Source organism: Polaribacter litoreus (assembly GCF_054584775.1).
In genome coordinates this window covers 57,672-173,014 of record NZ_JBTLRD010000003.1, presented here as the reverse complement: position 1 = coordinate 173,014, position 115,343 = coordinate 57,672, and the positions used below count along the sequence as shown (strand labels likewise).

The following is a 115,343-nucleotide window of genomic DNA, read 5'->3' as shown; positions in this document are numbered from 1 at the left end:
TTATGGTGGTTTAGATTTTGATGAAGTGAAACGTTTGGTTTAAGATTTAAAATTGGTCGTCAAAGATTTTAGAAACAGTGGCTATCATTTTTTCATTTTCGGAATAGGTAAGTTGATAACAGTTTAAGCCATCAAACCAGTCTAAAAATATTTGGGCATTTTTTGTAATTGGTGACAACCAAGAATCTGGAATCAGTTGCTGAAAAGCATCAATTTTAGAAATCTTTTTACAACTAAGGCCACTGTCTTTTTCATATTTTATAAAAATTAGATCGTTACAAGGCAAATGTTGTAGGTAATCTGTGTTATTTGGTTTCAAATAACGTACTATTTTATTGAGCCTTTTAAAGTGGAATTCTGCACTGGTTTCCAATTCAGGATATAAAGGAAGTAGGGTTGTTAAACTGTTTTTTTTGATAGAAATAGATGCAGGAAAACTATAGACCTTTTTCTTTTCCATATCTATGGGTACAAAATCATCAGCTAAACAAGTAAAACCATTGGCTTGTAAAAGTGCTAAAGAAGTACTTTTTCCGTTACCAGAATCGCCCAAAAACAACATCGATTTTTTACCATTACTAATGGCAGAGGCATGGAAAACACCCATCCAATCTTCTTCGGGTTTTTGATGAATTTTTTGAATAAATTCCATAGAAAACTTCCCTTGAAAATAATGTACCTCGTTACTTGTCCAAGCACCAATATATAGATTATTTACATATAAAAATATGTAATTGTCATCTATAAAAACTTCAAATTCATTTTGATAATTTTCTGTAGCATCAACCGTTAAGTGGGCAAATTTAGGATGAATATAATACAATTCTTTTTCATCTAAATAAGATACTTTAAAGATGATATTGTTTACTTTATAAAACTTTACAAATTCGTAGCTTTTAGGTTTTTTAACATCTTTATTATTGTGGTCTGTTTTTTCTTTAGGTGTATTGTTGATATCGTAAACCTCACTTTTTAAATTTACAATAAAGTCTTTTGCTTTTTCAAGAGGGACGTCTATTTTTTGAGATAAGCTTTTTGCAATTTTTGCAATAGGTATTGCTTTGTCTAGATCTTTTAAAATGGCAGCAGTAGTGTGTTCTAATACTATATATTCATTGCTATTTTTAAACCAAGCAATGGTTTTGTTTTCTACAACTTTGTACAAGGCTTTTTTTAATTCCATAAAAATAAAAGTAATTATTTTATACGTATTACCATAAAAAAACGCCTCAAATATTTGAGGCGTTTGTATGATATGTGTTTTATTTAGGATAGATTAAAATCCTGCCCCTGGGCTTGTAGGTACAGAAGCCGCTTGTGCTTTTTGTGGATTTAAAATCATATACGTACCTAAAGCTGTTAAGGCTGCATATTTACCGTAATTACCTATTTTTTTTATGGCTTGTTTACGAGTAATTTCTTCTTGATTATTTTTTACTTTGTTTTCCATGTTTTGGTGTTTTATTCTCGTAATTAATTATTCTAAGGTTATTTTTTTGTTCAATTGACCAGTTTCTGTTGTTAATTGAACAACATAAATTCCTGAGGCTAAATTAGGCAAATTAATTTCTTTTACACTATTTGATGAAAAAGATTCGTTTACTACTTGCTTACCTAAAATATTAAATAATTTAACATTCGCTTTACCTTGAGTTAAACCTGTAATTCTTAAGGTTGAAGCATTAGGTGTGTAAATGCTAACATTGCCTAAAGAAACTTCAGAAGTACTTAATGCACTTGATTTGGTATGTAAATAGAAGCGTCCAACTCCATCAACTTTTTCTGTTAGAGAAATGGTATACTCACTTACAACTTCATCCAATCTTGTAAATGTATTGGTTTCTGTATCCTCTAAAAATACTTTAATACCAGTTGGTAAATTTAATGTTTCTGCTGTAAAAGTGATTTTTTGGTCAGCATCAGCAGTAATACCAATTGGAATTATCATATTTTCAAAACCTGAATTTGGTAGGGTTTGTACTTGGTATTTTTTGCCTGTGTTGTTACCAACCAAATTGGTAAAAACATCAAAACTATTTTCTTCACCTCTATATACACCTCCAAAAATTTCACCATCATAACCATTATCAAAACCAGTTGTAGCATTTGGTGCATAATTTATTCTAGAATATCTTTGCTTTTTACCATCTGTTATCCATAACTTTATTTCCGTTTTTTCTGATTTTTGGAAAGTTCCCGAGGTTGTTGTTTGGTAAGATTCATTAAAAATTAAACTTGTATCTGCATTGGCTTGGATAAAGAATCCTTGAGTTGGCGCAAGTACAAAATTATCGCCAGTTACGTAAGTGTCGTAAACACCAGTAGCTTGATTCCAAACCCATAATGTTTGACTTACTAAATTATCGGTGTTGTCTGTTAAGAAACTTGCGCTGGTTAAATTTGCTGTAAATGGATTACCAACTACGTTAAAACCACTACCATCGTCAAGAACATTAACGGACACATTTGCTGTATTGATAGCACCAGTAAAGTATATATCGCCTGCAAAATTTTGTTTTATAGAGTAACCAGCACCATTAGAGAATGTTCCACTACTTTCTGCTTGTACATAAGACCAGCTGTTGGTAGCTGTTGTGTAGCTTGCAATACCGATATTACTTCCAGTTCCATTAGTATCATCTATATTACTTGCAGCTACCCATTCACTATTATAAGTTTCACCAGAAACAGGTGATGATATTAAATACCAGTTTGTTGTTCCTAATGTTCTTTCATAAGTTACGGTTCCTGTAAATGTAGATTGTGCAATTAGAGTTGCTCCAGATTTTATAAGACCATTATTTACTGTTACCGAGCTTGAAGCAACAGGGTAATTTGTTAATCCGTTAGGAATTACAAAGTTTGAATTTGTACTTGGTACACCAAAAGCGTTCCAGTTTCCAGCAACGGACCAGTCAGAACTTACAGCACCTGACCAAATAGACGAACCAAGAGCTTTTGGAGATCCTCCAAAAATACCACTTTCTTGCCAGTTACTGCTTGTGGCAGAATTATCAGCAGAAGTATCAATTAATTCAAAAGTACTACCATTTGAGTCAGCACCATCAGCCTCTGAATAAGTTACAATATCAATGGTTGCACCTCCTGTGTTTTTTAATTCAATAGACCTAGAAGTGTTTGTTAAGTTATTGCTATCATCTGTAGTTGCCACAGCTGCATTTGATACTGATAAGTTGTTAAAATCTGGTGTAAAAGGGTTGTCGTTATTAAAAGTACCATCACCATTACTACCCACTGCAACTACAATATAGGTATTGTTTGTAAAAGTTGTTGAACTAGGGAAAGTAAATGTAATACTGTTGTATTCTAAAGTATAATTAGAAATATCAATATCACTACCACTTCCGTTATACAATTCAATCCATTCATCATCACTTCCATACACACTTCTTGAGTCGTACATGATTTCTGAAATGAATAGTTGTGGTAAGTCATTATCAGTAATCGTTACAGTATGTTGACTAGTGGTAATATCTGCTGTACCATTTGTTACAGCAATATCTATAACAATTGTTTCATCTTGAAAATCTACATCACTGTTAATACTTAAAGGAATATTTAACGTTTCATTAGCGTCGAATACCAATGGGGTTAAATCGATGGTGTAGTCGCCAGCTTCTGCTGTACTACTTTCGTTAACTGTAGCTGTTACAGTTACATTAGCATCATAATTTGTTAATGTAATTGGAATGCCAGCAGTAGCAAAAGTAACGTCTGTTTCAGTTTGGGAGCTACTTACAGCATCAAAAGTTACTGTTGGGTCTGAAGATGCTGGAGTTTCTGTGATTACAATATTATCAATGAAAATACCTTCTCCATTAGAGGTAAGGTTATTAAATTGTAATTTTATATCTAAGGTTGAATTTGATGATAGTACAATGTCAGAAGTGGTAAAAGTGGTAAAGGTTGATGTCGATAACTCTTGACCAAGATCTCCATCACCATCAAAATCTAAATCTAATGCAGCAGGGTTATTAAAACCATCTGAGTTAATATGTTGTACAGCCATTAAATTCTGATATGATTCACCATCAATGGAGTATGTGATTAATAACTCGTCAGTTGAATCCCACTGTGCATCGTTATTATAAGAAAAATCAATGGCAAATGTAAATGAAGCTGCATCACTAATATCTATTTGAGATAAATCTATTGAAGGGTCTCCTGTTAAATCTTCAGCAACCCAATAGAACGTGCTATTGCCATTGGCACCCGCTTGTACTCTGTTAAATGTATCTGAATTTCCAGAACCCACTGTTGTTGATGGTGTATAACCGTCGTTTACAGTTTCAAAATCTATTGTTGTTATTAACGTATTTGCATTTGGGTCTTCATCATCATCTGTTAGTGTGATTGTGTGTGTTGCTTCAGAAATAGTTAAACCACTTACAGCACTTGTTTCGCTTATGGTTAAAATAATGGTTTCATTATCATAATCATCAGTGTCTGGATTAATATCTAAAGAGATATTTTGTGAACCATTTGCTGTAAAAGTTAATGAAGATGTATTTAAAGTGTAATCAGAGCCTTCAGCAGTACCTGAAATTGTAACATCTACATCAATTTGTGTATCTGAATAATTAGAAACTGTAACAGGTATTAGTACGTTAAATGTTGCATCAGTTTCTGTTTCTGAACTTGTTGCAGCATCAAAACCAATAGAAGCTGGCGTATCGTTATCAGTAATTGTAACTGTGTGCGTACTCGTACCTAAATCTGCAGTACCAGAAGTAACTGTAAAATCTATGATTATTGTTTCATCCTCAAAATCAGCATCATTATTTATGCTTAGAGGAAGGTTAAGTGTTTCATTAGCATCGAAAATCAAAGGAGTTAAATCTATGGTATAATCTCCAGGTTCTGCTGTACTGCTACCATTAACAGTTGCAGTAATGGTTACATCAGCATCATAGTTGGTTAATGTGATTGGTATACCAGACGTTGCAAAAGTTGCATCTGTTTCTGTTTCTGCGCTTGATGCAGAGTCGAAAGATACTGTTGGGCTTGGTGTTCCTCCAGATTCAGAAACTGTAAAAGAAGAGGTTGAATATCCATCTCCAGCTCCATTTTCACTAAATTCAAAACCGACTACTAACGAATTTGCTCCTGATACATCTAGGCCACTAATTGAGTAGCTTACAGGATCACCATTATTGGTTTCTCCAATAGGAGTTTCAACTCTAGAACCTCCATCTAATATGTAAAAATAAGTAAAGTTATCGTCATTAGCACCAGAGTTTTGTGATATTGCAGAAATATCTACAGTATTGATAGAGGATACATCTATACTTTGACTTTGAAATATTCCTTGCCCTCCCCAATCATCTGAAAGGAGAGCACCATCCACAACTTTAAATGAATTTGCTGAGCCATCAGTGCCTGGTTTAGAGGTATATGATAATGACCATTGGTTGCCAGCGCTTCCAAAAGGACCTACAGAAGCAGGAGCGTCAGCTGGAGGAGACGCGCTTGTATGATCGGCAAATCCATCACCATTTGTAGAAAAATCAGCATTGTAAATTTGAGCCGAAATCGTAGAAAAAGACAAAGCTAATAAAAGAGTAAAAGCAATTTTTAATAAGTTTTTTTGTTTCATAATTGTAATTTTTCGATATAAAACTACAAAATAAAACAAGAAAAAAAAGCTAAAAACATTATTTGATAATAATATAATGTTATCTTAAAATAGACATAATATAATTGTTTTTTTCTAAAATAAAACGCATGAATTTTATGAAATTAAAAAAAGCTAAAATTGTATTTTAATTCTTTCTCCAAAAGAAAGGAGTAAACAAAATTAACACTGTAAAGAGTTCTAAACGCCCAATGAGCATTAAAAAAGAGCAGAACCATTTGGCAGCATCAGATAAATGGGCAAAATTATCTACAGGACTTACAGAACCAATGGCAGGACCAATATTTCCTAAAGAAGACGCTGCAGCCCCTAAAGCTGATAAAAAATCTAAGCCAAAAAGCGTTAATGTTACAGATGCTATGATGAAAATAAGCATGTAAATGATAAAAAACGATAAAATGTTAAAAACGATATTTTTGTTTACGGATTTACCATCATATCTAACAGGAATTATAGCATTTGGGTGCAACGCTTTTTTAAATTCTAAAAAGCTGTTTTTAAGCATTATAATATGCCGAACTACTTTTACTCCACCACTAGTAGAACCAGCAGAACCACCTGTAAAAAATAAGGCAAAGAAAATACCAGTCGCAAAAAAGCTCCACATAGTAAAGTCTGCAGAAACAAAACCAGTAGTAGTAACTACTGAGGTTACCATAAATAAAGCATGCCTTATGGCATATTCTATATCACCATAAACTTTCGGATGTGCAATTGTGGTTTGCAAATTTGGGTCTTGAAAAAAGACTATTAACACTACAATAATACTAGTAATTGCAATAATACCCAATAGGTAGTACCTAAACTCTTCACTATCAAATACCTTTTGAATTTTGCCTTTTAAAGCAAAATAGTTGAGTACAAAGTTAGTACCAGCTACCAACATAAAAAAAGTAATAATATATTGTACAAAAGGTAAGTGGTTGTAGTAAGCTACACTTGTGTTTTTTGTAGAGAATCCTCCAGTACTTACAGTGGCCATTGCATGGTTTATAGCATCAAACCAAGTCATGCCAGCGGCTTTTAATAAAAAGAACTCGGCAAATGTTAGCACTACATATATTAAATACAATCGTTTAGCGGTATCTGTAATTCTTGGGTGTAGTTTATCTGCAGAGGGACCTGGGGCTTCTGCCATAAATAATTGCATACCACCAATACCTAATAAAGGTAAAATGGCTATGGTAAGTACAATAATTCCCATTCCACCAATCCAATGCGTGGCAGATCTCCAAAACAAAATACCTTTAGGCATAATTTCAATATCTGTAAGAATTGAAGAGCCTGTAGTAGAATATCCAGAAATAGTTTCAAAAAAGGCATCTGAAATGGTAGGGATTGCACCAGACAATAAATAGGGTAGCATACCTGTGATGGATAAGATTAACCAACCTAAGGTAACAATTAAATACCCTTCTTTTTTTTGAATATTTGTATTTTGGGGTTTGTTGAAGAAAAAAAGTAAGAAACCAATAAATACGGTGATAACACCGGCGTTTAAAATTCCCCAAGCTTCTTTTTCATCAGAAAAAAAACTAAAAGGGAATGCAATAAACATAAAACAACCATTTAAAATGGCAGTAATGCCTAAAAAACGATAAATGATTTTTAAATTTAGAGATCCCATTACTTTAATCAAATAAACTCTCTACAGTAGCTATAGCTTCTGGTAAACAAAATACAATTACCTTATCACCACTTTTAATTTGCATGTTACCGTAAGCCATCAATGCTTTTCCGTTTCGTATAATACCTCCAAAAATTGCTTCTCTTGGAAAACGTAAATCTCTAATAGGGGCTTTTGTAACTTTTGCATTGGGCTTTACTTCAAATTCAAATACTTCTGCATCTATATTATGAAGGTTGGCCAATTCTAAAATTTCGCCTTTACGAATGTGTTTAAAGATATTACTGGCAGCAATTAACTTTTTGTTGATGAGCGATTGAATACCTATGGTTTGAGAAATATCAATATAATCCATATTTTCTACCAAGGCAATTGTTTTTTTTACTCCTTTAGATTTGGCTACTAAGCAAGACATGATATTGGTTTCAGAATTACCAGTAACAGCAATAAATGCATCCATTTCTCTGATGTTTTCTTCTTCTAACAATTCTAAATCGCGGCCATCGCCATTAATTACTAAGGTATTTCCTAAAGTTTCTGCAAGTACTTCTGCGTGTTCTCTTTTTTTCTCTATTAATTTAACTTTAAAATTGTCTTCGCAAAGATTTCTAGCTGTTTTTTCTCCAATACTGCTTCCTCCAAGAATCATTACATTTTTTATATTGAATTGCTTTTTACCAATAATAGGGTATAAGTCTTTCATGCTGTAATTGGGTACAGAAAAATATACTTGATCGTCTATGCGATAAGTAGTATCACCTCTTGGAATTATGGTTTGTGATACATTTTCTCTTTTAATAGCAATGGTAATAAAATCTACATTAGAAAACTTTTGCTTTGCTTCTTTAACAGTTAAATCTACCAAAGGAGATTTATAAGATAAAGTGGTACCCATTACATGAAACAAGCCTCTTTCAAAAGCAACTGTATCGTTAAATGAAGATTGATTTAACAACATTTTTATTTCGTTAGCTGCCAGTTCTTGTGGAGATATCATAAAATCTAAACCAAACTTGGTAAAATCCACTTCGCATTCATTCAAAAACTCAGGGTTATCAATTCTAGCAATGGTTTTTTTAGCACCTAAAGATTTACCAATTACAGAAATGGTAAAATTTGTATTTTGGCTATCGGTTACTGCAATTAATAAATCAGCAGAACCAATACCTACTTCTTTTAATAGTTTTATAGAAGTTGCATCTCCTTTTTTAGTAATTACGTCTAAATGATTGTTCAAATACTCTAACTTATCACCATCAAAATCAATGACGTAAGTATCTTGTGATTCGTAAGAAAGCAGCTTAGCCAAGTGATAACCAACATCTCCTGCACCAGCTATAATAATTTTCATATCAAAAATATAGAAATAAGGTACAAAGATATAAAGAGTTTTGTTTGAAATCTAAAAAAATAGCTGTTTTCGTGACGTTTATGAGTTGTATAACTATTTTTAATTGAAACTAAACCTGATAAATATCTTTTTTTTACATGATGATAAGATTTATTTTTACGCTTTTAATACTAAAGAAATAGGTTTTGTTTATAAATTCATTATTAAAAAATAGCGCACAAATAGCGGTGTGGTTTGTTGCGATAACTATTGTTTTTTCTTGTAAAAAGCAGGTAGAATACCAAAAAGTAGATTCTCAGAAAAGTGTATTTTTATCAGGAAAGGTTATTCCTGATAGTCATTTTTTAGGGGATGAAAAATGCAAAGAATGTCATCAGCAAGAATTTAAAGAATGGCAAGGATCGCATCATGATAAGGCCATGCAAATTGCAGATAGTGCATCTGTTTTGGCAAATTTCAACAATCAAAAATTTACGAGTCAGGGAGTTACCTCTACATTTTATACAAAAGGCAAAGACTTTTATGTAAATACAGAAGGCCCTGATGGTAAAAATCACGATTATAAAATTGTATATACTTTTGGACTCACACCTTTGCAACAATACATAGTACAGTTTCCAGATGGGCATTACCAATGTTTACGTACTGCTTGGGATTCCGTAAAAAATAAATGGTTCGATTTGTATCCAGACTTTAAAGTGGTGCATTCAGAATGGTTGCATTGGTCTAGAGGAGGTTTAAATTGGAATAATATGTGTGCAGATTGCCATTCTACCAATGTTCGTAAAAATTACGAAGTAAGCGACCATAGTTACAATACAAAATATGCAATTATAAATGTAAATTGTGAGGCCTGCCATGGACCTGGTAAAAAACATGTTTCTGAAGTTGAAAAATTAGGTAAAAAATACGTTGCGAATGGCGAGTTACAAATGACCTCTACAACAACCCCAAAAGAATTGGTAGACGAATGTGCACGATGCCACATGCGTAGAGAACAAGTTTCTGAAGTATTTAATTTTGAAGGCACCTTGTTAGATCATTACTATCCACAATTAATAGAAGAACGTTTGTATCACGCAGATGGTCAAATTTTAGATGAAGTGTATGTTTATGGTTCTTTTTTGCAAAGTAAAATGTATCAAAATGATGTTACTTGTACCAATTGTCATAATCCGCATACATTAAAATTAAAGTTTGATGGTAATAAATTGTGCGCCCAATGTCATGTATCCGAAAAATATGATACGCCTAAACATCACTTTCATCCACAAAATACAGCATCATCCAAATGTATCAATTGCCATATGACAGGCAAGTTTTATATGGGAAATGATTTTAGAAGAGATCATAGTTTTAGAGTGCCAAGACCAGATTTGAGCATAAAGTATGGTAGCCCAAATGCGTGTTCAGGATGCCATAAAGATAAAGATGATAAATGGGCTTGGGCTAGTTTTCAAAAACTTTTTGGTGAGGTAGATTCGATTCATTTTTCTGATAAATTAGCATCAGGAATTGCAAACGAACCAGAAGGACATCTAAATTTAATTGCCTTAATGAATGATAAACAGCAACCAGAAATAGTAAGAGCATCAGCAACTAAAGTTTTATCAAATTATAATGTTCAGAATTTTATAGAAGAGTACATTAAAATGTTAGATGACAATTCGCCTTTGGTAAGAGGTGCAAGTGTTGATGTTTTAAGCTTAGTGAATACTACAGATTACGCAAATTACTTTTTACCAATGTTAGAAGATCCTAAAAGAAGCATCAGAATAAAAGCATTTTTTGGTTTGGGTACGTTTCCTGAAAGTGATATTCCAAGTGCTTATAGGGCATCATATGAAAAAGTGAAAAAGGAATTTTGGACACAAATAAATGCAAATTCCGATTTTGTAGGCACAAGGGTTAGAAAAGGAGATTATTATATTAAAAAAGGTGAACTAGATAAAGCAATATATAATTATGAAAGTGCATTAGCTTTAGATAATGTAAACGACCAAATTAGAGTAAATTTGGCAACGTTGTATTACAATAATAAACAGTATAAAAAAGCAGAAGAAACTTATAAGGATATTATAAAACATGTGCCAGAATATGGCGCAGCTTATTACTCTTTAGCTTTGTTATACGCAGAGTTAGGTAAAGATGATGAAGCGATTGCACAACTAGAAAAAGCTACTAAAATAATGCCTAAAAATACTCGAGTATATTATAATTTAGGTTTATTATATCATAAAAAACAAAACTTTAAAAAGGCAGAAAAGAGTTTGATTTTAGGCCTTAAAACAGAGGCAACAAATGAAAGTTTGTTATATGCCTTGGCTTTTGTATACTCACAATCTAGTCAAAAAGAAAAAGCAAAAAATATACTGCATAAACTCGTAGATTTATATCCTAATAATCAGCAATATCAAAATTTTTTAAATCAATTGTAAATCCTTAGATTTTTGTATTTTTATACAAATTGTTGCTATGGAAAAAATGACTATTAAATCTTGGGCTTTAGATGATAGACCACGCGAAAAACTTTTAGCCAAAGGAAAAACAGCCTTATCAGACGCTGAGTTGATTGCTATTTTAATTGGTTCTGGTAATAGAACAGAAAGTGCAGTTGCACTAAGCAAACGAATTCTGCTGTCTGTAGGTGGTAATATTAATGAATTAGCCAAACTATCAGTTGAAAAATTGATGGAGTTTAAAGGGATTGGAGAAGCCAAAGCTATTTCAATTATTACAGCATTAGAATTAGGAAAAAGAAGACAATTAGAAACGGCTTTAGAAAAACCAAAAATAACCTCGAGTAAAGCCGTTTTTAATGTAATGCAACCAGTAATTGGCGATTTAGAGCACGAAGAGTTTTGGGTGCTTTTTTTAAATAACTCTAATAAAGTTATTGTAAAGTCTCAAGTAAGTAAAGGCGGTTTAACTGCCACAATTGTAGATGTACGTTTGTTATTTAAAAGAGCTTTAGAGTTGGCCTGTGTGGGTTTAATTGTGTGTCATAATCATCCTTCAGGAAAATTAGAACCTAGCAATGCAGACCAACAAATAACGCAAAAAATAAAACAAGCAGGCCAAACTCTAGATATTAAATTACTAGATCATTTAATAATTACACAAAAAGCGTATTTTAGCTTTGCAGATGAAGGGTTACTTTAGGAAGCAGTCACCAACAAATCAGTATTCAGTTTAAATTAGAATTGGAAAGTAACTATTAGTCAAATACTGCCAACTAAAAACTGCCAAACGAATTATGATTATAGTTTACACTCATAAAATTACGCCAAGAATTCGCTATATTTTTAAACATATTTTAGCGAGAACTTTGCTAATACCTGTTTCTTTTACCACCAAAGTAGAAGAATTTGTGGCACACAATGGCCCAAAATTATCGTACACAAAAACTCCATTAGGTACAGAGTTTTTTATAAAAAGTAATGATTTATTGTTTGAGCAAGGAGTAAATGATTTAGATATTAATGTAAATAATTGGGGCAATGTACCTTGTTTTTTTGCTACCAATAAAAAATCTGCCATTCCGTTTGATATTTTTGCGGCTAGTTTTTATTTAATTTCTCGTTACGAAGAGTATTTGCCTCATGTAAAAGATGCTCATGGGCGCTATACAGCAGAACAGAGTTTAGCCTTTAAAAAAGGCTTTTTAGAAAAACCTGTGGTAGATATTTGGGCATACAAATTTTTAGAAATATTAAAAGACAAATTTCCAGATTACGCTTATAAAATGCGAGAGTATGAATTTATTTCTACGATTGATGTTGATAATGCTTACGCATACAAAAACAAAAGTTTGGTAAGAAGTGTTGGAGGTTTTATTAATGATGTAGTGCGTTTTAAAATCTTTAATGTTTGGAATCGTTTTGCTGTTACCTTTAAAATTAAAAACGATCCTTTTGATACTTTTAAAGAATTACTAAAGTTTAAAGAGTCGTATAACGTAAAAACAATTTTTTTCTTTTTAATTGGCGATTATACCACCTTTGATACCAATATTTCAGCATCAAAAGAACAATATAAATTGTTGATTAAAGAAATGGTAGATTATGCAGATGTTGGCTTGCATCCGTCTTATTTTTCTATGCAAAAAGCAGCGCTATTAAAAAAAGAAAAAGAACGATTAGAGAATATTACCAATACACCCGTAAAAAGTTCTAGACAGCATTATTTGCGCTTTAGCTTACCAGAAACCTATCAACATTTAATAGATTTAGAAATAGAAGAAGACCACTCTATGGGCTATGCTAGCACCATTGGGTTTAGAGCAGGTACGTGTACACCTTTTTATTTTTATGATTTAGATTTTGAAATTCAAACACCTTTAAAAATATATCCTTTTGCTATTATGGATACAACTCTAAATGATTATATGAAGTTAACACCAAAGCAATCTTTAGGCAGAATTAGAGATTTAAAAAACGAAGTAAAATCGGTAAACGGAACATTTATTACGTTGTTTCATAACGAAACTTTGAGCGATTATTTACGTTGGAAAGGTTGGAAACGCTTGTACGAAGCTACATTAAAAATTGCCACTGCTTAGCATGATTGCATACGTTAAAAGAAAAAATCTTAATGTTACCAAATACAATGCTTGTATCGAAAACGCTTTTCAATCTAGAATTTATGCTTTTTCTTGGTATTTAGATATTGTTGCCGACAATTGGGATGTTTTAGTTTTAGATGATTATAAGGCTGTAATGCCTCTACCTTGGAAAAAAAAATACGGCATAAAGTATATCATTCAACCTTATTTTTGTCAGCAATTGGGGGTATTTTCTATTGATGAGGTTTCGTTAGCTGTAGAGCATAAATTTATCAACAGCATCCCTAAATATTTTGTTAAAATCGATTTGAATTTTAACGCAGACAACTTATATCAAAATAATAAGGAGCGTAAAAAATTAAATTATCTGCTTAATTTAGACCAAAGTTATGATGAATTGTTTAAAAATTTCTCTAAAGGCAGAAAGCATGCTGTAAAGTCTGCCTATAAAAATAACTTAACTACTAAAGCTATTACAATTGCAGAGTTAATTGAAATTACAGATGAGTTTTATCCAGATTTAAACTACTCAAAAGATACTTTAAAAACATTAACCCAATACGTTTTAAAAAATAAGAAGGGCTTTATTCATGGTGTTTTTAAAGATGAAAATTTATTAGGTGGCTCGCTATTTTTACTATCAAATCAACGAATTGTTTATCTATTTTCTGCGTACAAAAAAGAAGCAAGAAAACTACAAGCTTCGAGTTTTTCTATAATAAGTGTTGTAAAAAAACATCAAAATACTAAAATGGTTTTCGATTTTGAAGGAGGCAATATACCAAGTATTGGTTCTTTTTTTAAGAGTTTTGGTGCAACACCAGAATATTTCTCTTCTCTTTCTAAAAAGTTGTTTTTTAAACCTTAGTAGTTGACATCAAAAGAAATTTATTTTAATTTGAGAGCTAACTGTTTTTTATATAAGTACCAAAACCAAATCATAGAAATTATTCCTGTAAGCCACATTAAAGTAGATGTTGTAATAGCAGCACCTTTTATGCCGTATTTTGGAATCAAAAAATAATTACTAATTAAATTTAAAATTAGTGCACTACTTGCTATGTAGTAATTTATATGTGCTTTTCCTATTGATGATAACAAGTTTCCATACAACCCTCTAAAAATGTAAATACCCACTATGCCTAACATCAATATAAAAAAAGTATCTACAAATTGAATGAAACTATCATCTAAAAGAGTTAAGATAGATTCACCAAAAAAATAACTTACCAAAACCATAAGAATACTTATCAAAAAAAAGAAAATCATATAACTTTTTACATAATTATAAATGTAAACTTTGTCGAAAATATTTTCGGTAAAGGCTACAAAATCGGTAGCTATAAAAACCCTAGGTAAAAACAGTAGGCTAAAAGGAATTATAGAGATGTATCTGTAATTGGTAATCATTTCAGCATCTTCTTGTAAATAACCAATAAGTAAAATGTCAACTACAAAAAGTAGTTGAGTAACTACATTAGATAAACTTGTAAAAAAGCCATATTTCCAAAATGAGTTGGTTTTAAAAGGGATTTTAAATTGTATAGAAAAGTCTATATTCAGTTTTTTTATAAATAAAAATGATGTGATTAATGGTGTAATTAAAAGTGCTATAGTATAGCCAATTTCTTTAAAAAAATAGCTTAATATACAAACACTTAAAAGAAGAATTGTGCTATTAGAAAACTCGGTATACGCAAAAAATTTATTGTTGTGTTGTAGCCTAAATTGGGCTCTAATCACTTCAAAAATAAAAGAAGGTAAAATTATAAAAGACAATACAATTACATAAAATTGGGTGTTTTTAAATTTAAATTCAATAAAAAAACTACAGCATATTATTAACGTAATAAGAGCCAATGAAGCAAAAATCCCTTTTTTTAAAACATAAATAAATAATGCATTTTTTTCTTTGTTATTTTTTAGTAAAGCCCCATATCTTAGTAAACTTTGGTGTAGACCAAAACCGCCAATTGGTATTAAAAAAACAATAATATTATATGCAAAAAGCACAACCCCTAGTTCAGTATTATCAATAAGTTTTAGTGCTGCCAAAGATGCTACAAAAGAGAAAAGACGTGCAAAGATAGTTGCACCAAAAACGTAACTTCCAGATCTACTTAAAAAATTAAGAATATATTTTTTGATCAATTGCATTTATCTTTCTAGAGATTTATAGTAGAGTTCAGAAAAGTTTTTGGCTATTGTTTTTTTACCGCATACAGACACCACGTAATTATGCATTTTTTCTTTGCTAGCTATAGTGTATACTTTATTGTAAAAATTTAGAATCTCTTCTTTTAATTTAGCTTGATTTCCAACCTCAATGAGTTTGCCAAAATCATTGGGAAAATATTCACTAATTCCACCAACATTTGTAGAAATTACGGGAACTCCGCAAGAAAAAGCTTCTAAAATTACACAAGGCAAGTTTTCGTAATTACTAAACATTACAAACAAATCGCTATTTTTTAATTTTTCTGCAACATCTTGATGAGGTACTTGCTCCAAAAAGTTAATTTTATTGGTATCTATACCAAGTTGGTTTGCATAATCTTTATAATTTGTAGCGTTTTCTCCAATAAGTTGAAACTTAAAATTTTGAATGTTTTCTTGTATTTTGGCAATTACCAGAAGTAAACCTTTAATATTTTTATGGTCGTTGTTCATATTAGAAATATGCGTAATCGTAAAAATAGCTCGATCAACTTTACGAGGTGTAAATACCTCTGTATGCACTACGTTTGGAACTTTTTTATAGTTTCCTTGTAAGCCTATAGCTTGCATAGCATCACCTAAATTATCTGAAACAGGGCACACAAAAGAAGCATTTTTAGTTATTATTCTAGATAATGTTTTTTCTAAATACGAAATAGATTTAGGACGATGATACACGGTCCAGTGTTCAGAAATGATATACGGTTTTCGTAAAAACCATTTTAAATAAAGCGAAAATATTCCGAAAGGAAACACTTCATTTAAATGAACAACATCAAAATCACCTACTTTAGCCATCAGATTTGTAAACGTTTTAAAGAATAAAAGTGATTTTTGTAGTTTTTTTTGAGGCTTTATATACGCAATATGAGTTTTTACCCCATTAATAACTTTAAAAGTATAATCAACAGTAGTTTTGTTAGTACTATCAGTAATGATATGCACAACAGAAACCATATTATTTAAAGCAACTGCCTCTGCATGTCTTTGAATAAAATCGCCATTATAAGGCGAAACTCTAGAAGGATACCATCCGCATAAAAATAAAACCGATAACTGCTTACTCAAAAAAATAAAGTTTAATTAAAACAAATATAACAACTAAAAAGCAAGTTTAATTATGAATTATCTTTACATTTAACCTTATGAAAATAGAACATGTTTTTTTTGATTTAGATCATACCCTTTGGGATTTTGAAAAAAATTCTGACTTAACCTTCCAAAAAATTTTTGCTAAACACAATTTAGCAATAGATATACATACTTTTTTAAAAGTTTATAAGCCATTAAATAGAGAGTTTTGGCGATTGTATAGAGAAGAGAAAATCACCAAAACAGCTTTGCGTTACCAGCGATTAAAAGCGGCTTTTGATGCTGTAAATTTTTCAATTTCTGATGATTTAATTCATCAAATTGCAGACGAATACATACAGTTTTTGCCAGATTTTAATCATTTATTTCATGGCACTTTTGAAGTTTTAAATTATTTAAAAGATAAATACGAACTGCATATTATTACCAATGGATTTGAAGAAATTCAGAGTAAAAAAATGAACAGTTCACATATTTCCGACTATTTTAAGGTTATCATTACTTCAGAATCTGTAGGTGTAAAAAAACCAAATCCTAAAGTTTTTTACCATGCACTAAGACTGGCAAATGCAAGAGCAGACAACTCAATTATGATTGGCGATAGTGTTGAAGCAGACATACTTGGAGCACTTAATGTTGGTATGAAAGCCATTCATTGCAATTTTGAAAATGAAATATTAGACAATTCAAAATTTACAAGTGTATCATCTTTATTAGAAATTAAGCAATATCTTTAATTTTTTTTCGTTAATTCGTAGAATAAATTCAAGATATTATGAATCCCTCAAAAAAAGTAAGTATTATACTTGCGTTTTTACTTGTTACGTCTTGTGCCGAAAACTTAGATTTTAGTCAAATAGAAGATTACCTTGTACAACCCGTTTTAACATCTTCATTAACATTTTTTAGCGTACAACCTTTTCAGTTTTTTGATACCAATGGTGTGCAACAAAATAGTAGGCAAGACATTACAGAATTCGATTTATTTCAAGATAGTACTATTGCCGAAAATGTAGTTAAAATGGTTTTCAATGCATCTTTTAAAAATGAATTTGATAGAGGTGCCCATATTACAATTGATTTATTGAATGAAAGTAATACAATTGCGTATGCTTTTAAACCGATTTTTGTAGAGAGTAAAGATTTAAATCCACCTGCTTACAAAGAAGAGATTGTTTTAGCTTCAAATCCAGATATTTTTACAGCCACAAAAGTAAGAATTATAGCCTCTTTAGAAAATACAGGTTCTCCAATGAACCCCTTAGATACTAGTGAGTTTGAGTTTAAATCTTCAGTAACTTTATTCTTAAAGGTAGAACTTTAACATGAAAAAGTTTCTAATCGTTTTGTTCATTTTATGTGCGCATAAAATGGTAACTCAAAATAAGCAAGTATTGTATGGTTTTGCAGAATTACCCCAAACATTACTACTAAATCCTGCAAGTGAAACAAATTACAAATTTCATGTGGGAGTTCCATTGTTATCTGGTATTTCATCAAGAATCAGTACCACAGGGTTTGTTTTAACCGATGTTTTTACAGAAGATGGTTTACCAATAAATGACAAAATAGCTGTAGCATTGAAAAATTTAACTCCTAAAGATTTTGTAACTTCAAATACTCAAATAGAAGTTGTGAATATAGGTTTTCGAGCAACAGATCGCTTGTATTTTAGTTTTGGTTTTTATGAAGAGTTAGACTTAATAGGTTATTACCCCAAAGACCTGGTTACCTTAATAACAGAAGGGAATAACGCATATTTGCATAAAAATTTTATGATATCACAAATAAAATTTTATGCAGATTTTTCTGGAGTTTTACATGCGGGTGTATCAAAAAAAGTCAACGAAAATTTAAGATTAGGGGCACGTTTTAAACTATATTCATCAGCATTAAACATCAAAACAAATAATAATACAGGCACATTTACTACAGCAGAAGGTACTAATAATTTATATACACATTACTTTAATAATGTGAATCTGCTTTCGAGAACTGCAGGCCTTGTAGATGCAGAAACTGATGAATATATAGAAAATTTTGGAGATTATTTAGGAAATACTCTTTTTGGATCTAACTTGGGGGTTGGCTTAGATTTTGGTATTTTTAGTAAGATATCACCTCAATTAGAGTTTTCTGCTAGTATTCTAGATTTTGGTTTTGTACGATATAAAAGTAATGTAAAAAACACCAAAGTAACAGGTGATTTTAGTTTTGAAGGAGTTGATTTGTTGTTTAATAATGATAATACTAATTATTGGGATGAGTTGAATAGACGTTTTAGAAGAGACTTGCCATCAACTGAAAATCAAGATTCTTATATTTCTTGGAGATCCACAAAAATTAATGCAGCATTAAAATATAGTTTTGGAGAGACCAGAAGTAAGCATTGTTATGACAATAGATATCAAGATTTTTATACAAATGCCTTAGGTGTACAATTGTATAGTGTTTTTAGACCTTTAGGATTACAATTTGCACTTACAGGTTTTTATGAGAAATCCATAACTTCTAAAATACACACCAAGCTTACCTATACTGTAGATGATTTTTCTTATGCAAATATAGGAGCTGGCTTGTCGTTAAACCTTGGTAAATTCAACATGTATACTACAATAGATAATATTTTGTCTTATGATAATATATCTTCATCAAATCATTTATCTTTACAACTAGGGTTTAATTTAATATTCAATTAAAAATGGTTAAAAAAATAAGTCTTTTTCTATTTGTTGTTGTAAGCTTATCTGTATATAGTCAAAAAAACACTTTAGATACCTATGGATATATTGTGGTTGCAAATAAGTTTGATTTTTTAAAAAAAGCAGATCAATATCAAACCAGTTCATTAACCAAGTTTTTATTAAAGAAAAAAGGTTTTAAAGTGTATTTAGAGAGCGAAATCTTACCCAAAGAAATTGCAAATAAAAAATGCTCAGTTTTAATGGCTAGGGTTACTGATGAATCTAGCATGTTTACCACCAAAAACAGGATTGCACTTTTTGACTGTTATGGAAAATTAGTATACAAGTCAGGAATTGGTAAAAGCAAAAATAAAGAATACAAAAAAGCTTATCAAGAAGCTATTAGAAATGCTTTTGATACTATGGAAGATTTTGAATATAGTTACAACCCTGCATCAAAAAGTATAGCTACAAAAGAAGAAATTGTTACTGCTAGGGCTGCCTCAAAAACTATAGTAACTCCAGAGGAAAAAGTGAAAACGCAAGATGTTGAAGTGCCTTCTTTAAAAGTGCTTTATGCTCAAGCTATCGAAAATGGCTATCAATTTGTAAATACTAAACCAGAAGTAGTTTTTAAAGTTTTAAAAACAAATGTAAAAGAAGTTTATATTATTGATGGTAAAAACGGAATTTTTTACAAAGTAGGGGAGAAGTGGATTGCTGAATATTATGAAAACAATCAACTAAAACATGCAGAATATACTATAAAGTTCTAGTAATTGTATTTATTTTTCCACCTTTTTTGTAAAGTTTCTCTAAACTGTTTTTCTCTAGAATTTTCACCAGGTTCATAAAATTTTGTACCTGATATATTATCAGGTAAAAATTCTTGTTCTACAAAATTGTTGATATAGTCATGAGCATATTTATAGTTTTTACCATAGTCTAAATCTTTCATCAATTTAGTTGGTGCATTTCTTAAATGTAAAGGAATTGGCAAATCTCCAGTTGCTTTAACTAGCTGTTGAGCATTTTTTATGGCAAGGTAAGAAGCATTACTTTTAGGACTGTTTGCCAAATAAACTGTACATTGGCTTAGAATAATTCGAGATTCTGGATTGCCAATTACAGAAACTGCCTGAAAAGTAGAAGTAGCTAAAATTAAAGCTGTTGGGTTTGCATTACCAATATCTTCAGAAGCAGCAATCAACAATCTACGTGCAATAAATTTTACATCCTCACCACCTTCAATCATTCTGGCCAACCAATACAGGGCTCCATTTGGGTCACTACCTCTAATCGATTTTATAAAAGCAGAAATAATGTCATAATGTTGCTCACCAGTTTTGTCGTATCTAACTGTATTTTTTTGAATCTTATCTAAAACTAATTTATTGGTGATTTCAATTTCATCTTCTGTAGCAACAATCAAATCAAAAATATTTAAGAGTTTTCTGGCATCACCACTAGAAACTTGTAATAAGGCATCAGTTTCTTTTAAGGTAATTTTTTTTGAAGCTAAAAAAGTATCTTTTTTTATGGCCCTTTTTAATAAGGCTATCAAATCATTTTTATCAAAAGAATTTAAAATATATACCTGACATCTAGAAAGTAGGGCAGGGATCACTTCAAAACTTGGGTTTTCTGTAGTAGCACCAATTAATGTTACCCAGCCTTTTTCTACAGCTCCTAACAAAGAATCTTGTTGCGATTTACTAAACCTGTGAATTTCATCAATAAACAAAATTGGGTTTTTGGCAGTAAATAAACCGCCACTTTTTTTAGCTTTATCTATAACCTCTCTTACATCTTTAACACCAGAGCTTATGGCACTAAGTGTATAAAAAGGTCTGTTAGATTCATTGGCAATTATGTTTGCTAAGGTAGTTTTACCTATACCTGGAGGTCCCCAAAGTATTAAAGAAGGTATGATGCCTTGTTTAATTAATTTGGTTAGCACACCATTTTTGCCTACTAAGTGTTGTTGACTTATATAATCTTCAAGCGTTTTAGGTCTAATTCGTTCTGCCAAAGGTTCGTTCATAGAGTAAAAATAATAAAGATTTCTGACAGAAGTCGTATAAATACAAATTGGTTAGATTTTTGTTATTTTGCTGATATGAGCGAAGAGAATCAACTTAAAATATCAAAGTCAATTTTTCTGATACCCATTTTATTTATTTTTTTAATATGGATAATTTATTGGGTAGAAATTCAATTTGGTTATAACTTTAATAAATATGGTGTATATCCAAGAACATTAAAAGGTTTTAGAGGTGTTTTTTTTACACATTTTATTCATAGTAATACACAACATCTTTTTAATAATACAATCCCTTTATTTGTACTTTTATGCAGTCTTTTTTATTTTTATAGAGATATTGCATTCCAAACATTAATTTTAGGAGGTTTTTTTACAGGTGTTTTAACTTGGTTGATTGCCAAAAACGCCTATCATATTGGTGCTAGCGGAGTTGTTTATATGCTCTTTAGTTTCATTTTTTTTAGTGGATTGATAAGAAAACATTATAGATTGGTAGCGCAGTCTTTGATCATTATTTTTCTATACGGAAGCTTGATTTGGTATGTTTTACCCATAAAAGAGGGGATGTCTTGGGAAGGGCATCTATCTGGTTTTTTGGTGGGCTTTACATTGTCTTTATTTTTTAGAAAAAAAGGTATTACCAAGCAAGAATATCAATTTAAAGAAACCGAGTTTGATTCTTTTTTTGATGAAGATGGTAATTTTTGTCCATCAAATATTGAACAAAAAAAAGAAGATGAGCAAGTAAAAGAAACCGAATAATCTATTTTTCTTACTGCTTACTGCTTACTGCTATTCTTTGTCTAACAGTTTCGTATAAAAAAGCACCACAAGCCACAGACACATTTAGCGAAGCTATTTCACCAAGTAGGGGCAATTTTGCTTTATAATTTACCATTTTTAAAACAGAAGGATTTACACCTCTATGCTCAGAACCCATTATTATAGCTACTGGTTGATTAAAATTGATATCAAAAATAGAGTTATCAGTCTTTTCTGTTGCAGCAACAGTTTTAATATCAGAAGCCTGTAATACAAACAAGGCATCTTTTATATGATCTACTTTGCAAATAGGTACTTTAAAAGCTGCGCCAGCTGATGTTTTTATCGTTTCTGCATTAACAGGAGCACTACCATTTTTTTGGATAATAATACCATTAACACCTGTACATTCTGCAGTTCTAATAATAGCACCAAAGTTTCGTACATCAGACAGTTGATCTAAGATTAAAAATAATGGGGTTTTATTTTTTTCTTTTGTTGATTCAATTAATTCTTCTAAATCATAAAATTCGACTGGAGAAATTTGGGCAACTGCACCTTGATGATTTTGGTTTTTGGATAATCTATTTAATTTTTCAACAGGAACTGTGCTTGTGCTAATTTTATTGGTTTTTATAATTTTATCTAACTCATAAAAAAGATTTCCTCTCAGTCCTTTTTGTAAGTAAACTTTATTTATAGATGAGCCACTTTCTATGGCTTCTATAATGGCTCTTATGCCGAATATTGTTGTAGTTGATGATTCTGTCATGCTACAAATGTATGCTAATTATGGTGCAAAAAAAAACCACCTCTAATGAGATGGTTTTATAAATTATAAATAATTTTTAATTTTGATCAGATACAAATGGGTTTGCAATGATTTCTTCTTGAGGAATTTCAAAAGTCAATCGCTCATCATCATGGCTAAAAGATGTTCCAGCAAAATCTAACCAATTAGATCCTCTTGTTCTTGTTTCTCTTCTTCTTTTCATAATGAAATATGATATTCCTTCACCCCAAAGCTCTAATCTAGCTTGTAGAGCAGCTTCTTCAGCTAAATCAGCGTCAGGTAACGCATCAATATAGGAACTGTCATCTAATCTAATATCTAACAAAGCTTTTAAGCTTGAACGAGCAGCAGCATAATTACCATTTTCAGCTGCAGCCTCAGCATGCAATAAATAAAATTCAGCAACTCGCATATAATGAGAATCAGAATCTATATTAGATTGAGGTCCTGAAAAAGCTCTAAATCCAGCTAAATGTGCTCCTTTGTAATAGAATTTACCTCCTGGTCTTAAATCTGAAGAATAAGGATCTTCAAATTGAAGTTTTCTAATATCATCATCTCTAAAATTAGCAAATAAATCAGCGTCCATACCTTTTGGGTTACCTACAGCAGCATAACTATAACTATATTGATCCATAAAGCCCCACCAAGAAAATAAAGAAGCTAAACCTTGACCTTCAGCAGTAATGTCTATTCCCCACATTATTCCGTTTACAGAATTGATGTCATTAAATCCTCCTATTGAACCATCTTCATCTGGTAATAAAGCAACTTCATCATTACTCATAATAGTATAACCAGCATCAACAACTTTTTTAGCGTAAATTTCAGTTTGTGTCCAATTGTTTAAGGCCCCATATGTTCTGGCAATTAAACCTCTAACAATATCTTGATTCACTTCTATTTTGTCCTCACGTACATATCCATCTAATAAAGTCTCTGCAGTTAATAAATCATTAAGTGCAAAATCAAATACTTCTTGAAGTGTACTTTTAGGTTGTTCAAGTTGTTCAGCACTTGAGTAAATTGGTAGTACGCTTTGCGATAAATTTGAAATATCGTTAACATAGGTATGTATTAGATTATAATATGCATAACCTCTAAGTGCTTTTGCTTGACCAATAGTATACTTTCCACCATCAGTTTCTGGTACTACATCATTACCACCAGCAGCGTCAATAATTAAATTAGATAAACCAATTATTCTGTATAAAAATCTCCAAGGTCTAAGATTATTATTATTATCTGGATCTAAACCTACAGTTAATTCTGAAATATCTCTTTGACGACTATAGCTTTTTCCTAAGTGAGCCATATCAGCACATAGAATATCCATATTCATAAACATTGCAGTAATACCAAAGTCTTCTTGTGCAGTAGTACCTCCACTTCCTCTACGATATAAATTTTCATAAATACCTAATAAAGTTCCTTTTGAAACGTTAGGGTTTATTTCTGCTGCTTCAGCCACTGCTTCATCAGTAATAGTAGCAGTTGGTACTGTTTCTAAAAAATCATCACTACATGAAGTAAATGCAGCAATAAGTGCAAATAATATAAGTTTTATTTTTGTTTTCATAATATTATAAATTTAAATTGATTCCCAATACAAATGTAGATAATGGGTTGTATGTATAAATATCAGAGCTTCCTGTTACTGAGGTAGATGGGTTAAAACCTTTTCTTTTTGAAGTTAACCACAAGTTATCACCTGTTGCAAATATCTCTAAATTTTTAGCTCCAATTTTTGAAGCAACTTTTGTAGGTAATTTATAACCAACACGAACGTTATTTAATGCAAGGAATGAAGCATCTGTTAAAAATCTTGTTGATGTTGCATTTTGCTGTATTTGAAATCCAGCATCTTGTCTTGGTATGTCAGTAACATCACCAGGAGCCATCCAACGATCTCTAATATCAACTGAGAAGTTGTTTGTACCTGCAAAATCATTGTCCATTAAGTTAGCATATGCAGAATCGTAAGCCCATCCACCAATTTGGTAGTTGAATAATGTACTAATAGAGAAATCTCCTATTTCAGCATTAATTCTAAAAGCACCACTTATATCTGGTATAGCTGTTTTATCGATAAATTTATCTGCTGCTTCTGCATAAACTTCCGTAACATCTTGTACTACATTAGAATTTGGATTATCATTTGTGTACTGCGTTAAGTTCGTAATAAGAACATCATCTGCAGATGCATAGGTTCCATCACCATTTACATCGTCAAAATAACGTTCCCATTGTGCTGCTCCTGTATCAGAATTAACACCTACATAAACAGGCATATATCTGTCGTATAAAGAACGCCCAACTTCATAAGCAAATCCACCATTAATCATTAATTTTCTCTCTTCTCCTGTAACTGGGTTAATTGGTAAAGCTTTAAATTCATTACTTAGCATTGCTCCATTAACACCGAAATTTAATTTGAATCGATCCTTCTGAATAAGTCTAAAATTCAAATCAAATTCTACACCCCTATTTACGATTTCTCCATCGTTTACTAGTATAGAAGCATATGTTCCTAAAGATTGTGCTACATCTCTATTAAAGAACATGTCTGTAGTATTTATACTGTAGTACTCAAGTGATCCATCTATAAAATTACCTAATTCGAATTCAACACCAATATTAAATTGGTTAGAACTTTCCCAAGTTAAATCTGGATTACCTTTATAATTAAATGCTAATGAAATATTTCCATTTAAATTGTTAATAGAATATTGGTTATAGCCTGGATAGTATCTAGCTACTGTACCATTTAAAACACCAGAATTACCAATAATACCATAACTTGCTTTTAATTTTAGAAGGTCAATAAAGTTGTAGTCACTTAAAAAATCTTCTTTAGAAAGAATCCATGCTGCACCAACCGAGTAAAAATTACCCCATTTGTTGTTTATAAATCTTGAAGTTGCATCTCTATTGAAGGTAGCATTCAAAAAGTATTTGCCTGCGTAATCTGTAGTAACATTAGCAATGTAACTTTCAGTAGCTTCTGTATCAGTGTAACCATCAACGGGTTGATTTACAACACCATTTGAGATATCAGTTCCAAAAGGAGTAACCAAGTTGGTACGCTCTGCTTCTAAATAATTGAATTCGTAACTAGTTGCTACGTGAGATACAAAAGCATTTAATTTAAAATCATTAAACGTTTTCTTGTAACGGAAACCAGTTCTTAACGTGTAGTTTTTTGTTTCTCTTCTAGTTCTGTTAATTAAACCACCATTTCCTTGCGCTGGACTATAAAAAGGCTCATTCAAGTCAATGTCATCATTCATAAAGTATTGGTACGCAAAATTGTTTTCAAATGTTAACCCTTCCGTTAAATCAATTTTAAGGTCATTATTAAAGTTTACAGAATTGTTTTTATTTCTACTAATGTTTATCTGTGAATCTGCAACACCATTTGTAGCAAAACCAAAACCACGTCCATCTTCTAAACCATAATCATATAAAAAGCCTCCATAAATAGGGTCAACTATTTTTTCACCTGCTGCATCTCTTCTGTACAATGGGTATATAGTAGGTAAGTTATCAATCCACCAAAACTGTGATGATGAAGAAGAACCTGTTCCATTATCGTTTGATTCACTCTGTGTGTAGTTTAGAGATGTATTTAATGTGATATTATCCCCAAATTTATTAACACCTGCTACACGAGCATTTAATCTTGTATAATCTGTATTAGAAGCATAACCAATATCTTCAATATACCCAAGAGATACATAAACAGATGAGTTTTCAAAAGAGTTAGACAATGAGACATTAGCCTCTAATCTATTCGATGGCTGAAAAGCAAAATCTTCCCAATCTTCTGGGGTATATCTTCTTGTTATGCCAGGTCTAACTGCACCAGTAGCAGGATCAATAAGTTCAGATACACCAGCAGCTCCTGAATCTGATGTATTCCACATATTATAAATTGGAGAAATATCTGAAACATCATCATTGTTTCCTTCAAAAAGGTTACTATTTGCATAATCAATTGCTAAAGCGTTATCTCCATTATTAGACAATAAACCTCTCTGATAAATACCTTCCCAAGCAATACCTATGTACTCCTCAGGACTTCCAATTGTTTCGTATCTTGGTACACCTTGAAAGTTTGTACCTGACTTGATAGAAACATTTAATGATGAACCACCAGAACTCTTACCTCTTTTTGTAGTAATAACGATTACACCATTTGAACCTCTTGCACCATATAACGAAGTTGCTGAAGCGTCTTTCAAAATAGTTACAGATTCGATATCATAAGGATTAATATCATTTAAACTACCTGAAAAAGGTGCATCATCAACAATATATAAAGGCGCGTTACTACCATTAACAGAGCCAAAACCTCTAATTCTAATTGTAGATACACTACCTGGCTGTCCAGATGTGTTAATAACATTTACACCTGCAGCCTCTCCTGCTAATGCTTGACTTACGTTTGTAAAAGATTTTTGAGAGATATTTTCACCTTGGACCACTTTTGCAGATCCTGCAAATGATGTCTTAGAAACACTACCAAATCCTGTTACTACAATTTCGTCTAATACATTGCTGTCTTCAATCATGGTTACATTAATAGTGGTTGACGAACCAACTTTTTTCTCTAGTACTTTGTAACCTAAGTATCTAAAAACCAAAATGTCTTTGCTACTAGCCTTAATAGAGTATTCACCATTAAAATTAGTTTGTGCCCCAGTAGTTGTACCTTTGATGTTAATACTTACCGAAGGTAAAGGACCTGATTGATCAGATACTGTACCTGAAACAGTTTTTTGTTGTGCAAAGGTTATTTGCACTACCAACGCCAAGAATAGCGTTAAAATTCCATTAAACTTTGTCTTCATTTTATAATTATTTGAATTAATTAAAGTCAAAAGTCTTAAATTAAAGTTAATTAAACAACTAATTTAACTTTTTTTTGTTTAATTATAAATAAGATAATTCAAACAATATAGATTTTATCTTTAAAGAATCCTGAATATTTATCGATGTAGGGTGGCTTTATAATGAAAAACTTGCCCATTAAGTTGTATTTTTTGTTGATTTCTAAAAATCTTAAAATAAAATATATGCTCAATAAATAAATTTGCCTTCTTTTAAATTTGCTTAATTTTATCTGAATTCAAAAAAAATGAGTACAAATAAGTATGAATAATTAATGAAATCAAGAATTACTTTTGCTTTCATATCACATTTACAATCCGAGGTTAAATAGAGCTAGGTTGATATTATAAAACGATAGAAGTTATAAAAATATTCAAAGGTTTTTATTTTCAAAGGATATCAATACAAAATCTGTTAAATCAGTAAATAATTATTTTCTCACCAGAGTTCTACTTTTAATTACTGATTTTTTTTAGTCATATCTTCTACTGTTTAAAACGAATTTCATTTCAATTATACTATTTGCTTTGTAACCCATTTTCAATAAAAATTTATTTTATCTCACTAAGGTTAGAAATGCCTGTCTGCTTTTTTTTAGTAAAATAAATCTTTATTAAATTAAAAAACTATATCCAAGGCTATATAAATATATTATGATTGATGAAAATAAAAAACTATATCTGCCTTAAATTATCCTGTTAATTTACATTTGCGTGATTAAGGTAAGTAAGATTGAATTAAAAACAGTATAGTTGTAGCATATTAACATCAAAAGGTATGAAAAAAATGGATATTGAAAACGAAATGATAACTTCTTTATTTTTACAAGAGAATAATAATTTTACAATACAATAAATCATATAAAACAAAAAGCTATTAAGAAAAATTTAATTTCTTAATAGCTTTTCAAAATCAATGCTTGAAAAATTTATGTTTTTCAGTGACCACTTATAAGGCAGTCTTTTTTAATTTAATCAATTAATTTTGACTAATTCACGTCCCACCAAACTTTGGTAGTCATATCTGCAGGTGTCGAGGTTACAGCATCTAAACTTGCTGAGTTTGTTTGAGTTTCACCTAAAGTATATGGCATTTTTACAGGTATAGAGTTGATTACAGCATCAGCAGGTACAGCTAAAACAGGGTAATCTAATCTTCTCCATTCATTCCAAGCTTCAAAACCATTCATATAAAACGCAACCCATTTTTGAACACCAATAGATTCTTTCCAATTAGCTGCATTATAAGGATTGTTTGTTATATAATCATTTATAGCTGCAGAATCTGTAATTCCCCAGTAATTCATAGATGAAGTAACACCTTCTGCATATGCATCTGCTGCATTTCCACTTAAATTACCTCTTTGATACGCTTCCGCTAATAAAAACTCTACTTCAGAATACGACATTATTACATGAGGAGCTGTTGCAGATCTTACATTATCACTTGGTCTTGAAGTAGTTGGTTTTAGTGCTGTAGCAGCATTATCTACTAAACCATAAGGCATACCAACAATATCTCCAGTTGGTGTTTCATTTGCAAACTCTGCCAATCTTGGATCTCCCATACCTTCTAAAGTTTGAACTAAATACTCAGAAACAGCAAAGTCATCTCTATTGCTTACTAACGGACTTGCGTTTCTAAACATTGGATTTGCTCGGGCTGGATTTGAATCAAAAACAAATAAGCCATCGTCTGAGTTACTAGTCATAAGGTTAGAATTTGCAATTTTTATGTAAGTGTCAGCAGTTGAAGCATCAACATCTACAATTCTCATTGCGTATCTTAACATTAATGAGTTGGTTAATTTAATCCAACTAGCAACGTCTCCATTATATACTAATTCTCCCGAAGTAAATGAAGGAGCACTAGTATCAAAAGATTTAGCAGCATTATCTAAAGTTTCTAAGATGCCTTTATATACGACCTCTTGCGAATCATAACTAGGAGAAGTTTCAGTGCCAATAGCTTCTGTATATGGCACACTACCAAAACCATCGGTCATGAATGCATAAACTTGTGCAGACATTACATCTATAATTGCTTTTTGATTATTTTTGATAGATTCAGAAATGTCTTGACCATCTATTAATTCTTTAGCAGCATCTAATTCTTTTAAAACACTAGCGTACATTGCATCCCATGTGCCACCAAATGTAGTAATGTCTTGATTGTATCTACTGTCATCAGTATATTCATTTTCAGCCCAGTATTGAACCATTAGCAAGCCCCATCCTGAATTCATTCTAGTACCATGTAAGGCGTTGTAAAATGTGTATTGAGCTGTAGATAAAAGTGTTTCTGGAGCTACTTGAACAGCAGCATTTGGGTCTATGTTTAATTCTGGTAAACCATCATCACACTTATAAAATAGTGCAATAGATAGGATTAAAAGAGTATATATTTTTATTTTTTTCATTATAATTAATTTTTAAAATTTTGCAGATAAATTAAATCCAAATGAACTGGTAGGTGGAATTTGAGCATTTTCTAAACCTTGTTGGTTTCCAGAGCTTGTTACTACCTGAGGATCAATATAAGGAACTTCAGAGTATAAAATACCTAAGTTTCTACCAAACGCACTTAAACTTAAACTAGTAAAAGGAGATTTTGCTAAAACTTTTGCAGGCACACTGTAACTTAGTCTTATGTCTCTAAACTTTATAAAACTAGCGTCATAAACATTAGGAGCCGCAACTCTAAACGTATTTGAGAAATATGTTTGTGGATCTGCTATTCTGATGTCATTAACTTCTCCATTCTCTTTTACACCAGGTAATAATAAACCGTCAGCTCTAATATCATCAACACCATTGTAAGAAACGGTTTCAGGATGCATACCAGAATATTTAGACCATTGTAAAGAAGTAGAATGAATTATACCACCTACTTGAAAATCAAACAAAGCAGATAAAGTAAAGTTCTTATAGTTAAAAGCAGTACTAAAACCACCAGTCCAATCAGCAATTGCTGAGCCTAAATAAACTCGATCACTTGTAAATTGATAAGTACCATCTGCATTAACTAATTTATTTCCGTTGTCATCTCTTACGAAATCTTGACCAAACAAAGCCATATATGGTAAACCTTCTTGAATTCTTAAATCTGCTGCCCAAGTTGCACCTTGTCCGATACTTTCAACTAATGTTTCTCCGTTTTCATCTTTTAAAAGTTCAACAACCTCATTGTTTTGACTTGTTAGATTTAGTCCTAAATCCCAAGAAAAATTCTCTGTTTTTATAGGTGTACCATTAATTTGTAGTTCTAAACCTGAATTTTTCATTGTACCAGCATTTAATAATCTAGATGTGTAACCCGTTGAAGCAGATACAGGTACTGGGAATATTTGATCGTCTGTGGTTCTGCTGTAATACGCAGCATCTATAGATAGTCTATTTTGTAATAATTTAACTAAGAAACCAAATTCAACCTCTGTAGTTAACTCATTAACCAAGTCTGGGTTTTGTTGTGAGTTAGGTACATTATACAAAGTATTACCAGCAAAATTTGGGTTAATTGGGTTAAATACGTCAGCAACCCTGTAAGGAGCTCCGTCATTCCCTGCTTGAGCTATACTTGCTCTAACTTTTGCAAAATTAATTACATCACTTACTTTAATTGATTCTAGTTCAGACAAAGCAAAACTCAAAGAAGCAGAAGGGTAAAAATAACTATTGTTTTGTTCAGGTAATGCTGATGACCAGTCATTTCTTGCTGATAAATCTAAAAATAGCATATCTTTAAAACCAAAAGACGCACTTCCAAAAACACTATTAATTCCTCTATTAGATTCAAATGTACTCGCTGTTGGGTCAAGTGCCGAGTTCCCTATATTCCAAAATTTATCAACAACTATACCACCATTGGTAGCTATTGTTGTTCTTTTTTGAAAATTTCTCATTCTATTTACACCAATAAAACCACTAAAGGTTAAGTCTTCATTAATATCGGTATTATAATTAAGACGAGCCTCTATATTAGTTTCTTGAAATCTTCTTTCAGTTTCTGCATAAGAAGCCGCGTTTGCAGATCTTAATGGAGTACCTTCTCGTGAACTAAATTGGAAAAAATCTGTACCAAATTGAGTAGTGAAAGTTAACTTATCTGTAATTGCATATGATAGGTTTGCATTTCCGAAAACTCTGTTTCTTACGTCTTCTTGTAAGTAGTTTTCTCTAACCCATGAAGGATTGTCAAAAAAGTTTGGTCTACTATCAAAAGATAATAAGTTACCAGAACCATCTTCTATAATACCTCTTGGATTCCATGTATATTGATTACCTTCTGATGTGTTTTGCTGAGTTCTTAACCTCTCAACATCTAAATTAGATTGCCACCATTGTGTAAATGCTTGCATCGGATTTGAGTTGTCGTAACCTGTTGCATTTCTGTTTTCTGCTTCAGTCTTTACATAAGTAAATGCTACACTTGCTTTTAATTTATCTGTTAAGTTATAGTTAGTGTTTAAATTAACAGTATTTCTTTTTAGCTTACCTTCTGGAGTAACACCAGTTTGGTCTAAGTTGGTGTAACCAGCTCTAAAAGAACCTTTTTCGTCTCCACCAGAAAAAGCTACTGTGTTTATTAAAGTAACACCAGTGTTAAAAAAGCTTTCGTAAGAATTTTCTGGTGCAACCCATGGTCTTGTTTCTTTGTAGTTGCTTGACCCTGGATCCCATGAATCCCAATGTCTTACAGATACACTTGGGTCAAATTTAGGACCCCATGAACCATCTTTTCCATAGTTTGGAGCTAAATAGCTTACACCATCTTGTATAAATTCATTAAATCCACTTGCAGTATCATAAGTTGACCCTCCACCATAAGTGGTTTGGATAGGAATTAAATTTCTAACTTCATCAAAGGTAACACTTGAGTCAAAAGAAACACCTAAACCCTTTTGATTTTTACCTGACTTAGTGGTAATTAAAATAACACCATTTGCACCTCTTGATCCGTATATTGCAGTTGCAGCAGCACCTTTTAATACAGACATATTTTCTATATTAGATGGGTCAATTTCTGCAGCAGCATTACCATAATCATAAGAGCCACCACCAAACCCAATAGCTTGTGATTGACTAGTGTAGCTGGCATTGCTAATAGGAACACCGTCAACAATAAACAAAGGTTGGTTGTTTCCTAGAAAAGAGTTTGATCCACGAATTGTAATTCTAGAAGATCCCCCTAATGAAGATGGGCTACCTTGAATTTGTACACCTGCAACTTTACCTTGTAAAGAGTTTACAAGGTTAGGCTCCTTTGCTTCATCAATACTTTCTCCTTTTACTTTCTGAATGGAATAACCAATTGCCTTCTCTTTTTTAGAAATACCTAAGGCTGTTACAACAATCTCATCCAATACACTAGCGTCTTCTGAAAGACTTACATTTATAGTGTTGTTAGATCCAACAGTTTTTTCAATGGTTTTGTAACCTAGATAACTAAACCTAAGGATGTCTCCTTTTTTTACTTTGATGGAATACTTTCCATCAAAATCGGTTTCAGTTCCTATTCCAGTCCCTTTTACAGAAACACTAACACCAGGTAGTGGACCCGATGCTTCAGATACAGTTCCTGAAACTGTTTTTTCTTGTGCTAAAGTAATTTGCACAACTAACGCTAAGAGTAACGTTAGAAATCCTTTCAACTTTGTTTTCATTATTTAATTTATTTGAATTAATTTGGTTCAAATATTAAAAATTAAAACCAAAGAACCAATAAAAATTGTTAAAAATTGTTAATAGTTGTTAAAACGTAAGAAAAAGTCTAATGATTTAATAAAATCGTTAAACATCATTAAAAAAAATTGATCCAATTGACGTTTAATTGAATATTCGATAAGTTAAATTTGGTGTTTTTGTTTCCAAGAGCAGAACTGATGTCGATGAACGATTTATTCTTCATAAAACGATATCCTAAGCCTAAACTAATGTAGTTTGATTTGTCTATATTACCATAATCAGTAATCGAATACAGATAACTTTTGTTGTTTGTAATGAGTCTGTATTCCGTGTTAAAATATATATAGCGTTCAGCAAAAATGCTTTGTTCGTTAAATCCTCTCAGAGATTTTATACCTCCAATCCTAAAAAGTTCATTTGTAAAGTAATTGGATGATTGTAGATATCCTGTTTTGGTTCTTATGTAAAAATTATTTCTTGAGTTGATTTCCCAAATGTAAGATACTGATGATTGAATTTTTATTTGATTGGTAGTGTTGTTCTCGAGTTTTCTAACTCCAAAAGCAGGATTTATGTCAAAAGAAAATTTATCATTATTAAAAATATCGTTTTTTGGTATGTTATAGTTGAATTGAAAACCAAAGAAGTAGTTGTTAAATGATTCAGTATTGTCATTTGTCAATGCTTCTAATTTTTCTGATGATTCAGAGTTGTAAGTGGCTGCAATTTTTATTCTAGTGTTAATGTTGTAAGAGAGTTTAGTGTCAAATTTCGTGTTTAAAAAAGTTGAATCCTGTTTGTAAATAGAGAATGACACACCTGCGCTAAATCTTGAGTTAAAAATGTAAGGTATTTCAGTATTAATTTTAAACTCTTGTCTTTCGTTTCCAATGCTGTTCCAAAATAATCCGAATTTTTCACCTGTATTTAAAACGTTGTTTAAGGTTAAATCTAAATTTCCATTAAATAATACTTTACCTTCTTCATCTGATGCAAAATTTACAATTCCATCGAAACTGTTGTTTTGGACTTTTTTAAGATACATATATATTAATGTAGAATCTTTTGTAAATAAAACTTCAGGAGGTTTTATCTCCTTTATAAATTCTAGATCCTTAGTTGCGTTCGAAATATCATTTATTTTTTTTTGATTAAATAGCGTATTCTTTTTAATAGTGTAATAGTTTTTTAAAAATGATTTTGGGAAACCCTCATATCCTTTAACAATAATTTTGTTGATGATTCTTTTTTTAGATGGATGAATATCTAAATCGGCATACAATACGTCTTTTTTTATTTGAATATTTTTTAGCTGAATTTTAGAAAATGACTTTCCATTTGTATCTAAAACATCAGAAATATTTAAAAGAGTAGACTTTAAATTTTCAATGGATATAAAAATAGAATCTCCAGTAATATTAAAGTCTTTTAAAATTGACGAAGTTGTTTTTTCAATTTTAATAACGGCTTGTTTTATTTTAGTGTTTAGAGTTAAGTATGCAGTGTAATGGTTGTTTTTTTTAGAAATACTGTCTATTGTGTTTGTAAAATATCCGATTTCTTTTAAATACTCAGAAATTGTTTTTATTTCATTAAAGATAGCTGTAGTGTCTTTATGTGTTTTTTGGTATTCAATTTTACCAATAGTTTTTAAATTTTCTTTTTGGGTTGATGTTATTTTGAGTGATAAATCTTGTGCTTTAAAACAATACGTTGCGTGTAGTAGAAAAAAAGCGAGGAAGTAGAGTGTTTTTGTTTGCTTCAAAATTGATGGAGTCAGAGTATCAAAAGTAAAATAAAATCGTAAAATTGCACGATTAAAAAATGATTATTAAAAAATAACTCACTGATATTTGAATAATTAGAATTTAATCGTACATTTGCGCACTCTTAAAAAAGAGCAAAGTTTAATAATAAACGAAAAACAGTAATAATTTAGTATGCCAACTATTCAACAATTAGTTCGTAAAGGAAGAACCAAAATAACTAAGAAGAGTAAATCGGCTGCTTTGTCGTCTTGTCCTCAAAGACGTGGAGTTTGTACTCGTGTTTATACTACAACACCAAAGAAACCTAATTCAGCAATGCGTAAAGTTGCCAGAGTTAGATTAACAAATGGTAATGAGATAAACGCATACATTCCAGGTGAAGGACATAACTTACAAGAGCACTCGATAGTATTAGTTAGAGGTGGAAGGGTAAAAGATTTACCAGGTGTTAAATATCACGTGGTACGTGGAGCATTAGATACAGCAGGTGTTGAGGGTAGAACCCAACGTAGGTCTAAGTATGGTGCAAAACGCCCAAAAAAGTAAAATTAGTAACTTTTTTAATGTAAAGACATGAGAAAAAGAGCAGCAAAAAAAAGAGTCTTATTACCAGATCCAAAGTTTAATGATCAGTTAGTAACACGTTTTGTGAATAACTTGATGTGGAGTGGTAAAAAGTCAGTAGCGTTTAAAGTATTTTATGATGCAATGGATATCGTAGAAGAAAGAAAAGGTGAAGGAGAAGAAAGAACAGCCTTAGAAATTTGGAAAGAAGGTTTGTCTAATGTAATGCCACACGTAGAAGTAAGATCTCGTAGAGTAGGTGGTGCAACATTTCAGATTCCAATGCAGATTAGACCAGATCGTAAAGTGTCTATGGCTATTAAATGGATGATTTTATACACTCGTAAGAGAAATGAAAAAACCATGGCACAGCGTTTAGCTGCTGAAATTTTAGCTGCGGCTAAAGAAGAAGGAGCTGCTGTTAAGAAAAGAGTAGATACTCATAAAATGGCAGAAGCCAATAAAGCATTCTCACACTTTAGATTTTAATAATAATGGCTAGAAATTTAAAATTTACTCGTAATATTGGAATTGCAGCACATATTGATGCTGGTAAAACAACAACAACAGAACGTATTTTGTATTATACTGGTGTTTCTCATAAAATTGGAGAAGTACATGATGGTGCAGCAACTATGGACTGGATGGAACAAGAGCAAGAGAGAGGTATTACAATTACTTCTGCAGCTACAACTTGTACATGGCAATTTCCGTTAGAAAATGCGCAACCAACTCCAGAAACAAAAGGATACCATTTTAATATTATTGATACTCCTGGTCACGTAGATTTTACTGTAGAGGTAAATAGATCATTACGTGTATTAGATGGTTTGGTGTTTTTGTTTTCAGCAGTTGATGGTGTTGAGCCACAATCTGAAACAAACTGGAGGCTAGCAGATAACTATAAAGTGCCAAGAATCGGTTTTGTTAATAAAATGGACCGTCAAGGATCAGACTTTTTAGCTGTTTGTCAACAAGTAAAAGATATGTTAAAGTCAAACGCGGTGCCAATCGTTTTAAATATTGGTGACGAAGATGAGTTTAAAGGTATCATAGATTTAGTTAAGAATCGTGCTATTATATGGCATGATGAAACTCAGGGGGCAACTTTCGATGTTATCGAAATTCCTGAAGATATGAAAGAAGAAGCTCGTAAATACCGTGCACTTTTAATAGAAGAGGTAGCAAGTTATGATGAGAATCTTTTAGAAAAATTTATGGAAGATGAAGATTCAATTACAGAAGAAGAAGTGCATAATGCATTAAGAGCTGCTGTAATGGATATGGCTATCATTCCTATGATTTGTGGATCTGCGTTTAAAAACAAAGGTGTTCAATTTTTATTAGATGCTGTTTGTCGTTATTTACCTTCTCCTACAGATAAAGAAGGTATTACAGGTACAAACCCAGATACAGGTTTAGAAGAATTACGTAAACCAGATGTTAAAGAGCCATTTGCTGCTTTAGCGTTTAAAATTGCTACAGATCCTTTTGTTGGTCGTTTGGCATTTTTTAGAGCGTATTCAGGACGTTTAGACGCTGGTTCTTACGTGTTAAACAATCGTTCAGCTAAAAAAGAACGTATTTCTCGTATTTATCAAATGCACGCTAATAAGCAAAACGCAATTGATTTTATCGAAGCTGGAGATATTGGTGCTGCTGTAGGTTTTAAATCTATTAAAACAGGAGATACTTTAACAGATGAAAAACACCCAATTGTTTTAGAATCTATGGATTTCCCAGATCCAGTAATTGGTATTGCTGTTGAGCCTAAAACTAAAGCTGATGTAGATCGATTAGGTATTGGTTTAGGAAAGTTAGCTGAAGAAGATCCTACTTTTACAGTAAGAACTGATGAGGCTTCAGGTCAGACAATTATTTCTGGTATGGGTGAGTTACACTTAGATGTAATTGTAGATCGTTTAAAACGTGAATTCAAAGTTGAAGTTAACCAAGGTCAGCCTCAAGTAGAATATAAAGAAGCTATTACAGCTGCTGCAGATCATAGAGAAGTTTACAAGAAACAATCTGGTGGTCGTGGTAAATTTGCTGATATTGTATTTACAATGGAGCCAGCAGATGAAGGTGTTCAAGGATTACAATTTGAATCTATAATCAAAGGTGGTAACGTTCCTAAAGAATTTGTACCTTCTGTAGAAAAAGGATTCAAAGAAGCAATGAAGAATGGTCCTTTAGCGGGTTATGAAATGGATTCAATGAAAGTAACTTTAAAAGATGGATCTTTCCACGCAGTGGATTCTGATCAATTATCTTTTGAGTTAGCTGCAAAATTAGGTTTTAAAGCTGCTGCTAAAGCTGCTAAAGCTAAAATTATGGAGCCATTAATGAAGTTAGAAGTATTAACTCCTGAAGAAAACATGGGAGATATAGTTGGAGATTTAAATAGAAGAAGAGGTCAAGTTAACGACATGAGTGATCGTAATGGATCTAAAGTTGTTAAAGCATTAGTTCCTTTATCAGAAATGTTTGGTTATGTTACTGCTTTAAGAACAATGTCTTCTGGTAGAGCAACTTCTACAATGGAATTTTCACACTATGCAGAAACTCCTTCAAATGTTTCTGAAGAGGTAATTGCAAAATCTAAAGGTTAATCGACTAAATAATATAAGATGAGTCAAAAAATTAGAATAAAATTAAAGTCTTACGATTATAATTTAGTAGATAAATCTGCTGAAAAAATCGTAAAGACAGTAAAAAGTACTGGTGCTGTTGTAAACGGACCAATACCTTTACCAACACATAAGAAGATTTTTACAGTTTTACGTTCACCACACGTAAATAAAAAATCTAGAGAGCAATTTCAATTAGCTGCTTACAAAAGATTATTAGACATTTATAGTTCTTCTTCGAAAACTATTGATGCTTTAATGAAGCTTGAGTTACCAAGTGGTGTTGAAGTTGAGATTAAAGTGTAATGAAACTTAACTTTTCTTCAGAAAAGTTTGTAGTTGAATACATTCCGAACTTGATTCGGAATCTATTTCAAAATTAAAAAGTGTCTAACTTTCGGTTTAATTTTGTTAAACCGAAAGTTTTTTATACTTTTGCAACCCGAAATAGAGTAGGGTAAGCTATTTTTTGATGTAAAAATCAATAATAGTCACATGTCCAGAGCGTTTCGCGAAGGAAAAACGGAAAAACAAAATCAGCGTTGAATTTGTTTGCGCTGTTTTTTTTTAAGTGAAATTTGAAGGATTAAAAGTGAAACAACTGTTTCAAAACAAATAATTATTAATAATAGACGCGCTGGATAAATATCTATCGTCTAAAATTTTAACTAAATGTCTGGGTTAATAGGTAGAAAAATTGGAATGACCAGCTTATTCGATGAAAATGGGAAGAATATTCCTTGTACAGTAATCGAAGCAGGTCCTTGCGTTGTTACCCAAGTCAGAACCGAAGAGGTTGACGGATACAATGCGTTGCAACTTGGTTTCGATGACAAAAAGGCGAAGAGTTCTAACAAAGCGTTAGATGGTCACTTTAAAAAAGCTGGCACCACTGCTAAGAAAAAAGTCGTTGAATTCCAAGGGTTTGAAGAAGAGTATAAATTAGGAGATGCTATTACAGTAGAGCATTTTGAAGAAGGCGAATTCGTTGATGTATCAGGTGTGTCTAAAGGTAAGGGTTTTCAAGGTGTTGTAAAACGTCACGGTTTTGGTGGTGTTGGTCAAGCAACTCACGGTCAGCATAACCGTTTAAGAGCTCCTGGTTCAATTGGTGCTGCTTCTTATCCTGCAAGAGTATTCAAAGGAATGCGTATGGCAGGAAGAATGGGTGGAGAAAAAGTGAAAGTACAAAACTTAAAGGTATTAAAAGTAGTTGCTGAAAAGAACTTACTTGTTGTTAAAGGAGCTATTCCTGGACACAAAAATGCTTTTGTAACTATTCAGAAATAATGGAATTAGCAGTTTTAGATATTACAGGAAAAGATACAGGTAGAAAGGTTGAGCTTTCTAGTGATGTATTTGGTATAGAGCCTAATGATCATGCAATTTATTTAGATGTTAAACAATACTTGGCTAACCAACGTCAAGGAACGCATAAGTCTAAAGAAAGAGCAGAAATCACTGGTTCTACAAGAAAGATAAAAAAACAAAAAGGAACTGGTACTGCAAGAGCAGGTTCTATCAAGTCTGGTGTTTTTAGAGGTGGTGGTCGTATGTTCGGTCCAAGACCAAGAAATTATTCTTTTAAATTAAACAAGAACTTAAAGCGTTTAGCGCGTAAGTCTGCTTTAAGTATTCAAGCAAATGATAAAAATTTAGTAGTAATCGAAGATTTAAACTTTGAGACTCCAAAGACTAAGAACTTTGTAGATGTTTTAAAGGCTTTAGAATTAGATACTAAAAAATCTTTATTTGTTTTAGGTAATGATAATGCAAATGTGTATTTATCATCACGTAATTTAAAAAATTCTAAAGTGGTAAAAGCTTCAGAAATTAATACTTATGGTGTTTTAAATGCTAATAAAGTGGTAATTACTGAAAGTTCTTTAGAGGGAATTAATTCAAATTTAAGCAAATAGGGATATGAGTATTTTAATTAAACCTATTATTACGGAAAAAGCAACAAACGATAGTGAATTATATAATCGTTATGCATTTGTTGTAGATAAAAAAGCTAATAAAATAGAAATTAAAGATGCTGTAGAAGCAACTTATGGAGTTTCTATTTCAAGCGTAAAAACTTTAAATTATCCAATTCAAAGAAATACTAAGTTTACTAAAAAAGGTTTAGTAACTGGTGTTAAAAGTGGATATAAAAAAGCGATTGTGCAGTTAGCAGATGGAGAAAGTATTGATTTTTATAACAATCTTTAAGAAAAGACAGAATGTCAGTTAGAAAATTAAAACCAATAACACCAGGTCAGCGTTTTAGAGTTGTAAATGGGTTCGACACCATAACAACTGATAAGCCGGAAAAGTCATTATTGGCACCGAAAAAAAGATCTGGAGGTCGAAACAATCAAGGTAGAATGACAACTCGTAATATTGGAGGTGGTCATAAACAAAGATATCGTATTATCGATTTTAAAAGAGATAAGAATGATATGCCTGCAACAGTAAAAACTATTGAGTACGATCCAAATCGTACTGCATTTATTGCTTTACTTAGTTATGCTGATGGTAAAAAACGTTATGTAATTGCTCAAAACGGTTTAAAAGTAGGTCAAACTATTGTATCAGGTAGTGGTGTTGCTCCAGAAATTGGAAATGCTATGCCTTTAAGTGAAATTCCTTTAGGAACAACTATTTCTTGTATAGAATTACACCCAGGTCAAGGGGCTGTTTTAGCTCGTTCTGCTGGTTCTTTTGCTCAGTTAATGGCAAGAGAAGGTAAATATGCGACAGTTAAGTTACCATCAGGTGAAACAAGATTAATTCTTTTAACTTGTTCTGCTACTATTGGAGTTGTTTCTAATTCTGATCATCAATTATTAGTATCTGGTAAAGCAGGTAGAAGAAGATGGTTAGGTAGAAGACCTAGAGTAAATGCTGTAAGAATGAATCCAGTTGATCACCCAATGGGAGGTGGTGAAGGTCGTTCTTCAGGAGGTCATCCAAGATCTAGAAATGGTATACCTGCTAAAGGATATAAAACTAGATCTAAGACTAAAGCTAGTAATAAGTACATTATAGAACGAAGAAAGAAATAATTAAGTTATGGCAAGATCATTAAAAAAAGGACCTTACATTCACTATAAATTAGAGAAAAAAGTTTTAGCTAATGTAGAATCTGGTAAGAAATCTGTTATTAAAACTTGGTCTAGAGCAAGTATGATATCACCAGATTTTGTAGGTCAAACTATCGCTGTTCATAATGGACGTCAGTTTGTACCAGTATACGTTACAGAAAACATGGTAGGACATAAATTAGGCGAATTTTCACCAACTCGTTCTTTTAGAGGACATGCTGGTGCAAAAAATAAAGGAAAAAAATAGTAGGAAATGGGAGTTCGTAAAAAAAATATGGCAGATCAGTTAAAAGCAGATAGAAAGCAACGTGCTTTCGCTAAGCTTACTAACTGTCCTACATCACCGAGAAAAATGCGTTTAGTAGCAGACCAAGTAAGAGGAGTAGAAGTTGAAAAAGCTTTACAAATCTTAAAGTTTAGTCCTAAAGAAGCATCAATCAACTTAGAAAAATTGTTATTGTCTGCAATTGCAAACTGGCAAGCTAAAAATGAAGATGCATCTATAGAAGAAGCTGGTTTGTATGTAAAATCTATTTGTGTAGATAGCGCAGGAATGTTAAAAAGATTAAGACCGGCTCCACAAGGGCGTGCACATAGAATTCGTAAGCGTTCTAATCACGTAACTTTAGAGTTAGGAAGTAAAAATTTAAGTAATTAATCAAAGTAGAAATGGGACAAAAAACAAATCCAATTGGGAATCGTTTAGGAATCATCAGAGGTTGGGAATCTAACTGGTATGGTGGCAATGACTACGGAGATAAAATTGCTGAAGATGATAAGATAAGAAAGTATATTAATGCTAGATTATCTAAAGCAAGTGTTTCTAGAGTAATTATAGAGCGTACTTTAAAACTTGTAACCGTTACTATTACTACTGCTCGTCCAGGTATCATTATTGGTAAAGGAGGTCAGGAAGTAGACAAGTTAAAAGAAGAGCTTAAAAAAATTACAGGTAAAGAAGTTCAAATTAATATTTTTGAAATAAAACGTCCAGAATTAGATGCAAAATTAGTTGCAACTAGTATTGCTCGTCAAATCGAAAATAGAATTTCCTACAAAAGAGCAGTTAAAATGGCTATTCAAGCTACTATGAGAATGAATGCTGAAGGAATTAAGGTTCAAATTTCAGGTCGTTTAAATGGAGCAGAAATGGCACGTTCAGAACATTACAAAGAAGGTAGAATTCCTCTTTCTACTTTTAGAGCTGATATCGATTATGCACTTGTAGAAGCTCATACTCAATACGGAAGACTAGGAGTTAAAGTATGGATTATGAAGGGTGAGGTTTATGGTAAAAGAGAATTATCTCCTTTAGTAGGCTTGTCTAAGAAACAAGGTGGTAAAGGTGGTGAAAGATCTAAGCGTGGACCTCGTAGAAGAAAATAATTTTTAAAATTAGAAATTAAAAATGTTACAGCCAAAAAGAGTAAAATACCGTAAGGTACAGAAGGCGAAAGGAAATATGACTGGTAATTCTCAAAGAGGAAACCAACTTTCTAATGGAATGTTTGGGATTAAATCTTTAGATCAGAACTTACTAACTTCACGTCAAATTGAGGCAGCTCGTATTGCAGCAACGCGTCATATGAAAAGAGAAGGTCAGTTATGGATAAAAATATTTCCAGATAAGCCTATCACAAAGAAGCCTTTAGAAGTACGTATGGGTAAAGGAAAAGGAGCTCCAGATCATTTTGTTGCAGTTATTAAACCAGGTAGAATTTTGTTTGAAGTTGGTGGTGTACCAATGCACGTGGCAAAAGAAGCTCTACGTTTAGCAGCTCAAAAACTTCCAGTAAAAACGAAGTTTGTAATAGCAAGAGATTTTGATATTAACGCATAATTCTAAATACAATGAAACAATCAGAAATAAAAGAATTATCTACAGCAGATCTTAATGAGAAGTTGGTAGCGTTGCAAAAAAATTATACCGATCTTAAGATGGCTCACGCAATAACTCCTATGGAGAATCCATTGCAATTGAGAAGCTTAAGAAGAACTGTAGCAAGAATTGCAACAGAATTAACAAAAAGAGAATTACAATAATTCTATAGTCAGTTTTAAAGATGGAAAAAAGAAATCTTAGAAAAGAGAGAATTGGTGTTGTTTCTAGTAGCAAAATGGAGAAATCTATTGTTGTATCAGAAACTAAGAGAGTTAAACACCCAATGTACGGTAAGTTCGTTTTAAAAACGAAAAAGTATGTTGCACACGACGAAAAGAATGATTGCAACGAAGGAGATACTGTAAGGATCATGGAAACAAGACCTATGAGTAAATCTAAACGTTGGAGATTAGTAGAAATCCTAGAAAGAGCTAAATAATATGTTACAGACAGAATCAAGATTAAAAGTAGCAGACAATACTGGAGCAAAAGAAGTTTTAGTAATTAGAGTTTTAGGAGGAACAAAAAAACGTTACGCAAGTATTGGAGACAAGATTGTGGTATCTGTTAAAGCTGCAACTCCTAACGGAACTGTAAAAAAAGGTCAAGTATCTAGAGCAGTTGTTGTAAGAACAAAAAAAGAAGTTAGACGTAAAGACGGATCATACATTAGATTTGATGATAATGCTTGTGTACTTTTAAATCCTACAGAGGAAATGAGAGGAACACGTGTATTTGGTCCTGTTGCTCGTGAGCTTCGTGAGAAACAATTCATGAAAATAGTATCATTAGCACCTGAAGTGCTGTAAATCCTTACATAAAAATGAAGAAGTTCAAATTAAAATCAGGAGATACTGTAAAAGTAATTGCAGGGGATAATAAAGGATCTGAAGGCAAAGTACTACAAATTATCAAGGATAAAGATAGAGTAATAGTAGAAGGTGTAAACTTAGTTTCTAAGCATACAAAACCTAGTGCTCAAAATCCTCAAGGTGGTATTGTAAAAAAAGAAGCATCATTACACATTTCTAATGTTATGTTAGTTGAAGATGGTGTTGCTGTAAGAGTTGGTTATAATGTTGATGGAGATACTAAAACTAGAATCTCTAAAAAAACGAATAAATAGTAGTAATCATGAGTTACGTACCAAGATTAAAAGCAGAATACAAAGAAAGAGTTATAAAAACTCTTACTGAAGAATTCAGTTATAAGAATGTAATGCAAGTACCTAAATTAGAAAAAATAGTGGTTTCTAAAGGTGTTGGTGCTGCAATTGCAGATAAGAAATTAATAGATTATGCTGTAGAAGAGTTGACAAACATTACTGGTCAAAAAGCAATTTCTACGATGTCTAAAAAAGATGTTGCATCATTTAAATTACGTAAAGGAATGCCAATTGGTGCAAAAGTTACGTTAAGAGGTGATAAAATGTACGAATTTTTAGATAGATTAGTTACAGCATCTTTACCACGTGTTAGAGATTTTAACGGTATAAAAGCTAATGGATTTGATGGAAGAGGTAATTACAATTTAGGTATTACTGAACAAATCATCTACCCAGAAATCAATATTGACAAAGTTAAGAAAATCGGAGGAATGGATATTACATTTGTAACGTCTGCAAATACTGATAAAGAAGCAAAGTCATTATTAGGAGAATTAGGTTTACCATTCAAAAAAAATTAAGAAATGGCTAAAGAATCAATGAAAGCTCGCGAACGTAAAAGAGCAAAAACAGTTGCAAAATATGCAGAAAAGAGAAAGGCTTTAAAAGAAGCTGGAGACTATGAAGCATTGCAAAAATTACCAAAGAATGCATCACCAATTAGAATGCACAACAGATGCAAATTAACTGGTCGTCCAAAAGGATATATGAGACAATTTGGTATCTCTCGTGTAACGTTCAGAGAAATGGCAAATCAAGGTTTAATACCAGGTGTAAAAAAAGCCAGCTGGTAGAAAATTAATATTAAACCTTAAAAATAAAAATAGAATGTGTACATTTGCACGCTCTATTTTTTTGAGTACAGAGATTTTAACAGATTATAGGTTCGATATTCACAGCTTAGCTGTAGGTAAATAGAGATTATTGAAAACCGTAATCACAATTTAATTAAATATGTATACAGATCCAATCGCCGATTTTCTTACTAGAGTAAGAAATGCAATCGCAGCAGGACACAGAGTAGTAGAAGTTCCAGCTTCAAATTTGAAGAAGGAAATGACTAAAATTTTGTTTGATCAAGGGTATATTTTAAGTTATCAATTTAATGATGAGTCCGTTCAAGGAACCATTAAAATTGCACTTAAGTATGACAAAGACACAAAAGAGTCAGTAATCAGAAAAATTCAACGAATCAGTACACCAGGTTTACGTAAGTATGTTGGCTCTAAAGAGATGCCAAGAGTATTAAACGGACTTGGTATTGCTATTGTTTCTACATCAAAAGGTGTAATGACAAACAAAAAGGCACGTATGGAAAATGTTGGAGGAGAAGTTTTATGTTACGTTTATTAAATCTTGAAAGATGAGTAGAATAGGAAAAAATCCCGTTAGCATCGCACAAGGTGTAGATGTAAGCATAAAAGACAATGTAATTACTGTAAAAGGTAAATTGGGTGAGTTATCTCAAACAATATCTGATGGTATTACAGTTAAAATAGAAGATGGTGCTGTAGTTTGTAATAGGGCTTCAGAAAGTAAAGACCATAAGGCACAACATGGTTTAATGAGATCTTTAATCAATAATATGATTGAGGGCGTTTCCAAAGGTTGGACTAAAGAATTAGAATTGGTAGGTGTGGGTTATAGAGCATCCAATCAAGGTCAAAAATTAGATTTGGCTTTAGGTTTTTCACATAATATTGTTTTAGAATTAGCTCCAGAAGTTAAAGTTGAAACAGTTTCAGAAAAAGGAAAAAATCCAATCGTTAAACTAACTTCGTTCGACAAGCAATTGGTGGGTCAAGTGGCTGCTAAAATTAGAGGTTTCCGTAGACCAGAACCTTACAAAGGTAAAGGTATTAAGTTTGTGGGTGAAGTATTAAGAAGAAAAGCAGGTAAATCTGCATAAGATATAGCATTATGGCATTATCAAAATTACAAAGAAGAACTAGAATTAAGCGTAGAATCAGAAAGATTATCACTGGCACAGCTGCTAAACCAAGATTATCGGTTTACAGAAGTAACAAAGAAATATACGCTCAATTAGTAGACGATGTAAAAGGAGCAACATTAGCTTCTGTATCGTCTAGAGATATAAAAGCAGAAACGAAAGTTGAGGCTTCTAAAGCTGTTGGTAAAGCAATCGCAGAGAAAGCAGCTAAGGCAGGAGTAGAAACAGTTGCTTTCGATAGAAATGGTTATTTATACCATGGTAGAGTTAAAGTATTAGCAGATGCTGCAAGAGAAGCTGGTTTAAAATTTTAAGAAATTATGCAAGGTTATAAAAACGTAGAAAGAGTTAAGCCAAGTGGATTAGAGCTTGTAGATAGATTAGTAGGTGTACAACGTGTAACTAAAGTAACAAAAGGAGGTAGAGCATTTGGTTTCTCTGCTATCGTTGTTGTTGGTGATGGTAATGGAGTTGTTGGTCACGGATTAGGTAAATCTAAAGATGTATCTTCAGCAATTGCAAAAGCAGTAGAAGATGCCAAAAAAAATCTAGTAAGAATACCAATTTTAGAAGGTACCTTACCTCACGAGCAAAAAGGTAAATTTGGTGGTGCAAAAGTATTCATCAAACCAGCTTCTCCTGGTACAGGGGTTATTGCTGGTGGTGCAGTTCGTGCAGTGTTAGAGTCTGTAGGTGTACACGATGTATTATCTAAATCTCAAGGATCTTCAAACCCTCATAATGCAGTAAAAGCAACATTTGATGCTTTATTACAATTGCGTAGTGCTACTGCCATTGCGAAGCAAAGAGGTATTTCTTTAGAAAAAGTATTTAACGGATAAATCTAAGAACGATGGCAAAAATTAAAGTTACACAAATAAAAAGTCAAATCGGGCGTCTTAAGAATCAGAAAAGAACTTTAGAGGCTTTAGGTTTACGTAGATTGAACCAAACAGTTGAGCACGAGGCAACTCCGTCGATTGTTGGTATGGTAAATAAAGTTTCACATTTAGTTTCTGTAGAGGAATTAAAATAAGATATTTAAAATGAGTAGTTTACATAACTTAACACCAGCAGAAGGATCTGTTAAAAAAGAGAAAAGAATCGCACGTGGTGAAGGTTCTGGTCATGGAGGTACCTCAACTAGAGGTCACAAAGGGGCTAAATCTCGTTCAGGTTATTCTCGTAAAATTGGTTTTGAAGGAGGTCAAATGCCACTTCAAAGACGTGTTCCAAAATTTGGTTTCACAAATATCAATAGAAAAGAATACCAAGGAATCAATTTAGATAAAATACAATCTTTAGTTGATAGCGGAAAAATAACAGATACAGTTACATTAGATGATTTAGTTGCTAATAGATTGGCAAGCAAAAACGACTTAGTTAAAATATTAGGTGGTGGCGAGCTAAAAGCTAAATTAACCGTAACCGTACATAAATTTACAGCATCAGCTAAAGCTGCAATTGAAGCAGCTGGAGGAGAAGCTGTTGCTTTATAATAGTAAATGATGAATTTGATTAATAAATTAAAAGAGATTTTTAGTATAGAAGAATTAAAAAACAAAATTCTTCTTACTGTCGGATTAATTGCTGTATATCGCTTTATGGCTTCTGTACCTTTACCAGGAATAGATCCATTGCAATTAGCGGCATTAAAAGACAGTACTTCAGGTGGTCTTTTAGGATTATTAAATGCATTTACAGGAGGGGCATTTGCTAGAGCGTCAGTAATGGCACTTGGTATTATGCCTTATATTTCTGCTTCTATTGTAGTTCAGTTGATGGGAATTGCAGTTCCGTATTTACAAAAATTACAAAAGGATGGAGAAAGTGGACGAAAGAAAATTACACAAATAACAAGATGGCTTACCATTGGTATCACTTTGGTACAAGCACCAACATATATTACTGCTATTAAAACTCAATTCGGTTTAGGTCCAGAAGCTTTTTTAGTGCCTGGCGTTACTTTTTGGGTTTCCTCTATAATTATTTTAACTGCAGGTACAATTTTTGCCATGTGGTTAGGTGAACGAATCACTGACAAAGGTGTTGGTAATGGTATATCTTTATTGATTACTGTTGGGATTGTTGCTAATTTTCCAGCTGCATTTTTGCAAGAGTTTGTTTCTAAAACAGAAAATGCAGGAGCTGGTGGGTTAATGATGATTTTAATAGAAATTATTTTATGGTTTGTTGTAATTTTATTAACTGTACTATTGGTAACTGCCGTTCGTAAAATTGCAGTACAATATGCAAGAAGAACAGTTGCTGGTAACACACAAAATGTTGCTGGATCTAGAGATTATATCCCTTTAAAGTTAAACGCAGCAGGTGTAATGCCAATTATATTTGCTCAAGCCATCATGTTTGTGCCTTTAGCTTTAGGTCAGAAATTTCCAGCTTTAGTTGGCTTAACAGATTCCAATGGATGGCAGTATAATGTTATTTTTGCTTTACTAATCATCATTTTTAGTTATTTCTACACTGCTATCACTATTCCTACGAATAAAATGGCAGAAGATTTAAAAAGAAGTGGTGGGTTTATACCAGGAATCAGACCAGGAAAAGATACTGCAGATCGATTAGACTCTGTATTATCTAGAATAACATTCCCAGGATCTTTATTTTTAGCAGCATTATCAATCTTGCCTGCAATCGTAGTACAATTTGGAGTACAACAAAGTTGGGCCATGTTTTATGGTGGTACATCATTAATCATTATGGTTGGTGTTGCAATTGATACATTACAACAAATAAATTCATATCTATTAAATCGTCATTATGATGGTTTAATGAAACCAGGAAATAGTAACAGAAAATCGAATAAGTAAAATGGCTAAACAACCCGCAATTCAACAAGATGGAACAATAACAGAAGCATTATCTAATGCAATGTTTCGTGTAGAATTAGAAAACGGACATATTGTAACGGCTCACATTTCGGGTAAAATGCGTATGCATTATATTAAATTATTACCAGGTGATAAGGTAAAATTAGAAATGAGTCCTTACGATTTAACAAAAGCAAGAATTACTTACAGATACTAAAAAAATATACAGATGAAAGTTAGAGCATCAGTTAAAAAAAGAAGTGCCGACTGCAAAATAGTACGCAGAAAAGGTAGATTATATGTAATTAATAAACAAAATCCTAGATTTAAACAAAGACAAGGGTAATGGCAAGAATAGCAGGTATTGATATTCCAAAGAATAAAAGAGGAGTTATTGCTTTAACTTACATCTTTGGTATAGGAAACAGTAGAGCTAAAGAAATTTTAGCTAACGCAAAAGTTGACGAAAGTATTAAAGTTCAAGATTGGACTGATGATCAAATTGCATCAATTAGAGAGCAAGTAGGAACTTTTACAATTGAAGGTGAATTACGTTCAGAAGTTCAAATAAACATCAAACGTTTGATGGATATTGGATGTCAGAGAGGAATCCGTCACAGATTAGGGTTACCTTTAAGAGGTCAAAGAACTAAAAACAACTCTCGTACTAGAAAAGGTAAGAGAAAAACAGTAGCTAACAAGAAAAAATAAGTTAGTTGATTAACCTAGTTATGGTTTAGTGTGCCGTTTTTATAAAAAACAATTTGCTAAACAGATTAACTAAACATTTATTATTATGGCAAAAGCAAGTTCAAAAAAACGTAAAGTAATTATTGATGCAATTGGAGAAGCGCACGTAACAGCATCTTTCAATAACATCATTATATCTTTAACAAATAAAAGAGGAGACGTAATTTCATGGTCGTCTGCAGGTAAAATGGGTTTTAGAGGTTCTAAAAAGAATACTCCTTATGCAGCTCAATTAGCAGCAGAAGATTGTGCAGCAGTAGCTAAAGAAGCAGGTTTACGTAAAGTAAAAGTGTATGTAAAAGGACCAGGTAATGGTAGAGAATCTGCAATTAGATCTATTCATAATGCAGGTATCGAAGTTACAGAAATTATTGATGTAACTCCTATTCCTCACAATGGATGTCGTCCACCTAAAAGAAGAAGAGTATAATTTGAATCTTATTCAAATTAGATGCTGAACTAGTTTCAGCATCTTCTTATAACAATAAATATTATATTTTAATTTGATAGGATTCAGATTAGCGAAGGATAAGCCTTAATTCATAATCCCTATCTATAACACAAACAAAATGGCAAGATATACAGGACCAAAAACTAAAATTGCTCGTAAATTTGGTGAAGCAATTTTTGGCGAAGACAAAAACTTCGAAAAAAGAAATTTTCCTCCAGGACAGCATGGTAATGCAAGAAGAAGAGGAAAAAAATCTGAATATGCTACTCAATTAATGGAGAAGCAAAAAGCAAAATATACTTATGGTATTTTAGAGCGTCAGTTCAGTAACTTATTTAAAAAAGCGTCAGCATCTCAAGGAATTACTGGTGAAATCCTTTTACAATTATGTGAATCTCGTTTAGATAACGTTGTTTACAGAATGGGAATTTCTAATTCTAGAAGTGGAGCTCGTCAATTAGTTTCTCATAGACACATTACTGTTAACGGAGAAATTGTTAACATACCTTCTTATAGTTTAAAAGAGGGTGATGTTGTTGCTGTAAGAGAAAAATCGAAGTCTTTAGTAGCTATCGAAGATGCATTAGCATCAAATAATAATGTTTACGAATGGTTAACTTTTAATAATGATACAAAGTCAGGAACTTTTGTAAAAGCACCAGAAAGATTACAGATTCCAGAAAACATTAAAGAACAATTAATAGTAGAATTATATTCTAAATAATAATCTATTCACATTGGTATTTGGCCAAAGGGTTTATTCGTATTTCTTCACACTTATAAACCGCGCAACCAAATAACAATTAAAACGAAGAAAACTATGGCAATTTTAAATTTTCAAAAACCAGATAAAGTAATTATGATTGAATCTACCGATTTTAAAGGTAGATTTGAATTCAGACCATTAGAACCAGGTTTTGGTTTAACTGTGGGTAATGCTTTAAGAAGAGTATTATTATCATCTTTAGAAGGTTTTGCAATTACATCATTAAGAGTAGATGGTGTAGAGCACGAGTTTTCTACAGTTCCTGGAATTGTAGAAGATGTTACAGAAATTATCTTAAACTTAAAACAAGTTCGTTTTAAGAAACAAATAGATGAAACTGATAGAGAAACTGTATCTGTTTCAGTATCTGGTCAAGAGCAATTTACTGCTGGCGATTTACAGAAGTTTATTTCTGGTTTTCAAGTATTAAATCCAGATTTAGTGATTTGTAATATGGAGAAATCTGTAAAATTGAATGCAGAAATTACTATAGAAAAAGGTAGAGGATTTGTGCCAGCAGAAGAAAATAAAAAAGCTTCTGCACCAATTGGTACAATCTTTACAGATTCTATTTACACACCAATTAAGAATGTGAAATATGCAATCGAAAATTATCGTGTAGAACAAAAAACGGATTACGAAAAATTAGTTTTCGATATCGATACTGATGGATCAATCAATCCAAAAGACGCATTAACTGAAGCTGCAAAAATATTAATTCACCACTTTATGTTATTCTCTGATGAGCGTATCACTTTAGAGGCAGATGAAATTGCACAAACAGAAACATATGATGAAGAATCATTACATATGCGTCAATTATTAAAAACTAGATTAATCGATATGGATTTATCTGTTAGAGCTTTAAATTGTTTAAAAGCTGCAGAAGTAGATACATTGGGAGATTTAGTTTCTTTTAACAAAAGTGATTTAATGAAGTTTAGAAACTTTGGTAAAAAATCATTAACAGAACTCGAAGAATTAGTTATTGTTAAAGGTTTAAGTTTCGGAATGGATTTAACAAAATATAAGTTAGATAGAGATTAATTCAATTAATTTCTTAAAGATAATATAATTATAATTTTTCATAGTTTGCTCCTCAAAAAGGGTAGAAGCAAGATGAAAACCTAAAACAAACGTCACAATGAGACACGGAAAAAAACACAATCATTTAGGTAGAAAAACAGCGCACAGAAAAGCGATGTTAGCTAATATGGCTTGTTCCTTAATAGAACACAAACGTATTAATACTACAGTTGCTAAAGCAAAAGCATTAAGAGTTTTTGTAGAGCCATTAATTACTAAATCTAAGTCAGATACAACTCACAATAGACGTGTTGTATTTTCTTATCTACGTGATAAATATGCGGTTACTGAACTTTTTAGAGAAGTATCTGTAAAAGTAGCAGACAGACCAGGTGGTTATGTTCGTATCATTAAATTAGGAAATCGTCAGGGAGATAATGCTCCAATGGCAATGGTAGAATTGGTTGATTACAACGAAATTTACAACCCTAAAGGTGCTAAAATCAAAAAATCTACAAGAAGAAGTAGAAGAGGTGGAGGTAAAAAAACTGAAACTAAGGTTCAGGCAGAAACATCAACAACAGAAGAAAAATCAGAAGATTAAGAAATGATTTTTTTTAAGAGCATATTAAAAGGATAAACGTTTACGTTTATCCTTTTTATTTATAATAAATTAAAACAAAATGAAACTAACTACACCGCTAATCATCATTTTACTTGTATTAAACACTATTGTAATACAGGCTCAGTCAGCTGCCTTAGGAGGCACTGACTCTAATCCAAATTCACAGCATTTAGGAACAACAGCAGGTATATATGTTTTATCACCTAAATCTAAAGTCAATATTAAAAAGGTTTTTTTGTTTGATAACTTTAACAACAAAGCTATAATTGTAGACCGTTCAAATAAAAAATTTAAAATTACTAATTTTAACATAGATTTGGTTAGTAATTTGTTTGTTTCGAAATTTAAAAATGACAGTTTATATACATTTACAAATATAAATAAGGCTTTTGTAAATAATAGAGAGTACATAAAAAAAGAAAAATATATTTATGAGAAATCTGTTGAAGGAGATAAATTAAATTTATATTTGAAGTTGTTTTCTAAAAGAAAAGAGAAAGAGTTTGATAAAATGAATGGTAAATTGATAAAACCAGAACATTTTGTTAAAAAAAAGGAATATATTTTTGAAAATGTAACTAATAATAAATCAGCTAGTTTTAGTAGACTTAAAAAAAAGGTAATAATAAATCTTATCGATGGTAAATTAAAAAATCAAGTAGTAACTTTTGCAAAAAAAAATAAATTATCGTTCAAAAGGTATACTGATTTAAAAAAAATATTGAATTATTATAATAAATTATAAAAATAGTTACAAAACACAATAAAATTACAACTAAGAATACATCTATGAAGTATCAGACAAGAAAAAAAGCTTTGGTTTTATTAGCAGACGGAACAATTTTCTATGGGAAATCTGTTGGAATAGAGGGAACATCAACAGGAGAAATTTGTTTCAATACAGGTATGACAGGTTATCAAGAAATTTTCACAGATCCTTCTTATTTTGGTCAGTTAATGGTTACAACAAATGCTCATATTGGTAATTATGGAGTTAATGATAATGAAGTGGAATCTGATGGAATTAAAATTGCAGGTTTAATTTGTAGAAATTTTAGCTTTACCCATTCACGTGTAGATTCTGATGGTAATCTAAAAGATTGGTTTATCAAACATAATTTAGTTGCAATTTCTGATGTAGATACTAGAGCCTTGGTATCTTACATAAGAGATAATGGAGCAATGAACGCAATCATTTCTACAGAGGTTGATAATATTGATGCTCTTAAAGAACAATTAGCAGCTGTGCCAAGTATGGAAGGTTTAGAATTAGCTTCTAAAGTATCTACAAAAGAGCCCTATTTTGTTGGTGACGAAAATGCTGACCTTAAAATATCCGCATTAGATATAGGTATCAAAAAGAACATCTTAAGAAATTTAGCAAAAAGAGGTGCGTATATAAAAGTATTTCCATATAATTCTAGTTTTTCAGATTTAGCAGCATTTAATCCTGATGGATATTTTATTTCTAACGGACCTGGAGATCCAGAGCCTTTAGTAGAAGCACAAAAAGTAGCCAAGGAAATTATTGAAAGAAACCTACCATTATTTGGCATCTGTTTAGGACATCAGGTAATTGCCTTATCACAAAATATTTCTACCTACAAAATGCACAATGGTCATAGAGGTATTAATCATCCAGTTAAAAATTTATTAACGGGTAAAGGAGAAATTACATCCCAAAACCATGGTTTTGCTATTAATAGAGAAGAAACCGAAGAAAATGAGAATGTAGAAATTACACATGTTCATTTAAACGATCATACAGTTGCAGGTATTCGTATAAAAGATAAGAACGTTTTTTCTGTACAATATCATCCAGAAGCAAGCCCTGGGCCACATGATTCTGAATATTTATTTGATCAATTTATAGAAAATATAAAAGCTTCTAAAAAAGTTTTGTCGTAACTTCTTCGTCAATCATCGTTTCTTTTCGGTTATTCACCTTTTTTTTGGTGATTAGTTAAATATTCAAAGTATATTTGTAGTGTGATTGCAAAATCACATTCTTTTTCATAGCAATTTTCCCACTCAGTTTACTGAGTGGGTTTTTTTGTTACTAACAGTAATCGTTTTCGTAATTAATCAAAATCATTTTATCATTAACTTGTTACATTTTCGTAAATTAGCACTATAATAAAAGTTTTAATTAATTAAACAAACATCATAAAAATGAGCATTATTATTAGCGTTCACGCACGTCAAATTTTTGATTCAAGAGGTAACCCAACTGTAGAAGTAGATGTAACTACTGAAAATGGGATTTTAGGTAGAGCTGCAGTACCTTCTGGGGCATCTACAGGAGAACATGAAGCAGTAGAATTAAGAGATGGAGGAAAAGATTACATGGGTAAAGGAGTTCTTAAAGCTGTTGACAATGTAAATAATATTATTGCAGAAGAATTACTTGGTACCTCTGTTTTTGAACAAAATGCAATAGATCAGTTAATGATTGATTTGGATGGTACTCCAAATAAATCTAAATTAGGTGCTAACGCTATTTTAGGTGTTTCATTAGCTGCTGCAAAGGCTGCTGCAAACGAATTAGCAATGCCTTTGTATAGATACGTAGGTGGGGTTTCTGCAAATACTTTACCTGTACCAATGATGAATATTATCAATGGAGGTTCTCATTCAGATGCGCCTATCGCATTTCAAGAATTTATGGTAATGCCGGTTAAAGCTAAAAATTTTACGGAAGCTATGAAAATGGGTTCTGAAATTTTTCATAACTTAAAAAAAGTATTACACGATAGAAATTTATCTACTGCTGTAGGTGATGAAGGAGGTTTTGCACCAACTTTAGATGGTACAGAAGATGCAATCGAAACCATTGCTTTAGCTGTAAAAAATGCTGGCTACGCCTTTGGTGATGAAGTAAAAATAGCTTTAGACTGTGCTGCAGCAGAATTTTATGTTGATGGTGCTTACGATTACACCAAATTTGAAGGTAGTAAAGGTGTAGTTAGAACTAGTCAAGAACAAGCTGACTATTTAGCAGAATTAGCAGCCAAATATCCTATTATTTCTATAGAGGATGGTATGGATGAAAATGACTGGGAAGGATGGAAATACTTAACCGAAAAAATTGGTGATAAAGTACAATTAGTTGGTGATGATTTATTTGTTACTAATGTAGAGCGTTTGTCTAGAGGAATCGAAAACGGAATAGCAAATTCTATCTTAATTAAAGTAAACCAAATAGGTTCTTTAACAGAAACAATTGCAGCTGTTAATATGGCTAAAAACGCAGGATATACGTCTGTAATGTCTCATAGATCTGGAGAAACAGAAGATAATACAATTGCAGATTTAGCTGTTGCATTAAATTGTGGACAAATTAAAACAGGTTCTGCTTCTCGTTCAGATAGAATGGCAAAATACAATCAATTATTAAGAATTGAAGAAGAATTAGCGGAAACAGCTTATTTTCCTCAAGAAAAAGCTTTTAAAATTTAAATAAAGTTTTAATCTGTAACCTTAAAAAGCCCTGTAATTTTTTACAGGGTTTTGTTATTTGGTACCTTTTCTGATTAATCGATTAACCTTATTTTTTAATATCTAAAATCTATCTACAACACCTTTTAAAATCTTCAATAATTTGGTATCTTCGCGATACGAACAATACATAAAAAAATCTTTAAATGCCAGATATCGCTAAGTTACAGATAGGAGAAAATTTATACGAGTTTCCACTTGTTAAAGGAACTGAAAATGAAGTCGCAATTGATATAAAAACATTACGATCAGCTACTAACGGAGTCATTACTATCGATCCTGGGTACAAAAACACAGGGTCTTGTGAAAGTGCGATAACTTTCTTAGATGGTGAAAAAGGAATTTTAAGATACAGAGGCTATTCTATTGAAGAGTTAGCAGAAAAAGCAGATTTTTTAGAAACTGCATATGCCTTAATTTTCGGAGATTTACCAACTACAGAGCAACTAAATAAATTTCATTCAGACATTAGAGACCATTCTTTAGTAGATGACGATGTTAGAAAAATTATAGAGGCCTTTCCAAGAAATGCACATCCAATGGGTGTTTTATCATCTTTAACAAGTGCATTAACAGCCTTTAACCCTGCTTCAGTAAATATTGAATCTAGAGAAGACATGTATCATGCCATCGTTAGAATTTTAGGTAAATTTCCTGTTTTAGTTGCATGGACAATGCGTAAAAAACAAGGTTTGCACTTAAATTATGGTAGAAAAAACTTAGGTTACGTAGAAAACCTAATGTATATGATGTTTAAGCAACCTAACGAAGATTTTGTAATTAACCCAATAGTTAAAAATGCTTTAGACAAGCTGTTAATTCTACATGCAGATCATGAGCAAAATTGTTCTACATCTACAGTTAGAATCGTAGGATCATCTCATGCAGGTTTATTTGCCTCACTTTCTGCCGGTATTTCTGCACTTTGGGGACCTTTACATGGTGGTGCAAATCAAGCTGTACTAGAAATGTTAGAAGCTATTAAAGCAGATGGTGGAGATACCAAAAAATATATGGCTAAGGCAAAAGATAAAAATGATCCTTTTAGATTAATGGGCTTTGGACACAGAGTGTATAAAAATTTCGATCCAAGAGCAAGAATTATAAAAAAGGCAGCAGACGAAGTATTAAACGATTTAGGTGTTAGCGATCCTATACTAGAAATTGCTAAAGGTTTAGAACAAGAGGCCTTAAATGATCCATATTTTGTAGATAGAAAACTATATCCTAATGTAGATTTCTATTCAGGAATCATTTACAGAGCTATGGGGATTCCTGTAGAAATGTTTACAGTAATGTTTGCTTTAGGAAGATTACCAGGTTGGATAGCACAGTGGAAAGAAATGAGATTAAGAAAAGAACCAATTGGTCGTCCAAGACAAATTTATACTGGAGAAAACTACAGAGAATTTGTAGAAATTAAAAAAAGATAGATAATAATATTATTTTTGCACAACATTAAAGGCTTCATACATTTATGAAGCTTTTTTTAATTCTTAAATATGCTTCAACTAAATATTCAAAACGAAACCTCTAGATTAAGAGCTGTAATCTTAGGTACAGCAAAAAGTAATGGAGGTGTACCAAAGGTAGATGATTGCTATGATCCAAAAAGTATTGAACATGTTTTAGCAGGCACATATCCTAAAGAAAAAGATATGATTCTAGAAATGGAAGCAGTTGCTAAAGTTTTTAAAAAATATGATGTGCAAGTTTTTCGTCCAGACATCATCGAAAATTATAATCAAATTTTTTCAAGAGATATCGCTTTTGTTATCGAAGATAAATTTATAGAAGCCAATATTCTACCTGATAGACAGAAAGAATATAAAGCCATAGATAAAGTAATTTCTCAAATTAATGCTGATAATATTATAGTTTTACCAGACGAATGCCATGTAGAAGGAGGAGATGTGATGCCCTGGAACGATTATATTTTTGTTGGTACATATTCAGGTAATGATTATCCAAATTATATCACTGCAAGAACCAATACTGCAGCAGTAAAAGAATTACAAAAATTATTTCCAAAAAAAATAGTAAAACCTTTCGAGTTAAGAAAATCTAATACCAATGCTAAAGAAAATGCACTACATTTAGATTGTTGTTTTCAACCCATAGGAAAAGATAAGGCAATATTGCATAAAAATGGATTTTTAATAGAAAACGAATATCAATGGCTATTAGATTTCTTTGGAAAAGAAAATGTCTTTGAAATTACAAAAGAAGAAATGTATAACATGAATAGTAATGTTTTTTCGATCTCTGAAGAAGTAATTATCTCAGAAAAGAACTTTACAAGACTAAATAGCTGGTTAAGAGAAAATGGTTTTATAGTAGAAGAGGTACCTTATGCAGAAATTGCAAAGCAAGAAGGATTACTGCGCTGCTCTACATTACCTTTAATTAGAGATTAATATCACTATAACAGGTCTATTCAGAAAAACTAGAATAATTTTATTTTTTAATTTAGGTGATAATGCAACAAACTACAAATACAATTTTAATGGTTCGCCCTGCAAGTTTCAGAAAAAACGAGCAAACTGCTATTAATAACTACTATCAAGAAGATATAGATTTAAAAAATTTTGAAATTAACCAAAAAGCACAACAAGAGTTTGATGCTTATGTTGATAAATTACAAAGTTTTGGAGTACAAGTAATTGTAGTAGAAGATACCAAAGAGTTTGATACACCAGATGCTATTTTTCCTAATAATTGGAACTCATTTCATGCAGATGGAACTGTAGCTATTTACCCTATGTTTGCAGAAAATAGACGTTTAGAAAGGCGTGAAGAAATTCTAGAAGCTGTTGAAAAAGAAGGTTTTATTATTAAAAATATAGTAGATTATACTTCAGCTGAAGAGGAAGAAGTTTTCTTAGAAGGTACAGGAAGTATGATTTTAGATAGGGTTAACAAAAAAGCATATTGTGCTTTATCTCCAAGAGCAAATGAGGACCTATTTATAGAGTTTTGTGAAGATTTTGAATACACTCCAGTAATTTTTACTGCAAACCAAACTGTTGATGGAAAAAGAGAGGCAATTTATCATACAAATGTTATGATGTGTGTTGCCGAAACTTTTGCAGTAATTTGTTTATCTTCTATAGATGATAAAAAAGAACGAAAAAATGTTTTAAAACATTTAAAAGAAGATAAAAAACAAGTTGTTGATATAACTGAAGAACAAGTAAATCATTTTGCAGGAAACATGCTTCAAGTTATAGGTAAAAATGACGAACGCTTTTTAGTGATGAGCCAAGCAGCATATAATTGTTTAACCGAAAAACAACGAAAAACAATCACTCAGCATTGTCAAATTATTTCTAGCTCTTTAAACACTATAGAAACTTGTGGAGGTGGCAGTGCACGTTGTATGATGGCTGAAATTTTCTTGCCAAAAGCTTCATAACAACACACAACATCGACTAAAATTTAATAAATTATATTTAGTCGATGTTTGATATGCTATAAAAACAAAATTATTTTTGTAAAGCTTCTTCAATAATTTTTCCTGTAGAAGAATTGGGTGCTTCTATTTTTAAAATATTTGCAATTGTAGGTGCTATATCTATAATATTATAACGCTTTTTAGAAACCCCTTTCTTTATTCCGTTTCCGTAAAAAATGATGGGCACATGCGTATCATACGAATAGCCAGAGCCATGAGAAGTACCAGTTTTCCCACGATTTAAAGTTGCAGGATAAGGAATCATTAAAACATCACCAGATAGTTTTTGATTATATCCATTTTGTAGCGTATTCATAATGCCATCAGAAAAATGACTGGTTTGTAAGGTTTTTGCAGTAACAGCTTTATATATGCCATCAAAATCAATAATTTCCGCAACTATTTTTTCAGCAACTTGATGCTTTGTAAACCCTAAAGACTCAATTTTTTCTTTATTTAAAAAAATTTGATAGTTAGATATGTTTTCGATCAAATCAACTGAATTAAAATATTTTTTTGTGATTGATAAAATAGATTCTTTAAGTTGAGTAGAGTTTAAATAATGAGCAGGAATTTTTAAAGATTGTAAATACGCAGGTACGTGAACAGCTGCATGATCTGCTGTAAGAAAAATAGTGTATTTATCTTTACCAACTTGTTTATCTAAAAAAAGTAATAAATCTGCTAAATCTTTGTCAAAACGTAAATAAGTATCTTCAATTTCTATAGATGCTGGTCCAAATTTGTGTCCAATATAATCTGTAGAAGAAAAGCTAACAGCTAAAAAATCGGTGTATTCACTTTTACCCAAATTTTCGCCAATAACTGCTGCTTTTGCAAAATCTGCTGTATAACTGTTTCCAGCAGGAATCGATTTTAATATATTAAAATTATCGTTTTTAGCTTTTAAAGACGGAATATTATGAGGAAAAGATGTTGTGGTTTCACCTGTAAATTTCCCCTCAAAAATATTATCATCAGTAATACTATTAATATACGTTTCTATATCGTATAGAGTATTCCAAGGTTCTTTTAAATACTCTTCAGCTTTACCATTATTATTAAAATCAAGCACCCATTTAGGCAGTTTATTCATGTAAAAAGAAGAACTAATCCATTTTGGATCATTTTTACCATAAAACCAATACGCAGCATCAGCTGTATGACCAGCAGGTAAAATTGCAGATCTATCTTTAATACCAATTCCAATAGATTTACCGTTCATATTTTGAGCTAATTTTAACTGATCTGTTACCGTAGTTGTAAATAATCTATAGGGCGATTTTTTACCAGCATTACTTAAATTACCTACGGTTGTATATCTAGAATCATCAACACAATAAATAGATTTTTTTAAAAAATTATCGTACCAATTATTACCTATTATGCCATGGTTTGCAGGTGTGGTGCCTGTGTATATAGATGAATGACCAACAGCTGTATATGTTGGTAAATAATTATAATGAGCATTTTCAAGAGAAAACCCATTTTTTAAAATCCTTTTAAAACCATTCTCTGAATATCTTTTATAAAAACGAGTTAAATAATCATAACGCATTTGATCTACCACAATACCTACAACAAGTTTAGGTTTTTGTGATTCGATTTTACGAGGTTTACATCCCCAAAAAAAAGTAAAAAATAGCACTGCAAAGAAAAAATATCTTTTCATAAAAAATTATATTATTGGTACATCAAAAGTAATTAATTTTTACATTGTTACAATGAAACCTATATTGTCTAAATGTTATTTATTAATTTAGCACAAAATCTAATCTGTGAATTACTTAGAACATATAGGCAAATTTTTTATGATGCTGAAACAGGTTTTTAAAAGACCTCAAAAGTGGATTATTTTTTATGAATCGCTAATTAAAGAAATAGAAGAACTAGGTTTAAAGTCTCTTGGTATTATTATGTTTATTTCTTTTTTTATAGGTGGTGTAATTGCTTTGCAAACCGCTTTGAATTTAGACAGTGCATTTATACCAAGGTCATTAATAGGCTTTGCCGCCAAAAGATCTATTATTTTAGAGTTTGCGCCCACATTTTGTTCTATTATTTTGGCAGGTAAAGTGGGATCCTATATCACTTCTAGTATTGGTACAATGCGAGTAACAGAGCAAATTGATGCCTTAGACGTTATGGGGGTAAATTCTTTAAACCATTTAGTATTGCCAAAAGTAATTGCAACTGTTTTCTTTTATCCTTTTTTAATATCATTAGGAATGATGCTAGGTATTTTTGGAGGTTGGATTGCAGGTGTACTATCGGGTTTGTTTAGTGGTGTAGATTATATATTGGGTTTACAAACAGAGTTTAAACCATTTTTATTAACCTATGCAATTATAAAAACATTGGTATTTGCTTTTCTAATAGCCACTGTACCCTCTTATTTTGGGTATTATGTTAAAGGTGGTTCTATTGCAGTGGGTAAAGCTAGTACACAAGCAGTAGTTTGGACCACAATTTTAATTGTAGTTGCTAATTATTTTTTAACCCAAATGTTACTTACTTAAATGATAGAAGTTAAAGATTTACGCAAAGGTTTTGGTGATGTTGAGGTGTTAAAAGGAATAACAACAACATTTCATCCAGGAAAAACAAGTTTGATTATAGGGCAAAGTGGTGCTGGGAAAACAGTTTTTTTAAAATCTTTAATTGGTTTACATACGCCAGAAGCAGGTACTATTTCTTTTGATGGAAGAATCAATACAAAGTTTACGATTGCAGAAAAAAGGCAATGGCGTCAAGAAATTGGAATGGTTTTTCAAGGTGGTGCTTTATTTGATTCGCAAACTGTAGAAGAAAATGTAATGTTTCCTTTAAAGATGTTTACAAAAAAATCTCAAGTACAAATGCTAGAACGAGTAAATTTTGTTTTAGAACGGGTAAATTTAAAAAATTCAAATAAAAAATTACCAGCAGAATTATCTGGGGGGATGCAAAAAAGGGTTGCCATAGCTAGAGCCATAGTTATGAACCCTAAATATTTATTTTGTGATGAACCAAACTCAGGTTTAGACCCAGAAACAGCAACTGTAATTGATAATTTAATTCAAGAAATTACAGATGAATATAAAATAACTACGGTAATTAACACACACGATATGAACTCTGTTATGGAAATAGGAGAAAAAATCCTTTTTTTAAAAAACGGAAGAAAAGCATGGGAAGGAAATAGTGAAGAAATGTTTAGAACTGATAATGAGGATGTTGTTGATTTTGTATATTCTTCCAATTTATTTAAAAAAGTTCGTGAAGCATATTTAAACGAAAAAAAATAAAAAAAAACTTTGGTTTTTTTAAAATAACGCATATATTTGCACCCGCTTACGGAAAAACAATGACCTGGTAGCTCAGTTGGTAGAGCATCTCCCTTTTAAGGAGAGGGTCCTGGGTTCGAGCCCCAGCCCGGTCACAATTAGTTAAAAAAACTCTACATAATTTTGTAGAGTTTTTTTTATTAAAAATACTTGCTTAGGCATATTGAAAGTTATTTGAATTGAAAAATGGTTTCAATTCTATCAATTAAAAGTAAAAATTACAACTTTATATAAACTATTTAAACTTGTTTTACTCAAGTTCAGGCTACTCTATTTAATTTAGAATTTTACAAGGTTATTATGATGATTTATACATCTAATGACATTAAGAAGACTATTGTCATTTAAGTTTTCTAAGTTAAGGCAAAAATCATTAAATTGGAGCCAAGTTTATCAACAGTAGTTCTTAGTTTGACTCAGGTTACTAACATTTATTCTGCTAAACTATTTATAAAAAAATTATAAATTTAAATTTTAAAAAACATCCATTTTTATTTTTTTCCATGTTTTTATCAGAAAAAAACCAGAAATTATAGCTAAAAATGTAGTTATACATGCATTTATTGTTTTACCATAAATCCAATATCCTACAGTAAATAAGCAGTTGTATATCAAAATACAAGCTAATAGCATTGCTAAAATTCCGCAAGGAACATTCCAATTTTCATTTTTCTCAATTAAGATTTCAGATTTTGGTAGTTTAGCTAAAACAGAAGACCAACCAGGTCCTCCAGGCTGTGTTTTATTATAAAATTTTATAAGGACTTCTTGTTTTTCTGGTTTTGTAATAAAGGTGAACATAAGCCAAATAAGAGTGGTTGTAAAAACTATTACTGGCAACTTTGCCCAAATAGGGAGAAAGCCAGTTGCACCAAAAAACAAATCACTTATATTTTCCGATGAAAATATTAAAGAGATAATTCCAGAAACTATCATAGCAGAAATTTCGCTCCAAGCGTTTATTCTCCACCAAAACCATCTTAAGATAAAAATTAGTCCTGTGCCTGCGCCAAACATAATTATAATATCAAAAAGCTGTTTTGCATTTTGTAAATATAACGCAAAAAGAGCACTAAGAATCATCAAAACAATAGTAGATATTCTTCCTACAGCAACTAGGTGTTTTTCTGATGCATCTTTTTTTATATGTTGTTTATAAAAGTCATTTACAATATAAGATGAGCCCCAATTTAAATGCGTTGAAATGGTAGACATATATGCCGCAATTAATGAGGCTAAAACCAAACCTAATAAACCACTAGGCAATTTGGTTAGCATTGCAGAATAAGCTAAATCATCACCTAATTTATCTTGAGAAATAGAAGGAAAAGCATCATGAATACTAGCTACATCAGGAAAAACAATTAAGGAAGCTAACGCAACTAAAATCCAAGGCCAAGGACGCAATGCATAGTGCATTATATTAAAGAAAAATGTTGCCCCAATTGCATGATTTTCATCTTTAGCAGCTAACATTCTTTGTGCAATATAGCCACCACCACCAGGTTCTGCTCCTGGGTACCAAGAGCTCCACCATTGCACAGCTAAAGGTATTATAAGTAAGGTAATCAATGCCTCAGTGTTACTAAAATCTGGTAAAATAGATAGTTTATCAACTACATTTTGGTGCGTAATTAATGCTTCAATGCCGCCAATTTCTGGTAAATTAACTAAATAATAAGCAGCACCAATGGAACCAGACATGGCTGTAAAAAATAATAAAAAATCTGTGTAAACTACACCTTTAAATCCTCCTAAAGCACTAAAAATTACGGTAATTGTACCTGCATAAATAATCGTTTCCCAAGGTTGTAAACCAAGCATTATACTGCCTATTTTTATGGCAGCTAAAGTTACACCAGCCATTGCAAAAATATTGAATAGAAACCCTAAGTATAAAGCTCTAAAAGCTCTTAAAAACTTTGCGGGTTTACCTCCATAGCGAAGTTCATAAAATTCTATATCTGTTTTTACTTCAGATTTTCGCCATAATTTGGCATAAACAAAAACAGTTAATAGCCCTGTTATTAAAAAAGCCCACCACATCCAATTAGAAGAAACGCCATCTTTTCTAACAATATCTGTTACAAAATTTGGTGTATCTGTAGAAAAAGTAGTAGCAACCATAGAAACTCCTAACAGCCACCAAGGCATATTTCTACCAGAAAGAAAATACTCTGTTGCATTTTTTCCTGATTTTTTGGAAACATAGATTCCTATAAATAGTGTAATTAAAAAAAATGAAATAATTAAAACATAATCTAATGTACTTAGGTTGATCATAAACTAATTGGTAAAAGGATTACAATTGTTGCAATATAAAAATTCTAAGTCCAATTTAAACTCTCTGGATAATGCTTTTTCAAATATTCTTTTATGGTAATAATATCATCTTTTGCGGTTAAATCGGGCACATGCTCAGAGCAAGGTATACCTAAAAAAGATGCTTTATAATCGGCTATACAGTTTAAAACAACACTTGGTAACTCTTTTTCATTACGTATTGGATGAACAGGGCAGTTTTGCAAATAAGGATATATCATTTTACCATCTAATTTAAACAAGTTCATGCTTATTCTTGTTTTACCATCTTTATCTTTAAACTCTTTAGCTTGTTCAATAGTTGGTTTTTCAATAATATCTTTTAAATAATTATCTTCATTAAAATTCATAATTGCAAACGAGTATATTTTATCTAAATTAAAATCTAGTGCGTCTCTATCATAAGAAATTAAGGCGTTTTTATGAGTGGTTTTTCTCAACAATTTTAGTGATTTTATCGAATACAAATTATCACTATTGCAAACCGTAAATTGATTTTGTTTTAATTCAGGAAATTGTTCTAGAGCTTGTAAAACGGCATCAGCAGTACCAAAAGGTTTTATTCTGTTTTTAGGGATATATTGAATTGCAAACGATATGTTTAATCCGTTGAAATTATTATTCGATTTATTGTTGCCATAAAACTCTTTAAACAAACCGCCTTTTTCATTAATAACAATATAAATATTGCTATAACCCGCTTTTTTAGAATTGTACAATAAATAATCCATTAAAGGTCTCCCAGCATTACCAACACTAATTAAGCTTTTACTTCTATGATTTGCTTGGTAGTTTTCTTGATCGTTTACAGATGTTGAGTTTGCTGATTTTTTCATTCTTGATGACATGCCACCAGCTAAAATAATTAAGTTTTTATGCATTTTTAATTAAGAATTTATGACCGAAACTTTTGCGCCTTCATCAACTTTAGCAATATATACGTTTTTTGCACCCGCCTTTAAAATGGCATTTGATATTTCTTTTTCTCTGTGTTTAGGTGATAAAACAGCAATGCTTCCACCACCACCAGAACCCACAATTTTTGCTCCTAAAGCACCAAAATTTAAAGCAGCATCAATCATATCATCAATTTTTGGGACGGTAATTTTTAAGAGGTTTTTTAAGTAATAATGATGTTGATTCATTAAATTACCAATTTCTACAAGATCTAAATTTTCTTTTTTAAATGATGCTAAAGCTTTTTTAGTAACATTAAAATTACCTAAAGCAGCTTCAAAATAAGGTTGTATGTCATCAGAAACATAATTTAGATATTTTTGTAAATCTTCAATTTTTGCAGTCTTTAAATTAAAATTTGGAACTTGACTTTTTACTTCTTCAATAGCTTTCCAAGTGTTTGTTTTTAATTGTTTTAATAGTCCTATGGTTTCTTTTGGTACACCAGAATCTGCCATAATTAAGCCTGTTAAAGGAACTTTTAAAACCTTGTAAGAAAAGTTGTTACCAGTTTCTAAATAAATAATATTTCCTAAACCAATACTATACTGATCCATTTTACCTCCAGGTGCATTAAACTCTAAGACTTCTGCCTCGAAAGCTATTTGCGAAATTTTTTCTGGACTCAACAGTGCTTCATCACCAAATGCTTTAATTAAAAATTGCACCCAAGCTACTACAAGTGCAGATGAGCTAGACGTACCAGAGTTTATAGGTATTGTTCCTGTAATATGAATGTTATATCCATGATTCGGAATGCAATTATATTTTTTTAAAACTTGTAATGCTGATTGAAAAAAATCTTGTTTTTCTAGAGTGCCAAATTTATCATAAATACCAATAGATCTTTTTTTGTTAATATCTGGTAAATCAATTTGAAAAGTGTTGCAATTATTTTTTACGGCAGTTAAGGTAATATGTTTGTTAATTGCACAAGCTATAATTGGCAATCCTAAATAATCTTGGTGATCACCAAATAAACAGGTTCTACCAGGGGCAATTGAAATAATTTTTTTTAACATTGATTTTTATTTCTCTACATATTTAGCAGGTGCAAAATAAATTTCTTTTGTTTGCCAACGTTTCTGTAAATTTTTAAGTGCAACTTTAAAAGCCGTAAAATTTTTATTTTTTTTAATTGTCCAGCCCACTTCTGCATAAGCTGCAATTCTAGGAAAAACTTTAAAATGCATTTCACCATTTGTAGGAATCCATTCTCCCCACATTTGGCAACCTAAACCAATTATCTTATCATGATATTTTTTGTCTAATTTATCTGGAATAGGATCAAAAGTGTAGGCTTTAGATAATGGTAAATTTTTATAGGTATAATCTAAATAAGTATATGTGTGCAGAGAGTTAACAATTTCATAGCCATTACTTGCGGCTGTTGTAGCCAAATCTACATCTCCTTTCCAAAAATGAATAATACTTTTTTTTGCTAGTTTTTGGGTAGTTTTAGTGTCTTTTTTATTTTGGTAATAATGTAAATTATGTCCCATAATTTCGTTCCAACCCATCATTCTACGTCCTTTAGTTTCTAAATATTTTGAGATGTTGTTTGTAAAAAAAACTTGTAAATCTGCAGGAGTTGCCAAATTATTGGCCTTCATATATTTTTGAACGGATGCAGAATTTTTCCAGTGATTGTATTTCACTTCATCACCACCAATATGAATTACTTTTGATGGAAAAAGGGTCATCACTTCATCTAAAACATCCTTTAAAAATTGAAGTACTCTTTGATTGGTAACATCATAAACATCTTTTCCTACACCAAATTTTATGGGTACTTCAATTTTATTTTTCGAGGTTCCTAGCCAAGCATATGAAGCAATAGCAGCAGTAGAATGTCCAGGCATTTCAATTTCTGGAACCACAGTAATATGTCTTTCTTTAGCATACGCTACAATTTCTTTAATTTGCTTTTGGGTATAAAAACCTTTGTGAGGTTGGCCAGATTGTATAGGGCTTTCCCATTGCAAAGCGCCAACTTGTGTACTTTTTCTTTTTGCCCCAATTTCTGTTAGTTTTGGATATTTTTTGATTTCGATGCGCCAGCCTTGATCATCTACCAAATGCCAATGAAATACATTCATTTTTAAAAATGCCATTTCATCTAAAAGCATTTTAACTTGCTTTATGCCTTTAAAATAACGTGCTTCATCTAACATAAAAGCTCTCCATTTAAATCTTGGAGCATCTATGATTTTTATATCTTTGATTTCTATATACTTTTCATATTTAGAATAATACGAATTGTATTCGCAAAGTTGTTTTAAAGTTTGTGAACCGTAAAACCAACCTGTATTGTTTTTAGCACAAATAATAATTTTATCATTTTCAACTGTTAATTCGTAAGCCTCTTCAGTTAAGTTTTCATCAACTTGAAAACTGATATAATTTTTTTTCAAATTTTGATAATCTGTAGTTTTTAACGATAAACCATAACTTTCTTTAAAAAATGTTTGAAGATTTGTAGCGTTAGGATTACTAATAGTATCAAAAACAATTTGAGTTTCATTGCTGATTTTTAGAGAATTACTACCCTCAATGATTTTCTGTGGATTTGGTGTGATATGAATTTTTTGAGCATTCATAATTAAAGAATTCAGCAAAAAAAATATACTAGACAGTAAAACGCTTTTAATTTTCATTTAAATATCCTATAAATTTGCCCTATAAAAATACGTTTTTATTGATTCATTTTTAAAAAAGATAGGTGATATTTTATACCTAAATTAAACATTACACTACTTAAATCACCTCCTTTAGCTTTTACATAACCAGCAGAAGTTCTAAAACTTAAACTATTATTGAGTTTATAATTAAAACCAGCAGCAGGTTTAAAAATTAAACCTTCACCAGTACTAATATCTCCACCACCAGCAGCGCCAGCCAATACTTGACCAAAAACAGTTACTTTATCATTTAAAAAAGGATTTGTTCTTGCTCCTAAACCAACAATTCCCTCAGCATAAGCACCAGCATTTCCAAAACTAGCAAAAGCAGTTTGGCCTGCAACAAAAATGTTTTTAGTTAAATCGAAATTAATCTGCAAAGCTATTTGGTGTAAATCTTCTGTAGGTATTGTTCCATCTCGTTCAGCATCTAAGTATAAATCGTGCTTAATAACCACTTCAAAACCTTTAAATTTTCCGCTAGTAAATGATTTATCGGAAATGATACCACTTCTTTCTACATAATACTTTAAACCTACACCTAAAGAAGAGGTGTTGAAATGTGAGTTTGGAGAGATTACGTACCCTTTATTAATAGATAAAAAGAAATCATTAAAAATTCGTTGTTCAATAGATACATCAGGATACAATAAAAAACCACCTTGAGTATCAACACCACCACCACCAGCAGCACCAACACCAAATTTTGCTAAAATATTGGTATTGTTTTTGTTAATTGGTAATAAATAACCACCACCTAAAAATACGTCCATAAAACCCGCTTTTATACCATCAAAAGCCCCATCAACTTTTAAAAATGCAAACCAATTTTTATTAAAATAGTTTGCCAGTTCAAAACCAGCTAATCTAATAGTAGCGTTTCCATATCGTTTAATATTAGGGTTATCAATATCGCCTTTAATTTTTAGGTTATTTTGATGAAACATTAGAGATGTTTTCTTAGAATTTATATTCCAATCTGAGTTTTGTAGCATATCAAAATCATACTCATTTTCTGACATTTTATAATCAGAATACGTATAATCTAAAGGAATTTCTAAACCAACAATAAATTGGTTTCCTTTAATTTCTCCATCATCAAAGAAATTTACATAACTCCAACCCGAATTTATGGAAAAGTTTTTAAAATCATATCCTAAGTTAAGATGCGGTAAAATAAATATACCACCACCATCTGGAGCGGTTGCTCCACCACCAGCACCTAAATGAAAACCTGTATCTACATAAAAATCTTTACCTAAGTATTTTTTAATTCCTGCATTTACACCTAAAGTAAAAAAGCCACCTCTACTGCCACTAACAGCGCCATAAATACCAGCTCCTGCATATGCCCATTCATTTAACATTAAATTGTAATGAATTCCTGTAAAACCCATATTTTTTTCGTTGGGTATGTTTGTTTCAGGCATTTTAATAGAAAGAAAATCTAGTTTACCAAATGCTTTTTGAGTTTTCTTTTTAGGTACATTTTCTTGTTGTGCATAGATGGTTATATTTGCTAAGAAAAGGGCGAATAAAAAAAATAGTTTTTTCATTTTATAAAATTATTTTTTAGAAATGGTTATGATTATTGCTTTGGATGTTGGTGTATTGCTGCGTTTTGCCGTACTTTTTATAGGAACTAATACATTGGTTTCTGGAAAATAAGTAGCTGTGCATTGTTTTGGGATGTTATAAGGTATTGCTAAAAAGCTTTTAGCCTCTCGTTTTTCATCATTAAAATGACTTGTTAAATCTACTACATCTAACTTTTTTAAATCTAAATTTTTCATGTCTTCACTATTCATCAAAATTACTCGACGTTCATTTAAAATGCCTCTGTAGCGATCATTTAAACCATAAATTGTGGTATTGTATTGGTCGTGCGTTCTAATTGTCATCATTATAAATTCATCTTCTTTTAAGTGAATATCTGAGGGTGAATTCACACTAAAATTTGCCTTGCCTGTAGAAGTTGCATCAAAATTATTTTCTCTTGCATTGTTAGGCAAATAAAATCCACCCTCTTTACGAACACGTGCATTATAATTGTTGAAACCTGAAATTGTGGCTTCAATTTTATCACGAATAAAATCGTAATTAGAAATTAATTTTAACCAATTTGTGGTTGATGTTTTTAGTGTAACATTGGCCAAATGACCGATAATAGCGGTTTCGCTTAATAAATTTTCTGAACAAGGTTTTAAATGTCCTTGAGATTTATGAACAACACCCATAGAGTTTTCTACAGAAACAAATTGTTCTCCAGAGCTTTGTATGTCTTTTTCTGTACGACCTAAGCAAGGCAGAATTAACGCTTTTTTACCATGAATGAGATGGCTTCTGTTTAATTTTGTTGATACATGAACTGTTAAATTACAATTGCGTAATGCTTGTGCTGTATATTCTGTATCTGGAGTAGCTGATAAAAAATTACCACCCATTGCAAAAAACACTTTTGCCTTATTTTGGTGCATTGCTTTAATAGATTCTACCACGTCTAAACCATGTACTCTTGGTGCTTTAAATTTAAATTCTTTTTCTAAGTTATCTAAAAAACCGTGTTTTGGTTTTTCCCAAATCCCCATAGTTCTGTCTCCTTGTACATTAGAGTGACCACGAACTGGACAAGTACCAGCGCCTTTTTTACCAATACTACCTTTTAACAATAAGATGTTTACAATTTCTCTAATATTATCTACACCGTTTTTATGTTGGGTAAGACCCATTGCCCAACAGGTAATTACTTTTTTATTGTTGATAATTAAATCTGCAGCAGCTTTAATTTCATTTAAAGATACACCTGTTTGAGGTAGTAAATAATCAATAGAATACGTTTTTAAATCATCTAATAAACTATCAATTCCGTGGGTTTTTTCTTTAATAAAATCGTTATCAAAAACAGAATTAGGTTGTTTTTTTTCTTGTTCAACCATCAATTTTAAGATGATTTTTAACAAAGCTAAATCGCCATTAATTTTAACCTGTAAAAATATATCTGTTAAATCTTGCCCATCTCCAATCCATTTTAAAGGATTTTGAGGGTTTGTAAAATTCATTAAACCAACTTCTGGCAATGGATTTATGGTAATAATTTTACTTCCTTTTTGTTTTGCATTAGCCAAAGCAGTTAACATTCTTGGATGATTAGTACCAGGGTTTTGACCAATAACAATAATTAAATCTGTATGATTAAAATCATCTAAAGTAACAGAACCTTTACCAATTCCTAATGTATCTGTTAGTGCAACACCACTAGATTCATGGCACATGTTAGAGCAATCAGGTAAATTGTTGGTGCCAAATTGGCGAACAAATAGTTGATATAAGTAAGCCGCTTCATTACTAGTTCTCCCAGAAGTATAAAAAATAGCTTCGTCTGGAGAATCTAAAGTATTTAATTCTTTTGCAATTAAATGAAAAGCATCATTCCAAGATATTTCTTGATAATGATCTGCACCTTCTGGCAAGTAAACTGGATGGGTTATTCTGCCTTTTTTACCAATTTCGTAATCAGATAATTTTGATAAAGTATTTACAGAAAATGTTGTAAAAAACAAAGGTGAAACTCTATTTTTGGTAGCTTCTTCAGCTACAGCTTTTGCTCCATTTTCGCAATACTCTGCTAAAAAAGCTCTTTTTTCATCAGGATCTGGCCAAGCACAACCAGGGCAATCAAAACCATATTTTTGATTTATATTTTTTAACAAACTAATGCCTTTTATAATGCCAACTTCGTCTTTTATGTGGCTTAAAGCAGAGGCAATTGCTTTGGGGCCTACAGATGTTTTAGGAATGTTTTTGAATTGAATTCCTGTTTGTTTTTCTGGAGGTTGTGCATTTGTTTTTTTATGCATCTGTTAGTAAGTTGTTAAGGTGCTGATTATTAGAGTAAATGGTCATTTTTTGATTTCTGGTAAAGCCGATTAAACAAATACCGAATTCTTTGGCAAAATCTACAGCCAAAGAAGAGCATGCAGAAACTGCCACAATTATAGGAATTTTAGCCACAAAAGCTTTGGTTATAATTTCGTAAGAAACTCTGCCACTTACTAGTAAATAGTGTGCATCTTTTATGTTGTTTTGTTGAAGCAAAAACCCAATTGATTTATCAACTGCATTGTGTCTACCAATATCTTCTTTTGTGGTTAAAAGTTGCTGTTGTTTGTTAAAAATCGCAGCAGCATGGCTCCCTCCAGATAGTTTGAAGGTTTGTTGAAAATCGTTCATAATGGCATGCATTTTATGCAGATTTTTAGCTGTAGTTGTAGTTGCTGTAGTTAATGATTTGCCCTTTGTTTTTAAATCTTTCAACTCTTTTTTGCCACAAATACCACAAGAAGAAACCGATAGTAAGGTTCGCTTATTTAAGTATCCTTTTCCTAAATCTTTTTTAAGAATAGAAACATTAATTATTGAAGGAATATTATCTGTCTTTTTTTCAATATTAAATACTAAATTTTCTGTTTTTTTATAAATATCTTCGGCAAAAAGAAGGCCTCTAATAAGGTCAAAATCATCATCAGGAGTTCGCATTACAACAGTATAAGGTTCTTTGTTGATGTTAATTTGAAGTGGGGCTTCGATTACTAGAAAATCATCAGTTTTTACATGATGATTTGAGGTAATTCTTATACCTTGATAATTGCTTATTTGCATAAATTTTTGGGTTTCTGCTCTTTACAAATTTAATGAAAAACTACGAGCATAAAAAAGTCTCGATAAAAACCGAGACTTAAACTTTAGTGTTTTATACCCCTAATAATAAAACACGTAAAGCCTGCACAAAGATAAAAATAAAATAGCTTGTTATAATTTGTAAAACGTAAAATATTGTTAATCTGTTGGCTAAACGCTTATTTTTTTGCAAATAACTATAATTTGTTTGTTGTTTAAAATGGTTGTTAAGAAGATGTATATCTCTCCACCATCTTTAATTTTAGTTTCTTTTCTAAACTGTGCAACTGTTTTAGGGTAATTTCTTGTGGTTATGTTTGCCTTTTTTTGAGGCAATAATTTTCTAAGTTTTTTCTTATCGTTAGTTAAAGTATGTTCTATTTTAAACCTTCTTCCTGGAAAATTTATGAGGTTGTTTGATGTATAGAGGTGAGCGTGTTGATGTAATTTAAAAACGTTGAGTTGATTTGATATTTGATGAAATCCGCCAGATTTTAAAATAGCAGCATTTGGCTCGTATAAATAGGTAAGAGGTTCTGAATAATTGGATTCGACTTTTGTTTCGAAATAGAATTCAAATTGTTGGGTAAGCTTGTTTTGAAAATTAACTGTTTTAATTTTTATGTTTCCTTTAAAGTCTTTTTCTAACAAAAAAAGTAGTTCTTTTACTTCATTATTTACAGCAACAATATGAACTTCTTTAACATTTTTTAAATCTTTAATAGTATTTGAAATGTCTAAAATAGGTGATACTTTAACTAAAATATGCTTTGCTTTGTTAAAAAAGAAATCGATTTTTGGCGGAATGTAAGGCTGACAATCTTTTAGCAAAAACACTTTACCTTTAACATCATCTCTTCTTGAAGGATCTATATAAATACAATCATAAGTTTCTTTACTTTTCTTTAAATAGTCAAATCCATTAGATGCAATGTTTTTAATATTTTCTGTTTTTAATTGTTGGTAGTTGTGTTTTACAATTGCAGACAATTCTTCGTTAATTTCGCAATGTATTACTTGTTTAAATTGTTTTGAAAAAAAGTAACAATCTATACCAAAACCACCAGTAATATCAATAATTGTATCACCAAAAACCAAACCTGATTTATATTTTGCAGTTATTTCTGATGAGGTTTGTTCAATACTCAATTTAGGTGGGTAATATAAGTTTTTACCAGAAAACCAAGTAGGTAGTTTTTTCTTAGATTTTTGTTTTGCAATTATTTGGTTGGCCAATTCTTGTATAGAAACCTCTTTAAAAGGACTGCCTTTTAAAATTAGTCTTGTGATTTCTGTGTTTAAATGATTGTCAATAAATTGTTGAACTTCTGGTTTTAGAATATGTAAATTCAAAAGAAATTATAGGCTTTTAGTTAAAGATTTAACGATTTTATTTTCGGATAGAAACTCTTTTAAAATAACCTTAAGAGCTGTGTAGGTAGGCACAGCAGTTATCATACCTATAATGCCAAAAAGTAAACCGCCAATAACAATTATTAAAAAAATTTCTAAAGGATGAGATTTTGTGGTTTTAGAAAAAATTACAGGCTGACTCACAAAATTATCTAAAATTTGAGCAAGGCCATAGCAAAATAAAATCCATAGAGAAGTGGGTAGAATTTCTGTTTGAAACTCTAAACCAATATTACTTGTCATCGATAAAATAAACATCAAAATAGCGCCAATTAATGGCCCTACATAAGGAATTAAATTTAAAAGAGCACATAAAAAGGCAATAACAATTGCATTAGAAATGTTAAAAGACAGCAATATAATAGTATATAAAACAAACAAAATTAATATCTGAATAATTAGCCCTAAAAAATAACGAGAAAGTAAATCATTAATAGTTTCTAAAGATTTAGAAAAACGATTTTCGGTGTTATTAGGGATGATGGTTAAAATACCATTTTTTAGCAATTGACTATCTTTCATAAAGAAAAAACAGATAAATAAAATAGAAAACAAACCAATACTTATAGATCCTAAAGCTGCAATAATAGCGTTGAATAAATTAGGAATTGCTTTAAACTGATTGGCAAAATCCATACTTTCAATTTCCTTTAAAATATCAATTCCTTTGGATGCAAAATAAGCGGTAATTTGATTAAAAATACCTTGTATATTTTCTTGTAATTTATCAACCTCTAATAAAGATAAACTTCTACCTTGTTCTAAAACCAAAGGAATAAATAAAATTACAATACCTGTTAATAACCCTAGCATCATGGCCATTGTGGTAATAACAGCTAGTGTGTTTGGAAACTTTAACTTTTTTCTTAAAAAAAGAATAAATGGCCTACCTATTAAAGACAAAACACCAGCTATAATGATATACACAATTACAGATTGAATTTTTAGTAAAAAATAGCCAAGTAAAAATATACCCAGAATAATTGCTAAGGCTCTTAATATTCCGTTTGCTATTGTTTTTGAAGTCATAAAATAAAGTATTAAGATCTATAAATTTACTTAATAATATTATCGAGCCAAGTAAAAGCGATTAAAAGAATTAAAACAATTGAGCCTAACAGCATTAAATCGTCTGTAAAAAAAACACCTAGAAAGGCAGTTGCCAACATAGCAATACCCACACCAAAATGAAATAATTTTTTGTTTTTTGTTATGATGAGAAATGCTCTAGGCAGTGGCACTAAACTACAAAGAAATGCAAAGCCTAAAAGCAAAAAATATTGGTTAGTAAATGCACCATAACAAACAATTGCTAAAATGGCTCCTAAAAGTAAAAGCTGAAAAGCACGTCCACTTTTTTGTTGGTCCTTATCTAACAAGTATTTACCATAATTGTCAAAAATTAAAATAGCGTTGGATAAAGATTCCATCAACCAACCACCTAAAGCAAAAAGTAAATAAAGTATGATAATAGGAATTACTAAAAAAGTGTAGGTTGTATTTGACAATAATTTCACCGAAAAACGATAGGCCAAATACATACCAATAATAAAAATCCATTGTTGTTTGGTGCTTTTTTTGCTCATCCAAAATGAATATTTTAAATACAAGTTGTAAACAACGTTTTTTGCTTTTAAGGCTGTGCTCATACCTTCTCTAGCATACTCAAAATTAGGGTCTAAAGCCAAAGCTTGTTTAAAGTGATGTAAAGCCTCTTTGGTATTACCGTTTTCTAATTTAGACCAGCCAACATTTGCATGAGAATACACATTTTCAGGATCTTTTTCTAACAAGTTTTCTATAGTGGCAGTGGCTTCTTCTTTTCTGTTCAGTTTTGTAAGCGCCTGAACTCTTGCGTTTAAACACAATTTGTTATTAGGCTCTAAAGCCAAACCTTCATTAGCGAAATTTAGTGAAGATTCGTAGTTTTTTTCATTTAGCTGAATGTATGATTTTTGACCAAAAAAATCGGCTTCATACGGATATATGCTAATGGCTTTATCTATAAACTCTAATGCTTTTTTTAAGTTACTTTTACTTAAATAAATTTGAGATAATAAAAAATACACATTTTCATTATCGGGGTTTATTTGCAATAAAGCATTAGCCATTTCCTCAGATTTTTCTAAATCATCTAACTGTAAATAACAATGCGCTAAATGAAAAATAGTACTATAATCTTCAGGATCAAATTCTAAAGCCTTTTTAAAGTAAGAAACAGCATCTTGGTACCTCTCTAATTCATACAATTGAATACCTCTTAAATAATGTTGGTTTTCCATTATTTTTTAATTTTCAAATAGGTTAACACTTCATCATACAAGCCAGAATCGTTTGCGTATAAGGCATAGTTTTTAGCAGAGTTAAACCATTCTTTTGTGCTTGGTTTTACTTTTTTAATCGCTTTTAAAATATCTTTAGATTGTAAAGGTTTCGGAATTCCATCTTTAAAAGATTCCGAAAGTTTCTGTTCAATAGCTACATCAATTACAGCATTAATATCTGCTCCTGAAAATTGGTCACTTTTTTTAGCGATGTCTGATGTATCAACAATATCTGTTGGTTTGCCATTGAGTTTAATAGAAAAAATAGCTTTTCTAGCTTCCATATCTGGAGGAGAAACAAAAATAATACGATCAAATCTTCCTGGTCTTCTAAACGCAGGATCTAAATGCCAAGGTGTATTTGTGGCTCCTAAAATAAGCACTCCATCATTATCTGAAGATAAACCATCTAACTCACTTAAAAATTGATTGATTACTGATCTTCCAGAAGTTTTACTTACATCATTTCTATTGGCACCAAGAGCATCAATTTCATCAAAAAAGATTACGCAAGGCGTGTTTCTTCTGGCCAATTCAAAAATTTCGTTTAAATTTTTTTCTGAATTGCCAATCCACATGTCTAAAATATCATTGATGCTTACATTGATAAAATTTGCATTAATTTCGCCAGCTGTAGCTCTGGCAATATGTGTTTTTCCACAACCTGGTGGGCCATATAATAAAATTCCTCCTCCAATTTTTTTGCCATAGGCTTTGTATAATTCTGGATGCTGAAGTGGTTTTATAATTTTTAAAGCAATTTCTTCTTTTACTTTATCCATCCCACCAATATCTTTGAATTGAATTGAAGGTTTTTTCAAAAACTGTAAAGCATCATCATCAACAAAATCATCATCATTAATAGTGGTTGCAGTTACTCTTAATTTTTTATCAAAATCTTCATTTTTATAAGTATTATTTTGATTTAAAATAGTGCTATACATATCTTTTGCCTTGCCAATTTCATTTTGATGCAAATAACAATAACATAATAATTCTAAATGTTTTTCATCTGATGAAGTTTCTACTATTTCTTCTAAAACAATTTCTGCTGGGGCATATTTATTTTGCTTAAAGTAAATTTTTGCTAGTTGAAACTTAGCATCAACATTGTTTCTATCTAAATTTAGTATTTCTGTTAAAAATTTTTCTGCTTTAGCAACAGCATTATCCTCAATATATAATTTTGCAATTTGTAATTTTAAAGGAATGTTGTTTGGTGAAAACTGTAAAGCTTCTAATAAGCTGTTTAATAAATCTTTATTCATACTTTAATTGTAACCTTTTACTTTACCCATACTCAATTGATTACCATTAGCAAATGTGTGGTTTGTTGGTAATAAGGTACCGCTTTCTGTTGTAATCCAATCTTGCCAAGTGGCTGGTGTGCCATTCATTCTGCCATTTTTTAAATACATTTTGTAGCTTTTGGGTATATAGTTTTCGTCTAAAAGCCAAACATAGGAATCTCCTGGAGTTGTTCCTCCAGAAGTGTAGGTAACTCTTAGTGCTTCTTTACCATCAATTTTTTCTATGTTTCTAACTACGCCATCATCATACAATTTATGCGGCGCAACTAACCAAAAAGAATCGTTATTAAAAATATCCCAAGCTCTTTTTACTACTTTTTCATCAGTATCTTCTTGCTTAATTCCTTCAAAATATACTGTGCTTTTTGCAATATCTGCTGGGTATAGGTTTACTCTAAAATCATCCCAAGAAACATCAACAATATGCGCATCTTTATTCCATTTAAAAGTTCTTTTTCCGCCAAAACTCCATTCTAAAAATTTGGTATTTTTATAGTTTTTATGATGAATTGCTTTTAAAATTTTATCAGCCAAATTATTTGCTTTTGGATTGTAAGCTTTTACATTACCCATAGAAATCTCCATTCCAAATAAAGAAAGAGTATGTTTTGTTGGTAGTTTTATCCCTGCTTCAGTGGTTTTCCAATTTGCCCAAGTAGCAGAAACACCACCAATAGGAATAATTGAAGTCCACATTTTAAAGGAAGTAGGAAAGTAGTTTTCATCTAAAATCCATAAATAAGAATCTCCAGGAGTAGAACCACCAGAAGTATAGGTAATTAGTAATGCATCTTTACCTTTATGCTGTACAATACTCCTTTCAGTACCAGGATCAAATATTTTATACGGAGCTACTAACCAAAAAGAATCGTTGTTAAAATAACCAATTGCTTTTTGTAGTAGTTCTTTATTATTTACTTTTTTTTCGTTTACAAAAACTTCAGATTTAGAATGATCTTTTGTATTTAAAATCACTTTATTTTCATCCCAAGAAACGTTTACTTTATGCTCTTGTTTGTACCATTTGTAAAAATGAGTGTTTATAAAGTTCCATTCTAAAACTTCGGTGTTCTCAAAGGCTTGATGATTGATTGCATTGAACATTTTAATTGCCAAAGCATCTGCATCTTTACCAGTTTTACCTTTGGGTAAATCTTTGTTATTGATGAAATAATACACAACAAAAAAGCCAATAATTACAATAAGTAAGGCTGCTATGATTTTAAAAAACTTCTTCATAAAAAAAATGATAAATTAAATAGCTAATTTATCATTTTTTAATGATTCCTTTATTTATTTTGATGATAATAATCTGAAACGTATTTTATTTGTATTTAACAGTTTTTTATAATCATTGAATTTTAGCAGTAAAAATTTTTGTAAACTTTTTAGGTAAATCTGTAGAAACCATTATTTCTTCTTTTGTAAAAGGATGAATAAATTTTAAGGTGTTAGCTTGTAAATACAAGCCTTTTCCTTTTAAGATTAACTCAGTTTTACCATAATTTTGATCTCCTAAAATTTGATGACCAATACTAGATAAATGTTTTCTAAGTTGGTGTTTTCTGCCTGTTTTGGGTTTGAGTTCAACTAAATTTAAATAGTTAAAACGATTTGATTTTACAAAATGTAAAACTTTAAATAGGGTAGAAGCATTTTTGTCATCAATTTTAAAATTAATTAATCCGCCAGAACACATTTTGCCAATAGTAATGGCATAATATGTTTTTTCAATTTCTTTGGTTTCAAACAATTTATTCAATTTTAATATGGCTGTACTTGTTTTTCCTACTAATAAAACACCACTAGTGGGATAATCTAAGCGATGCACAGGTTGTGGATGAATGGCATCTTTTTGAGAGCTCTTTTTTAAATTTTGAGTTAGGACATTTGTAATAGTAACCCATTTATTTCCACTAACTAAAATACCAGCAGGTTTGTAAATAATTGCTAAATAATCGTCTTCAAATAAAACTTCTAAATTTAATTTTAACTGTTTTAATGCTTTATTTTTTTTAGGTTGATGCAGTTCAATTATTTCTCCGCCTAAAATATACTTTGATGTTGTAGCCAAACTCTCATCAATTGTAATTAGCCCTTTTTTAATAGCTTTTTTCAATGCCGATTTTGTAGTAATTGTATGGAAGATACCAATGCCATATTCTTGGAAACGAATAGGTTTTTCTTGTTTTGTAGCAGTATGAGTTTCTGAGATTGTCAAAATAGAGTTATTAAAAGAGGCTACCTAACAAGTTAATTTAGTTGTTATTTTTAGCGAATTCGAAAAATTTATATAATTGATTTTCAATAAACAAGATTTCTCTATTACAGTGGAAATGACAAATTTTAATACTTTTTAGAGCGCTTCTTTAATTTTAATTATCAGACTTATATCCTTTTGGTCTTTTAGAACGAATGGGTGCTTTAGGTTCAGGTTTCATTTTAAATTCATTTCCTTTTAACAATCTTAAAGCTTCTTCAACCGCTTTTTCCAATTGCGGATCTCTACCTTTTAAAACTTCTTTTGGTGTTTGATGAACTTCAATATCTGGAGCAACACCATCACCTTCAACTGCCCATTTTCCATCAACGTCATAAAAACCACCTCTAGGTGCTACCATTCTGCCACCATCAATAAAAGGCGGAGTATCCCAAGTACCTACTAAACCACCCCAAGTTCTTGTGCCTACTAAAGTACCTAACCCTTTTTCTTTAAACATATAAGGTAGTAGATCTCCACCAGAACCTGCTCTTTCATTAATAATCATTACTTTCGGACCCCAAATACCAGCCATTGGTGTTGTCCAAGGTTTTCTGCTTTCGCTTTTACTATTAAAATAACCCACAACCTCTCTAGACATAATATCTATCATATAATCAGCAGCAGAACCACCACCATTATTTCTTTCGTCAATAATTACTCCTTTTTTATCTTGTTGCGCAAAATAATATCGATTAAAAGATGTAAAACCTGCTCCACTAGTATTTGGAACATAAACATAAGCCAACTTACCATTTGAAAGTTGATCTACCTTTCTTCTGTTAGATTCTACCCAATCAATACTTCTTAAGCTTCTTTCACTAAACGTTGGTTGAACAAGTATTTCTTTAGCGTCTTTTGTAGAAGGTTTATTGTTTATAGTGATGTAAATCTGTCTTCCTGCAGTTTGCTCAAGTAATTTATAAGGATTCATTTTAGAAGTTAAAGCAACTCCGTTAATAGCTAGTAAATAATCACCTTCTTTTACATCAATACCAGGCAACCCTAAAGGAGCTGTTATGTTCGGGTTCCAACGTTCTCCTTTATAGATTTTTTTAAATTGATAAAGGCCATTATTGATTTTAAAATCTGCACCCAGTAAACCCACAGGAACTCTGTTTAAATCAGGAAAATCTCCACCAGAAACATAAGAATGTCCAATAGCAACTTCACCACTCATAATATCTACCACATAATTTAAGTCGGTTCTATGTCTTACATCATTTATCCAAGGAGCGTACCATTTATAAATATCATCCCAAGGAGCTCCGTGAACATTATCTACATATAAAAAATCTCTCATAAAGCGCCATCCTTCTTTAAAAATTTGATGCGCTTCAGCTTTAGGATCTACCTTAATTTTTAGATTGGTTTTTAGTGATTCTTTTCCTGCTTTTGCAGATTTTGTGCTATTCAAGCTCCAGCTTCCTTTTTTATTTAGTAAAATAGAATTTCGATCATTTGAAACACTCATTGCAGATACACCTGTTGCAAAAACTGTAGCTTTTTCTTTAGAAATATTGTAGCTATGAACCGTTAATCCAGGTGAATTTGGCACAGCTTCAGCAATAAAAACTTTGTTTTTTGGTCCTTTTAAAAGAGCTGTATAATTTCTTGCAGGTAGTTTTAAAGCTACAGCTCTATCAAATATTCCATTTTCAACAATAATAGTTTTATGAACTGAGGCCTCTTTTTTGTCTTTCTTTTGGTCATTACCTGAATTCTTAGGCTTTTCTTTTTTTAGGATTTCCTCATCTGTTTTTGGTAGGTTTGGTGCTTTATCATCAGAATTTAAAACTATTGTGTATAATGATCTTGTAAGGCTAGGATCGTAAGAGCTCATATCTAACCAACCTGTTTGCAATCCGTAGTCTGTGCTTGCTAAGGTGTAAATATATTTTCCATTTGCATCCCAAACAGGAGAAATAGCATCAGCAACAGGATCTGTGATTTGCACAATTTTTTTGCTACTTATTTGATAAGCAAAAATAGATTTATAACTATTGTCGTTTTGTTTTGCATACGCAATCCAATCACTATCTGGAGACCATTTAGGGTTCATGGTTCTGTTTGGATGCGCAAAACCATCAGCATCAACTTTTATGATTTTTTGAGTTTCTATATCAATAACCCAAATTACAAAATTAGTATCTGTAAACGCAATGTATTTACCATTTGGAGACCAATCTGGTTGAAAATAAAAGGTAGGATTTGGTAATTTTATAGATTCTTGATTTTCTCCCCTTTGATTGGCAATAACCAATTCATATTCTCCATTTTTATCGGAAAACCAAGCTATTTTATCTCCTTTTGGAGACCAAATAGGAGAACGATCTGCAACACCAGAAGTGTTGGTTATGTTTCTCCAAGTACCATTTTCTTTAGGTACTGTAAAAATTTCTCCTCTATATTCAAATAAGGCTCTTTTTCCATTAGGTGACACATTTGCATTGGTTAAATTTCTTCCAGAAACATTCATCCATCTAGTTCTAGAGTAATTTAAATCTCCTTTAACCTCAATATTAATAGGATGTGTTTCTTGAGTTTCAGGATTTAGTTTGTGTAAAAAACCACCTTGTTCGTAAACAATTCCATTTTTATTAGCATCTATGTTTTTAACATCAAATTTTTTATGAAACGTAATTTGTTTTTCTTGCTTTGTAGCTAAGTTGTAAGACCAAATATTAGCTGTATAATCTCTTTCTGAAATATAATAAACATCACCTTTAAACCAAACAGGATTTGTGTGTCTTTCATTATCTTTTTGAGGAGTTTTTACCAACGCTTTTGTTTTTAAATCTACAATCCAAATAGGCATTGCTTGTCCACCTCTATAATTTCTCCATTCTGCATCCCAGCTTGTAATTGGGGTATAAGCAATGTATTTATTATCGGCAGAAATTTCTCCAAAAGCCGCTCTTGGAATATCAAAAGCTTTGGGCATTCCGCCCTCGGTAGAAACTGTATAAAATTTATTGGTTTGTGTTGGTTTAGAGGCTCTGTTAGATCTAAAAAGAATTTTTCCATCGGGTGTCCAACTTTGAACGATATCTGATCCAGGATGGTAAGTTAACCTTTTTGGTTCGCCACCATTAACGGAAACCACAAAAACATCTGTATTTCCATCATACTGAGCTGTAAAAGCTACCCATTTTCCATCATTAGAAAACTGAGGGTTGGTTTCGTAGCCTTCATCACTAGTTAAACGAACTGCATTTCCACCAGTTATTGGAACTTTCCATAAATCAGCAGCGTAAACAAAAACAATATCAGAGTTGGAAAGTGTAGGCTGTCTTAACAATCTCGTATTTTGAGAAAAACAGTAAAAACTTGTAAGTAAAGAAAAAAGAAAGCTAATTTTTTTCATAATAAATGTAGTTTGATTTAAGTTTTAAAGATAAAGAAAATCAAACTAAGCATAATAATGAAAAAAGTTGTAGAAAAACTACTTGGCAAATAATTGACCAATATCTTGAAAAGCTTTAAACTCTAAAGCGTTGTTTTCTGGGTCTTTAAAAAACATTGTGGCTTGTTCTCCTACTTTTCCTTTAAAACGTATGCAAGGAGCAATCTCAAATTTTGTGTTTGCTGCTTTTAAATTATTTGCTAAAGTGTGCCAATCTTCCCAAGTTAAAACCACTCCAAAATGAGGTACTGGAACATCAAAACCATCTACGGGGTTTGAAATTCTTTGTGGTACAAAATCGTTTTTTTGATGAATTACCAATTGATGACCAAAGAAATTAAAATCTACCCAATTTTCGGTTGAGCGCCCTTCTTCGCATCCTAATACATCTCTATAAAACGTTCTGCATTTTTGTAAATTTTGAACGGGGATTGCTAAATGGAATGGTTGTATCATTATGGTTTATGTAATTTTAAATTATACTTTTTTTATGCAATAAATACCTTGTTTACTGTTGATAAAAATAGTAATAATTGTTGTTGGTTGTAAGATAATTAGATTCTAATTTTACACAATTTAAACAACTTGTTTGTTCTTTTAAATAAACTTTAAAATGGCTACGTTTTGACATCTTTTAATTCTAGGAAAAATGCTTTGTTTGATCTAGCGTTAAGATTTTTGGATTGATGTTAGAGAACAACAATTTACCAAAATAGCATCATTGTACCTATTTGTTTTTTATTAAAAAATAATTCGCAAGATGTTTTTGATGTCGTTGTAAAAGAAAATAAGTAGTATTTTTACAGAAATCATCTACAAATTAACATAGGTCTTTTGAAAAAATCTTTCATAAAAAAACGTTTCAATAAGCTCTTAAAACACAAAGAAGCGCATAGAGAAATATCTCATGATGAGGTTTATACTGTTGGTATAATTGCCTCAGGAGAAATATATAAATGGCTTAAAATAGAAAACGAGGTTGAAAAAATACTCGGTTTAGGAAATGTTAGAATTTATAGTTACAGGCCTTACAATAAAATGAATGTACCGTCCTATAAATTTTTTACTGAGAAAGATTTTAATTGGAAAGGTGATATAAAAAATAAATACTTTAAATCATTTATAGAAGAGCCTCACGATTTGCTAATAGGTTATTTTAATAAGAATAATTTGTATTTAGAAAATGCTGTTTTAAGGTCTAAAGCAAAATTTAAAGTGGGTTTTGCAAATGTAAACCAAGGATTATATGACATGGAAATAGCAGAAGTACCAACAAAAATAGAAAGTTTCTTGTCCGAATTAAAAAAGTATTTGATCATATTAAATAAACTAAAAAATTAAACTTTACATTAAAAGTTGTGTATTCTTTATCACAACTTCCTATTTTTTGAAAAGATTCAATTTGAAAATTGTAATTTTACCCTCTAAAATAATTAAATAATGCAAAAATTTGTTGGTACAGGTGTGGCTCTGATTACCCCTTTTAAAGAAGATTTATCTATAGATATTGATGCGCTCATAAAATTGGTCAATTTTAATATCGAAAACGGCACAAACTATTTGGTAATCAATGGTACAACAGGAGAAAGCGCTACCATAACTAAAGAAGAAAAACAACTTATTATAGATGTTGTTGTAAAAGCAAACAACAATCGAGTTCCATTAGTTTTAGGTGTTGGTGGCAATAATACGTTAGATGTTGTTAAAGAGTTAAAGACTAGAGATTTTTCTGGAATTGACGGTATTTTATCAGTAGCACCATATTACAGTAAGCCAACACAAGAAGGGTTTTACCAACATTATAAAGCGGTTGCAGAAGCAACAGATTTACCCATTATTTTATACAATGTGCCTGGTAGAACTGCAAAAAATATGGAACCATCAACTACCATTCGTCTAGCAAATGATTTTGATAATATTGTGGGAGTTAAAGAAGCTGGTAACAACCAACAACAATATTTTACCTTATTAAAAAATAAACCCGAGAATTTTTTAGTTATTTCTGGTGATGATGATTTGGCTTTGGGCGTTGCTTTGGCTGGAGGTTCAGGAGTTATTTCTGTGATTGGACAAGCATTTCCAGAGGCGTTTTCTAAAATGATTCAATTAGGATTAGAAGGAAAAAATAAAGAAGCCTATAAAATTCATTTTAAAATGATGGATATTATCGATTATATTTTCGAAGAAAATAATCCTGCAGGCATCAAAACGGTTTTACAACAATTGGGTATTTGCACTAATGATGTACGTTTGCCGTTAGTAAAAGCAAGTAAAGCATTACAAGCCAAAATAGCTAAATTTGTCAATGAATTTTAGTTTTTGAAAACAAAAACACATAAATAAGTATTCTTAACAAACTTTTAGTATCGTTTTATTAATTTTTTCGGGCTTTTTTATGGATTATTGCACTACAATATAGTTGTGTTGATTGTTTTTTGGTAAAAATAAAAAAAATCAAAACACTAAAACGAAAGATTTATTTCGAGAAAAATAAATACTTTTATTATCCATAATTAATTACTAATTTTGCCCGATGCAAAAAATTAAAAATTTAGCGTATTTAGTAGTGTTTAGCTTGATGTTATTCTCTTGTGGGGAGTATCAAAAAGTGTTAAACAAAGGTAGTATAGAAGAGCAGTACAAAATGGCTACGAAACTCTACGAAACTAAAAAATTCTCTAAGGCTTTACGTTTATTCGAAAAAATAACACCAGCCTACAGAGGTAAACCTCAAATGGAGCGTATTCAATTTATGGTTGCTCAGTCTAATTTTAATACCAAAAATTACTTACAAGCAGCATACTATTTTGAAAGATTTAAAAATAACTACCCAAAAAGCTCTAAAAATGAAGAGGCTGCATTTTTATCTGCCTTAAGTTATAAATTGGCATCACCTGTTTATAGCCAAGACCCAACAGATACCAATAAAGCATTAGAAGCATTTCAAAATTTTATTACTACGTATCCTAATTCAGATAAGCTTGATGAAGCAAATCAGCATTACAAAGATTTACGATACAAGTTGCAAAAAAAATATTTTGAAATCGCTAAAGTATATTACACTACAGCAGATTATGACTTAAGAAATTACAAAGCAGCAATTCAGGCTTTTGATAATTTGTTATCAGACTATCTAGGTTCAGAATTTAAAGAAGAGGCTTTATTTTATAGATTAAAAGCAGCACATGATTTTGTGTTAAAAAGTACAGATAGAAGAAAATTTGATAGAATTAAAGATGCTATTGAAGCTTACGACAAGTTGAAAAGAAATTTTCCAGAAACACAATTTACGGAAGAAGCTGATCAAATGCTAGCTACGCTTAAGAAAGAAGAAAAAAGGATCGACAATCTTATCCAAAAGATGAAAGATTTAGAGAAGAGTAATACAAAACAAAATTCAAAAGAGAAGTAATATTATGGATTATAAAGATACAGAAGCAGCTATAAGTACAGTTACTTATAACAAAGATGAAATTGAAGCACCTACTCAAAATATTTATGAGGCAATTTCAATCATTGCGAAAAGAGCAAATCAAGTTAATGCTGATTTAAAGAAAGAATTGGTAGACAAATTAGATGAGTTTGCTACGTATAATGATAGTTTAGAAGAGGTTTTTGAAAATAAAGAACAAATTGAAGTTTCTAAATTTTACGAACGTTTACCAAAACCAACTGCAATAGCTGTTGAAGAATGGTTAAATGATAAGGTATATTTTAGAACTCCAGAAGCAGAATAAATGTCTGTTTTAAGTGGTAAAAAAATCCTTTTAGGCATTACTGCTGGTATAGCTGCATACAAAACGGCTTCTTTAGTTCGTTTATTTATAAAATTAGGCGCAGATGTTAAAGTAATTATGACACCTGCGTCTAAAGATTTTATAACACCTCTCACACTTTCTACACTTTCTAAAAATCCTGTTCATTCTACTTTTTATGATAAAGAAGAAGAAAATGAGCTATGGAACAATCATGTTGATTTTGGTTTGTGGGCAGACTATTTTTTAATTGCGCCTGCAACTGCAAATACCATGTCTAAAATGGCAAATGGTACTTGCGATAATTTGTTGCTGGCTACTTACTTGTCTGCTAAATGTCCTGTGTATTTAGCACCAGCTATGGACTTGGATATGTATATTCATCCATCCACTAAAAAAAGTTTAGATAAATTAAAAAGTTTTGGTAATAGTATAATTCCTGCAACTTCAGGTGAATTGGCTAGTGGTTTGATAGGAGAAGGTAGAATGGCAGAGCCAGAAGATATTGTTGCTTTTATTGAAAATGATATTTTAGAAAAATTACCTTTAAAGGGTAAAAAAGTATTAATTACTGCTGGGCCAACTTACGAGGCTATAGATCCAGTTCGTTTTATTGGAAATCATTCTTCAGGAAAAATGGGGTTTGCCATTGCAAATGCAGCTGCAAATTTTGGTGCAGAAGTTATTTTAATTTCGGGTCCAAGTCATCAACAAATACAACATTCCTTAATAAATAGAGTGGATGTAGTTTCGGCAGATGAGATGTATAATGCTGCTCATCAATATTTTAATAAAGTTGATATTGCTGTTTTGTCTGCAGCAGTAGCAGACTATAAACCAAAAAATGTTGCTAGTCAGAAAATAAAAAAGAAAGATACAGCGTTAACTATAGAGTTAGCACCAACTAAAGATATTTTAGCTTCTTTAGGAGCAGTAAAAACACATCAATTTTTGGTGGGTTTTGCATTAGAAACGAATAACGAAATTGATAACGCAAAAAGTAAGCTAAAACGTAAAAACTTAGACGCTATTGTTTTAAATTCTTTGCAAGATAAAGGCGCTGGTTTTGCAACAAACACAAATAAAATTACTATTATTGATAAAGATTTCAATGAAAAACCATTTGAATTAAAATCAAAAGATGATGTTGCCAAAGACATTATCAACGAAATTATAAATAAAATTAAATGCGTAAAATAGTATTACTTGTCGGTTTATTTTTATTTGTTGCCAAAGTAAATTCGCAAGAACTAAACTGTTTGGTAAATATTAATTATGAGCAAATAGCAGGTTCTAATAGGCAAGTATTTACCACGTTACAAACCGCATTAACAGAATTCATAAATCAAACAAAATGGACAAATAGGGTTGTACAGACTGAGGAAAAAGTAGATTGTGCAATGAATATTATTATTACTTCTAGAGACAATAATACATTTACAGCTACTTTGCAAGTGCAATCTTCAAGACCCGTTTATGGTTCGTCTTATTCAACTCCACTTTTAAATTTAAGAGATAACGATTTTACGTTTCGTTATAACGAATTTGATCCACTATTTTATAATAGAAACTCTTTTGATAGCAATTTAATTTCTACCATTGTTTTTTATGCTTATGTAATTTTAGGGGTAGATGCAGATACTTTTGAAAAATATGGAGGAGATTTTGAGCTAAAAGAAGCGCAAAATGTAATGTTGCAAGCACAACAAAGTGGACTCTCTTCTTGGCAAAACGTAGTGGGTAAACAAAACCGCTTTTTACTAATTGATAATTTATTGGCTCCAAAATTAAAAACATACAGAGATGTAATGTACGATTACCATATTAAAGGTTTAGATAACTTTGCAAACAATAAAGATTTTGCAAAGCAAACCATTGAAGATAGTGTTTTAAAAATGCAAAACCTATTCAACAAAACTGTGGGTAATTATTTAATTCGATTGTTTTTTGATGCCAAAGCAGATGAAATTGTAAATATTTATTCTGATGGACCTAGAACAAGAAATGCAGTGCGTTTGAGTACTACATTGCGTAAAATTTCTCCAAATAACAATTCGAAGTGGAGAAATATTGAGTAGTATTTTCTTTTAATTTTCTAAATATATTTCACTAATTTTATACTATAAAAATTAGTGAACTTGCTTACACAACTTTCTATACATAACTACGCATTAATCAATCAATTAACTATTGATTTTTCGGAAGGATTATCCATAATCACTGGTGAAACTGGTGCAGGAAAATCCATACTATTAGGCGCACTAGGTTTAGTGCTTGGTAATCGTGCAGATTTATCTTCTCTTAAAGATACAAACACCAAATGCATTGTAGAAGCAAAAGTGGCACTTGTAAACTACAATTTACAAGATTTTTTTGAAGAAGTAGATTTAGATTACGAAGCAGAAACTATTATAAGAAGAGAAATTTTACCATCAGGCAAATCTAGAGCATTTGTAAACGACACTCCAGTAAAACTTTCTGTTTTAAATCAACTAAGAAGCAAGTTGATAGACGTGCACTCGCAGCACGAAACTTTGGCATTATCAGACAATAGCTTTCAATTTTCTATTGTAGATGCTTTAGCAAAAAATAAAGATAAAATAGCCTCTTACAAAAGAGGATTTTCTAAATTAAATCAACTTAAAAAAGAATTACAAGAATTAGAAATCACGCAAAAAGAAGCAAATCAGCAATACGAATACAATTTGCATTTGTTTAATGAATTAAAAGAGGCGAATTTAAAAGTTGATGAACAAGAAGAGTTAGAAGAAAAATTAGAGCAATTAAATAATATAGAAGACATCAAACTCAATTTGTCTGAAGCTTTAGAAATTTCTATAAACGATGAAATTGGTATACAAAATTTATTAAATACTTTAGAAAATAGATTGATAAAAATTGCTACTTTTTCGAAACAGTATCAAGAATTATCAGAAAGAGTTACTTCTGTAAAAATAGAAATTGATGATGTCATTACAGAATTAGAAAAGGCCAACGAAAATGTAGATTTCAATCCAATTGAAATTGAAGAATTAAATGACCGTTTACAGCTAATTTACAACTTACAGAAAAAGCATTCTGTGGCTACCATTCAAGAACTTTTAGAAGTTTTAGAAGAGTTGTCAGAAAAAGTAAGTCAGGTAGAAAATGCAGAAGAAACCATTACCAACAAAAAGAATGAGATTGCAGATGTTACTGTAAAATTAGACAAATTAGCAGGTTTAATTACCAAAAGCAGAGCCAAAGTTACACCACAGTTAACCAGACAATTACAGCATTTATTGGCAGAATTGGGTATGGAAAATGCACGTTTTTCCATCAATATAAAAGCGACATCTAATTATTTTGTAAATGGAAAAGATGAATTAGAATTTTTGTTTTCTGCAAATAAAGGTGGAAATTTTGGTGAGCTTAAAAAAGTGGCTTCTGGAGGAGAATTGTCAAGAATAATGTTGTCTGTAAAAACAGTATTATCAGAAAATACAAAGTTACCAACCATTATTTTTGATGAAATTGATACTGGGGTTTCTGGAGAAGTATCTAACAAAATAGCAGCTATTATGCAGCAAATGAGTAACAACATGCAAGTTATTGCTATTACACATTTGCCACAAATTGCATCAAAAGGAAAATACCACTATAAAGTATTTAAAAAAGAAATTAAAGGTGTTACAACTACCAATTTAAAACAACTTTCTGATGAAGAAAGAGTTGTAGAAATTGCAGAGATGTTAAGCGGAAAAGATATCTCAGAATCAGCTTTAACTCACGCAAAAGAATTACTTAGCCCCTAAATCTCCAAAGGTGACTTTTGAGTAATTGATGTTTCAAAAAAGTATGAGTTTAATATCTTTGCACTAAGATAATTAAAAATCTAATTGGCTTCTCAATTTTGCCCTTTGGGGAAATGTCTGAAAGACAAAGGGGCTAACAACTAAAAACTAAATAATGTACAACTTACTAAAAGGAAAAAAAGGAATTATTTTTGGCGCATTAAACGAGCATTCAATCGCTTGGAAAGTAGCAGAAAGAGCCCATGAAGAAGGGGCCACTTTTGTATTAACAAACGCACCAATTGCTTTAAGAATGGGGCAGTTGAATGAATTGGCTGCAAAAACAGGTTCTCAAGTAATTGCTGCAGACGCAACTTCTTTAGAAGATATAACAGCTTTAGTAGAACAATCTATGGAAATTTTAGGAGGTAAAATCGACTTTGTTTTACACTCTATAGGCATGTCTTTAAACGTAAGAAAAGGCAAACATTATACAGATCCAAATTACGATTTCACCACAAAAGGTTGGGATATTTCAGCACTTTCTTTTCATAAAGTAATGAATGTTTTATACAACAAAAAAGCAATGTCTGAGTGGGGTTCTATAGTAGCCTTAACCTATATGGCTGCACAACGTGTTTTTCCAGATTATAATGATATGGCAGACAACAAAGCTTATTTAGAGAGTATTGCACGTAGTTTTGGGTACTTTTTTGGTAGAGATCATAAAGTGCGTGTCAATACAATTTCGCAATCGCCAACACCAACAACAGCAGGTAGTGGCGTAAAAGGTTTTGATGGTTTTATAGAGTATGCCGAAAAAATGAGTCCTTTAGGTAATGCAACCGCTTTAGAATGTGCAGATTACACCATTTCTTTATTTTCAGATTTAACTAAAAAAGTAACGCTGCAGAATTTATTTCATGATGGCGGCTTTTCAAATATGGGGGTTAGTGACCCAGTTATGGAAAAGTTTGAGTAGAGGCAAAACCATATTAAACAGAATTTGGTTCAGTTTCTCATCATAATAGTTTTTTGAAGCTATTTCCTGCTTTCGCTACTCAATTTTTTTGCCTTTTAGGACAAAAAAGATTTCAAACAAGTCGCTCAATCAGGGCTAAGCCAGTCTGCCAATTTTTAGAAAACTAGAAAATTGAAAGTTGCTCAAACCAACAGCTTTCAATTTTTTTATTTCCTAACTTTACAACTTTACAACTTTATAATTTTGCAACTCAGTTTTTCCATAATTATCCCAGTATACAATCGGCCTAAAGAAATAGACGAACTACTTACTAGTTTAACAAAACTAGATTTTGAAGACGATTTCGAAATTTTAATTATTGAAGATGGTTCGTCACAAAAAAGCGATCAAATTGTAGAAAAGTACACATCAACATTAAATGTAAATTACTTTTACAAAGAAAACAGTGGAGCAGGAGCCAGCCGAAATTACGGAATGCAAAAAGCTTCAGGCAATTATTTTATCGTCTTAGATTCAGATGTAATTGTACCAGAACACTATTTATCAGAAGTAAAAAAAGCTTTAAAAGAAAATTATACAGATGCTTTTGGTGGGCCAGATGCAGCACATCAGAGTTTTACAGCTTTGCAAAAAGCAATGAATTATTCCATGACTAGTTTTTTAACCACTGGTGGCATTCGTGGTAAAAAAAACGGAGTAGGAAAATTTCAATTACGAAGTTTTAATTTAGGATTATCAATAAAAGCCTTTGAAACTGTAAAAGGATTCTCAAACATGAAAACTGGCGAAGATATTGATTTAACTTTTCGTTTATGGAAAAACGGATTCAATACACAATTAGTAACAGCTGCTTTTGTATATCATAAACGAAAAAGTACAGTAAAGCAATTTTTTAAACAAACCTATGCGTTTGGTAAAGCAAGGCCAATTTTAAATAAAAAATATCCTAAAAGTGCAAAAATTACATTTTGGTTTCCTAGTATTTTTATTTTAGGGCTTGGTACAAGTTTTCTTTTATCATTTTTTGGACTAACAGTATTATTACAACTTTATATATTCTATTTTTTGATGCTCTTTTTAGATGCTCTTTTTAAAAACAAAAAATTAAATGTAGCTTTTTTAAGTATAATTACCTCTTTTACTCAATTTTTAGGTTACGGATTGGGCTTTTTACAAACTTATTTTTTTAGAAAATAAACAAATTCAAATTGTATTATTTAAATGAGTAAGAATTATAACATTAAAACAATTTTTTCTTTTTCAACCTAAGAAAGAATAATATATTTGACTTTTAATATAATGCAATATAAATAAGAATTTTTGTGTTTTACATCTTGTAAATTAATAATATGACAAATAAAATTCAATACAAATTACAAATTGTATGTAAATTTATCAAAGGCTCATCGTCAAAAATTCAGGAAAAAAATAAAAAATAGTCTAAATTCTCTCTAGCTTCGTAAATTAAATTAAAGCACCTTGTGTTTTTCCCCAACAAAAAAAATAGTATGAAAAAATTTCAAGAATATGATCAATTTGAATTTCTAGAAGATATTGATGATATTAATCTAAGAGAAGAAATTGAAAAGTATTTAAATTATTGGGGTTGGTTTTTAATAGGTTTATGTGTTGCTTTTACTGCAGCTTTCTTCTATTTAAAATATACCCCTAAACAATATAGTGCTTCAGCTTACATTATGATAAAAGACAATTTGAAATCAGGTATTTCAGATGAGTTTAAAGCGGTTTCAGATTTGGGTATTGTTGGTAATAGTTCTACCAATAACCCAGAGAATGAAATTTTTATTATAAAATCTAGGAAGATTGTTGGTAAAATGGTAGACTCTCTAGACCTAAATATTAGTTATTTTAAAGATGGTGATATTAGTAATGGAGAAGCTTATGTAAACAGTGGTATAAAACTAAATTTTATTCAAAAAGATGAAAATGCTTTGCACCATGCTATAGATACTATGTTTGTTGTTAGTTTTTTAAAAGATAATAAGTTTGTTTTAAAAAACATAGAAGGTGATACCATACAATCTTCTAGAATCAATGAAATTATAAAAAGTAAGAAGTTAGGTGATTTTAAAGTTCAAACTACCAAAACAAATCTAGAGAACAACATTTTGGTAGTAATAAAACCTCGTAAAAGTGTAATAAGCTCTTATGCATCTAGAATTAAAATTACACCTATAAGCGATTTTTCTAGTATATTACATTTAGAGGTGGTAGATTACAATAAATCTAAGGCAGAAGATATTTTAGATGAATTGATTAAGCAGTATAATTTAGATGCTGTAATTGATAAAAATATTGTTTCTAAAAAAACAATTGCATTTTTAGATGCTAGACTAAAAAAACTTGGAAAAAGCTTAGGGGTAATTCAAGACAGTTTAAAAACCTACAAAATAGAATTTGGTATTTCTGGTAACCCTATAGAAAATGAAATAGCTCTAGAAACCAATTCAGATAATAGCCGAAAAAAGAATCAATTACTTACAGAACTCACCATAATAAATTGGGCAGAAGAAGAAATTAAAAATCTACTCATTAAGAACGATATAATACCTACAAATCTTGGTTTTTCCGACGAAAGTATTTCTCAAGGCATAGATAAAATAAATACATTACTTCTCGAAAGAAAAAAGATATTGAGATTTTCTGGTAAAAAAAATCCTAGAGTAATTACCTTAAATAATCAAATACAAGATTTACAACAAAACTTATTATCAAGTTTAAGAAATTTAAAAAAATCTACAGAAATTCGAATAAAAGAAACCAATGCTGAGTTAAAAAAACTTCAGGATAAAGTAGATAAAATACCCAATATAGAAAGAGGTATTATCGATACATACAGGCAAAAACTAATCTACTCCGAGTTGTACTCCTATTTGTTAAAGAAAAAAGAAGAAACTGCAATTTCTTTGGCAATTACAGTACCTAATGCCAAGGTAATAGATGTAGCTTTTAGTTCTGGAAGCCCAGTATCACCTGGAAAAAAGAAAATTTACATGATTGCTTTTGGTCTAGGAATCTTTATTCCGTTTATGCTGATTTTTATAAAAATGAGATTAGATACCAAGCTGCATAATAGAAAAGATATCGAAGATAATTTAGATATTCCGTATTTAGGAGACATTCCTCATACAGAGTTTACTGAAAAGGTTATTGTAAAAGAAGAAACTAGAACAAGTTCGGCAGAAGCATTTAGATTATTAAGAACAAATTTAAATTTTATGCTAGCAAAATCTAGCAAAGATATTTTAGCTAAGGTGGTATTTATAACTTCTACAACTAGTGGAGAGGGTAAATCTTTTGTTTCATTAAATTTAGCCGCAACTTTAGCGTTAACCAACAAAAAAGTATTGTTAATTGGTTTAGATTTAAGGGCACCAAAAATTACAGACTATCTAGAAATTGAAGATCGTAAAGGAGTTACCAATTATATTTTAGATGATAAGTTAGATTTAGACGAAATTAAATTTACTATGCCAGGTATACCAAATGTAGATTTTATTTCTTCTGGTTTAATACCTCCTAACCCATCAGAATTATTACTAAACCCAAGAGTAGAAGAGCTTATTAATACGGTTAAAAAAGATTATGATTATGTTATTGCAGATACAGCGCCTGTAAGTTTGGTTACAGATACGTTATTAATTGCAGAAATGGCTGATGTTGTGTTATATGTAACAAGAGCAAATTATATTGATAAGCGAATGTTAATAGTACCAAAAACACTTTATAAAGAAAAGAAATTGCCTAACATGGCAATTGTGTTAAATGATACCAATACAAATAGAGGTTATGGTTATGGGTATGGCTATGTAGAGCAAGATAAAAAACCGCTTTATAAAAGAATTTTAGGCATCTAAAAATACAATACTAAAAAAACATAAAAGCGCTCCATTTCATAAGTGCTTTTATGTTTTTTACAGATTATAAATTTTCTACTCTAAACTTGTAATACACCCATATTAAAAGGTTTTTCAATAGGAGCGTGGTTTGCAGCCTCAATACCCATGGAAATCCAAGTTCTAGTATCTAATGGATTGATTACAGCATCCGTCCAAATTCTGGCAGCTGCATAATAAGGTGATATCTGTTTGTCGTACCTCGATTTTATTTTGTCAAAAAGTTCAGCTTCTTTTTCTGGAGTAATTTTTTCTCCTTTCTTTTTTAGTGAAGCTGTTTCTATCTGTAATAAAACTTTTGCGGCAGAATTACCGCTCATAACAGCCAATTCTGCACTTGGCCAAGCTACAATTAACCTAGGGTCGTAAGCTTTACCACACATTGCATAATTACCCGCACCATAAGAATTACCAATTACGACAGTAAATTTAGGAACAACAGAATTACTCACTGCATTAACCATTTTTGCACCATCTTTAATTATGCCTCCATGTTCAGATTTAGAGCCTACCATAAAACCGGTAACGTCTTGTAAAAAAACCAAAGGTATTTTTTTCTGGTTGCAATTGGCTATAAAACGAGTTGCTTTATCAGCAGAATCATTATAAATCACACCTCCAAATTGCATTTCTGTGGGTTTGGTTTTTGATGCTGTAGTTTTTACCAACTTTCGTTGGTTGGCAACAATACCAACTGCCCAACCATCAATTCTGGCATAACCTGTTAAAATGGTTTGCCCATAGCCTTCTTTGTATTGTTCAAATTCAGAATTATCCACCAAACGTTTAATGATTTCTAACATATCATATTGTGCGTTTCTTTCTTTTGGTAAAATTCCGAAAATATCATCTTCATTTTCTTTTGGAGGAAATGAAGCAGATTTGCTAAAACCAGCTTTATTATAATCACCAATTTTATCCACAATAAATTTTATTTTATCTAAAGCATCTTTATCGTCTTTGGCTTTGTAATCTGTAACTCCAGATATTTCGCAATGCGTTGTTGCGCCTCCTAAAGTTTCATTATCTATACTTTCGCCAATTGCAGCTTTTACCAAATAACTCCCAGCTAAAAATATACTGGCAGTTTTGTCTACAATTAAGGCTTCATCGCTCATAATTGGTAAGTATGCACCACCTGCTACACAACTACCCATCACTGCAGATATTTGTGTGATTCCTAAACTAGACATTATCGCATTGTTTCTAAAAATACGTCCAAAATGTTCTTTGTCTGGAAAAATTTCATCTTGCATTGGTAAGTAAACTCCAGCAGAATCTACCAAATAAATAATCGGAATTTTATTTTCTATGGATATTTCTTGGGCGCGTAAATTCTTTTTTCCTGTTATCGGAAACCAAGCTCCTGCTTTTACAGTAGCATCATTGGCAACTACAATACATTGTTTGCCTTTAATATAACCGATTTTTACAACAACGCCTCCAGAAGGACAACCTCCATGTGCTGCATACATATCTTCTCCTGCAAAAGCACCAATTTCAATTGATGTTGCATCAGCATCTAATAAGTAATCAATACGTTCTCGAGCAGTCATTTTGCCCTTTTCATGAACTTTATCGATTCTTTTTTGACCTCCTCCTAATTTTACTTTGGCAAAACGTCTTTTTAAATCTGATACTAATAGTTTATTGTAATCTTCGTTTTTGTTGAAGTTGATATCCATAGAAATATGATTTCTTAAGTTTAGGCTAAATTAAGAAATAATACTGTGAAACTTTTTATAAAATTCTGTGGATTCTTAGTCTCTCAACAACGAAAAATTTCCTTTTTTGTTGATGATAGGTTTATTGGAGTTTTCAGGTGGAATAAGTGTGATGTTAAACCAATAATCATCAGCAGGAAGGAGATTTCCTTGATAAATTCCATTCCAACCTTGGCTGTCTATAGGTACTTGTGCTACTAATTTCCCATATCTATTAAAAATATTGATGCTAGAATTTGGGTAAAAGGTTTTATTAACTCCTTTTACAATCCAAGTATCGTTACTTCCATCACCATTTGGCGTAAAGAATTTTGGAAATTGGATTACAGAAACCTCTAAAGTGGTATCAGGTGCACATCCGTTTTTATCGTTTACAATAATGGTGTAAATACCCCCTGTTAAATTCTCGAAAAGTGGTTCGTCTTGAAAACCAATCATGGGTATTCTTTCATTATCATCTTGATTAAAAACAGCAAATTGATAATCTCCAGGCCCTAAATCGTTATTAATAGTATCAATAAAAATGGAAATAAAATCTTGACTACCAATATTGTTTGATTCATCTATAATGGTGATAAAACTTTGTGCTAAAGTGGCAGTATTCGATTCCTTAATTTCAATAGTTTCTGTTCTTTCACAAAGCGTTCCATTGGTTGTGGTTGCAGTAACCGTATATTTTCCAGGAACAGTAATATCAATATGATCAATAGAAGCAGTATTAATCGGGTTTCCATTGGGAGCTTTCCATTGATAAGCATATACATCTCTTGGGTTTTCTATAGCAATATTTAGAGGCAAATCATTTAAACAAAGAATTTGAGGAGAGGTTACTTCAAAATTTGGTAAAGGATTTACAATTACTTCCAAAGAAGCATCGTCATTAATACAAAGGGTTTGCCTGTTTTGAATACGAACAAAAAAGCGTTCAGTAGGATTTGTGTTTTCGTAAGGAGAAGCTACAGCATTATCACCAGAAGAAGCATCTGCTTGAGATTTGTGAAAGGTAACTATAAAATCATTAGGGCTTTGAGAATTGCCCAAAATTTCAGGGATTTTACTGTCTAAATCTATATTTTGAATGATGCCATTTGAGTCATCACCATCAAGCGCATCATCACAATAAGCTAGATTAGTAGGTACAACAAAAGTAGGTTCAGGGTTTACAATAACATCAAAATTAGAAATACTGTTTACACATCCTGTTTCTGTATTTTCTATTCTGATGTAAATGGTTTCTCTATTGGGTGTTTGGTTAGAATAAGGAGAAACCAAAGGATTATTGCCATTTTGAGCATCAGCAAAAGAACGATGGTAAGTAACAGCAAGAGTATTTGTGTTTTGATTTCCTAAAATACCAGCAGTTTGAGCAGCTAAATCAATAGACTGAGAAAAACCATTTCTGGCAGAACCATCAGTATTATCATCACAAACCTCTAAATCATTTACAAAATTGGCAATGGGTACAGGATTAACTATTAAATTAAACGAAGTATGATCTGTAAAACAGCCAGTTGCATTGTTGGTAACACGCACAAAAATGGTTTGCAAATCGCGAGTTGTATTCGTGTAAGGAGATTCTAAAGGTAAAGTGCCAGTATTCGCATTAGCAGCAGAATCGTGATAAGTAACTGTAAAATCATCAGGATTTTGCCCATTCAAAATGGCGAAGGTTTGAGACTCTAAATTGAAATTTTGAACAATTCCGTTAGTATTGTCACCATCAATTACATCATCACACAATTCCAAATCAGCAACTTCAGCAGCAGTAGGAACAGCATTTATTTGCAAGTAAAATTGGCCTAAACCTTGGCAATCATTGTTGATGGTACTTAATATTTTATAATAAATAGGAAATTGAATTCCGTTAGAAATATTAGTAACATCGTTTTTAGTAATATCATTTCTAAAATTGGTAATATCAATTTGATTCAAAGAGTTGTTTCTATCACTTTCATTTTCATAGAAGAAAACTTCGGTATTCATTGGTGGGTTGATGCTGTTGATAATAGCATCTCTATCCAAAGAAAAATTAGTGATATTGTCAGTGTCCGAATTTGCATCAGTATCATTGCCCTGAGCGTCTAAAAAATCGTCACAAACGGGTGGTTGTGTGGTGTTGAAAGCATTGTCTGGAGTTTGACCAATATTTATTTTAACTTCTACAATATCTCTTGTACAGCCATTTTCAGTAGTAACTCTTACAAAAATAGATTGGGTTGTGTTTACTTGAACAGGGTACGAAGTTGGATTAATGATTTGGTTATTAGCAGCAGCATCTTCGAAATAAGTAAAAACTGCGTTTGGAGTTTCTGAAATACTAAATTCGGCTAAAGTTAAATTTACAGTTGGGTTTGTGTTACCTTCGGCAATACATTGTTCTAAAATTGGGTTGGTTTTTAATACCGGTAAAGGGTCTACAATTAATTCTAAAGTTGTATTAGCATCATAACAATCTGTATTGTCTTTATTTTCTATCCTTATAAAAACAATTTGCGAATTGGTAACTTTATGGTTTGAGTTTTTATCAATTAAGGTGTTGATATCATTATTTTCTGCACCAAGTTGCGTAGTATGATAAGTGATGTTATACTGAGATGCATTTAAATTTCCATAAATTTCATCATCTTTAGTGCTTAAAATAAAATTATTGATAATACCATCTGTATCACTTCCACTTTCGGTATTATCACAAATTCTATAGGGAGATGGGGCAACAGGAATAGGTAAATCATTCACTTCTAGAATAAAATCGGTGAGGGCAAAACAAGCATTAGATGCATTTTTATTTTGTACTCTCGCATAAATTATTTGAGAACTAAACTCATTGGGGTTAGTATATGGGGTTGATACTGCGTTATTACCCATATTAGCATCAGTACTATTAGTGAAATATAAAACTTCAAATATGTTAGGATCTAACCCGTTTAAAATTTCATCATTTTTTAATTCTTGCAGGTTAAATTGGTTAAAACCATCTCTATCTGTATCACAGAAAAAGATATCTGTTGGTTTTGTAGCGCTTGCAGCTTCATAAACTTGAATACTAAATTTAGCATTTAATTCAGTGATAATTCCGCATTCATTGGTTAAGGTAATTTTCAATAAATATAAACCTGAATCATCTAAGTCTAAATTGGTTAAAGTTAAAGTTTCAGAAGGTGGCAGAGGTGTGGTATCAGTTCCGTTAATAAAACTCCATTCGTATTGAATATTATCACCTTTAACAGGTTCAGGTATAATTGTTTTAAAATCTCCAACACAATATTGTAAGTTTTTATCGTTGATAACTTCATTTGTATCGGAATCTTTAACCTCTATGGGTAAGAAAAAAGACTGTATAAATGGTGGTAAACCTTCGGTGCTTATGCCTTGACCCAAATCTACCCCATTTTCATTAAAATTAACTTGATTGGCATCTCTTTCTGGAGCATTGATAACACCTAAAAAATTGGTACGACTTCTGGCATAATAAATTTTACCATTAGTTGCTAATTGTAAGGCTCCTCTGTAACCCGTATTTGTTTGATATATCGTTTGGCGGCTGCTTGTAATATCATTAATATCATCAGTAATATTATCATTATTAGCATCTAAATTGTATTGAACAATACTTGCATCGCTTGCCGGATTTCTATCACCTTGAAAATTAAATTGGCTAAAAGTACCATAACTAATATACAATTTTTTACTATCTCTAGAAAACTCTACTCCATAGGCAAGAGGAGAAAAATCGAAACTTCTTTCATTTGTTATATTTCCACTACTATTATCAAAATCATACATAAAACAACCTCCATTTTGAGATGCGCTAACCAATTTCTTACCATTAGGCGATAATTTTAAATATCCTCTAAGACCAGAATAAAAACTATGATTTGATATCACAGGGTTACCATCGACTCCATCTTTGGTTATTTTGTATGCATAAAAACTACTAAGGTCTGATGTTATCACCCAGAAAGTATTGCATTCGTTACCAATTACAGAAGTAATTTTTTCTCTAGCATTACTAGAGCCATTCAAAAAGTTATTTTTTGAAGTAATAGCTCCTAAATTATTGTTTAGTTGCATGTCAACCTCAGAATATGCAACTCCGTTTCCACCACCATTATTGGTTTGATTTCCCACAGTAAAAATGTAATATTTTTTATCGTCTAAAGGTTTAGGTATAATAATCGCTGATTGTGTGCTTGAAGAATTACCTAATAAATTAGTACCATTTTGCATAACAGTATTATTTCGGTCAAATACTGTTGTTCCATCAGTATAAAATTGTAAAACACCATTTGAGTTAGATATTGAGGCAGAACCTTCATCAGTTTGTAGTACTCCATTTATGCTTTCTGGCCTATTAGAGTTAAATTTTAATCCTGCATTTTCACCAAAAAACCAAAAATTAGCTTCTTGTTGAGAAAATATAGGTAAAGAAAAAATGAGTAAGAAAAGTGTAAAGAATTTATTCATCAATGAAATTTATTTTCAAAAAGTACCAAAGATATTTAAAAAGATGCACAACTCTTTTTTTTTAACATTGATAAAAATTATAAATTCAATGAAAATATCAAATACTTGTAACAAATTGTGATAATAACAGACATATTATGTGAGTAATATTTCATTTCTTAAAAAAAATAACGAAATTGCTTATCTAAAAATTGTTCAACTAAAAAAATAATACAAATGGCAGAAGATTTTGATTTATTAGAAACAAATTCTAATGAAAAAACAGAAAAAGTAGAGGTAAATTGGGGTAAAGCTGTAGATTCAATGAAATCGAAACTGGCCCAAGAAGATGATCCTCAGCAACGTCAAAAGATTCTGAACGCTACTTTAGATGACGTTATACATATGGCAGAAAAAGACAGAACTACGCTTTTAGATGCTATTAAAGATTTAACAGACTATCAAGACGAAGTAGGTATTATGTTCGAAAATTTTTCGTCATTGAATGAAAAAGAGCAAAAAATAATAGATGATGCCCAAAAAGAGTTAGAACGTGCAAAAATTGAGTTAGAAAACGCAAAAAATAAACCAGATAATTGGTGGAACAACCTTTGGGGGCGTAAATCTAAAATCAAAAAAGAAGAAGAAGAGTACGCAGAGGCCGAAAAAGTTAGAGCAGGTGCTGATACTAAAGCAAAAGCAATGTTTCAAGAGCGTATAGAAAGTGCAGATGTTGAAACACTTTTAAGAGAACTATCATATAAATCTCAAGCCGCTGTTACACGTCTAAAAAATAGAGAAGTAGAAATAAAAGAAGTAGAAGAAAAGCTAAAAATAGCTATTGTTGAAGCTTCTAAGAATCACACAAAAGCTTTAGAGAAGAAAAAGGAAATTGAAGATCAATTAGAAGTGCAGTATGCTTTACTAAAACAATCTCGACAAGAATTAGATGAAATAGCCGATAAACAATCTACAGCGTATTCTGAGGCTATTGGCAAAATGACTTCAATTGAACAAAAGGTAGAAGAGTTAGAAGGCTTAAAAAATGCCTACACAACTTTAGCAGCCAGTAAAGATAGTTTTGTACACAAACATAATTTAACCATTAAAGTATTAACCTCTTTACGCTCTAATTTACAAACACATAGGGCAAAATTAAAGTCAGATACTGAAGAAAGGTTGAAATATTATGATGGTTATATAGTGGCTTTAAAAGCAAGAACAGATCAAGAATTTGCAGCAATTTTAGAGCATTTAGGTGTTAAAACTGATGAACATATTGGGGCTACTTTAGCATCAATGCATTCTGCAAGTGCTAGAGCACGTCAAGAAATGATGGATAATATTCCTGTCCATGAAAAAGTAATGAAAGGGGTGTATGGTACGTATGCAGAAGCATTGCATGAAATTCGCGAAAAGGATGAAGATATTCAGAAAAACTTTGCAGACAGATATGGAATTGATATGAAAGAGATTTTTGAAGACTATTATAAAGCAGATAAAGAAATATCAACAGTTGAAGAAACATCTTCAGATCAACCAAAAAAGGAAATTTCTAATGATGATATGCTTTCTTAGGTGAAGTTTGTAAATAAATTTTATATTTATGTTTTATAAATATTTTTCATATTTGTAAAAAACAATATTAATTATGGCAACATTCACATCATCTTTACCAGATCAGCTTTTAGAAAGATTGTCTAACCTTGCAAAAGAGTTAAAGCTTCCAAAAAATAGACTTATGGAAAAGGCTTTAGAACTATATTTAGAGCAACTAGAAAAAGCGAGCTACATAAAATCATATAAGCAGGCTGCCTCAGATGATGATATTTTAATGCTTGCAGAAGAAGGTTTACAAGATTATTTTAATCAAGTAAATGCTATAGAAGCCAAATGAAACAAGGAGAAATTTGGGAGCTATATTTAAATCCAACAAAGGGTAGTGAACAAATTGGACGAAGACCAGCAGTAATAATAAGTGGCAATTTGTTAAATACGTATTTACAGGTTGTTATTGTTTGTCCGTTAACAACTAGTATTAAAAATTATAAAGGAAACCTTATTATAGAGCCTAATGAAACAAACGGACTTGAAAAAAAATCTGAGGTATTAACTTTTCACGTTCGTTCTGTTTCCAAATCAAAATTAGATAAAAAACTAGGAAAAATTCCACAGAAAGATGTTGAGGTAATTAAAAAGACTTTAAATGATATTCTTAAATTTTAAAAAATGATTCCAACTCCTCTAGATTCTGCTGTTTTAAACTCTAAAGAGCAATACATTTTTTACCATAAAATGGTAGATTTTGTATTGAAAGAGTTAATTGTGAGCATTCAACAAGAAAAATTATGCTCTCAACAAGAGTTGATTTTTTTTAAACAATATTCAGATTTGTTATTATACTCTATTGATGCAATGCGTATTAAATATATGTATGATGAAGAGGATAATATGAAAATTGATTTAACTGATTCTGGTTTCCCTAATTATTTGGAATTTCGTTTTTTATATAACGATTTAGAATTACGCAAAAATTATATTTATGATTTGGTGGATACTGATACCTTAAAGTCTCAGTTTTTAGATACACTTTTACGTAAAAAACAACCAATCAAAAATCGAGATTTATTTAAAGCATCATCCATTATTTATTACACTTCTGTTGACAAAAATTTAATATTTAATCGTTTTGTGCAAGGTAAAATTTTAGAAGGCCCCGAAAATGCTAATTATGAATACATAACTAGTTGGAGTTTTTATGATGTTAGCAACAATAGACCTTTTGTATGTTTTATGTATTTTGATTATGATAAAAAAGATGCTATTGCAGATAAAGAGAATATTTATCAGGTTTTAAAAGAAAGCGCAGATAGAGAAATGCCTTTAGATACTATGGCGTATAACATTGATAGAAAACTCAAAGATATTCAACCAAAACATATTAAAAGAATAGATTTAGGACCTTTGCATAATGTGTTTGCAAAAGATGAAAATCAAATAACACATACTATCTTAAAAGCGATAGCCGAAAAAACAGTGTCTTTAGATTCGTATGCTTTGTCACTAAAAATTGATGAAGTTTTTTCTGGAGATACCTTTACAGAAGGTGGTTTTTTTACCAAACAAACCATGCAAAAATGGAGTGAGGTTGTTAAAAAGAACTATTTATTTGCTCCTCATAGAATCATTCAATTGCTATACAATCAAAATCCTAGAGCATTAGATGGCCTTGAAAAAGAACCAATATTGATGAGTAATATTAAGTAGAAAAATAATAGCCTAAAGAGATTTAAAATCTTTTAGACTAAGAAAAAAGAATAACTAACTAAACTTTCCCCTTTGGGGAAATGTCTGAAAGACAAAGGGGCCAATGCAACACAACTCAACTTTTCCAATTAAACAAAATGAATTAGACGTACTTCGAGATGAAGCTACAGATTACATAAAATCCGTGCAATGGGAACAAGGGAATAAAGCAAAAAGCCGTGAAAAAGATGCACAAGAAGATTCAATCTTACTGTATTTATCTAGAGCTAACAATGGAAGCAATATTGAAGTAACTTCAGTTTCTAAAACAATTTTAGCTTTAAAAAAACGATTGTTGCCAGATTCAATTGCAATTCCTGTGCATTTGAATCAAACCTTGTTTGCAGTTCAAGAAGGATTAACTTTAGGAATTTGGATCAAAGATTCCTATTACGATTCATCAGGGTTATCCTCTTTAAACGAAAGAAAAACAGCATTAAGTTCATCAAGAAAAAGAGAATTTGAAAGTAAATTACAAACCGCAACCGCATTTCAGTTATTTGCAACGTCCTATAAAATTTTGCACGATTTAAAGCCATTTGCAAGTGATGATTTATCTGTAATGAAACAAAAATTTGCAGGTATTCCAGAAGTATCCTTTTTAACACCTTTAAAAGGAATTGCATGTGCATTGTTTTATTATGATAAATATTTAGATCACCCAGAAATCATTAAAAGCGATAAAGATGTAGTTGATTTTACTGTGGTGTATTTTGAAGCTTTAATTGATGAAATTCAATTGCGTAAAAGCAGTTTAGAATACACAGAAACCATTTTAGATAGAACGTATAAATTAGAAAATGCTGATTTCTCTGTGTCAGGTTGGGAAAACGTTTTTGCTGGAACTGCCAAAAGTGTTGAGTTTAACAAAATTAAATTTGAACAAATTGTTGGGAATAAAGATGCAAAGCATTTTGCACGTAGATTAACAGAAAGAATGTTAAGTTACGATTTTGAGGCTCAGAAAAATCCATTTCAAGAATTGGGTGGTTTTATGCCCGTTTTTATGGGCTATGGAATTCCAGGAACAGGAAAATCGATGTTAATTGCAGCTATTGCAACACGTTTAAAAGAACATTGTGATCATTTAGATATTCCGTTTTTATTTCACCCAATGCCAGATACATTGATTTCTACTTTTCAAGGTGGAAGTGCAGAAAAAATGGTAGAATGGATGAAACCCATGCAAGATCCTACAAAACTTATTTTTGCACCTATTGATGATGCAGAAAATAATTTACAAGAAAGAACTGCACAAGGAGTTTCTGCAGGAGTAAAAGAAGTAATTGGTGTTTTCTTGCGTTATACAGAAGGCGCGTATGCCGTAAATTATGGAAATTCCTCTATTGGATTATTTACCAATTTGCCAGAAATGTTAGACAAAGCTGTAATTTCTAGAGTGCAAGGACGATTTAAAATTGATGGAGCAAGAACCATAAATGATTTTGTAGATCAAGATTATATTTGGTGGAAAAAGTTCGAAAATACAATGCCCGATTTTGTGAATATGCAAAATCCTACAAATTATGACTTTTTAAGAGATCAAGGACTGGCAAAAAATATGGGAGATATTTTAAGCACAGTAGAAAAACCATCAGAACGCAGCGTTTTAGAAGCTTATGCCAAAGCAGAGCATCAACATAAAACCAATGAGCATTTATTTTTTGCAAGTTTGTATAAAGAAATTCAGCAGATATTTCCATTCTTTTCTTCAAGAGATGTACGTAATATCCAATCTGCAATTTCATTACGTTTAACAGATTTTGATTTGGAAGAAGATTGGTTTGAAAATCCAGAAATTTATTTCAAAAAAAATTATGAAACGAAATTCAATATGTTGCAGGAATTGATGAAAGCAAATATGAAAGGCCTCGATTTTGCTGAAATTAGAAGGCAAGAAGTGGTACGTTATTTAGATAATGTAGCAACAATAGCAGATACCGATTTTAATCGCAAAGTTGATGCAAGGGTAAATCAATTACATATTGATGTAGAAGCAAGAAAAAAAATTGAAAATGGAAATTAAAAAGAAAATCAATAACGTTACTACAAAAGTGATTTCGAACTTTTGGGCAAAATTAGAACAAGTCAGTTTCGATTTTACCTTTAAAAACGGAAAAACAGAACGCTTAACACATGAAGTTTATGGAAAAAATGATGGAGTTGGAGTTTTACTGTATAATCCATCAACCAAAAACGTAGTGCTTTCCAAACAATTTCGAACACCAATGTATGTTGCAGGGGTAACAAATGGTTTTTGTATTGAAGTGGTGGGTGGTGCAATTGATAAAAATGAAACACCAGAAGAAACAGCAATTCGTGAAACCAAAGAAGAAGTTGGGTATTACATCAAAAATTTGAAAAAGGTTGCCAAAGTATTTTTATCTCCAGGATTAATGTGGGAGCAGGTACATATTTATGTTGCAGAATATTCAGATGAAGATAAAGTTGAAAAGGGTGAAGGTTTGATAGAAGAAGGTGAAGAAATAGAAGTTTTAGAAACTTCTTTTGAAGATGCCTTACAAATGATAAAAAATGAAGAAATTGTTGATGCAAGAACAATTATGTTATTGCAATATGTACAGATTAATAAATTGATGGAATGAGTTTATTAGAAGAATTTGATAATTATCAAACAAAATTTGAGAAAGCAAGTATTGGCAGAAGAATAGGAGCTTCTTTGATAGATTGCATTATATACTATTTTATTTGTGTTGCACTCGCTTTATTTCTTGATAATTCTTCAGATAGTATTTTTAGCTTTCACTTAGAAGGTTTTTCAGCTTTGGTTGCATTTTTAATTGGTTTTATTTTGTGGCCAATTAGTGAAGGTGTCTGGAGACAAACAATAGGTAAAAGATTATTGGATATTAGAGTGGTCTCTAAGAACAACTCAGATGTAAATATAGGACAAGCCTTCATTAGATTTATTCTAGGGTTTATTGATTGTTCATTTATGAGTGGAATTATTGTTGCTGCTATAAATAAAGATAATCAAAGAATTGGAGATTTGGCAGCTGGAACATTAGTCATAAAAAGTAAATACAAAGAATAAAAAATCAAAAGCGTAAAAGTCCTTTCCTCTAGAAAGGATTTAGGATAGGAAAATGAATAAACTAAAAAAAGCCAATTTATACAGAAGCGAATTAATTCCAGTAAACGGAAAATTAGTAGAGCGTTACAACAGATGTTTGGTAAAATTAGGTTTTACAGAAACCAAACTGACTTCTTTCTCTATTGATGGAATAGGTTGGAGTCCAGAAATAGCCGAAGAAAAAAACGAAGTATTTTACTTAAATAATGGCGAAGCAAATCCGCACGCAATAATAATTACACCTTTGCAAAAAGGGCTGCCAATTTACAATCCTTTCCATTCTTTTGATGCAGAATTGATGAAATTAGTATTCAGAACACATCAAAAGAAAATTCAAGATATTACCAGAGATTCAGCAATTTGTGTTGATTTTGATCAAAATATCGATGTGTTTTATGAACCTTTAGATGTATTGAAATACAAAGAAGTTGCTGTCAATTTTCATCTAATTGATGATTTACATAAAGCAAGACAAGAACAGTTAAATTTGATTGAAATCTTTAAAAAAGATAACAATTTTATCGATGAAGATATTCATCAACAGCTATTAGCATCCGCAAAAAAATATGGCGATTTAAGAAACAGAAATATCAATTTAGATTCTGTAATTTACACCTCAGATTCTTTTTATACCAAGGCATTTGGCGGTATTTATGTATTGCGTAACTTTATAAAACCTATCTTAGTTTTCCAAGATGATGATGCGTATAGAGAAGCTATAAATGATACTACTTATGATGTGTTGATGTTTCATATTTCGCAACCAGAACTCATAGAAAAACTAAGAGATTATATTGTAATTGAATGCGATTTAAAGAAAGAAGTTATTACAAAACGCTATGAGCGTATTAAGAAATTCATTTTTGGAGAAGCTTTAAAAGAAAGCAAACATCCTGTAAATGAAATTTTAGAAGATAAAGTGTTATTTAAGAGTTATTTGAATAAACTCGACATTAAAAACCGTAAAAAAGTGATGTGTGTAGAGCGTTATTTAGAAAAAAAATCGATAAATAATAACATTATCATTAAAGATGTTGTAGATCAAGAATTTTATTTTGCTTTGCACAAACCACACTCATCTTTAAGACCAAATCATCAAGATTTAATTTGGAAATTGCTTATAAACATTGCCCCAAAAGACGTATTGTTTTGGTATTGGTATGATAAGGAAGATTTTTATGAGAACTTTAAACACTGGGAAGAAACCAAGAAAGACTGGGTAATTGAAACAATTAAAGCTGGCTTTTAGGGTTGAAGAAGGTCGAATTAAGTTGGGAGTTGAAAGTTGGGAGTTAGAAGAAAGAAGTTGGAAGAGGGAAGTTGGAAGAAAGAAGTTTAAAGTGAAAATTGTATATTTATAAAAAGAAAAAGAAATGAGTTTTAAATTTGAAAATTTAATCATTTGGCAAAAATCGATGGATTTAGGTGAAGAAATGAATTTGTTAGCTAGAAGTTTTCCAAAGGATGAAGTATATAACCTATCATCACAACTAAAAAGAGCATCAGATTCAATTGCATTAAATATTTCAGAGGGTTCAATTTTGCAATCGAATGCAGAGTATAGAAAGTTTTTAGGCTATTCAATTCGTTCATTAGCAGAAGTTGTAACTTGTTTACATAAAGCAAATAGAAGAAAATATTTACCAAACACAAATTTTGAAAAACATTATAAAGATTGTTACAATTTAATGAATATGACAATCGCATACAGAAATAAAATAAAATAAAAATTAGTAGGAAGCTAGAAGTATGAAGTTTGAAGATTTTTAAAGTCTGTTGATAAACTTCCAACTCCAAACTCCAAACAAAAAACATATGAGTAAGCAACTTCCCACTTCAAATTTCCCACTTCAAACTTATCAACTATGACACTAGAACTTATCATATTTATAACATCTATTTTGTTGGGCGCAGTTGTTTTTTGGAGAGAATCTCAAGGCAATAAAGTATATCGTTTTTTTAATAAATTAATGAACTCTAAAGAATTGCAAATGGCAGAAACAGATACAAAAGGATTTGTGTATCAGCAATCTTTTTTATTAAGATTGGTGTTTATCACAGCCTTCTTTTTAATTGGTATTCTTGTAACACGATTTTTAATTCCAATTGATTTGGCAACTATCTCACTATTTGCTTCTATGATTTTTGGGACTTTAGTAGGAACCTATGTTGCAGGATTTGTATTTAAATCATCAGAAGTAATAGAAGACCAATCAGAATCTTTAGAAGATAAATTTCAAGATGTTATAGAAAAAGGAAAAGATTTTATAGAAGATTTACAGACAAAAGACACTAAAGAAATAGAACAGGTGGAGGTTGAAAAAGAAGTACCAAAAGAAAACCAAAAAAGTGCAAGAGAACGATTAAAGGATAAAGGGTTTTTAAAGTAAACAGTCTTCAGTTGGCAGTTTTCAGTAGCAGTCATCAGTAAAACAAAAATTCGTGAATTCGTGGTAAAATATTTATAGAAATGATAAAAAAATATTGGCAAAAGGGTAGTAAACAAAAAAGAAACTTAATCATTTTAGGTATCATCCTAATTGGCTTACTTTTCTTTTTAAGAGACGATTATCAACCTGCATTATTGTTTTTTAGAAAATTCATTTTTATCATTTTGTTGTGTTTTTCAGCATTGTTTTTTGGATTACGAAAATTCAGAAAATTAGCAAGTACAGGCAAACGAATTGGTGTACTAGGAATCTTAGCTGTTTTTTTTGGTTTGATTTATTACATAGGTTTCCATTCTAAAATGTACAGTTACATGCAGACCTATAATGTTTTTAACGATCTGAATAGAATAGAAATTGTTGAATTACCACTCACTCAAAACGAAAGAATTCAGCCTTTACGCAACATTTTTTCTATGGCAAATGAATCTGTTGGAGAAACCAAAGATGTGTCTCTACCTCATTTGGTAAGAGTAGATGACTATAATCAATGGACAATGGCAATTCAACCCACAGAAAAATATTATTGGCAAGGGTTAAAAGACGATACAGAAGAAGTTTTTTCAGTATCGAGTACAACACCATTTCCAAGGTTCTCATCAGAAAATAGAATTCCAGTCACCTTTTCTATTGGTGAATCTTTAAAATTTAGTAGAAATACGTACAATGCAGTTGTACAGCGTTTAAATCCTTGGATGTTATTAAATTATGAGCCAAGTGATACTTATTATATGAAAAACGATAAAGGTGCTTGGGTACAAGTGGTTAGTTTAATTAAATGGAAAGGATTCTTTTTTCCATATCCTACTTTTGGTGGAGTGATGGTTATAGAAAATGGAGCACATTCATGGTCCGATTATTTCGAAAGAATTGCCATTGGTAAAGGAACGTTTATCGCTCCAGATGAAATGAAGAATTACCAATATTTAACCAAACAAAACACGCTGTCAGAAAAAGTATCGCGATTACAAGCAGAAAGTTTAAAGTTTTTAGGCGGATTTTCAGACCCATTACCTTGGAATATGAAAACCGCTGTTAAGATTCCGCAATTACCTGACGATCAAAATCAGCAGCCTTATGTTACCGATTTCGATTTTTCGGATACCAAAACAGGTGCTTACAGTGGCTTGTATCATTGGTTTGGTTTAGAGCCCGTAGGTTCAGAAAGAACCAGTTTAACGTTTAGCGTTTTTATTCCTGCAGATGGCACAGATGCTGTATATTTTTACGATCACGCTTCTAAAAAAGAAGGTTATGCAGGGGTTTCTGCAATGCCTTTAAAGGTTATTGAATCTCGTAAAGAGTATGATTGGTCTGTAAATAAACCAGTAGAGTTTAGACCCTATATTAAAAAAATAGCAGGTAGAAAACGTATGTTTTTTTTAAGTACTATATCTGCAATTAAAAAAGAAAATGCTCAGTTTGACGGCGCTGCAACTCCAGATTTGGCTTTAATTGATGCTGAATATAGAGATGTTATTTGGATTGATGCCAAACACCCAAGCAAGTGGAATGAAGAAGTATATTTACAACTGAACGAAGCCTGGAGAGCCAGTGAAAATCAAAATATTTATTTCGAAAAAGAAAAAACTATTTTAGAGCAAAACCGACAAATATTAGATTCCATTCAGTTGCTATCAAATCAACAAAAGAAATTAGAAGAAATCAAACGACTTCAAAAACGTATCGATTCAATTAAAATGAATTAGGTACAAGCGTCAACCTATAAATAGTAGCTATAAATTATTTCAAAATAATTTCTCCACAAGCTACTCTTTTACCTGCTGCTCCAGAAGGTTGAGAAGTAAAATCGTCTGAACTTGCGTGCACAATAATTGCATGGTTAATGATGTTTTTGTTGTCATCTTCACAACTTATACACCAAAAATCGCTTTCTTTTTCTATAGTGGCATTTCCATTAGTATCAGCTATTAAATTTCCTATACCTCCACTGTGAAATTCGCCATGTTTCCATTTTCCGTGTTTATCTTCTGTAGGATTCCAGTGGCCACCAGCCGATGTTCCATCATCAGAAGAGCAGTCTCCTTTTTCATGAATATGAATGGCATGTTCACCAGGAGTTAATCCTTTTATTTTAGCTTTCATCATAACTTTTCCATCTTTTTCAGTAAAAGTAACTGTACCTGAAACACTACTTCCGCTTTTGGCTGTAATATTGGCAATAGCTTGTTTTTGGTTCGTTTCTGAGCATGATACTATAGCCATGCAACAAGAAAGTAGTAATATTTTAATTTTTTTCATGATAATGTTTTTTAATGGTGTTTGTATTATTTTTTCTTCGGATACCAATTCCACTGAATAACTTCGATGTTTTTGTCTTTTTCGTTTACTATTTCTTTAAATTTTGCAACATCGCTTAAACCTTCTGTGCCTCTGTAATGATAAGGATACACTTTGGTTGGTTTAAACGCCAAAACTGCATCAGCAGCGCTTTCTACAGTCATAGTATAAGGCAAGTTCATGCAAATAAAAGCTTTATCGATGTTTTTTAAATTTCGCATTTCTGGTATATCTTCAGTATCACCAGAAAAGTAAATGCGTTCATCAGCAATGGTTAAAATATATCCATTTCCTCTTCCTTTACTGTGGAATTTTAAAGCTTCTTCTCTTAAATTATACATGGGTATCGCTTCAACTTTAAAGTTTGTAAAGTTTTTGGTTTCATCATTATTTATGGTGATGATTTCTTTTACTTTTAATGCTGATAAATTATCGGCAACCGCTTTTGGAGCTATAATTGTGGTTGAATCTAAATCTAATTCTTTTAAGGTTTTCATATTCATATGATCTCCATGAATATCTGTAATTAAAACATAGTTTGCTTTTTTAAAAGCAGAAAAAGAAGTAGCACCAAGAGTTGGATCTAAATATATAGTTGTATTATCGAATTCAATTACAGCAGTTGCGTGACTTATAGGTGTAATTTTAGCTGATAAATCATCTTTAGAAACTTTAGCAATAGTATCAAAATCTTTTTTTTCTTTATTTTTTGTTTCTGTTTTACATGATGCCAATAGAACAAAAGCCATTATCATTGGTAGTATGTTTGTTTTCATAAAATTAATGTTAGTTTTCTCAAAGATAAGAATTAAGTAAGCGAAGTATTGTTAACGTTATTTTAAATCCTTTTTCTTAGAATGTTGATTTTTTATAATTTATAGCGAAAACTACTTTTAAAAAACAACAAAAGCATCATAAATATTTATGATGCTTTTGGATTTTATAGTTTTAAAAAAGGATCAACCAGTATGTTTTAATCCACTAGATAATGCATTAATAATACTTAATAATTTGGTTAATATTTGTTCTTTTTCTGCAGTATCTTCCATGGTTCTCCATTTTTTTAGATAACTAATATGCAGATCATGTAAAATATTTAATTTATCG

At 31.2% G+C, this 115,343-nt stretch carries 106 protein-coding genes and 1 tRNA gene (2 of these 107 cut by a window edge); 72 read left to right on the top strand and 35 right to left on the bottom strand.

Annotation, left to right across the window (positions count from 1 at the left end):
- Nucleotides 1-43 carry the final stretch of a UDP-N-acetylmuramate--L-alanine ligase gene (locus ACW9UN_RS03325; protein WP_459483844.1) on the top strand. 1,310 nt of this gene lie to the left of the window's left edge, so 43 of the gene's 1,353 nt are visible here — the last part of the coding sequence; its start codon lies beyond the left edge, outside the window; it ends in the stop codon at nucleotides 41-43.
- A gap of 3 nt (nucleotides 44-46) precedes the next feature.
- Here ACW9UN_RS03325 and ACW9UN_RS03320 read toward each other — a convergent pair whose 3' ends face one another.
- The 5 genes from ACW9UN_RS03320 to trkA all read right to left on the bottom strand — a co-directional run bounded on the left by ACW9UN_RS03320 (nucleotide 47) and on the right by trkA (nucleotide 8,634).
- Nucleotides 47-1,183 carry a phosphoenolpyruvate carboxykinase (ATP) gene (locus tag ACW9UN_RS03320; RefSeq protein ID WP_459483842.1) on the bottom strand — a complete coding sequence of 379 codons (1,137 nt, stop codon included), beginning with the start codon at nucleotides 1,181-1,183 and terminating at the stop codon, nucleotides 47-49.
- A 93-nt stretch (nucleotides 1,184-1,276) separates the two neighbouring features.
- Nucleotides 1,277-1,450, bottom strand: coding sequence for a hypothetical protein (locus tag ACW9UN_RS03315; protein ID WP_459483839.1), 174 nt, complete (start codon nucleotides 1,448-1,450; stop codon nucleotides 1,277-1,279).
- 27 nt (nucleotides 1,451-1,477) lie between these two features.
- On the bottom strand, nucleotides 1,478-5,617 hold the full coding sequence (locus ACW9UN_RS03310) for a lamin tail domain-containing protein (RefSeq protein ID WP_459483838.1): 4,140 nt from the start codon (nucleotides 5,615-5,617) through the stop codon (nucleotides 1,478-1,480).
- A gap of 166 nt (nucleotides 5,618-5,783) precedes the next feature.
- The gene (locus ACW9UN_RS03305) at nucleotides 5,784-7,283 is read right to left on the bottom strand and encodes a TrkH family potassium uptake protein (protein WP_459483837.1); all 1,500 of its coding nucleotides are present in this window, start codon (nucleotides 7,281-7,283) and stop codon (nucleotides 5,784-5,786) included.
- 4 nt (nucleotides 7,284-7,287) lie between these two features.
- Nucleotides 7,288-8,634, bottom strand: a complete 1,347-nt coding sequence (gene trkA, locus ACW9UN_RS03300; protein ID WP_459483835.1) for a Trk system potassium transporter TrkA — start codon at nucleotides 8,632-8,634, stop codon at nucleotides 7,288-7,290.
- Between the two features lie 185 nt (nucleotides 8,635-8,819).
- On the opposite strand from trkA, the gene ACW9UN_RS03295 reads away from it, so the two are divergent.
- The 4 genes from ACW9UN_RS03295 to ACW9UN_RS03280 all read left to right on the top strand — a co-directional run bounded on the left by ACW9UN_RS03295 (nucleotide 8,820) and on the right by ACW9UN_RS03280 (nucleotide 14,066).
- The gene (locus ACW9UN_RS03295; RefSeq protein ID WP_459483833.1) at nucleotides 8,820-11,072 is read left to right on the top strand and encodes a tetratricopeptide repeat protein; all 2,253 of its coding nucleotides are present in this window, start codon (nucleotides 8,820-8,822) and stop codon (nucleotides 11,070-11,072) included.
- A gap of 37 nt (nucleotides 11,073-11,109) precedes the next feature.
- A complete protein-coding gene (gene radC / locus ACW9UN_RS03290) occupies nucleotides 11,110-11,796 on the top strand; it encodes a RadC family protein (RefSeq protein ID WP_459483831.1) in 687 nt (228 codons plus the stop codon).
- A 94-nt stretch (nucleotides 11,797-11,890) separates the two neighbouring features.
- Nucleotides 11,891-13,195: a polysaccharide deacetylase family protein gene (locus ACW9UN_RS03285; protein WP_459483829.1), complete on the top strand. Its 1,305-nt coding sequence runs from the start codon at nucleotides 11,891-11,893 to the stop codon at nucleotides 13,193-13,195.
- Between the two features lies 1 nt (nucleotide 13,196).
- Nucleotides 13,197-14,066, top strand: a complete 870-nt coding sequence (locus ACW9UN_RS03280) for a GNAT family N-acetyltransferase (protein WP_459483827.1) — start codon at nucleotides 13,197-13,199, stop codon at nucleotides 14,064-14,066.
- A gap of 20 nt (nucleotides 14,067-14,086) precedes the next feature.
- Here ACW9UN_RS03280 and ACW9UN_RS03275 read toward each other — a convergent pair whose 3' ends face one another.
- Together ACW9UN_RS03275 and ACW9UN_RS03270 are read right to left on the bottom strand one after the other, a co-directional pair.
- Complete coding sequence (locus ACW9UN_RS03275) at nucleotides 14,087-15,349, bottom strand: MATE family efflux transporter (protein WP_459483825.1); 1,263 nt, start codon at nucleotides 15,347-15,349, stop codon at nucleotides 14,087-14,089.
- Between the two features lie 6 nt (nucleotides 15,350-15,355).
- Nucleotides 15,356-16,483 carry a glycosyltransferase family 4 protein gene (locus tag ACW9UN_RS03270; RefSeq protein ID WP_459483823.1) on the bottom strand — a complete coding sequence of 376 codons (1,128 nt, stop codon included), beginning with the start codon at nucleotides 16,481-16,483 and terminating at the stop codon, nucleotides 15,356-15,358.
- A 77-nt stretch (nucleotides 16,484-16,560) separates the two neighbouring features.
- Here ACW9UN_RS03270 and ACW9UN_RS03265 point away from each other — a divergent pair, with 77 nt between their 5' ends.
- Genes ACW9UN_RS03265 through ACW9UN_RS03250 form a run of 4 tightly spaced genes read left to right on the top strand, consistent with a single transcriptional unit; the run spans nucleotide 16,561 to nucleotide 19,967 of the window.
- Nucleotides 16,561-17,244 (top strand): YjjG family noncanonical pyrimidine nucleotidase, encoded by a 684-nt coding sequence (locus ACW9UN_RS03265; RefSeq protein WP_459483821.1) that lies wholly within the window; start codon nucleotides 16,561-16,563, stop codon nucleotides 17,242-17,244.
- A gap of 38 nt (nucleotides 17,245-17,282) precedes the next feature.
- Nucleotides 17,283-17,831, top strand: coding sequence for a hypothetical protein (locus ACW9UN_RS03260; RefSeq protein ID WP_459483819.1), 549 nt, complete (start codon nucleotides 17,283-17,285; stop codon nucleotides 17,829-17,831).
- A gap of 1 nt (nucleotide 17,832) precedes the next feature.
- Nucleotides 17,833-19,206: a DUF5723 family protein gene (locus ACW9UN_RS03255; protein ID WP_459483818.1), complete on the top strand. Its 1,374-nt coding sequence runs from the start codon at nucleotides 17,833-17,835 to the stop codon at nucleotides 19,204-19,206.
- Nucleotides 19,207-19,208: 2 nt separating this feature from the next.
- On the top strand, nucleotides 19,209-19,967 hold the full coding sequence (locus tag ACW9UN_RS03250; RefSeq protein WP_459483816.1) for a hypothetical protein: 759 nt from the start codon (nucleotides 19,209-19,211) through the stop codon (nucleotides 19,965-19,967).
- Here ACW9UN_RS03250 and ACW9UN_RS03245 read toward each other — a convergent pair.
- Nucleotides 19,964-21,235: a replication-associated recombination protein A gene (locus ACW9UN_RS03245; protein WP_459483815.1), complete on the bottom strand. Its 1,272-nt coding sequence runs from the start codon at nucleotides 21,233-21,235 to the stop codon at nucleotides 19,964-19,966. The two genes, ACW9UN_RS03250 and ACW9UN_RS03245, sit on opposite strands and share 4 nt — an antisense overlap.
- A gap of 75 nt (nucleotides 21,236-21,310) precedes the next feature.
- On the opposite strand from ACW9UN_RS03245, the gene ACW9UN_RS03240 reads away from it, so the two are divergent.
- Nucleotides 21,311-21,997 (top strand): rhomboid family intramembrane serine protease, encoded by a 687-nt coding sequence (locus ACW9UN_RS03240; RefSeq protein WP_459483813.1) that lies wholly within the window; start codon nucleotides 21,311-21,313, stop codon nucleotides 21,995-21,997.
- Nucleotides 21,998-22,007: 10 nt separating this feature from the next.
- Here the strand turns inward: ACW9UN_RS03240 and rlmB are convergent, their stop codons facing one another.
- The 6 genes from rlmB to ACW9UN_RS03210 form a co-directional block, all read right to left on the bottom strand.
- Nucleotides 22,008-22,769, bottom strand: coding sequence for a 23S rRNA (guanosine(2251)-2'-O)-methyltransferase RlmB (gene rlmB / locus ACW9UN_RS03235; protein ID WP_459483811.1), 762 nt, complete (start codon nucleotides 22,767-22,769; stop codon nucleotides 22,008-22,010).
- A 76-nt stretch (nucleotides 22,770-22,845) separates the two neighbouring features.
- Nucleotides 22,846-24,369: a RagB/SusD family nutrient uptake outer membrane protein gene (locus tag ACW9UN_RS03230; protein WP_459483810.1), complete on the bottom strand. Its 1,524-nt coding sequence runs from the start codon at nucleotides 24,367-24,369 to the stop codon at nucleotides 22,846-22,848.
- A 4-nt stretch (nucleotides 24,370-24,373) separates the two neighbouring features.
- Nucleotides 24,374-27,643: a SusC/RagA family TonB-linked outer membrane protein gene (locus ACW9UN_RS03225; RefSeq protein ID WP_459483808.1), complete on the bottom strand. Its 3,270-nt coding sequence runs from the start codon at nucleotides 27,641-27,643 to the stop codon at nucleotides 24,374-24,376.
- Nucleotides 27,644-28,671: 1,028 nt separating this feature from the next.
- Nucleotides 28,672-30,102 (bottom strand): SusD/RagB family nutrient-binding outer membrane lipoprotein, encoded by a 1,431-nt coding sequence (locus ACW9UN_RS03220; protein ID WP_459483807.1) that lies wholly within the window; start codon nucleotides 30,100-30,102, stop codon nucleotides 28,672-28,674.
- Between the two features lie 12 nt (nucleotides 30,103-30,114).
- Entirely contained in the window at nucleotides 30,115-33,345 is a 3,231-nt protein-coding gene (locus ACW9UN_RS03215; RefSeq protein ID WP_459483805.1) for a SusC/RagA family TonB-linked outer membrane protein, read from the bottom strand.
- A gap of 137 nt (nucleotides 33,346-33,482) precedes the next feature.
- On the bottom strand, nucleotides 33,483-35,132 hold the full coding sequence (locus ACW9UN_RS03210; protein ID WP_459483803.1) for a BamA/TamA family outer membrane protein: 1,650 nt from the start codon (nucleotides 35,130-35,132) through the stop codon (nucleotides 33,483-33,485).
- A 175-nt stretch (nucleotides 35,133-35,307) separates the two neighbouring features.
- Here ACW9UN_RS03210 and rpsL point away from each other — a divergent pair, with 175 nt between their 5' ends.
- The 38 genes from rpsL (at nucleotide 35,308) to ctlX (ending at nucleotide 59,779) form a co-directional block, all read left to right on the top strand.
- Nucleotides 35,308-35,682 (top strand): 30S ribosomal protein S12, encoded by a 375-nt coding sequence (gene rpsL / locus ACW9UN_RS03205; protein WP_018943587.1) that lies wholly within the window; start codon nucleotides 35,308-35,310, stop codon nucleotides 35,680-35,682.
- 27 nt (nucleotides 35,683-35,709) lie between these two features.
- On the top strand, nucleotides 35,710-36,189 hold the full coding sequence (gene rpsG / locus ACW9UN_RS03200) for a 30S ribosomal protein S7 (RefSeq protein WP_459483800.1): 480 nt from the start codon (nucleotides 35,710-35,712) through the stop codon (nucleotides 36,187-36,189).
- A 5-nt stretch (nucleotides 36,190-36,194) separates the two neighbouring features.
- Nucleotides 36,195-38,312, top strand: a complete 2,118-nt coding sequence (fusA, locus tag ACW9UN_RS03195; RefSeq protein ID WP_459483799.1) for an elongation factor G — start codon at nucleotides 36,195-36,197, stop codon at nucleotides 38,310-38,312.
- 18 nt (nucleotides 38,313-38,330) lie between these two features.
- Nucleotides 38,331-38,636: a 30S ribosomal protein S10 gene (rpsJ, locus tag ACW9UN_RS03190; RefSeq protein ID WP_068363283.1), complete on the top strand. Its 306-nt coding sequence runs from the start codon at nucleotides 38,331-38,333 to the stop codon at nucleotides 38,634-38,636.
- Between the two features lie 366 nt (nucleotides 38,637-39,002).
- Nucleotides 39,003-39,620 (top strand): 50S ribosomal protein L3, encoded by a 618-nt coding sequence (gene rplC / locus ACW9UN_RS03185; RefSeq protein WP_215992970.1) that lies wholly within the window; start codon nucleotides 39,003-39,005, stop codon nucleotides 39,618-39,620.
- Complete coding sequence (gene rplD, locus ACW9UN_RS03180) at nucleotides 39,620-40,249, top strand: 50S ribosomal protein L4 (RefSeq protein WP_459483797.1); 630 nt, start codon at nucleotides 39,620-39,622, stop codon at nucleotides 40,247-40,249. Before rplC ends, rplD begins: the two co-directional genes overlap by 1 nt.
- 4 nt (nucleotides 40,250-40,253) lie before the next feature.
- Nucleotides 40,254-40,544: a 50S ribosomal protein L23 gene (gene rplW / locus ACW9UN_RS03175; RefSeq protein WP_459483796.1), complete on the top strand. Its 291-nt coding sequence runs from the start codon at nucleotides 40,254-40,256 to the stop codon at nucleotides 40,542-40,544.
- An 11-nt stretch (nucleotides 40,545-40,555) separates the two neighbouring features.
- Nucleotides 40,556-41,380: a 50S ribosomal protein L2 gene (gene rplB, locus ACW9UN_RS03170; protein WP_459483794.1), complete on the top strand. Its 825-nt coding sequence runs from the start codon at nucleotides 40,556-40,558 to the stop codon at nucleotides 41,378-41,380.
- Nucleotides 41,381-41,387: 7 nt separating this feature from the next.
- Entirely contained in the window at nucleotides 41,388-41,666 is a 279-nt protein-coding gene (rpsS, locus tag ACW9UN_RS03165; protein WP_459483792.1) for a 30S ribosomal protein S19, read from the top strand.
- Nucleotides 41,667-41,672: 6 nt separating this feature from the next.
- The gene (gene rplV / locus ACW9UN_RS03160) at nucleotides 41,673-42,077 is read left to right on the top strand and encodes a 50S ribosomal protein L22 (RefSeq protein WP_459483790.1); all 405 of its coding nucleotides are present in this window, start codon (nucleotides 41,673-41,675) and stop codon (nucleotides 42,075-42,077) included.
- A gap of 11 nt (nucleotides 42,078-42,088) precedes the next feature.
- Nucleotides 42,089-42,805 (top strand): 30S ribosomal protein S3, encoded by a 717-nt coding sequence (gene rpsC, locus ACW9UN_RS03155; protein WP_459483788.1) that lies wholly within the window; start codon nucleotides 42,089-42,091, stop codon nucleotides 42,803-42,805.
- 22 nt (nucleotides 42,806-42,827) lie between these two features.
- Nucleotides 42,828-43,259: a 50S ribosomal protein L16 gene (gene rplP / locus ACW9UN_RS03150; RefSeq protein WP_105015793.1), complete on the top strand. Its 432-nt coding sequence runs from the start codon at nucleotides 42,828-42,830 to the stop codon at nucleotides 43,257-43,259.
- An 11-nt stretch (nucleotides 43,260-43,270) separates the two neighbouring features.
- Nucleotides 43,271-43,462 (top strand): 50S ribosomal protein L29, encoded by a 192-nt coding sequence (rpmC, locus tag ACW9UN_RS03145; RefSeq protein ID WP_015482228.1) that lies wholly within the window; start codon nucleotides 43,271-43,273, stop codon nucleotides 43,460-43,462.
- A gap of 20 nt (nucleotides 43,463-43,482) precedes the next feature.
- Nucleotides 43,483-43,740, top strand: a complete 258-nt coding sequence (gene rpsQ, locus ACW9UN_RS03140) for a 30S ribosomal protein S17 (protein ID WP_091891527.1) — start codon at nucleotides 43,483-43,485, stop codon at nucleotides 43,738-43,740.
- 1 nt (nucleotide 43,741) lies between these two features.
- Complete coding sequence (gene rplN, locus ACW9UN_RS03135; protein WP_068363309.1) at nucleotides 43,742-44,110, top strand: 50S ribosomal protein L14; 369 nt, start codon at nucleotides 43,742-43,744, stop codon at nucleotides 44,108-44,110.
- A gap of 14 nt (nucleotides 44,111-44,124) precedes the next feature.
- The gene (gene rplX, locus ACW9UN_RS03130; RefSeq protein ID WP_459483786.1) at nucleotides 44,125-44,427 is read left to right on the top strand and encodes a 50S ribosomal protein L24; all 303 of its coding nucleotides are present in this window, start codon (nucleotides 44,125-44,127) and stop codon (nucleotides 44,425-44,427) included.
- A gap of 8 nt (nucleotides 44,428-44,435) precedes the next feature.
- Nucleotides 44,436-44,987, top strand: coding sequence for a 50S ribosomal protein L5 (rplE, locus tag ACW9UN_RS03125; RefSeq protein WP_459483785.1), 552 nt, complete (start codon nucleotides 44,436-44,438; stop codon nucleotides 44,985-44,987).
- 3 nt (nucleotides 44,988-44,990) lie between these two features.
- A complete protein-coding gene (rpsN, locus tag ACW9UN_RS03120; protein ID WP_091891535.1) occupies nucleotides 44,991-45,260 on the top strand; it encodes a 30S ribosomal protein S14 in 270 nt (89 codons plus the stop codon).
- A 160-nt stretch (nucleotides 45,261-45,420) separates the two neighbouring features.
- Nucleotides 45,421-45,819 (top strand): 30S ribosomal protein S8, encoded by a 399-nt coding sequence (gene rpsH / locus ACW9UN_RS03115; protein ID WP_459483784.1) that lies wholly within the window; start codon nucleotides 45,421-45,423, stop codon nucleotides 45,817-45,819.
- Nucleotides 45,820-45,829: 10 nt separating this feature from the next.
- On the top strand, nucleotides 45,830-46,375 hold the full coding sequence (gene rplF, locus ACW9UN_RS03110; protein WP_459483783.1) for a 50S ribosomal protein L6: 546 nt from the start codon (nucleotides 45,830-45,832) through the stop codon (nucleotides 46,373-46,375).
- A gap of 11 nt (nucleotides 46,376-46,386) precedes the next feature.
- Nucleotides 46,387-46,731, top strand: coding sequence for a 50S ribosomal protein L18 (gene rplR / locus ACW9UN_RS03105; RefSeq protein WP_459483782.1), 345 nt, complete (start codon nucleotides 46,387-46,389; stop codon nucleotides 46,729-46,731).
- 3 nt (nucleotides 46,732-46,734) lie between these two features.
- Nucleotides 46,735-47,259, top strand: coding sequence for a 30S ribosomal protein S5 (rpsE, locus tag ACW9UN_RS03100; protein WP_114425985.1), 525 nt, complete (start codon nucleotides 46,735-46,737; stop codon nucleotides 47,257-47,259).
- A gap of 11 nt (nucleotides 47,260-47,270) precedes the next feature.
- Nucleotides 47,271-47,453 carry a 50S ribosomal protein L30 gene (rpmD, locus tag ACW9UN_RS03095; protein WP_459483781.1) on the top strand — a complete coding sequence of 61 codons (183 nt, stop codon included), beginning with the start codon at nucleotides 47,271-47,273 and terminating at the stop codon, nucleotides 47,451-47,453.
- Between the two features lie 10 nt (nucleotides 47,454-47,463).
- Nucleotides 47,464-47,916 carry a 50S ribosomal protein L15 gene (gene rplO, locus ACW9UN_RS03090; protein WP_459483779.1) on the top strand — a complete coding sequence of 151 codons (453 nt, stop codon included), beginning with the start codon at nucleotides 47,464-47,466 and terminating at the stop codon, nucleotides 47,914-47,916.
- Between the two features lie 9 nt (nucleotides 47,917-47,925).
- Nucleotides 47,926-49,248, top strand: coding sequence for a preprotein translocase subunit SecY (gene secY, locus ACW9UN_RS03085; protein ID WP_459484036.1), 1,323 nt, complete (start codon nucleotides 47,926-47,928; stop codon nucleotides 49,246-49,248).
- Nucleotide 49,249: 1 nt separating this feature from the next.
- Nucleotides 49,250-49,465, top strand: coding sequence for a translation initiation factor IF-1 (gene infA / locus ACW9UN_RS03080; protein WP_068206835.1), 216 nt, complete (start codon nucleotides 49,250-49,252; stop codon nucleotides 49,463-49,465).
- A 12-nt stretch (nucleotides 49,466-49,477) separates the two neighbouring features.
- Nucleotides 49,478-49,594, top strand: coding sequence for a type B 50S ribosomal protein L36 (ykgO, locus tag ACW9UN_RS03075; RefSeq protein ID WP_004568720.1), 117 nt, complete (start codon nucleotides 49,478-49,480; stop codon nucleotides 49,592-49,594).
- Nucleotides 49,594-49,959 (top strand): 30S ribosomal protein S13, encoded by a 366-nt coding sequence (gene rpsM / locus ACW9UN_RS03070; RefSeq protein WP_459483775.1) that lies wholly within the window; start codon nucleotides 49,594-49,596, stop codon nucleotides 49,957-49,959. Before ykgO ends, rpsM begins: the two co-directional genes overlap by 1 nt.
- Nucleotides 49,960-50,044: 85 nt before the next feature.
- The gene (gene rpsK / locus ACW9UN_RS03065) at nucleotides 50,045-50,428 is read left to right on the top strand and encodes a 30S ribosomal protein S11 (protein WP_459483773.1); all 384 of its coding nucleotides are present in this window, start codon (nucleotides 50,045-50,047) and stop codon (nucleotides 50,426-50,428) included.
- Nucleotides 50,429-50,567: 139 nt separating this feature from the next.
- Nucleotides 50,568-51,173 carry a 30S ribosomal protein S4 gene (gene rpsD, locus ACW9UN_RS03060; protein WP_459483772.1) on the top strand — a complete coding sequence of 202 codons (606 nt, stop codon included), beginning with the start codon at nucleotides 50,568-50,570 and terminating at the stop codon, nucleotides 51,171-51,173.
- Nucleotides 51,174-51,269: 96 nt separating this feature from the next.
- Entirely contained in the window at nucleotides 51,270-52,262 is a 993-nt protein-coding gene (locus ACW9UN_RS03055; protein ID WP_459483771.1) for a DNA-directed RNA polymerase subunit alpha, read from the top strand.
- Nucleotides 52,263-52,359: 97 nt separating this feature from the next.
- Nucleotides 52,360-52,845 carry a 50S ribosomal protein L17 gene (rplQ, locus tag ACW9UN_RS03050; protein ID WP_459483770.1) on the top strand — a complete coding sequence of 162 codons (486 nt, stop codon included), beginning with the start codon at nucleotides 52,360-52,362 and terminating at the stop codon, nucleotides 52,843-52,845.
- Nucleotides 52,846-52,924: 79 nt separating this feature from the next.
- Nucleotides 52,925-53,611 (top strand): hypothetical protein, encoded by a 687-nt coding sequence (locus ACW9UN_RS03045; RefSeq protein ID WP_459483768.1) that lies wholly within the window; start codon nucleotides 52,925-52,927, stop codon nucleotides 53,609-53,611.
- A gap of 44 nt (nucleotides 53,612-53,655) precedes the next feature.
- Nucleotides 53,656-54,774, top strand: a complete 1,119-nt coding sequence (gene carA, locus ACW9UN_RS03040) for a glutamine-hydrolyzing carbamoyl-phosphate synthase small subunit (protein WP_459483766.1) — start codon at nucleotides 53,656-53,658, stop codon at nucleotides 54,772-54,774.
- 264 nt (nucleotides 54,775-55,038) lie between these two features.
- A complete protein-coding gene (gene eno / locus ACW9UN_RS03035) occupies nucleotides 55,039-56,325 on the top strand; it encodes a phosphopyruvate hydratase (RefSeq protein WP_459483765.1) in 1,287 nt (428 codons plus the stop codon).
- Nucleotides 56,326-56,510: 185 nt separating this feature from the next.
- Nucleotides 56,511-57,797, top strand: coding sequence for a citrate synthase (locus ACW9UN_RS03030; RefSeq protein WP_459483763.1), 1,287 nt, complete (start codon nucleotides 56,511-56,513; stop codon nucleotides 57,795-57,797).
- A 69-nt stretch (nucleotides 57,798-57,866) separates the two neighbouring features.
- Nucleotides 57,867-58,781, top strand: a complete 915-nt coding sequence (locus tag ACW9UN_RS03025) for a dimethylarginine dimethylaminohydrolase family protein (RefSeq protein WP_459483762.1) — start codon at nucleotides 57,867-57,869, stop codon at nucleotides 58,779-58,781.
- 62 nt (nucleotides 58,782-58,843) lie between these two features.
- Nucleotides 58,844-59,779: a citrulline utilization hydrolase CtlX gene (gene ctlX, locus ACW9UN_RS03020; protein WP_459483760.1), complete on the top strand. Its 936-nt coding sequence runs from the start codon at nucleotides 58,844-58,846 to the stop codon at nucleotides 59,777-59,779.
- A 70-nt stretch (nucleotides 59,780-59,849) separates the two neighbouring features.
- On the opposite strand, the gene pafA is transcribed toward ctlX, so the two are convergent.
- A complete protein-coding gene (gene pafA, locus ACW9UN_RS03015; RefSeq protein ID WP_459483759.1) occupies nucleotides 59,850-61,490 on the bottom strand; it encodes an alkaline phosphatase PafA in 1,641 nt (546 codons plus the stop codon).
- Nucleotides 61,491-61,596: 106 nt separating this feature from the next.
- On the opposite strand from pafA, the gene ACW9UN_RS03010 reads away from it, so the two are divergent.
- The 3 genes from ACW9UN_RS03010 to ACW9UN_RS03000 all read left to right on the top strand — a co-directional run bounded on the left by ACW9UN_RS03010 (nucleotide 61,597) and on the right by ACW9UN_RS03000 (nucleotide 63,239).
- Nucleotides 61,597-62,337, top strand: a complete 741-nt coding sequence (locus ACW9UN_RS03010; RefSeq protein WP_459483758.1) for an MlaE family ABC transporter permease — start codon at nucleotides 61,597-61,599, stop codon at nucleotides 62,335-62,337.
- Nucleotides 62,338-63,105, top strand: a complete 768-nt coding sequence (locus ACW9UN_RS03005; RefSeq protein ID WP_459483756.1) for an ABC transporter ATP-binding protein — start codon at nucleotides 62,338-62,340, stop codon at nucleotides 63,103-63,105.
- A gap of 61 nt (nucleotides 63,106-63,166) precedes the next feature.
- Nucleotides 63,167-63,239 (top strand) — tRNA-Lys (locus ACW9UN_RS03000).
- A 379-nt stretch (nucleotides 63,240-63,618) separates the two neighbouring features.
- Here the strand turns inward: ACW9UN_RS03000 and ACW9UN_RS02995 are convergent.
- From ACW9UN_RS02995 to ACW9UN_RS02925, 15 genes are all read right to left on the bottom strand, one after another.
- Nucleotides 63,619-65,427, bottom strand: a complete 1,809-nt coding sequence (locus ACW9UN_RS02995) for a sodium:solute symporter family protein (RefSeq protein ID WP_459483754.1) — start codon at nucleotides 65,425-65,427, stop codon at nucleotides 63,619-63,621.
- Nucleotides 65,428-65,471: 44 nt separating this feature from the next.
- On the bottom strand, nucleotides 65,472-66,347 hold the full coding sequence (locus ACW9UN_RS02990) for a sugar phosphate nucleotidyltransferase (RefSeq protein ID WP_459483753.1): 876 nt from the start codon (nucleotides 66,345-66,347) through the stop codon (nucleotides 65,472-65,474).
- A gap of 6 nt (nucleotides 66,348-66,353) precedes the next feature.
- Entirely contained in the window at nucleotides 66,354-67,445 is a 1,092-nt protein-coding gene (locus ACW9UN_RS02985) for a mevalonate kinase family protein (protein ID WP_459483751.1), read from the bottom strand.
- Nucleotides 67,446-67,451: 6 nt separating this feature from the next.
- On the bottom strand, nucleotides 67,452-69,023 hold the full coding sequence (locus ACW9UN_RS02980; RefSeq protein ID WP_459483749.1) for a beta-N-acetylhexosaminidase: 1,572 nt from the start codon (nucleotides 69,021-69,023) through the stop codon (nucleotides 67,452-67,454).
- 95 nt (nucleotides 69,024-69,118) lie between these two features.
- Nucleotides 69,119-70,660, bottom strand: coding sequence for a hypothetical protein (locus ACW9UN_RS02975; protein WP_459483748.1), 1,542 nt, complete (start codon nucleotides 70,658-70,660; stop codon nucleotides 69,119-69,121).
- Nucleotides 70,661-70,669: 9 nt separating this feature from the next.
- On the bottom strand, nucleotides 70,670-72,961 hold the full coding sequence (locus tag ACW9UN_RS02970) for an FdhF/YdeP family oxidoreductase (RefSeq protein WP_459483747.1): 2,292 nt from the start codon (nucleotides 72,959-72,961) through the stop codon (nucleotides 70,670-70,672).
- Nucleotides 72,954-73,763: a formate dehydrogenase accessory sulfurtransferase FdhD gene (gene fdhD, locus ACW9UN_RS02965; RefSeq protein ID WP_459483746.1), complete on the bottom strand. Its 810-nt coding sequence runs from the start codon at nucleotides 73,761-73,763 to the stop codon at nucleotides 72,954-72,956. The genes ACW9UN_RS02970 and fdhD overlap by 8 nt, the downstream gene beginning before the upstream one ends.
- Before the next feature lie 189 nt (nucleotides 73,764-73,952).
- Nucleotides 73,953-75,134, bottom strand: coding sequence for a class I SAM-dependent methyltransferase (locus ACW9UN_RS02960; RefSeq protein WP_459483745.1), 1,182 nt, complete (start codon nucleotides 75,132-75,134; stop codon nucleotides 73,953-73,955).
- A gap of 6 nt (nucleotides 75,135-75,140) precedes the next feature.
- Nucleotides 75,141-76,223 carry an AI-2E family transporter gene (locus ACW9UN_RS02955; RefSeq protein WP_459483744.1) on the bottom strand — a complete coding sequence of 361 codons (1,083 nt, stop codon included), beginning with the start codon at nucleotides 76,221-76,223 and terminating at the stop codon, nucleotides 75,141-75,143.
- A gap of 26 nt (nucleotides 76,224-76,249) precedes the next feature.
- Entirely contained in the window at nucleotides 76,250-77,476 is a 1,227-nt protein-coding gene (locus tag ACW9UN_RS02950) for a tetratricopeptide repeat protein (protein WP_459483742.1), read from the bottom strand.
- Complete coding sequence (locus tag ACW9UN_RS02945; RefSeq protein ID WP_459483740.1) at nucleotides 77,476-78,786, bottom strand: AAA family ATPase; 1,311 nt, start codon at nucleotides 78,784-78,786, stop codon at nucleotides 77,476-77,478. Before ACW9UN_RS02945 ends, ACW9UN_RS02950 begins: the two co-directional genes overlap by 1 nt.
- Nucleotides 78,787-78,789: 3 nt before the next feature.
- Nucleotides 78,790-80,067: a hypothetical protein gene (locus ACW9UN_RS02940; RefSeq protein ID WP_459483739.1), complete on the bottom strand. Its 1,278-nt coding sequence runs from the start codon at nucleotides 80,065-80,067 to the stop codon at nucleotides 78,790-78,792.
- Between the two features lie 112 nt (nucleotides 80,068-80,179).
- On the bottom strand, nucleotides 80,180-81,049 hold the full coding sequence (locus ACW9UN_RS02935; protein ID WP_459483737.1) for an RluA family pseudouridine synthase: 870 nt from the start codon (nucleotides 81,047-81,049) through the stop codon (nucleotides 80,180-80,182).
- 154 nt (nucleotides 81,050-81,203) lie between these two features.
- On the bottom strand, nucleotides 81,204-84,455 hold the full coding sequence (locus ACW9UN_RS02930) for a S41 family peptidase (protein WP_459483735.1): 3,252 nt from the start codon (nucleotides 84,453-84,455) through the stop codon (nucleotides 81,204-81,206).
- Nucleotides 84,456-84,533: 78 nt separating this feature from the next.
- Nucleotides 84,534-84,950: a VOC family protein gene (locus ACW9UN_RS02925; RefSeq protein WP_459483734.1), complete on the bottom strand. Its 417-nt coding sequence runs from the start codon at nucleotides 84,948-84,950 to the stop codon at nucleotides 84,534-84,536.
- Between the two features lie 378 nt (nucleotides 84,951-85,328).
- On the opposite strand from ACW9UN_RS02925, the gene ACW9UN_RS02920 reads away from it, so the two are divergent.
- From ACW9UN_RS02920 to ACW9UN_RS02875, 10 genes are all read left to right on the top strand, one after another.
- Complete coding sequence (locus ACW9UN_RS02920) at nucleotides 85,329-85,835, top strand: DUF6913 domain-containing protein (protein ID WP_459483732.1); 507 nt, start codon at nucleotides 85,329-85,331, stop codon at nucleotides 85,833-85,835.
- Nucleotides 85,836-85,934: 99 nt separating this feature from the next.
- Nucleotides 85,935-86,810: a 4-hydroxy-tetrahydrodipicolinate synthase gene (gene dapA / locus ACW9UN_RS02915; RefSeq protein WP_459483730.1), complete on the top strand. Its 876-nt coding sequence runs from the start codon at nucleotides 85,935-85,937 to the stop codon at nucleotides 86,808-86,810.
- Between the two features lie 217 nt (nucleotides 86,811-87,027).
- Entirely contained in the window at nucleotides 87,028-87,906 is an 879-nt protein-coding gene (locus ACW9UN_RS02910; RefSeq protein ID WP_459483728.1) for an outer membrane protein assembly factor BamD, read from the top strand.
- 4 nt (nucleotides 87,907-87,910) lie between these two features.
- Entirely contained in the window at nucleotides 87,911-88,231 is a 321-nt protein-coding gene (locus ACW9UN_RS02905) for a DNA-directed RNA polymerase subunit omega (protein ID WP_459483727.1), read from the top strand.
- Nucleotides 88,232-89,449 carry a bifunctional phosphopantothenoylcysteine decarboxylase/phosphopantothenate--cysteine ligase CoaBC gene (coaBC, locus tag ACW9UN_RS02900; RefSeq protein WP_459483725.1) on the top strand — a complete coding sequence of 406 codons (1,218 nt, stop codon included), beginning with the start codon at nucleotides 88,232-88,234 and terminating at the stop codon, nucleotides 89,447-89,449.
- On the top strand, nucleotides 89,437-90,327 hold the full coding sequence (gene porD / locus ACW9UN_RS02895) for a type IX secretion system protein PorD (RefSeq protein WP_459483723.1): 891 nt from the start codon (nucleotides 89,437-89,439) through the stop codon (nucleotides 90,325-90,327). Before coaBC ends, porD begins: the two co-directional genes overlap by 13 nt.
- Nucleotides 90,328-90,387: 60 nt before the next feature.
- Complete coding sequence (gene recN / locus ACW9UN_RS02890) at nucleotides 90,388-92,043, top strand: DNA repair protein RecN (protein WP_459483721.1); 1,656 nt, start codon at nucleotides 90,388-90,390, stop codon at nucleotides 92,041-92,043.
- Between the two features lie 154 nt (nucleotides 92,044-92,197).
- The gene (locus ACW9UN_RS02885; RefSeq protein WP_459483720.1) at nucleotides 92,198-93,004 is read left to right on the top strand and encodes an enoyl-ACP reductase FabI; all 807 of its coding nucleotides are present in this window, start codon (nucleotides 92,198-92,200) and stop codon (nucleotides 93,002-93,004) included.
- 243 nt (nucleotides 93,005-93,247) lie between these two features.
- Nucleotides 93,248-94,201, top strand: a complete 954-nt coding sequence (locus ACW9UN_RS02880; protein WP_459483718.1) for a glycosyltransferase family 2 protein — start codon at nucleotides 93,248-93,250, stop codon at nucleotides 94,199-94,201.
- Between the two features lie 311 nt (nucleotides 94,202-94,512).
- Nucleotides 94,513-96,882 carry a GumC family protein gene (locus ACW9UN_RS02875; RefSeq protein WP_459483717.1) on the top strand — a complete coding sequence of 790 codons (2,370 nt, stop codon included), beginning with the start codon at nucleotides 94,513-94,515 and terminating at the stop codon, nucleotides 96,880-96,882.
- A gap of 80 nt (nucleotides 96,883-96,962) precedes the next feature.
- On the opposite strand, the gene ACW9UN_RS02870 is transcribed toward ACW9UN_RS02875, so the two are convergent.
- Both ACW9UN_RS02870 and ACW9UN_RS02865 read right to left on the bottom strand, forming a co-directional pair.
- The gene (locus ACW9UN_RS02870; protein WP_459483715.1) at nucleotides 96,963-98,606 is read right to left on the bottom strand and encodes an acyl-CoA carboxylase subunit beta; all 1,644 of its coding nucleotides are present in this window, start codon (nucleotides 98,604-98,606) and stop codon (nucleotides 96,963-96,965) included.
- Nucleotides 98,607-98,681: 75 nt separating this feature from the next.
- Nucleotides 98,682-103,109, bottom strand: a complete 4,428-nt coding sequence (locus ACW9UN_RS02865) for a T9SS type B sorting domain-containing protein (RefSeq protein ID WP_459483713.1) — start codon at nucleotides 103,107-103,109, stop codon at nucleotides 98,682-98,684.
- Between the two features lie 216 nt (nucleotides 103,110-103,325).
- Between ACW9UN_RS02865 and ACW9UN_RS02860 the strand changes: the two genes are divergently transcribed.
- The 11 genes from ACW9UN_RS02860 to ACW9UN_RS02810 all read left to right on the top strand — a co-directional run bounded on the left by ACW9UN_RS02860 (nucleotide 103,326) and on the right by ACW9UN_RS02810 (nucleotide 113,644).
- A complete protein-coding gene (locus tag ACW9UN_RS02860; protein WP_459483712.1) occupies nucleotides 103,326-104,666 on the top strand; it encodes a microtubule-binding protein in 1,341 nt (446 codons plus the stop codon).
- Nucleotides 104,667-104,739: 73 nt separating this feature from the next.
- The gene (locus ACW9UN_RS02855) at nucleotides 104,740-104,985 is read left to right on the top strand and encodes a ribbon-helix-helix domain-containing protein (protein WP_459483710.1); all 246 of its coding nucleotides are present in this window, start codon (nucleotides 104,740-104,742) and stop codon (nucleotides 104,983-104,985) included.
- Nucleotides 104,982-105,314: a type II toxin-antitoxin system PemK/MazF family toxin gene (locus ACW9UN_RS02850; RefSeq protein ID WP_459483709.1), complete on the top strand. Its 333-nt coding sequence runs from the start codon at nucleotides 104,982-104,984 to the stop codon at nucleotides 105,312-105,314. The genes ACW9UN_RS02855 and ACW9UN_RS02850 overlap by 4 nt, the downstream gene beginning before the upstream one ends.
- Nucleotides 105,315-105,317: 3 nt before the next feature.
- Nucleotides 105,318-106,355 carry a hypothetical protein gene (locus ACW9UN_RS02845; protein ID WP_459483707.1) on the top strand — a complete coding sequence of 346 codons (1,038 nt, stop codon included), beginning with the start codon at nucleotides 105,318-105,320 and terminating at the stop codon, nucleotides 106,353-106,355.
- A 103-nt stretch (nucleotides 106,356-106,458) separates the two neighbouring features.
- Nucleotides 106,459-108,420: an AAA family ATPase gene (locus ACW9UN_RS02840; RefSeq protein WP_459483705.1), complete on the top strand. Its 1,962-nt coding sequence runs from the start codon at nucleotides 106,459-106,461 to the stop codon at nucleotides 108,418-108,420.
- A complete protein-coding gene (locus ACW9UN_RS02835; protein ID WP_459483703.1) occupies nucleotides 108,410-109,000 on the top strand; it encodes an NUDIX domain-containing protein in 591 nt (196 codons plus the stop codon). Before ACW9UN_RS02840 ends, ACW9UN_RS02835 begins: the two co-directional genes overlap by 11 nt.
- Nucleotides 108,997-109,449, top strand: coding sequence for an RDD family protein (locus tag ACW9UN_RS02830; protein ID WP_459483701.1), 453 nt, complete (start codon nucleotides 108,997-108,999; stop codon nucleotides 109,447-109,449). The genes ACW9UN_RS02835 and ACW9UN_RS02830 overlap by 4 nt, the downstream gene beginning before the upstream one ends.
- A gap of 52 nt (nucleotides 109,450-109,501) precedes the next feature.
- A complete protein-coding gene (locus tag ACW9UN_RS02825; protein ID WP_459483700.1) occupies nucleotides 109,502-110,737 on the top strand; it encodes a DUF6638 family protein in 1,236 nt (411 codons plus the stop codon).
- A gap of 124 nt (nucleotides 110,738-110,861) precedes the next feature.
- Complete coding sequence (locus ACW9UN_RS02820; protein WP_459483698.1) at nucleotides 110,862-111,215, top strand: four helix bundle protein; 354 nt, start codon at nucleotides 110,862-110,864, stop codon at nucleotides 111,213-111,215.
- Nucleotides 111,216-111,353: 138 nt separating this feature from the next.
- Nucleotides 111,354-111,878 carry a hypothetical protein gene (locus ACW9UN_RS02815; protein ID WP_459483697.1) on the top strand — a complete coding sequence of 175 codons (525 nt, stop codon included), beginning with the start codon at nucleotides 111,354-111,356 and terminating at the stop codon, nucleotides 111,876-111,878.
- 80 nt (nucleotides 111,879-111,958) lie between these two features.
- Complete coding sequence (locus tag ACW9UN_RS02810; RefSeq protein WP_459483696.1) at nucleotides 111,959-113,644, top strand: hypothetical protein; 1,686 nt, start codon at nucleotides 111,959-111,961, stop codon at nucleotides 113,642-113,644.
- Between the two features lie 34 nt (nucleotides 113,645-113,678).
- Here the strand turns inward: ACW9UN_RS02810 and ACW9UN_RS02805 are convergent, their stop codons facing one another.
- The 3 genes from ACW9UN_RS02805 to ACW9UN_RS02795 all read right to left on the bottom strand — a co-directional run.
- Nucleotides 113,679-114,197 carry a superoxide dismutase family protein gene (locus ACW9UN_RS02805; protein WP_459483694.1) on the bottom strand — a complete coding sequence of 173 codons (519 nt, stop codon included), beginning with the start codon at nucleotides 114,195-114,197 and terminating at the stop codon, nucleotides 113,679-113,681.
- Nucleotides 114,198-114,223: 26 nt separating this feature from the next.
- On the bottom strand, nucleotides 114,224-115,012 hold the full coding sequence (locus ACW9UN_RS02800) for an MBL fold metallo-hydrolase (RefSeq protein ID WP_459483693.1): 789 nt from the start codon (nucleotides 115,010-115,012) through the stop codon (nucleotides 114,224-114,226).
- Nucleotides 115,013-115,195: 183 nt separating this feature from the next.
- Nucleotides 115,196-115,343, bottom strand: partial view of a phosphoenolpyruvate carboxylase gene (locus ACW9UN_RS02795; protein ID WP_459483691.1) — the end only. 2,549 nt of this gene lie beyond the right edge of the window; 148 of the gene's 2,697 nt are visible here — the last part of the coding sequence; its start codon lies beyond the right edge, outside the window — the gene reads right to left on this strand; it ends in the stop codon at nucleotides 115,196-115,198.

Coding starts and splice junctions, on each gene's coding strand:
- ACW9UN_RS02950 (WP_459483742.1), bottom strand. CDS start 77,476: ATGGAAAACCAACATTATTTAAGAGGTATTCAATTGTATGAATTAGAG.
- rplO (WP_459483779.1), top strand. CDS start 47,464: ATGAGTAGTTTACATAACTTAACACCAGCAGAAGGATCTGTTAAAAAA.
- ACW9UN_RS03260 (WP_459483819.1), top strand. CDS start 17,283: ATGAATCCCTCAAAAAAAGTAAGTATTATACTTGCGTTTTTACTTGTT.
- ACW9UN_RS02835 (WP_459483703.1), top strand. CDS start 108,410: ATGGAAATTAAAAAGAAAATCAATAACGTTACTACAAAAGTGATTTCG.
- ACW9UN_RS02825 (WP_459483700.1), top strand. CDS start 109,502: ATGAATAAACTAAAAAAAGCCAATTTATACAGAAGCGAATTAATTCCA.
- ACW9UN_RS02855 (WP_459483710.1), top strand. CDS start 104,740: ATGGCAACATTCACATCATCTTTACCAGATCAGCTTTTAGAAAGATTG.
- rpmD (WP_459483781.1), top strand. CDS start 47,271: ATGGCAAAAATTAAAGTTACACAAATAAAAAGTCAAATCGGGCGTCTT.
- ACW9UN_RS02885 (WP_459483720.1), top strand. CDS start 92,198: ATGTACAACTTACTAAAAGGAAAAAAAGGAATTATTTTTGGCGCATTA.
- ACW9UN_RS02845 (WP_459483707.1), top strand. CDS start 105,318: ATGATTCCAACTCCTCTAGATTCTGCTGTTTTAAACTCTAAAGAGCAA.
- rplP (WP_105015793.1), top strand. CDS start 42,828: ATGTTACAGCCAAAAAGAGTAAAATACCGTAAGGTACAGAAGGCGAAA.
- ACW9UN_RS02945 (WP_459483740.1), bottom strand. CDS start 78,786: ATGAATAAAGATTTATTAAACAGCTTATTAGAAGCTTTACAGTTTTCA.
- ACW9UN_RS02905 (WP_459483727.1), top strand. CDS start 87,911: ATGGATTATAAAGATACAGAAGCAGCTATAAGTACAGTTACTTATAAC.
- rpsS (WP_459483792.1), top strand. CDS start 41,388: ATGGCAAGATCATTAAAAAAAGGACCTTACATTCACTATAAATTAGAG.
- rplV (WP_459483790.1), top strand. CDS start 41,673: ATGGGAGTTCGTAAAAAAAATATGGCAGATCAGTTAAAAGCAGATAGA.
- porD (WP_459483723.1), top strand. CDS start 89,437: ATGCGTAAAATAGTATTACTTGTCGGTTTATTTTTATTTGTTGCCAAA.
- pafA (WP_459483759.1), bottom strand. CDS start 61,490: ATGAAAAGATATTTTTTCTTTGCAGTGCTATTTTTTACTTTTTTTTGG.
- rplD (WP_459483797.1), top strand. CDS start 39,620: ATGGAATTAGCAGTTTTAGATATTACAGGAAAAGATACAGGTAGAAAG.
- ACW9UN_RS02820 (WP_459483698.1), top strand. CDS start 110,862: ATGAGTTTTAAATTTGAAAATTTAATCATTTGGCAAAAATCGATGGAT.
- ACW9UN_RS03045 (WP_459483768.1), top strand. CDS start 52,925: ATGAAACTAACTACACCGCTAATCATCATTTTACTTGTATTAAACACT.
- ACW9UN_RS03030 (WP_459483763.1), top strand. CDS start 56,511: ATGCCAGATATCGCTAAGTTACAGATAGGAGAAAATTTATACGAGTTT.
- ACW9UN_RS02865 (WP_459483713.1), bottom strand. CDS start 103,109: ATGAATAAATTCTTTACACTTTTCTTACTCATTTTTTCTTTACCTATA.
- ykgO (WP_004568720.1), top strand. CDS start 49,478: ATGAAAGTTAGAGCATCAGTTAAAAAAAGAAGTGCCGACTGCAAAATA.
- rpsQ (WP_091891527.1), top strand. CDS start 43,483: ATGGAAAAAAGAAATCTTAGAAAAGAGAGAATTGGTGTTGTTTCTAGT.
- ACW9UN_RS02925 (WP_459483734.1), bottom strand. CDS start 84,950: ATGATACAACCATTCCATTTAGCAATCCCCGTTCAAAATTTACAAAAA.
- ACW9UN_RS03225 (WP_459483808.1), bottom strand. CDS start 27,643: ATGAAGACAAAGTTTAATGGAATTTTAACGCTATTCTTGGCGTTGGTA.
- ACW9UN_RS02810 (WP_459483696.1), top strand. CDS start 111,959: ATGATAAAAAAATATTGGCAAAAGGGTAGTAAACAAAAAAGAAACTTA.
- ACW9UN_RS03230 (WP_459483810.1), bottom strand. CDS start 24,369: ATGAAAACAAAAATAAAACTTATATTATTTGCACTTATTGCTGCATTT.
- rpsJ (WP_068363283.1), top strand. CDS start 38,331: ATGAGTCAAAAAATTAGAATAAAATTAAAGTCTTACGATTATAATTTA.
- rplW (WP_459483796.1), top strand. CDS start 40,254: ATGAGTATTTTAATTAAACCTATTATTACGGAAAAAGCAACAAACGAT.
- rpsK (WP_459483773.1), top strand. CDS start 50,045: ATGGCAAAAGCAAGTTCAAAAAAACGTAAAGTAATTATTGATGCAATT.
- fdhD (WP_459483746.1), bottom strand. CDS start 73,763: ATGCAAATAAGCAATTATCAAGGTATAAGAATTACCTCAAATCATCAT.
- rpsN (WP_091891535.1), top strand. CDS start 44,991: ATGGCTAAAGAATCAATGAAAGCTCGCGAACGTAAAAGAGCAAAAACA.
- rpsM (WP_459483775.1), top strand. CDS start 49,594: ATGGCAAGAATAGCAGGTATTGATATTCCAAAGAATAAAAGAGGAGTT.
- rplB (WP_459483794.1), top strand. CDS start 40,556: ATGTCAGTTAGAAAATTAAAACCAATAACACCAGGTCAGCGTTTTAGA.
- ACW9UN_RS02980 (WP_459483749.1), bottom strand. CDS start 69,023: ATGAATGCTCAAAAAATTCATATCACACCAAATCCACAGAAAATCATT.
- ACW9UN_RS03215 (WP_459483805.1), bottom strand. CDS start 33,345: ATGAAAACAAAGTTGAAAGGATTTCTAACGTTACTCTTAGCGTTAGTT.
- ACW9UN_RS02930 (WP_459483735.1), bottom strand. CDS start 84,455: ATGAAAAAAATTAGCTTTCTTTTTTCTTTACTTACAAGTTTTTACTGT.
- ACW9UN_RS02975 (WP_459483748.1), bottom strand. CDS start 70,660: ATGAAAAAACTATTTTTTTTATTCGCCCTTTTCTTAGCAAATATAACC.
- rpsD (WP_459483772.1), top strand. CDS start 50,568: ATGGCAAGATATACAGGACCAAAAACTAAAATTGCTCGTAAATTTGGT.
- ACW9UN_RS03320 (WP_459483842.1), bottom strand. CDS start 1,183: ATGGAATTAAAAAAAGCCTTGTACAAAGTTGTAGAAAACAAAACCATT.
- rpsC (WP_459483788.1), top strand. CDS start 42,089: ATGGGACAAAAAACAAATCCAATTGGGAATCGTTTAGGAATCATCAGA.
- rplX (WP_459483786.1), top strand. CDS start 44,125: ATGAAGAAGTTCAAATTAAAATCAGGAGATACTGTAAAAGTAATTGCA.
- fusA (WP_459483799.1), top strand. CDS start 36,195: ATGGCTAGAAATTTAAAATTTACTCGTAATATTGGAATTGCAGCACAT.
- dapA (WP_459483730.1), top strand. CDS start 85,935: ATGCAAAAATTTGTTGGTACAGGTGTGGCTCTGATTACCCCTTTTAAA.
- carA (WP_459483766.1), top strand. CDS start 53,656: ATGAAGTATCAGACAAGAAAAAAAGCTTTGGTTTTATTAGCAGACGGA.
- rpmC (WP_015482228.1), top strand. CDS start 43,271: ATGAAACAATCAGAAATAAAAGAATTATCTACAGCAGATCTTAATGAG.
- ACW9UN_RS03245 (WP_459483815.1), bottom strand. CDS start 21,235: ATGAACGAACCTTTGGCAGAACGAATTAGACCTAAAACGCTTGAAGAT.
- ACW9UN_RS02875 (WP_459483717.1), top strand. CDS start 94,513: ATGAAAAAATTTCAAGAATATGATCAATTTGAATTTCTAGAAGATATT.
- ACW9UN_RS02910 (WP_459483728.1), top strand. CDS start 87,028: ATGCAAAAAATTAAAAATTTAGCGTATTTAGTAGTGTTTAGCTTGATG.
- rplC (WP_215992970.1), top strand. CDS start 39,003: ATGTCTGGGTTAATAGGTAGAAAAATTGGAATGACCAGCTTATTCGAT.
- ACW9UN_RS02830 (WP_459483701.1), top strand. CDS start 108,997: ATGAGTTTATTAGAAGAATTTGATAATTATCAAACAAAATTTGAGAAA.
- infA (WP_068206835.1), top strand. CDS start 49,250: ATGGCTAAACAACCCGCAATTCAACAAGATGGAACAATAACAGAAGCA.
- ACW9UN_RS02870 (WP_459483715.1), bottom strand. CDS start 98,606: ATGGATATCAACTTCAACAAAAACGAAGATTACAATAAACTATTAGTA.
- rpsL (WP_018943587.1), top strand. CDS start 35,308: ATGCCAACTATTCAACAATTAGTTCGTAAAGGAAGAACCAAAATAACT.
- ACW9UN_RS02860 (WP_459483712.1), top strand. CDS start 103,326: ATGGCAGAAGATTTTGATTTATTAGAAACAAATTCTAATGAAAAAACA.
- rplN (WP_068363309.1), top strand. CDS start 43,742: ATGTTACAGACAGAATCAAGATTAAAAGTAGCAGACAATACTGGAGCA.
- rpsG (WP_459483800.1), top strand. CDS start 35,710: ATGAGAAAAAGAGCAGCAAAAAAAAGAGTCTTATTACCAGATCCAAAG.
- rplR (WP_459483782.1), top strand. CDS start 46,387: ATGGCATTATCAAAATTACAAAGAAGAACTAGAATTAAGCGTAGAATC.
- ACW9UN_RS02800 (WP_459483693.1), bottom strand. CDS start 115,012: ATGAAAACAAACATACTACCAATGATAATGGCTTTTGTTCTATTGGCA.
- ACW9UN_RS02805 (WP_459483694.1), bottom strand. CDS start 114,197: ATGAAAAAAATTAAAATATTACTACTTTCTTGTTGCATGGCTATAGTA.
- ACW9UN_RS03280 (WP_459483827.1), top strand. CDS start 13,197: ATGATTGCATACGTTAAAAGAAAAAATCTTAATGTTACCAAATACAAT.
- ACW9UN_RS03310 (WP_459483838.1), bottom strand. CDS start 5,617: ATGAAACAAAAAAACTTATTAAAAATTGCTTTTACTCTTTTATTAGCT.
- ACW9UN_RS02815 (WP_459483697.1), top strand. CDS start 111,354: ATGACACTAGAACTTATCATATTTATAACATCTATTTTGTTGGGCGCA.
- ACW9UN_RS02955 (WP_459483744.1), bottom strand. CDS start 76,223: ATGACTTCAAAAACAATAGCAAACGGAATATTAAGAGCCTTAGCAATT.
- ACW9UN_RS02940 (WP_459483739.1), bottom strand. CDS start 80,067: ATGAAGAAGTTTTTTAAAATCATAGCAGCCTTACTTATTGTAATTATT.
- ACW9UN_RS03305 (WP_459483837.1), bottom strand. CDS start 7,283: ATGGGATCTCTAAATTTAAAAATCATTTATCGTTTTTTAGGCATTACT.
- trkA (WP_459483835.1), bottom strand. CDS start 8,634: ATGAAAATTATTATAGCTGGTGCAGGAGATGTTGGTTATCACTTGGCT.
- rplF (WP_459483783.1), top strand. CDS start 45,830: ATGAGTAGAATAGGAAAAAATCCCGTTAGCATCGCACAAGGTGTAGAT.
- rplQ (WP_459483770.1), top strand. CDS start 52,360: ATGAGACACGGAAAAAAACACAATCATTTAGGTAGAAAAACAGCGCAC.
- ACW9UN_RS02995 (WP_459483754.1), bottom strand. CDS start 65,427: ATGATCAACCTAAGTACATTAGATTATGTTTTAATTATTTCATTTTTT.
- ACW9UN_RS02840 (WP_459483705.1), top strand. CDS start 106,459: ATGCAACACAACTCAACTTTTCCAATTAAACAAAATGAATTAGACGTA.
- secY (WP_459484036.1), top strand. CDS start 47,926: ATGAATTTGATTAATAAATTAAAAGAGATTTTTAGTATAGAAGAATTA.
- ACW9UN_RS03285 (WP_459483829.1), top strand. CDS start 11,891: ATGATTATAGTTTACACTCATAAAATTACGCCAAGAATTCGCTATATT.
- radC (WP_459483831.1), top strand. CDS start 11,110: ATGGAAAAAATGACTATTAAATCTTGGGCTTTAGATGATAGACCACGC.
- ACW9UN_RS02990 (WP_459483753.1), bottom strand. CDS start 66,347: ATGCATAAAAACTTAATTATTTTAGCTGGTGGCATGTCATCAAGAATG.
- ACW9UN_RS03240 (WP_459483813.1), top strand. CDS start 21,311: ATGAGCGAAGAGAATCAACTTAAAATATCAAAGTCAATTTTTCTGATA.
- ACW9UN_RS02850 (WP_459483709.1), top strand. CDS start 104,982: ATGAAACAAGGAGAAATTTGGGAGCTATATTTAAATCCAACAAAGGGT.
- ACW9UN_RS03265 (WP_459483821.1), top strand. CDS start 16,561: ATGAAAATAGAACATGTTTTTTTTGATTTAGATCATACCCTTTGGGAT.
- rlmB (WP_459483811.1), bottom strand. CDS start 22,769: ATGACAGAATCATCAACTACAACAATATTCGGCATAAGAGCCATTATA.
- ACW9UN_RS03220 (WP_459483807.1), bottom strand. CDS start 30,102: ATGAAAAAAATAAAAATATATACTCTTTTAATCCTATCTATTGCACTA.
- ACW9UN_RS03025 (WP_459483762.1), top strand. CDS start 57,867: ATGCTTCAACTAAATATTCAAAACGAAACCTCTAGATTAAGAGCTGTA.
- ACW9UN_RS03315 (WP_459483839.1), bottom strand. CDS start 1,450: ATGGAAAACAAAGTAAAAAATAATCAAGAAGAAATTACTCGTAAACAA.
- eno (WP_459483765.1), top strand. CDS start 55,039: ATGAGCATTATTATTAGCGTTCACGCACGTCAAATTTTTGATTCAAGA.
- ACW9UN_RS02970 (WP_459483747.1), bottom strand. CDS start 72,961: ATGCATAAAAAAACAAATGCACAACCTCCAGAAAAACAAACAGGAATT.
- coaBC (WP_459483725.1), top strand. CDS start 88,232: ATGTCTGTTTTAAGTGGTAAAAAAATCCTTTTAGGCATTACTGCTGGT.
- rpsH (WP_459483784.1), top strand. CDS start 45,421: ATGTATACAGATCCAATCGCCGATTTTCTTACTAGAGTAAGAAATGCA.
- ctlX (WP_459483760.1), top strand. CDS start 58,844: ATGCAACAAACTACAAATACAATTTTAATGGTTCGCCCTGCAAGTTTC.
- ACW9UN_RS03250 (WP_459483816.1), top strand. CDS start 19,209: ATGGTTAAAAAAATAAGTCTTTTTCTATTTGTTGTTGTAAGCTTATCT.
- ACW9UN_RS03055 (WP_459483771.1), top strand. CDS start 51,270: ATGGCAATTTTAAATTTTCAAAAACCAGATAAAGTAATTATGATTGAA.
- rplE (WP_459483785.1), top strand. CDS start 44,436: ATGAGTTACGTACCAAGATTAAAAGCAGAATACAAAGAAAGAGTTATA.
- ACW9UN_RS02985 (WP_459483751.1), bottom strand. CDS start 67,445: ATGTTAAAAAAAATTATTTCAATTGCCCCTGGTAGAACCTGTTTATTT.
- ACW9UN_RS03005 (WP_459483756.1), top strand. CDS start 62,338: ATGATAGAAGTTAAAGATTTACGCAAAGGTTTTGGTGATGTTGAGGTG.
- ACW9UN_RS03255 (WP_459483818.1), top strand. CDS start 17,833: ATGAAAAAGTTTCTAATCGTTTTGTTCATTTTATGTGCGCATAAAATG.